Below are 112,610 nucleotides of genomic sequence, written 5' to 3'. Positions count from 1 at the left end.
AAATATTGACTTCATCCAATATAGAATATTGCAATATCTCTCCTAAATATGCACAACTTTAGGTCTAAAAATAAATCCTAACAGAGGTAATAGTTAACTTTAGAGCGAAGTTTTTTAATTTGTTGAAATAGTTTTCCTCTTTCGTCGGTCTTTGCATGTGGGCACTAATAATCAATAATCATTTCAAGAGGTCGTGAGTAGGATGACTAAAGTTAAACGCAGTAGGTTGGGTATGCCAGCGATACTTTATCGAGGTAGCTTATTACTAGGGTCGATGGCTGTTTTTGCAACGGCGACACTTTATTTTGCAGGCGCATTTAATCGTGATGCAGTAACAGCACAAAAATTTGTTGATTTGCAGCAAGGTGACACACCACATGCCGGTTTTCGTCGTGCGCATGCTAAGGGTATATGTATAACGGGTAATTTTGAATCAACAGGGGCACTATCTTCTTACTCGATCGCAGAGGTGTTTAAAAAGGGCAGTACGCCATTTTATGGGCGTTTCTCAATTGCAGGTAATAATCCAACCGCGCCAGATTTAAAAGCACCGGTGCGCAGTCTAGCATTTGCAGTAAACAGTGGCACAGTCGATGAATGGCGTGTTGCTATGAATACGCCTCCTGTAATGGCAGTTGCTACACCTGAGGCATTTTTTCAGCAATTGCAGGCATTATCACCGGATCCTATAACAAAACAACGAGACCCAGAAAAAATAACAGCGTTCTTTAAAGCACATCCAGAAAGTAAAGCATTTAATGATTGGAAAGCTGACTATGTGCCTGCCAATAGTTTTGCCGCTGAACGTTATCACAGTATCAATGCGTTTTATTTACATAATGAGCTAGGTGATAAACAAGCTGTGCGTTGGGTTGCGCGTCCGCACAAAGCGACAAATAATGCTGCGATGCTCGATACGTCATCGGCCAACGCACTTCAACAAGAGTTGGCATCACGTTTAGATCAAAACGCTGTTAAATTTGATTTAATTTTTACCTTAGCGGCGTCTAATGATGATGAGAATAATCCAACTATACCGTGGCCCTCAGATAGACAGACGATAAATGCTGGCACATTATCAATCGTTTCTTGGCACAACCAAGAAAACGCAGCCTGTGGCGACGCAAACTTTGATCCGTTGGTGTTACCGCAGGGTATGAGTGCGACAGCCGATCCGATTTTACGTGCGCGTGGTGCCGCGTATGCGCAGTCCTATCGTCGTCGTGCAAAAGAAACATTGTTAGGTGCTAAAGTTAGCGCAACAAACGGAGGTGAATAATGTCAGCAAATAAGGGCTACTCAGCAGGCAGTCGGTTATTACATTGGGTGATGGCGCTGATGTTAATATCGATGCTATTTTTAGGGTTATCAATGGTACAAAGCTTGGCCGTTTGGCAGGTTGAGGCTGTCACCTTACATAAATCTACCGGTATTTTAGCGCTCATTTTAGTTGTGCTGAGATTAATAAATAAAGTGTACAGCTGCACACCTACTTTACCCACTGAGTTACCTAGGTTGCAGCGGTTTGCAGCTCATATCACTCACTTTGGGCTTTATTGCGCGATGATACTGATGCCGCTATCTGGCTGGTTAATGCAAAATGCGGACGGGCGCGTAGTGCAGTTTTTTGGGTTATTTCAGTTACCTAATTTGCTTGACGCTGATATTAAATACTTTGCATTTTTCCGAGAAATGCATGGCATTGTAGCTTGGTTGTTTTTAGCAATGATTTTTATGCACATCAGTGCCGCGCTTTATCATGGTTTAATCAAACGTGATGGCGTTATGAGCGCAATGCTGACAGGCAAAAAGTAGCTGTAATAAAGCTCACTTAGGTATTCATTCCAAGAAAAAGGCCAGTTTTACTGGCCTTTATGCATTTTAGTTTATTCATAGCTGCGGGCTTTTTTGGTTTTAATTACGGCAATATAGCCGTGCCAGCTGGCATAGCTAAGTAGTGGCATAATAACTATAAAACCAGTAGCACCAGTGACAAAACCAAGGGCTACGAGTATAAAAATACATGCAGACCAAACAATCATCGCTGAAAAGTTGGTTTTAACGGCATTCATTGATGACATAACCGCGGTCATTATATCGACCCGTCTTTCCATCATAATTTGTGGAGTAAATGCTGAAATAGCAAATACAGTAACAAGCAAAATTCCGCCGATAATGGTACCTAAAGTTAAAAAAGCGGAGAGTTCTTCAAATGTAGGATTAGCATGACTGGGGTAAAGTGCATGAACTATCGCTGCCAGACGCATCCATATAATCATTATTACCATCAGTAAAATTGCAAATCCCCATTCACCGACCGGATTTCTGAACATTGATTTTAGAGAATGGCTAAGTGTTGGTGTGTGGCCTTTTTCTAGCTCCCAAGCAACATCATAGAGACCTACCGCAAATACCGGGCCGATCAGAGCAAATGCGACACTGGCTGGTAAAACAACTAAGTAGCTGTCAGTGAACACCGCGAAATAGACAATTGCCAGCGGGATCAGAGTGAAAACAATCCCATAAATCAAGCTTAAAATAGGGGCTCTGGCCATATCTTTAAAGGCCAGTGCCAGCCAATGAAATGCTGCAAAAGTGCTGACCTTATTGCACTCTAAACAGCGCGCAAATTCGGAGTGTTTATCTATTGTGTTTGTTGACGGCATAAGGGGCTTCCTCTAAAGGCTACTCTTAAGGTTTAGAACATGTAGCCATTATTTACAAATTTTAAAGAACTTTTTAGCCTGGATTACGAGTACTAATTACTAAATTATTAAAAACTAATTAATTAGTTGATAGATTGAGTTGGGCACGCTATAGTATTTAAAACTAATTAATTAGTAGAACTTTAAAAAGGTTAAATACGATGGCTAGAAATAAATCAAATCAGCTTACCGATGGTGAGCAAAGTATTATGGAAGTGCTTTGGGAAAGTGGTGAGGCGTCTGTGCGCGATATAACAGATGAACTATCAAAGGAAAAAAAAACCGCTTATACCACAGTACAAACGTTATGTAAGATCCTTGCTGAAAAAGGCTACGCCGACTTTAGAAAAGAAGGAAAAGCGTTTATTTACACACCAAAGATTACTCAAAAAGAAGCGCGGCAAAGTGCATTAACTTCGATGCTGAATAAGTTTTTTGGTGGCTCACCTAAGGTATTGGCACAGCATTTAATGCAAGAGACTGACATTGATCTTGATGATTTAGAAGCATTACAGCGTAAAGTTGACCAAAGTAAAGATTAACAAACCTAGAAAAGGACGTCAGGACAATGATGATTGAATATACCTTATTAACAACGTTAGCATTTCATCACCTTGTTATTGGTTTTATACTTTTATTGGGACTTACGTTGATTAATAAATGTGTTCCATCGGGGGCTGAGTTGAAAAGCTGGTTGTGGATGACGACGTTAATTACCGCAACAGTCATCCCTTTTACCTTGATCACAACCGGGAATGAAAACGAAAATACAGAGATCAATACAACAGCGCAAACCATTGCTTCTCAACAAGATCCTAATGTGTTGAACACAGCTAGTACGGGTATTATTAATGAGCCGAATAACAGCTGGCACTTGCCTAGTGAAATCGTATTTAATTTTTCATTTTTGCTAAGTATAGCCGTATTAATCTGGCTTGCAGGCAGCGTTTGGCGAGTATTTACAGTATTGTCATCATATATTCAAACACGCTATTTGATAAGCTCAACAATTGAAAAAGCGCCACATTTATCTGCCCATATTGATACACAGGTTTATACTTCAACTAAAGTATCCTCTCCTTTAGTTGTAGGGTTTAAACAACCTAAAATTATTCTTCCAAAAAGCCTTACCGAGCAACTCAAGCATGAGCAATTACTGGCGATAGTGCTTCATGAAAACGCGCATATTAAACGCAAAGATAACTGGTTTGGTTTATTTCAAGAAGTCATCGCGATTCTATTTTGGTGGAGCCCGGTGATACGCATGCTTAACAAGCAAATTCATGTAGAACGCGAAATAGCCTGTGACTTACGTGCAGTAAATGAAATTAAAAATACTCAACAATATGCGCAATCACTGATTGATTGTGCAAAATTAATGGTAATGCAGCAAAGGAGTGTGCTGGCAATGGGGCTTTTTAGTAAGAAAAAAGAGCTAAATTATCGCATTGGTGCAGTGTTAGAAAATAAGCAATTTAAAAAGCCAAGTATCGCTGTAATTGCTTTGGTGTGTGCAGTGCTCGCTGCTACAACGATTCAAGCAACGCAGGCATTTTCACCCAAAATTAGTATTAAACATACCGTAGCAGATGCCCGACATTATTCACTGTTACCACAATTCGAGAGCACTTTATTAATTAATGCGGTCACGCGTAATGATATTGATGCGATACGTGTGCTGCGAAATGATGGGGTTGATATTAATGTACCAGTGATTGGTGATGGCACTGCGTTAATGATTGCCGTGAAAAAAAATAACAAAATAATGACTCAGGCATTAATTGACTTAGGCGCGGATGTAAATCAGTCATCAAGTGGTGATGGTAACCCGCTGATAGTTGCTGCGATGAATAATAACATTGAATTGGCTACGCTTTTACTTGATAACGGCGCTGATATAAATGCAATTGTACCGCGTGATGAAACGGCCCTTATAAATGCTGCATATTTTGGTTTTTACGATATGAGCCAATTATTAATATCACGGGGCGCTGATGTAAACTTAGCGGTTACTACAGGAGCATCTGATGGTTACCAGCGACGTACCCCCCTTAATCGTGCTCGCACAGAGTCAATTAAAGCGTTACTAATAGCTAATGGAGCACGCCAATGAATCACATATTACTTCACTCGCCCCCCTGAATGCGTTGATCTAACTTGGCTGATGAGCGAATGCAAGTCAGCCTGCGTCAAATTTATTTAAATTACTTCAATTAATTATTGATTGGTTTTCCCCCTACTTTTAGTGGGTCAACCAAACTCGCTCTGAATAAAGGAAAACAGTATGTTTACTCGTTACCAAAGAACAATTATTGAACAAAATGTAAGGGGGCAACATGATATTTAATACCCCCATATTCTTTTGGTTTTTTGCCATTTTTATTTTGTTTTACGGTTTTGTTTTTTTAAAACAAAAACCCAAAGTGTATTTGATTTTAGTCGGCAGCTTAGTTTTTTATGGCGCGTGGAATTATAGTTTTATTCCCTTGCTGGTGGGCAGTGGGGTAGCCGATTACTTTATTGCTCAAGCTATATATAAAGCATCAACGCAGCAACGTAAAAAGCAATGGGTTACGTTATCTGTGGTGCTTAATTTAGGGTTATTAGCGGTGTTTAAATATGCTGACTTTGTACTCAATTCTGTGTCTGAGCTGTTATCTACGCTTGGTTACAATGCCTCCATTGAGACATTAGGGTGGGTACTGCCTGTTGGTATTTCTTTTTATACTTTTCAAAGTTTAAGTTACACCATTGATGTTTACCGTGGCGATATGAAACCACGTAAAGGCTTAGTTGAATTTGTTGCTGCTTTATCGTTTTTCCCACAACTGGTTGCAGGCCCAATTCTTCGTGCAAGTCATATTTTGCCACAAATGCACGCCATCGCCTTGCCTAAGTACACTGCTGTAAAACATGGTTTTTTGCTGATCACTGTGGGGCTGATTAAAAAAACTGGTGCAGATATATTGGCTATCCCTGCACAACATGCTTTTGAGGCAAAAGGCCCCATAAGCACACTGGAGCTTTGGACTGGCGTATTGGCATTTGCAGGGCAGATATACGGTGACTTTTCGGGTTATACCGATATGGCAATTGGTATTGCGCTGATACTCGGTTTTAGTATTCCACTTAATTTTAGAGTGCCTTACTTCGCACTTTCTCCGGTTGATTTTTGGCGTCGTTGGCATATTTCACTCTCGACTTGGTTACGAGATTATTTATATATTTCATTAGGCGGGAACAGAAATAATAACCGCACCCGTAATGTGTTTTTAACTATGTTACTGGGTGGTTTATGGCATGGCGCAGCGTGGACTTTTGTTGCTTGGGGCGCATTTCATGGCGCTATTATCACTGCTACGCACTATTTAGCAGGGCTGAAAATATTTGCACGTTTTAATCAATCCAATGCACTGTTTGTAACTTTTATTAAGTGGGCCATCACGTTTTATTTAGTCCTTATAGGTTGGGTGTTTTTTGCAGCCAACGACTTAACTTCTGCCATAGATATTATTACTAATTTACATGTATTTAATTCAACAATAGCAGCTGGAAGCAACGCAATGACTATTTTTGTAATGACCAGTGTGTGGGTATTACTTGTACATATTATGGATTTTTACGTAATAAAGGGCGCTGACAAGCTGGAAAATAAACCCTGGTTATTTTGGCTGTTAATGATGTTAGGGCAAGGGGTATGTTTATTTATCGGGGAGCCAAGCAATGAGTTTATCTATTTCCAATTCTAATCATCAAGGTAGAGTAGCAATGACATCACAAAAATTATATGGAAAGTCGATTCTTGTTATTGGCTTATGCATGGCTTTCGCACTTGTCGGTATTCATCTTATTTTGCATGGGATGGGAGCAAATACTCAAGGCGCAATAGCAAGGGTTACTGAGTCACGTGCAGCTTTGCCACAAATAGTGAAAGAACCAAACGATGTTGTGATGTTTTTTGGCTCATCAATGACGCGTGCCGGATTTTCGCCACGAAAATTTGATGCTGATTTAGCGCAGCGGGGTAAGCAAGTTAAATCATTTAACTTTGGCTTTGGTGGGCTAAACCCGTACTTTCAAGATTTTTTATCACGACGTATTGCGGATGAATTTGTCAAAGAAGATCGCAAAATAAAGCTAACCATGATTGAGTTTAATCCTTTTCAAACCACGCAAACGCGCTGGAGCAGAGCGACCCCAGTTTTAGACTCATTTTTAACTTTACTCGCTAATGATCAGGAGTTAATGGTAATTGCAAAAAATGATCTTACTCGTGGCGTACGATTATTCAATATAAAATATTTGCGCGGCAATATTTCAGCTGAAATGATCACCAGTTTTTTGGGTCGAGAGATGTTTCCACCTAAATCGCATCAAACGTTTAAAGATGATGATGAAACTATTGCGCAGCGTCGCCGCTTAGGACGTTTACTCGGTGAAAAATTTGTAGAAGAATATCCTAATTATAAGGACGCAGAATGGAGCTATGAATGGCAAGGGGGCGGTACAATCCCACAAGAGCGATCAGCAGAAACGTTAGCTATATTTAACGACTATTACCACGTTACGCAAACTGATAACGAAATGAAAAACGATCGCCTTAGTCGTATTCGCAGTGCAGATATAGAGCAGCTTCATTTTCAACCATTATTGGTTACGCATTTTATTAATATTGTAAAAAACTTTCAACGTGTATCTGAGAACGTTGAAGTGATCATGCTGCCAAAAAACAGTAAGTGGATAAAAACAACACCAGAGGCTGAAAAACGTTTAGCAGAAGTAATAGCGCAAATAGAGCAAGCCACTGGTATTAAAATGAAAAACCATCAAAATATACCGCAAATAACCCCGCAAATGTACCGTGATACCACGCATTTATCGCGTTATCGTGGCGATATTGCTTACACAGATTATCTAATAGAGCAGTATCAAAGTTTGTTTTAGTTTTTACTGTGGTTAGACTGAATAAGTTAAATGCATCAGCGGGTGAGAAAAATGACTACACGTTAACTTATCACGTTGATGTTTTTCGCCATTATTTGGTAAGAGTTGTTATTCAATATTGTTTTTTTAAAAAGTTTAAAGCTTAAGTTATTGATTATTAATTGTTATTTACATGGCTTAATATTTGCTGAATGAGTGTAACTTAATTAGGAATAGACACTCATGCTATTAGATATTCAATCATTACGTCATCAATATAATAAAAGCAAAGATGCAAAATGCGCAATTAATACATTATCTTTGCAAGTTGAACCTGGGATTTTAGCCTTGTTAGGCCCTAATGGAGCTGGAAAATCTAGTTTGATGAGAATTCTGGCTACCATTACTAAGCCAACACAAGGTGTTATTTTATGGCAAGGCCAAGATATTGTTAAATCACCACAATTGTTACGCAAAGAGCTGGGCTATTTACCTCAATATTTTGGCGTGTATGAACAACTGTCGGGGTTTGAATTTTTGCAATATATGGCAGGGCTTAAAGGGCTTGAAAATGCACATGCCAATAGTGTTATTGATGATTTGCTGAATAAGCTTAATTTAACCCACGCCGCACATCAGCCGCTAAAAGGTTACTCTGGAGGCATGAAACAACGCATTGGAATTGCGCAGGCGTTATTAAATGATCCTAAATTATTGATCATTGACGAGCCGACGGTTGGTCTTGATCCGCATGAACGAGCCAACTTTAGGCAGTTATTGACTGAGCTTGCGGCGGATCGTTGCATTATATTCTCCACGCATATAGTGTCAGATGTTGAATCGATTGCGGACCGCATTGCCATTATGCGCGGTGGCGCACTTATTCAATCAGTAACAGCGAATGTATTACAGCAAAAAGTGGCTGAAAAATGTTGGACATTAACGATTGAACCATCGGATCTGAAACAGATCCAGCATGAGTATATTGTTAGCCACAGCATTCGAAAAGAAGGAAAGCTTGAATTAAACCTTGTTGCGGATCATTGCCCTGATTCTAAAGCCACGGTACGGGCGGCATCACTCGAAGATGCTTACTTGTATTTTACTAGCGAGCAACCAGCACCTCGCAGCGCAGCGAGGATCGGTTAATGAAACAGATTTGGCAATGTATGGTCGCTGACTTTAAACAACGCACACGACAACAAAGTTATATGGTGACCTTGTTGGCTATGTCTGTATTAACGTTATTGTATTTTCCGTCCCCTGATGCGCAGTACCAAACACTAGTGATTAATGGCTACCGCGGCATTTATAACAGCGCGTGGATTGGTGTATGTTTAGCTATGCTAAATGTTATGTTCTTACCAATTATTTGCTTTTACTTGGTTAAAAATGCACTTGAGTTAGACAGGCAATCAAAAACGTGTGAGCTTATTGCAGCAACGTCGATTAGCAAACAGGCTTTTCTATTCGCTAAGTGGGGGGTAAATATACTGATTTTACTTTCAATTGTATTGGCGATGTTGCTCAGTAGTGTATTGATACAGCTTTATTATGGCGAAAGCTATCAGGTTGATGTGTGGGCACTCGTTTGGCCGCAATTAGTGTTTGTTTTACCTTTGTTATTAGCAATTGCATCAATCGCTATTTTATTTGAGTCGATAACGTGGCTCAAAGGGGGGTTAGGTAATGTGGTATATTTTTTCTTGTGGGTTGGCTCGATAACGCAAAGTATTGAAGGAGTATCAGGCATTGGTGCAGTGCTTGAAAGTTTAGATATAGAGGTTGCTGCGCGTTTTCCAACAGAGCAGGGTGGTACCAATGTTGGCATAACAGCTAGTGAATCTGTAAAAACATTTGTTTGGCATGGGTTTGAGCCAAGTGCTGTGCACTTCCAAGGAATGTTGCCTTTATTGATAGTCAGCTCAATAGCTCTAAGCTTAGCATTTTTATTTTTTGATCGTTTTAGTAATGGCTCAATGAACGAGATTAAAAAGCAATGGCGAATAGTTAGCGTAATTGAAAAAGTCACAGGAATACTCGATAGAATATTTGTTGGCGCAACTAAGTCATTCGCTGTTACACGCTTATTACGATTAGAGTTTAAGTTAATGCTTAAAGGGCAAACAAATCTGTGGCTCATCGGATTGGTCATTTTGAATGTGTGCCAAGTTTTTGTTGATCAGAACCTGTTGCTGAGTCTTTTTTTACCTATGTCATTGTTGTGGTGTGTATTGGTTATATCGCCGTTAGGGCAGCTAGAGAGGCAAACAAATACTATTGAAATTATGGCTTATAGCAAGCAATCACCGCTATTACAAAGTATGGCTAGTTTCAGTGCTGGTTGGGGATTGTTAGCCTTTGCCTGTATAGGCAGTATTGCGCGGTTTGTAGTCATAGCTGAGTGGTTGTTGCTGGTGCAATTGTTTGTGGCTATTTCGTTTATGGTTTCGTTGGCCTATTTTTGCGGTACATTTACGCAGTCAAAACGAATGTTTGAAGTTGTGTTTCTAGTCATTTGGTACATAGGACCTCTGCAAGGTGGACTATATTTAGACTTTTTAGGGGTGAACAGTCAAGCGAGTTGGGATGCAGGAATGCCTTATTACTTTTTGGGTATTGCAGTTGGGTTATTAATGCTAACGGTAAGTATTAGACAGACGCGTTGACTTCTATAGCGAGGTACTGGGAGGGTTGCAATCAATACCTTGCTTTTATTTAGCAAAAGCTGGCTTTGGGTCATTTGCGCTAAAAGCTTAAGTTATTAAGTTAGTTAAATTTTTTTATAAGCAAAAGTAACTCAGCGGTTGCGCTGGCATCAGCGAGTGCTCGGTGATGGCTTGTCAGGTTTAAGTCAAAATGCGCACTGAGGTTACCTAAAGAGTATGATTTTAAACCAGCAAACGCTTTGCGAGATTCAACCACAGTACATAATTTGGGCATTTTAAAGTGGATACCTGCCATTTCACATTCTTTACGAATAAAGCCGTAATCAAAGTTTACATTGTGAGCCACAAAAATAGTGCCTTTTAGTTTATTAAGTAAAGTCTCAGCTATTTCAGTAAAGCGTGGTGCAGTTGCTACCATTGCGTCATTAATACCGGTTAAAGACACTATAAACTTAGGAATGCGCATTTGCGGGTTGATAAGTGTTGACCAAGTATCAATTACTTTGCCGTGTTGCATTTTAACTATGCCAATTTCGGTGATCCGATTGCCGCCTTTTAAACTACCAGTGGTTTCAATGTCGACCACGCTGTAAATACGATTGGGATCATTAACCCATTTTACGGCCGCAATGTGTACATTGAATCCATTATTTTTGAGGCAATCAATCGTTGTTAGCTGATTACGTCTTAATTTATCACCTGGGGCTTTTACTTCTTCAAAATGGAGTTTATTACCATTTAGCACCATCAAATCAGGGTAACCATCTTTAAGCTGCATAAAGCGCATGGTCATATTCTTTAAGTGACTTTTTAGCGCTGCTAATGAGCTATTTAAAATCAGCACTTCTAATGGTCGTAATAGCTCGCTATGCCAGCGAAACAGCCCATTAGCTTGCTCAAAATAACGGGCGGCACTTTTACAAACGTGTTTTAGTAAATCATCCGGTGTTTGCCAGTTTGCTAGTAGTGCTTCAATTTGTTGGTGTTGGGTATGATAAAAGCAGTCGGTTCTCAATGATTGTGGAAACATATCAAACTCATTGCAAGGTGGGGTGGGAGTATCTATATAAAGCTCGCGCCAAAAAACTAAACCAAAAAGGCTCTGCCAAAGCGTATTTTCGGTATAAAAAACAGTTAACCCTTGTTGAGTGTAGTGTTCTGTAACACCTTGCTCTACATCGTTTCGATAAACTTCGTCAATTTCAATAACACATTGCGTATCGGCGAGCATTGCACTTAAGCGAGAGCGAGTTTGCTTGTTAAATTTACGCATTAAAAAGTCATCAGCAAAATACAGTAAATCATCAGTGAGCGGATCTTCGATGATGGTTTCAAGCTGGATTTTTACCCACTCTTTATTACCTTGGCGGTATTGCTCGCGTATTTGTAATTCAGTTGCTTCAGCGCTATTTTCACAGGCATTTAAAAGTGTAAAACACAGCTCAATATTATATTTTTTTAGTTGTTGGTGAAGTCGTAAAAGGAGCTTGTTTTTAAGGTTGACTGCTAATGTACCTTCGGCCGGTTGATTAATAAGCTCAATAGCTAAAGCTTGATATTCGTCATCACTTTGCGCGCTTTTAAATGCCATGCGATAACGATTTAGCGCGTAGTTAGATTGCGCCTCTTCACGTGTATCAAAGCGAGCTAAACTTACTGTATGGTTTTCTCGTGTGGTTCTTAGGCCCAAATCACGCAGTACAAAGCTATTTTGATGGTTAATATCACCAGTGCTTAAGCGGCCTATGTATAGAAATTCAAAGTATTCATACACAGCAAAGCGGTTATTAATAACAAACTGGTTATAAAGGCAGGTTAAATGTTCCGGCTTAGTAGCAAAAAAATCGCAAGTCTGTGCTACCAGTTGTGCTTTAGTGACGCTTTTTTTAATACTAGGTTGGATATCGAAAGGCGCGAGTAGTGCTAGCAATGCGGGTTTAGTTAGATGTGCGAGTACGTGTTGATAGTCGGTGTAATTTGGATGACTAATGAGCTGTGCTGTTTTTAGCTCTTCGAGTGCCAGTGCAGGGCTGTCTATTTCATTATAATTAAGTGTGGTGATTGCTACGAGTAAAGGTTTACGAGAATAAATGCGTGCCAGCATGCACTGGCCTTGCTCAGTAAGTCGGTTTGCTTTATTAATGAAATCGACGTGTTTTTGCTCTAATAAGTGTCTGCATTGAGTGTCGATAAATGTTATTAGCTCTTTAAAGTGGGCTAAATAATATTTTTCGGGTAATTCTTTTTTCATAACACACACCGTAACTGTATAAAAAAACAGTATCTAGCATTTGCTTTAAGTAATCAAGAGTCGGTTAGTTGTTTTAGAATATCAGCCATAACTTGATTGTTATATTGATGGACGATGCGTTGACTCTTAAAAAGCTGTGGTAATTCAATTAACAAAACGACGATGATTAAAAATACGCCAAAGCTATAAATAGTGAGTATGCCAATTAGCATCAGCGTTAAATTCACCGCACCACGTTGAAATCTACCTAAGTAAAAGTGGTGTAAACCTGCGGCAAAAAACCAATTCAGTACCGCATAAGTATCAGGGTCTTTAACGAGACGCTTTTCTTGCTGGTAAAATAGTTTACGCTGTTCAGGGGACAATGCATTTACTTCTGAACGAAGCTGCTCTTCTTGAGCATTTAGTTGTTCTGATGTCATGGCATTAATAAGCCTCAAGGAAGTGGATCGGATTTTACGGTTACACAGTCGGGGTTATTGCAACGCCGTATTCTTTTTACGCCAATAAACAGACCTTTCACTAGCCCATATTTAGTAATTGCTTGATGAGTAAACTCTGAGCAGGAAGGACTGAAATTACAACTAATATTAAAATGTGCCTTAGCGCCGCCATTTTTTTGATAGCGGCGAATTGCACTAAGCGTCATTGCTTTAAGCACGGTTTCTGCCTAACGTTAAGATCACAGCTTCGCGTGACCAAAATAGCAAAAAACGTTTGCTTTCGATAACCTGAAATACCAGTTGCCAGCCATTTTGTGCTTCATCATTAAGTGTTGCTTCTAGCCTTTTAAGTGGTAACCCGCTCGAACCTAGCAGCAATGTGCCACAGCCACCCTCAACAACATGCAATACTTTATATTCATTAAAATTAGACATCGAGTTTCCTGTAGTTTGTTTTTTTGATAGATAATTCTGTGATTTTAAAAGTGATACCTGAGACTAACCAGATATGATTTTCAACCTAATATAGCTGATTTTTTTCGCATTTACTTAAAAAGCAGCTGTTTTTCGATTTTTTTCGCAACTTTTTTCTAAGCCGATTTATCAACGCTAGGACAGTTACTTAGGGTCACTTAGCTCTCTTCATTTTAGCCTATTCACAGTTTGTCAACCTTGAATTATCAGTTCCATTACTTTAACCTTTATTTTTATTGAACGTTCAATTAATAAAAATATGCCTAAAGTTGGAATGGAACCTGTCCGTCGTCAGCAGTTAATTGACGCTACTATTAGTTCGGTTGCTGAATTTGGCTTACAAGCAACAACCATTAATAGTATCAGTAAAAAAGCAGGATTATCGTCGGGCATTATTAGTCATTATTTTGGTGGTAAGCAGGGCTTGATAGAAGCCACTGTGCGTTATTTATTAACCAATCTAAAACACGAGCTGATCAAACAAGTAACGCCAACAACGACCCCTGAGCAAAGGTTAATGCTGATAATAGAAGCTAACTTTGCCAGATTACAACAGCGCAGCGATACCACTAAAACTTGGTTAAGCTTTTGGGCGCAATCGATGCACGATGTTCAGTTGCATCGCTTACAGAACGTAAATAGCCGACGACTTCTTAGTAATTTAGTCAGCTCATTTAAACAATTGATGGGTGATGATGAAGCCAAACTTGCAGCGCAATTATGTGCGGCAATGATCGATGGCTTATGGTTAAGAGCGGTACTAAGTAAGTCTGATCAAGATCAATTTGCACATTGTGAACAGCTAGCAAAAAACTTTGTATGTTCACTTATCAAACAGTATGGAGCTTAATGTGACAACACCTGTTTATCAAAACTTTATCAATGGTCACTTTTTAAAAAATCAAAGTGGCGAAACATTTGCAGTTAAAAACCCAGCAACAGATGACGTAATTTATTATGTAGAAGTGGCAGATGCGTTTATTCAAAATGCGGCTATTCAAAGTGCTAAACAAGGATTTGCTGCATGGTCAACTATGAGTCCGATTGAACGTAGTCGTATCTTACTAAAAGCGGTTGCATTATTGCGCGAGCGTAATGATTTACTTGCAAAAATAGAAGTGCTAGATACCGGTAAACCATGGCAAGAAGCCGAGTGTGTTGATGTGCAAACTGGCGCTGATGTAATCGAGTATTTTGCAGGGCTAGCACCTGCCCAAGTTGGCCAGCAGCAAATGGTTGGCGAAGATTTTTATTATACCCGTAAAGAGCCATTAGGGATTTGTGCCGGAATCGGTGCGTGGAACTACCCGCTGCAAATCGCTTGTTGGAAATCCGGCCCAGCTTTGGCTGCCGGAAATGCATTTATTTTTAAACCTTCTGAAGAAACGCCACTTGGCGCAATTAAGCTTGCCGAAATATTCATCGAAGCGGGTGTACCAGCGGGTGTGTTTAACGTGGTGCAAGGTGCAGCAGAAGTCGGCCAGTGGTTAACACAATCAGCTGATATTGAGAAAGTATCGTTTACCGGCGAAGTAGGCACAGGTAAAAAAGTAGTTGCTAGTGCTGCGGGTTCATTAAAAGATGTCACCATGGAACTTGGTGGTAAATCACCACTGCTAGTATTTGATGATGCCGATATTTCACAGGCAGTAAGTGCTGCAATGTTAGGTAATTTTTATACGCAAGGTGAAATTTGCACTAACTGCACCCGTATTTATGTACACAAAAATGTTTATCAGCAATTTATTGATGAGCTTAAAACACGCACTGAAGAAAATATTATAGCGGGCGATCCACTCGATCCTAACGTTAACTTTGGCGCATTAATTTCCAAAAAGCATCAACAATTAGTGATGAGCTATATCGATAAAGGCATCAGCGAAGGTGCAGCGTTATTAACGGGTGGTAAAACACTTAGCCCAGCCTCTGCACCCAACGGTTACTTTGTTGCACCGACGGTATTTATTGATTGCACTGATGATATGACGATCGTCAAAGAAGAAATCTTTGGTCCCGTAATGAGCGTATTAACGTTTGATGACGAAGATGATGTAATTCACCGTGCTAACGATACTCACTTAGGCCTTGCTGCAGGCGTGTTTACCAAAGATATTAAGCGCGCACACCGTGTTATTCATCAGCTGCAAGCAGGTATTTGTTGGATCAACAGCTACGGCAATTCGCCAGCAGAAATGCCTGTGGGCGGTTATAAGCAGTCAGGTATCGGTCGTGAAAATGGCATTGAAACACTTGATCATTACACCCAAACTAAATCGATTTATGTCGGTATGACTAATATAGAGAGCCCATTTTAATGACTGCACTAACGTATGATTACATCATAGTGGGTGCAGGGTCGGCGGGCTGTGTACTGGCTAATCGTTTATCCGAAGATAGCCGCAACCGCGTTTTACTATTAGAGACTGGCGGCAGCGATAAAAGCATTTTTATTAAAATGCCTACCGCGCTATCAATTCCGATGAATTCAGATAAATACGCGTGGCAGTTTCATAGTGAAGCTGAACCGTATCTAGATGATCGTCAAATGCACTGCCCGCGTGGCAAAGTGTTAGGTGGCTCATCATCTATCAATGGCATGGTGTATGTACGTGGCCATGCTAAAGACTTTGATGAATGGCAACAACATGGTGCACAAGGGTGGGATTATCAATCCTGTTTACCGTATTTTCAAAAAGCAGAATCATTCTATTTAGGTAAAAACGACTATCGTGGTGATAGCGGCCCTTTGGGTGTGAACAACGGTAACGAAATGGCGAACCCGCTTTATAAAGCCTTTATCAAAGCGGGCCAGCAAGCCGGATATGCAGCCACTGACGATTATAACGCAGCGCAGCAAGAGGGTTTTGGTCCAATGCACATGACCGTTAAAGACGGTGTGCGCAGCTCTGCAAGTCGTGAATATTTAGACCCAGTGAAGTCACGTAAAAACTTAGTTATTGTTACTGGTGCGTTGGCTGAAAAGGTGTTGCTTGAAGGTAAAAAAGCCGTTGGTGTGCAGTACAAAGTTAATGGCGATATTGTTAAAGCAAAGGCCAGTAAAGACGTTATTTTAAGTGCCGGTCCGATTGGTTCACCGCATTTATTGCAACTTTCTGGTATTGGCGACAGCGAAATACTTAAAGCAGCGGGTATCGAGGTTAAGCACCATTTACCCGGGGTTGGGCAAAACCTGCAAGATCACTTGGAGTTTTATTTCCAGTATAAGTGTAAGCAGCCAATTACCTTAAACGGCAAGCTTGGCCTTATTTCAAAGGGCCTTATTGGCGCGCGTTGGTTATTAAACCGCAGCGGTCTTGGGGCGACTAATCATTTTGAATCTTGTGCATTTATTCGCTCAAAACCGGGGGTTGAGTGGCCTGATATTCAATATCACTTTTTACCTGCGGCAATTCGTTATGACGGTAAAAGTGCTTTTGATGGCCATGGTTTTCAGGTCCATGTAGGGCATAACAAGCCTAAAAGCCGCGGTGCAGTAACAATTAAATCGGCTGATCCAACGGTTGCACCTAAGATCCAATTTAACTATTTACAGCATCAAGATGATATTGAAGGGTTTAGAGCCTGTGTGCGTTTAACGCGTGAAATCATTGAGCAAAGTGCGTTTGATGATTACCGCGATGGCGAAATCCAACCAGGTAAAGAGATTCAAACCGATGAACAAATAGATGCTTTTGTACGTCAGGCAGTTGAGAGTGCTTACCATCCTTCATGTTCATGCAAAATGGGTGAAGATGAACTGGCAGTAGTAAACTCAAACACTCAAGTACATGGCATTGAGGGACTGCATGTGGTGGATTCATCAATCTTCCCAACGGTTCCTAACGGAAATTTAAATGCGCCAACCATTATGGTGGCAGAAAAAGCGGCTGATCTAATTTTAGGTAAGCCACCACTTAGTAAATCGCAAGCAAAGGTTGCTGTTGAATCTCAATGGCAAACTGTGCAGCGTAGTTCGGAGATCTAACCAGGCCACCTGGGGTACATTTTGTACCTTGGGGCTTGCAGTGGCGCGCATCATAAGTTGTTTGTGGTGCGTTAATGCGAGACTAAAAACACGGAGACGTAATGATGTATTTTCATTTATTTTGGGGAGGGAATTATGACCTTATGGCTTAGCGCAGGCATTATTTTCACCCTACTAGCAATTGTTGCAATTTTAGTAAAATGGGGCAATGTAAAGTGTGTTGGCGTCACACCGGTAAGAACATTTACCTTTATCGCCATCTTATTTACATCAGGCTTAGATGTTGGCTTGATCATGTTTCCACTCACTGAGTTTGCAGGTTATGCAGACATAAAAGCAAGCCCAGAGTACGCGTTTGCCAATCCACTAGCTATCGAGTTTGGTTATTGGGGCTTTCTGATCTGGGGATTCTATTTCCTTACGTGCTTTTATTTCTGTGTAATAGAACCTAAAGTGAAATTTTTCGAAATTCCTTGGGTTAAATTAATCAATAATGTAGTTATTATTGGTACTTGTGCCTTCACCGCTTTCTTATTGCTCTCTAACCTACCTTGGTATTTACCTAGTCTTGGTGATGGTGAGTCGATTATTCCGTCATTTTATTTAATTGTATTCGCAGCTATTTGCTTTGCGGTGTATTCAAGCACCGATATTAAATATGTACGTTTTCTAAGTATTTCAACTACCTGGTTATTTATAGCACTAATTGGTTTTATGTGGTTTGGCGCATTTATGGGCGAAAATGGCCAAGTGTCAGATTTTACAAATAATTTAACGTTAATTGGTAGTTACTTTGGCAATATTAATCAGTTTGTACTGCCACTCAATGATTACCATGAGTTTTATTTATTTTGGTGGTTTGCGTGGAGTATTATGATTGGTCAATTCACTTCACGTTTTGTCGGTGGATTAAAAACCTATCAAGTATTGGGGGCAATGTTAATTTTCCCTTCAATCCCAATCGCAATTTGGTTTGGCGTGCTTTATCAGTATCACGAAGCAGGCATTGATACACAAGGGATCAAAAATATAGCAATGGTATTTGTTGGCGTAGTGTTTGTGATCAACTCGCTTGATTCACTGATCCGTTTATACACCGACAATATGGGTATGACGGTTAAACGTTTAGGTAAATTTAAATATATTGCGCTAAATGTTGTCGCTCTTTCATTATTAACCCTATTATTTAAGCAGAACTTTCTACAAATCCAGTGGGTCGGAGTGTTAGTGATTGGTTTGTTCTTTGCGTGTGCAGCCTATATTGCCTATAGCAAAGTTAAAACTGTGAGTAACATTGATAGTTCGCCGAAAGACAACAAAATTGACTACACAAAAATTGAATCAGCTAGCTAAATATTAGCTTATACAGTAGCGAAGGAATTAACATGACAACACAAAAAACATTATTAGCAGTCGCATTACCGTTTGCACTTTTTTCAACCTCAGTATTGGCTGATTGGTCAGCAACCGTAACCGGCGCATCAGATTATACCTTTAATGGTGTGAGCCAAACGCAAAACGACCCAGCGTTACAAGGTAGCCTTGATTATTCATTTGGCGAATCAGGCATGTATGCTGGCACGTGGGCGTCAAACGTTGACTTTGGTGACGACACAAATATTGAATGGGATGCTTACTTCGGTCGCTATGCGCAGTTAAATGAAGCGCTCAGTATTGATTACGGCCTTGCGTATTACAGTTACCATGGGCAAAGCAACTCAAGCGATGGTAACTACTTTGAAGCTTACACTAAATTTGGTTACGCAAGTGAGTTAGGGCAAACAGAGCTTAACTTCTGGTATAGCTGGGATTATTTTGGTACCGGCGCAGGTCATGTGATTTCTATGGTTGCACACACCATTGAACTTGCACCTAATCACGCACTGCGTGCCAGCTTTGATATTTCAAATTCACTCGATGGCGATAAGTTCGCATGGGATACCGATGGTAAATCGTATAACCACTATCGTCTTGCTTATCAAACAAGTTTAGCGGGTTTTGATATTGAGGTAGCGGGCGAGAACACCAGCCTAGATATTGATACTGCAGATGAGCGTATTGTATTGTCGATAGGCCGTACATTCTCACTATAAGTGTTTTAAATTATTTTATTTAAACAGCAAAACGGCCATTAAAAAAATGGCCGTTTTTTATTTGTTATCCTCTTCAATATACCTAAGTATATCGCCTGGTTGACACTCTAGATGCTCACATATGGCATCAAGGGTACTAAAGCGCACAGCCTTCGCTCTGCCAGCTTTTAATACTGATAAATTCTGTGGTGTAATACCAATGGCTTCAGCCAGCTCGCTTGATTTCATTTTACGTGTTGCTAGCATGACATCTAAATCTATTATTATCGGCATCAAATCACAAGCTCTTGTTCTTGTTGTAATTGGTGTGCTTGTTTCATTACCCAAGCTATTACGTAAATTATAAGCCCAGCGAGTAACCCTATAATGTCGGTATCGCTGATGAATATAATACGGGTAAGCTCGTCGCTCGTTATAGTATTGATTAAGGTCACAAGCAAAGCAGGATAAATGGCAGTAATCACAAATTGTAGAAGTAACACACCACCGAGCCATGTGAAGCAACTAATATTTTTAGCGCTAAAAAACAGTCCCTTGCGATAAAGCGAAAACAAACGAAGTAAAATAATATTTATTATGATAAATGGCAGGACTTGGATTAAACCGAGCCAAACTAAAGCATTATAGTGATTTTCTGTTAATTGTTTAGCTGCGTTGCTCCATGAGCCATTGACTTCAAGACCTATCCACATATGAGCGCTACCTTCGACGCCTAAATTTAGCTCTGAGCTAGTGAATAACACCATACTTAGGGTGATCAATATAGTGAATAAGCTGAGTAATAGTAAGGTTAAAATGATATTGCTCATCCAAATTATTTTCTTCATTGTTATAAGCTGTTTGACGTTAATTGAGTTAATAATACCTCATAATGAGGCTTTAATTCAGTTCCATTTAGCGTATCGCCATGGTGTTTTCCAGATGCGATATATAATTGCTTTTGACTGGATGCAGCATGTTTGAATAAAGACTTTGCCAATGAGATTGGTGTTTGTGTATCATTTTCACCCGTTATAATTAGCAGCGGTGATTTATATTGTTTTACAATTTTAAGGTTATCAAACTCAAGTAAGCCATCAGAGTAGTTAATAGTGATAAAAGGTTTTGCGTACCAAGGAACTCTAGTGTCGGTCATTTCTTGAACATTAGTAATACTGCCTTCGAGTACTAAGCCATCAATGTTTCTTTTCGTTGTGACATAGCCTGCTATTACGCTTCCTAAAGAGTGTCCATGCAAAATAATTGGTTTGTTGTTAATGCGAGGATTCTGTTTTACGTAATCAAATATACTAAGTGCATCTTGCTTTAGGTTACTAACGGTAGGTGAGCCATCACTTTTTCCATAGCCACGATGATCAAACATCACTATATTTGTTTGTAGTGGCAATAGTGCCTCTAAGGGCTGTTTTGCAGCAATATCAACTCTGAACTGATTTCCCCCAAAGTAGACTATAGTGGCTTTAGCGTTTGCGACGGTTATAAGAGTTCCGCGAAGTTTAATGCCATCAAACGCTGTAATCTCAATAGGGTTTAAATTTGCTGTATTATTAATATTCTGGAGTGTGGTTAGATCAATCCCCTGATCTGGTTTAATAAAGTGTGACTCCTTAACTTCTATTGTTGTACATGCCGTTAGGATCAACAGGGTCATCGATAGCAAGAGGTTTAAACAGAGAGCTTTCATTTTAGTTCCTTTAAGTTAAAAAACTAAGATGCCATTAAAATGAACTTTAAACAATAAGAAATTATTGTTTTTCGATAATTTAAAATGCTGTTTATGAGTTTATTCTTCAGCAGCTAGAACTACCATGGGCAAATACTTTTAAATGGGCTGGGCGCCAATCACATGCCCTAAACTTTATTAACGACGAAGTTCAATTCAATGATTGGCCTTAATTACTATAAGTACCTAGCGGTTAAGTGATTTGCTCCCGCCATAGCTGTCGCATAGAGACTCATTAATACAAGCAGAGTTAAGCTGTCACCGTGGTCAAACATATAGTTTGCTAGGCCCATATTTAATCCAAACGTTAAGCATAAAATTACACTTAGTAAGTTTATGTTTTTGCAAATATTACCGATCGCAAAGCTAAGTAGTAAACCAGCAGCACAGGCTAACGAGTAACTTAAAGCATTAACTAGTAACAACTCTTGGTTAGCAAGAGTAAGCGCAGCTGCTGTGCTAAAACACAGTAAAGCTACGAGTGCTGCTAATTTTAAAACACTGTAACTAAGTGCGACTTTTGCGCTGTAGCTAGTGTTGTAAATTGGTAGGGTAAATAACAGCTCCCATGAGTTTTGCTTTTGTACTTTGCTCCATAAACTTAATGTAACAATCGCGAATAAATTCAGCGTTAAAACAAAAATGGCCTGCTCAGTGATATTATAAAATAGATTCGCCACTACACCGAAAAAACATAAAAGTGTAATTAAAATAAGGTATTGAGAGAGTCCAGAGCCAACAAAGTAGCTAAGAGGGAATAACCCTTTATTAATTGAGCTGCCGTAATTTGATAAAAAACCACTGGGAACTGGCGACCAACCAGATTGCAGACCATTACGATAATTTAGTAATGAATCGGGGCGCCATTTGTACGCAGATGTAAAGCTTTTATGAAATAACACGATAGCAATAAAAGCAACGACGTTAACGGGTATTAGCCAAACTGGCAGTTGCTCAATAAGCACACACACTAACGTAGCTATAAAGAAGCTGAAATAGCAAACAGAGGTAAATAAATGGCTGAATGAGCGATTTAAAAACCAGATAATAATGCCAACAAGATTGGCCATCGTGAGCGTTGCTAATAGATTGATATTGCCCGCAATTATGATACTCAAGATAGAAATTAAGTTACTCAATATAATGAATACTTTACCTTGAAACATCACATGTTTACGGTAACCAACAACTAAACTCTGCCATTCAGTGGCTTGCAAGCGAATACTTTGCCAAGCTATCGCGCTGTACATACAAATAATTGAAAACATGATCATTAGTCCGATCAGATCTTCAATACCTGTAGCTATAAGGCATAGTAATGTCGTTATAATTGCAGCGATGAAATAACTGGCACAGCCGACGTCTTTTAACCAAAAACTGACAGCACCTTGATACCATGGACATTTACTGGCTTGCATCATCCATGTAACTCCACAAACAGCTGTTCAAGAGACAGTGTATTGATTGCTAGAGCACCAACAACAGTTTCACCTGTATAGCCATAAATAATGGCACAATTTTGCTGCCTGTTAAGTACCTTGTATGCACTGAGATCAATCGTCGACTCTTTAAAGCTGACTTTTCTAACGGTGTCGCGAATGACATCTAATTCGTCGAGTAACAGTAACTCGCCTTGTTTTATAAGTGCAATGTGGCTGGCGACGCGCTCTATGTCAGAGGTGATATGTGATGAAAATAAAATTCCGGAGCCCGAATCTATTGCTAAATCGAAAAGATCACTCATAAATTCGCGTCTAGCAATTGGGTCTAAGCTCGCCACCGGCTCGTCTAAAATAAGTAGCTGGGGTCTGTAGGCCATGGCCATAATAAGGGCTAAAGTTTGACGCTGGCCGATTGAGAGATCATTAATCGCATCCTTGCTATTCAATTCAAAGCGCGCGAGCCATTTTGCTTCTAATTGCATATCCCAATTTGGGTAAAAACTGCGATGTAATGCCAAAGCGTCAGCAATTTTAAAACCTTCATAACCAAACGTTTGCTGGGCGACATAACCAATTTTTTGTTTACTGCTGGCACTTAATTGATGACTTAATTCACCTAATGCTTGTACTTCACCCTCATCAGGCTTTACTAAACCCAGCGCGCTACGTAATAAGGTTGTTTTACCTGCACCATTTTTACCTAATAAACCAATCACCATGCCAGGCTCAACATTAAGGGTGATGTTGTTTAATATCAGACGTTGGTTGTAATGTTTAGAGACATTTTTATAGCTAAGAAGTGGTTGTGTCATTGTTATAATTCCCACCGTTTTTTTATTAGTTCGGTTAAAGTCGGTTGTGGCACATCGAGTTGTTTGGCTTGCTGAATAAGTTGATCGATAGCTTTAAAAAGTAAGCTCTCTTGTTGATCGGTTTGTTGTGCTGTTTTTTGTGCGACACGGGTTGCTTGGCCACGGCGTCGTTCTAACCAACCTTGATCCACTAATTGACCAATCGCTCTGGAAACTGTCATAGGATTAACAGCAAAGTGATCCGCTATTTTTCTCACGGACGGAAGCTCTTCACCTGCAGCTATTTGCTCACCTACAATTAAACGCACAATTTGTTCATGTAATTGCTTATAAATGGGATCGCCACTATTGGGGTTGACATTAATAAATTCTAGCATTACTCTTTCTCTACTGTATTAATACATTAATACACCGATACACTAAGTAATAAGTTATCACATTAAGTGTAAAATGCAAACAAGGGAAAAGTGATGAAAAGCATATCAAATTGTTTTAATAGACTGATAATTAAAGTGATGATGCCAATTTTAATGGTTGCATCAACTGCGTCATACGCAGAAAATAATCAAAATAACCAACCAAAACTGACGCCATGCTATATGGAAGGGCTGTCTGATCGATTGATGTGTGGCAGTATTGCTCAACCATTGTCAGATGATCCAAGCGAAGGGGAGATTGATATCCACTTTGCAGTTATACCTGCAATCAAGCCCAGTCATCCTGATGAAGCGGTACTTGGTTTTGCCGGTGGCCCGGGACAAGGGGCTATAGATTTAGCGAGAATATTTGACCATAACTTACGTTTTGCTCGCGAAACTCGTGACATAGTCTTGGTTGACCAGCGTGGCACGGGTTATTCACATCAATTGCAATGTGAAAGTGATGACCTAAAAACCCAGTTTGCTTTTAATGATGTGATTGCCGATCTTCAAGCCATGGGAGCAGAAGATACGCAAAAATGTAAAGCAAAGCTCAATATTGATTTGAGCAATTTTACTACGCCTGTTGCGGCAAAGGATTTTGAAGCTGTGCGTGTTGCTCTTGGTTATAAAGGCTTTCATTTATATGGGGTGTCATACGGCACACGTATAGCGCAAGAATACATGCGCCAATTTCCTAATGCTGTTTTAACGAGTACCTTAGATGGCGTTGTGCCAATGCAGCAAAGTCTGGCTGCCATAGGCGGAGCGGTTGATGGTTCACTGGCTGCATTATTCAAGCGCTGCGAAACTGATGCTTTATGCGCAGCCCAATACCCTAACTTAGCAAATAACTTTAATTCATTGCTTACGAGGCTTGAACAACAGCCTGTACAAACACAGGTTAGACACCCACGCACCAATGACCTTATTGATTTTACAATCACTAAAATGAAGCTTTACAGTGCGATACGATTTGCGCTTTACGGCCATACACAACGTGCGATTGTACCAATGGTTATTGAAAAAGCACTAAGGGGTGACTATTCACCATTGGCTGGCATGATGGCGAATGTTGATTTAACACAATCTTTAGCAATGGGTATGCATAACGCCATCGTTTGTGGTGAAGATTGGCCACGCTTAACAACGCAAACCCGCGCTCAGTACAGTAAAACTTATATGGGCAAAGCAATGATTGCGGGGTTGGATATAGCGTGCCCAATTCTGAATGTAAAAGCCGTTGACGAAACATTTTATCAGCCGCTAAAAACCAGTACGCCAACGTTACTTCTTTCTGGTGGACGCGATCCTGCTACACCTGCAAGTTGGGCCGAGCTTGCGATGGTTGAGATGACAAATGCCACCCACTTAGTTGCACCGACTGCCACCCATGGCATTGGCTCACAAACCTGTGCGCCGAAAATCATTGCCAAGTTTATCGACCAGCAAAGTATGCAAGACATTGACAAAACCTGTATTAATGATGCAAATGACAAACCGTTTTTTATGAATATTAACGGCGTAGCCGTTGCCAATAGCCACCCAGCTGATGCAGCTAACAAGGAGTAAGTGATGATTAAAGTAACCAACCTAAATAAGAAGATTGGCGATGTTAATGCGCTAAATGGTTTAAGTTTTACTGCACAGGACGGCAAGATAACTGGCCTCCTAGGGCCAAATGGCGCAGGTAAAACCACTTGTTTACGCACCGTATTTGGATTGTTAAAGGCTGATAGCGGAAATGCTGAAATTGACGGCATTGATGTTGCCAAAGAGCCGATGGTAGCAAAGCAAAAACTAGGATTGTTTCCTGATCCGTGTGGCTTGTATGAGCGATTAACACCAAGGGAATACATTACTTTTTTTGCTCAGCTTAGCGGCCTTAGTGCTGCGCAAGCAAAGGAAGCCACTACGCAAGTAATTGATAAATTGAGTATGAATGATATTGCCGATCGCCGTTGCCAAGGTTTTTCGCAAGGGCAGCGAATGAAAACGGCATTAGCACAAGCGGTTGTTCATAACCCAACAAACATTATTTTAGATGAGCCAACCCGTGGCCTCGATGTAATGAGTACACGTATTTTAAGAGAGCTGTTATTGCTACTTAAAGCACAAGGGCATTGTGTTTTGTTCTCATCGCATGTGATGCAAGAAGTCGCTGCTTTATGCGACCACGTTGTCATTATGGCAAAAGGGCAGTTGATTGCTCAGGGGTCTATTGAACAGCTGTGTGAGCAAGCAGGTAAAGACACATTAGAAGAAGCATTTATTGCGTTAATAGGTAGCGATGAGGGGATAGCAGCATGATCAATATATTAAAAGTACTCTTTAAAAAAGAAGTCATTGATGCAAGTCGTGACAAACGCTCTGTTATGGCTGGACTTTATTATGCTATTGGTGCGCCTATTGGTATATGTCTGCTGATGAGTATTGTACTAAAGCAATTTGTTTCTCCTGATGCGCTTAAAATTACCATTGAAAACCCTAGTAATGCACCGGGTTTAGTCGCTCATTTAGCAAGTAGTGATATTAAATTGGCTGATGATAAAAATGATCCTCTGCTTAAACCGATTACGCTGGCGATCAGTGATGATTATAAGCAAAACTTGAGTGAGGGTCGTCCAGCGACGGTGACGCTTATTGCCGATAAGTCAGATGATAAACTGGGTAAACATATTAATCGTATAGAAAAAGCGATGGCCGTTTATAGCTCAGAGATTGCCAGTTTACGATTAGTATCTCGCGGTATAGATCCAAACCTCATGCGTGCACTCGCGATTGAAGTCAATGATCAAGCAACCCCTGACTCTAAAGGCGGGATGATTTTAGGGTTGGTGACATTGACTATTATTCTAACGTTATTTTATGCGGCAATGAGCTTAGCCATTGATACCAGTGCGGGCGAACGAGAGCGTAATTCTTTAAGTTTATTACTAAGCCATCCTTTAAGCAGTTTGCAAATTGTACTTGCCAAGGTGGGCGCAATTACGGCATTTTCAATGTTAGGCTTGGCTATTATTTTGGTTGTGTCTAAAGTTGTTTACCCTATGGTGGCATGGGAACAATTAGGGTTTAGCATAACAATTACACCAGAGTTTATGGTGTTTTGTATTGCGATATGTTTCCCAATTGCGTTGATGTCGGCAAGCTTACAAGTGTTTGTGTCTTTTATGGCTAAGTCATTTAAAGAAGCGCAATCTTACGTCACTATGGTGTTATTTATCCCAATGGCGTTAAGCATGATAACTACTTATGATATTGCGACAGATAAGGTGCAGTGGTTGCCGATAGCAGCACAGCAGTTTGCATTAATGGAATTTATTAAAGGTAATCCCATTCCTATCCCGCAGTTACTGCTATCAACAGTGATCACACTGGTATTATGTGCAGCCTTTAGTTTTTTAAGCGCGCGTATGCTGAAAAGTGAAAAAGTGGTATTTGGCTTGTAAGCTATTGAGTTGGAAATGAATCAGCGACCTAAAAGGCCGCTGATTTATTTTTGAGGGATAACTGAGCTGTTTAGAAGCAGAGTAAGTTATTAATAGCAGTTTAAACAAGCAGCTTGGATAAAGTTTATAGCGTACCGTTGGATATAAACTTAGTAATTAGTTGTTGTTTCTTAAATGGGATTGCCACTGTTGCAAAGCAACACCTTGATATTAAGCCCTTATGAAACCGTAAGCTCTGCATTTTGAGGCGGTTTGGGTATCAGTGTTACGCAGCGAGATTTATAATGTCTCGCTGTACTCAGTCATGATCTGTTCAACCCAGTTAGCGATACGCTCATCACTGTGTTCGTATTGGCTGTCTTCATCAAGGGCTAAACCAACGAAGTGTTTGCCATCTTCGGTGAGTGCCTTAGAGGCTTCAAACTCATACGTGCTGTCGTTCGGCCACAATCCTAATAAAGTATATTGTTGGCTACTTATTTCATCATGTAACATACCAAGTGCATCTTGAAACCATTGACCATAACCTTGTTGATCGCCCATACCAAATAAAGCGATGGTTTTGCCATTGAGATCAACATCTTTAATGTCGTCCCAAATCGACTCCCAATCTTCTTGTAACTCGCCAAAATCCCATGTGGAGATACCAAAGATGATAAAGTCGTAATTTTCTGCATTTTTTAATGGTTCATCTTTGATGTTATGCAGGCTGACAATGTCTTGACCGATAATATCGCGAATTTTTTCTGCTGCTATTTCTGTATAGCATGTGGTAGAACCATAAAATAAACCAATTTGCATCGTATTTATCACTGTGTATTTGCCTGATATGATAGGCTGAAGTTTACCGTAAGGTATTATTAATTGATACCTTGATAACTATGAGAATAACTGTGACCACGTTACCTGATCATGAGTCATTAGACTCAGCCATTACAGATCACGACGAACTACTCGGTAATAGTGATTATCTTGAATCTTTTTTAGATAACCTCTATTTAGAACAACACGTAAGCGATAACACTTTATCTGCGTATCGCAGCGACTTGGATAAATTTTGCCACTTTTTAAAAGGTCAAGATTTGCTCACCGTGAGTGGCCAAGATATTGAAAGCTATTTAGCGCATCGTGTTGATTTAGGTTTAAAGCCTCGCAGTACGGCGCGCAGTATTAGCGCGTTAAAGCGCTTTTACCAATACTTTGTGCGTGAAAAACACATTACTGATTCGCCAATGGTAAATATTGCTCAGCCTAAAGCGGGCCTATCATTGCCGAAAACGTTGTCAGAAAATGAAGTAGAAGCACTTTTGGCGGCGCCTAATGTTGAAGAGCCGATGGGCTTGCGCGACAAAGCTATGTTAGAGCTATTATATGCAACGGGTTTACGGGTTAGCGAGTTAGTTGGGTTGCGTATTGAACAAATTAATTTGCGCCAAGCGGTGGTGTTTGTTAAAGGTAAAGGTAATAAAGAGCGTTTGGTGCCGCTTGGCGAAGAGGCTATGTATTGGCTCGAGCAATTTTTAAAAGTGGGGCGCGCGCAAATGATCAAACATGCCACCGATTTTGTGTTTCCGTCAAAGCGTGGAGTCGGTATGACTCGACAAACTTTTTGGCATCGTATTAAACACTATGCTATTTTGGCAGCAGTTGAATCGCCTTTATCGCCCCATACGTTGCGCCATGCGTTCGCAACACACTTACTAAATCATGGTGCTGACCTAAGGGTTGTACAGATGATGTTAGGGCATAGTGATTTATCAACCACACAAATTTATACCCATGTAGCTAATGAACGGTTAAAATTGGTACATCAGCAACATCATCCGCGCGCTTAGTGAGAATTTTTTCGTACTTCGGCGGTCTGAGTAGTTAAGAATTATCAGGATATAAGAGAACATTATGAAAAAGTTAGTATTAGCCGGTGCGATATTAGGCACCAGTATAAGTGCGTTTGCCAATGGCGTTGCAGCCATTCCTGATGCCAACGATCCAATCGTGACTAAGTTTGCAGAGCTAGGTGTTACTGTTAAGCAAATTAGCCCAAGCCCAGTGGCCGGTTTAAAAGAGTTGATCACTGATAAAGGCGTGCTGTATGCAAGCGCAGATGGTCAATACTTAATGCAAGGCACCTTGATTGATTTAAATAACCGTAACAATCTAACCGAGCAAGCGCTTAATGGCGTTCGTAAAGAAGGCCTAGCGCAATACGAAGACTCAATGATTGTTTACAAAGCTAAAAATGAGAAACATAGCATAACTGTGTTTACTGATATTAGCTGTGGTTATTGCCGTAAGTTACACCGCGAGCTTGATGATTTACTTGAAGCGGGTATTACCGTTAAGTATTTAGCGTTTCCACGTGGTGGTTTACAAGGCTCAGGCTATGCAGATCTAATGAATGTTTGGTGTGCTAAAGATCAACAAGAAGCAATGACAGCAGCAAAATCGGGCGCTGATACAAAAGTAATGGCCGGTTGTCATGCCCCAGTTGCAGAACATTATCAGCTTGGCCAAAGTTTTGGCATTAGCGGTACACCAGCAATTATTTTAGAAGATGGTACGATGATCCCAGGTTATCAGCCTGCGGCCGCATTAGCTGCTGCGTTAGACGCTAATAAATCGTCATAGTATTATGCTTTTTATAAAAAGGCCGTTAAGGCCTTTTTTTGTCTTTATTCCTTAATCTAAAAGTACCGCGCCTGCATGAAAAAATTAATTGTTGCTCGTGATCATCATGATGATTCACACCTGCCAAGCCATTTGCACCCTGTTATTAAACAAATTTATGCCAGCCGCCAAGTTAATCATGCCGATGAGCTAAATAATAGCGCAGCCACTTTACATGACTTCAAATTATTTAAAGACATAGATAAAGCCACCGCTTTACTTCAACATGCTCTGCGAGCGCAAAGTAAAGTGCTGATCGTGGGTGATTTTGATGCCGATGGCGCAACCAGCACCGCTACCTTAATGCAAGGCTTAGCGATGTTTGGTTTTGCTCATTTAGACTATTTAGTGCCAGACAGATTCAGCTTAGGCTATGGTTTAAGTCCCGCGTTGGCCGAGCAAATAGTCACTATGGCACCAGATCTAGTGATCACTGTTGATAATGGTATTTCCTGTATTGCTGGCATCGCAATTGTAAAAGCCGCGGGCATTAAAGTGCTGGTTACCGATCATCACTTGCAAGGCGAACAACTACCCAATGCTGACGCTATTGTTAACCCTAATCGCCATGATTGTGAGTTTCCATCAAAATCAATCGCAGGAGTCGGGGTTGCATTTTATTTATTGATTGCGCTTAGAAGTGCATTGCGTGATGTTGGTCATTTTGCGCAGCAACCACCGCCTAACTTAGCCGATCTGCTTGATATTGTAGCGCTAGGTACGGTTGCTGATGTGGTGGCACTGGATGCCAATAATCGCACCTTAGTTCACCAAGGTCTAGCGCGAATTCGTAGCGGCAAAACACGCCCAGGTATTACAGCGCTGATTGAGGTCGCTAATCGTAACGCAGCGCGTTTAAGCGCCAGTGATTTTGGTTTTTCGCTTGCACCACGCTTAAATGCCGCTGGGCGTTTAGATGATATGAGTTTAGGCATAGCTTGCTTACTTGCTACTGATATCAATCAAGCGCGACGCATAGCCGCTGAGCTGGATAGTTTAAACCATGAGCGTCGAGAGATAGAGCAGGGCATGCAACTTGAAGCACAAGCCGTGCTAGATAAGCTTGCTTTTAGCGATGAACAAACACCTGATGCTATCTGTTTATATCAAGAAGACTGGCATCAAGGTGTGATCGGTATTTTAGCGGGACGTTTAAAAGAGAAATACCACCGCCCAACAGTAATTTTTGCTGGTGGCGACAACGGTGAAATAAAGGGCTCTTGCCGCTCGATTGAAGGCTTGCACATGCGTGACTTGCTTGAGCGCTTAAATACCTTGCATCCACATTTGATCAGTAAATTTGGTGGTCATGCTATGGCGGCCGGTCTGAGCATTAATGAGCAGCACTTTAGTGAGTTTAAACGTGAGTTTGAGCAGGCGGTAAGTGGGCAGTTAAGTGAAGAGCATAAACGCTGTATTATCTTAACCGATGGCGAGCTTGCTGATGACTGCTTTAGCATGGAGTTTGCAAATGTACTCAAACAAGCAGGGCCATGGGGGCAGCAATTTCCAGAACCCGTGTTTGAACACACTTTTGAACTCGTACAGCAGCGCATTGTTGGTGAAAAGCACTTAAAGCTGGTATTAAAACACCGTTCAGGGCGTTTGGTTGATGCTATTGCCTTCGGTATTGATGTGCGCGAGTGGCCTGATACTGAAGCGCGCTTGGTGAAATTGGCCTATCAGCTCGATATCAATGAGTTTAGAGGTAAATTTTCATTACAGTTAATTGTCCGTGAGCTGCAAAAAGTAGCTTAAAAAATATCTATTATCGATGCATAAAGTACTAATAAAACGCACGGTTTTTTGTTAAAATCGGGCGTTTTATTATTTAAAGCGAAATTTAAATAATTATTAGCATAATTTTACCTGGCGATTAGCCGCGTAAACCAGCCATTTTGGAGTAATGTACATGTTTGAAGTGAATCCTGTGATTAATCAAATCAAGGAAATTCGCGAACGTACTGAACTGCTTCGGGGGTACCTTTGACTACGCTCTTAAACAAGAACGTTTAGAAGAAGTTAACGCCGAACTTGAAGATTCAGCCGTATGGAATGAGCCCGAGCGAGCACAAGCACTAGGTCGTGAAAAGTCAGCATTAGAAGCGGTTGTTGAAACTATCGATAATCTAGTAACTGGTACTGACGATGTTGAAGGGTTGCTTGAACTTGCAGTTGAAGCAGAAGATGAAGAGACCTTCAATGAAGCACAAAGCGAACTGACAGACCTAAACGAACAGCTTGAAGGTTTAGAATTTCGTCGCATGTTCTCTGGCGCACATGACGCAAATGATGCTTACCTTGATTTACAATCAGGCTCAGGCGGTACAGAAGCTCAAGACTGGTGTAACATGTTATTACGCATGTATTTACGCTGGGGTGAAGCCAAAGGCTTTAAAGTTGAACTGGTAGAGGCCACTGACGGTGATGTTGCCGGTATTAAAGGCGCAACCGTGCGCTTTGTTGGTGAATACGCGTATGGCTGGTTACGTACAGAAACTGGGGTTCATCGTTTAGTACGTAAAAGCCCATTTGATTCAAGTGGCCGTCGTCATACCTCGTTTGCTTCTGCATTTGTTTATCCAGAAGTTGACGATAATATTGAGATTGATATTAATCCGGCTGATTTACGTATCGACGTATACCGTGCATCAGGCGCGGGTGGTCAGCACGTAAATACCACAGAATCTGCGGTACGTATTACCCACGTACCGACAAATACGGTAGTGCAGTGTCAGAACGAACGCTCTCAACATAAAAATAAAGCACAAGCGATGAAGCAGTTAAAAGCGAAGTTATTTGAGCTTGAGCTACAGCAGCAAAATGCTGAAAAGCAAACCCAAGAAGATGCCAAATCTGACATCGGCTGGGGCAGTCAAATACGTTCATACGTACTTGATGATGCGCGCATTAAAGATTTACGTACCGGCGTTGAAAACCGTAATACCCAATCGGTACTTGACGGCAATTTAGATAAATTTATTGAAGCCAGCTTAAAATCTGGCCTATAACCACCAAGCTAAAAAAGAGCTAAAAAATGACTGATCAAATCCAAGACGAAAATAAGTTAATCGCTGAGCGTCGTGGCAAATTAGACGCTATTCGCGCCAATTGCCCTGCTAACGGTCATCCAAATCAATTCCGTCGTGAGCATTACACGGCAGACTTACAGGCCGAGTTTGGTGATAAGAGTAAAGAAGAATTAGTAGAGCTTAACCATGTTGTGTCTATCGCGGGTCGTATCCTAGCTAAACGCGGACCATTCTTTGTAATTCAAGACATGAAAGGTCGTGTGCAAGCGTATGCATCAAAAGATGTCCAAAAAGATCTGAAAGAAAAATACGGTCAATTAGACACTGGCGATATCATTGGTGTTAAAGGCGCGCTTAATAAATCAGGTAAAGGCGATTTATACGTAGAAATGACAGAGTATCAATTACTGACTAAGTCACTACGTCCACTTCCTGAAAAATTCCATGGCTTATCTGATCAAGAAACTAAATATCGCCAACGTTATGTTGATTTGATCACTAATGAAGCAACCCGTGAAACGTTCCGTATTCGTTCACAAGTAGTTGAAGGTATTCGTCGCTTCTTAGCAGATCGTGACTTTATGGAAGTTGAAACGCCAATGCTACAGGTTATCCCTGGTGGTGCATCTGCGCGTCCATTCGTGACTCATCACAATGCCCTTGATATCGATATGTACTTACGTATTGCACCAGAGCTTTACTTAAAACGTTTAGTGGTAGGTGGTTTTGACCGCGTATTTGAAATTAACCGTAACTTCCGTAACGAAGGGTTATCAACGCGTCACAACCCAGAATTCACTATGATCGAATTCTACCAAGCCTACGCTGATTACATCGACCTGATGAACATCACCGAAGACATGTTGCGTACTGTTGCAACTAACGTATTGGGCAGCCCAATCGTTGTTAATACGACTAAAAACGAGAACGGCGAAGTGGTTGACTCAGTAGAGTATGACTTTGGCCAACCGTTTACCCGTTTAAGTATGGCGGATGCGATTTTAAAATATAATCCTGAGTTTGATGCTGCAGTATTCAATGATCCAGAAAATCACTTTGACGAATTAAAAGCGTACGCAAAGCAAGTGCACGTTAAAATTCCTGAAAATTGTGTGTGGGGCCCAGGTAAGTTCTTATGTGAAATCTTTGAAGAAACAGCAGAGCACATGCTTATTCAACCGACTTTCATCACCGGTTACCCGTGGGAAGTATCACCACTTGCTCGTCGTAACGATGAAAACCCATTTGTTACTGACCGTTTTGAATTCTTTGTTGGTGGCCGTGAGCTTGCAAATGGTTTCTCTGAGCTTAATGATGCACAAGATCAAGCCGAGCGCTTTACTCGCCAAGTGGAAGAAAAAGACGCCGGCGATGATGAAGCAATGCACTACGACGAAGATTACATTCGCGCGCTAGAGTATGGCCTTCCGCCTACGGCAGGTGAGGGGATTGGTATCGACCGTTTAGTGATGCTATTTACTGACTCATCAACAATTAAAGATGTTATCTTGTTCCCGCATATGCGCCCACAAGCTGACTAATGCTATGTTAGATTAAGTTGATATTATAAACGCCGCTTTAATAGCGGCGTTTTTGTGTCTGTAGCGGGTCCCGCCAATGGAAATTATACTGGCAATAATAAAATTTTAATTTTAACGTATTGAATTATGTGAAAATAAAAATTAATTATATAAAATCATCAAAATGAACGAGCATTATTTCTAAGTTTAGCTAAACTATTGACTGAAAAAACAGCATAAAGCATGGTTTTTTAAACTCACGTCAATCTAAAGGACTTATATAAACGGATTTTATATGAAAGATAATAAACCTGATTCACCCTCTGAAGTACTCAGTATTGAATTACAAAGAGAAACCTATTATCGAGCATGTATTGCTGAATTTCAGCAATTAGGCTACCAAGATCAATATCTCGAACAATTAACTGACGAATTAGTGCCTGTTCTCGGTGTATCCGCTGATATTAAAACCTCTTAATTTGATTAACGATTAAACAAAGTTGACTCTTTTTTGGCTGTTATGGGTGTTCTCTAGCCATACAGTTACTTTAAACAAGAAAAGTGTTTGACATATTTTCTGAAATCTTTATTATACGCCCCACAAGACGGAGAGGTGGCCGAGTGGCCGAAGGCGCTCCCCTGCTAAGGGAGTATAGGGTTTGTAGCTCTATCGAGGGTTCGAATCCCTCCTTCTCCGCCATTTATTTTATAAATGGTTATCTTGTAAAGTAAAGAATGGGCGCATAGCTCAGCTGGATAGAGTACTCGGCTACGAACCGAGCGGTCGGAGGTTCGAATCCTCCTGCGCCCACCATCCTTTACTTATTAGTAAGAAACTCGAATTAGAGTATAAAAAAGTGGGCGCATAGCTCAGCTGGATAGAGTACTCGGCTACGAACCGAGCGGTCGGAGGTTCGAATCCTCCTGCGCCCACCACTTTTTATTTACTACTGAGAGCTATATTAGTTATTGCATACTAATATGTCAGAGAAGACATTAAAATCAAAATAGAATGTGGGCGCATAGCTCAGCTGGATAGAGTACTCGGCTACGAACCGAGCGGTCGGAGGTTCGAATCCTCCTGCGCCCACCACTTTCTATTAGTGTTAATTTATAAAGAGCCCGACACATGGTCGGTTTTTTTATTTTTAAAATTCGTAATAAGCTTTGTTATTAATTAGCTTAATGCGTCAGTCAAAGTAAGACTTTAAAATCAAAATAGAATGTGGGCGCATAGCTCAGCTGGATAGAGTACTCGGCTACGAACCGAGCGGTCGGAGGTTCGAATCCTCCTGCGCCCACCACTTTCTATTTAAAGGTAACCGACGAGAGTCGGTTTTTTTATGCCTGAAATTTGCCTCATACTTAAAAGTATAAACCACCAACCGATCGGTCAGAGGTTCACTCTTTGAAGATACGTCCTGCGCTCACCACTTTCTATTACTATTAAAGTTAATAGAAGATAACCGACGAGAGTCGGTTTTTTTATGCCTGAAATTTAATAGATCAAGTGTCAATGAGGTTTGCTTTGAGATATGACAATTGTATGAACTTTTTATGGAGGCCGTTTTTATAGGATAATTTCATTTATTATATGCCTGTTATTTTATCTCATTATGAGTTTTACGATGATCTCTAGAAGACAATTTATTATTAGTGCCGGTACACTCGCTTTTATGGGGCTTTCTCGTAGTACTTTTGGCAAAGTACCATTTCTTGACGTGAGTGAGCATTTAAGTGCCTATGGTCCGTTAGTGACTGATCCTAACAAGTTACTCGATTTACCAGCAGGGTTTAGCTATCAAGTTCTATCAAAACTGGGTGATAAAATGGATGATGGCTTTACAGTGCCAGATAAAGCCGATGGTATGGGCTGTATTGCCCTTGATGATGAGCGGGTTGCATTAGTCAGAAACCATGAATTAAAACCAACTGATTTAGCAAAAGCAGATGTTAGCTTACAAACGCATAAAACGTCATTTGCTTATGACACTACTGCGCAAGGTGTTGCTTTGCCAGGAGGCACAAGTCATATTATTTATAATTTAAAAACCGGTAAAAAAGAGCAAGAATATTTGTCACTCACTGGCACGATCCGCAATTGTGCAGGTGGTATTACCCCATGGGGTAGTTGGCTTACTTGCGAAGAGACTGTTCTGACTAAAGCGGATGGCTTTAATAAAGATCACGGCTATATTTTTGAGATACCAGCCAACGCTAAAGGACTAGTAAACCCTGAGCCTCTCAAGGCAATGGGGCGGTTTAACCACGAAGCAGCTGCTGTTGATCCAACAACCGGTATTGTTTATCTGACAGAAGATAAAGGCGATAGTTTATTTTATCGTTTTATTCCTAATGAATACGGTAAGTTGAGTAAAGGCGGTAAACTTCAAGCTATGATGATTAAAGCACAGCCACAGTTTGATACTCGTAATTGGGTTACAGGGGTCATGCCTTTACAACACAATATGGCCGTTGAATGGGTTGATTTGGCGCAACCTGAAAGTCCAAAAGACGATTTAAGAATACGCGGTCACAAACAAGGCGCTGCACTTTTCGCTCGTGGTGAAGGGATACATTGGGGTGAAAAAGAACTTTATTTTTGTTGCACTAATGGTGGTCAAAAGCAGCTTGGTCAAGTGATGAAGTATCAACCATCAGCATTTGAAGGAACAGATAAAGAGCATCTAGCTCCAGGACACGTTCAACTATTTGTAGAAAGCACAGATAAGTCGTTATTTAACTTTGGTGATAATCTCACTGTTGCACCTAACGGGCACTTGATCGTTTGTGAAGATCAGTATACCGACGTGGTTGATAACCATTTACGTGGCGTAACACCTAGTGGTGATGTATATAATTTTGCCCGCTTAACAGCGCAAACCGAGTTGGCGGGAGCTTGTTTTTCTGCTGATGGCAACACCTTATTTGTTAATGTGTATTCACCAACAAAAACATTAGCGATCACAGGACCATGGCAGAGTTTTAAAGGCTAACTGGTGATTATTTAATGCTTATATACAAGTGCACTATGGCTATTTAGTAGTGCTAAGTGAGTTAATTTAAAATGCAGCCTTGCTGATCCGCTTCATACCTTAAAGTATAAACCGGATCAGCAAAGTGTTTAGCTCAATTATTAGTAACAATAACCAAACTAAAATAACAGGCTGAAGTTTAGGCGCAGGGTACGCGGCTCAATCGGGTGGAAGTGATGATCTTCAACGCCTTCAATAGGTTCGCCAGCTAAGCGTGACGTGTAAAAGTAGTCAATATCGTGATCCGTACTATCAAATATATTTAATAGCTCAAGGCCCACTTTCCAATGCGTTTGTTGATAACTTACTAAACCATTTACGACTGTAAGCGGCTCTGAGCGTTTATCGCCATCACTACTGAGTATACGTTTGCCAATGTGGCGTACGCGCAGTGAAGACTGCCACTGCTGGGTAATATGCCAATTAATGCCAGTACTGGCAACCACAGGCACTGCGCCTTCAATTCGATCGTCATTTGAATCGATATCTAAGCGTGAATGTGTAAATGAGGCCTCGGCGTCTAAACTCAAGGCATCATTAAGCCAATAATACGCACTGAGCTCTAAACCGTAACGTTTTGATGCATCACTGGCTTCAGTGTTACCCGCATCACCCACAAATAATAATTCAGAATCTAAGCTTAGCCACCATAATGCCGCTGATAAATTAAACCGTTGTTGATCAAAGTAGCGTAAACCCAGCTCTGCGCCATTGCTTTGCACCAGTAAATCAACCTTATCAGCAGACTCAAGTGTCACAGGATCTTGTTTAATGGTCGCTCCACGCGCATCATTTGAATGATACGACTGCCCCCAGTTGGCATAACCGGCTAGGTTGTCATTAAACAGGTAATTTAAGCTGGCTTTAAAGCTAACCAAATCATCATCTGCACTGCCTGAATTAATACTGTTATTGCTATCAACATCTGCGTCAAAGTAATCATAACGCACGCCAAATGTTGCTTCGAGTGCTTGGCTTAAATTTACTTGTGATTGCCAATAGGCTGAGTAGCTGGCTTCGTCTACAGCATCTTCACGCACAGTACTTAAGCGTTGGCGCTGCTTGGTATTGTATAAACCAACTTGATCAATATCATCGCGGCGATATTCCACACCAGCTGTATGCTGGATTAGCATATCTGCAAGAGTATCAGCAAATTGATAACTCAGTGCGCCACCACTAATTGTCCGGCTATCGACTTGTTGGAACTGATCGCCATGAATAGGATCATTTAAAAAGTAAGAGAAGTTAGAAAACAAGTCCATGTCGTAGTTGATCACATAGGCATTGGCTTTAATGTGCTGGCCTTGCCAGTTTGCCGATAAACTATAGCGACTAGAGCTGCCGCCTACGGTCGTATCGAGTGAACCTAGCGCACTGATAATACCTTGGTCTACAGCCCGTTGTGGAATTTGATCTGCGGAATTCCAGCTGTTGTCATAAGCCATTGCCGTGACAGATAAATCGCCATCCCATGCTTTACCTACATAGCGTACTAGGGCATTTTTTTTATCTACATCTTCATTGATATCTTGCCAAGGGCCATCATAACCTTGCCACTCACTGGCAATAATTATTTTCCCGTTAGCAATTCCAATCGAGCCTAATGCCATCACGCGTTGGTAATTGTCTTTGCCAATTGTAAAGTCAAGTTGTTGATGTTTTGGATTATCAGCTAGATTAAATTCAGCACTGCCAGCGGTCGAAAAGTCACCTTGAGCGGCGCCATACGCACCTTTTTGATAATCTATAGTCGAAATTGTTTCAGGAATAATAAAGTTAAGGTCGGTGTAGCCTTGACCATGCCCATGGCTGCGCATATTAATTGGCATACCATCAATGCTGGTGGCAAAGTCAGTACCATGATCGAGATTAAAACCGCGAATAAAATATTGATTAGCTTTACCTGAGCCGCTGTGCTGTGTGACGGCCATACCTGGGATCAGTTCTAGCATTTCTGCGCTACGTAACATTGGACGGTTTTCTATTTCACCTTGGCCAATTACGCCACTTGATGCACTAATAGCCTCACCAATAAGTCCCGTGCGGTGTCCGTATATGGTAATTTCTTCAATGTTTGCAAGTACATTGGTAGAGCAAAACAAGCTACCAGATAGAATTAAAAAAGTGCGCATTATCATTTCCTTATAAATAGGTCGAAATGTTTATATTTAATACAATTACGTTTTACGATGTTAATCGGATGCAAATATTTGCTTGCTGTGGAAAATATGTTATTTTCAATAAAATATTCCAAAAATAAAAATCATAAGGAATTTAATTTTGATTGTAATGAAACTGAAAAAAGCGGGGCTGAATGTTTTCAGTGTGAGCTTAGTAACTGGGCTTTTTGGCTGTCAGAGTCAGCCACAGCAAGAGACTGTTGCATCGTTACAAGAGCAACATGAGACGTTCTATCAACAGGTGATGTTGGCTGCGCCTGTCTTACCGGCTGATTTAACAAATATTCCTATGCAGGCGCATTTAGTTGGTAATCGTGTTGCGCAATCGCACTATAAAACGGCGGCGCAGGTTAATTACAGTCAGTTAGGATGGCAGCAACGCGTGGCAGCAGATTGGCACTATTTTGATATTCCGACATCGCAGGGTAAGTTGTTAGTAATTGATTACCAACAGCAAGGTAACCACCTGGCGTATCGTTATTTAGCAAATGGTACCCAGAATGATTTATATGAGCCATGGAGTTCATCTAAAATTCAAGCTTTTAGCGGTGCAATTGCAAAAGTACGGCAAATAAACCCAGAGCTTGGTGCAGATGCGCTAATAGGTGATAGCAATGTTGCTGATTTGATCACTAGTATTAATAGCTACGAGCATTTTGGCAGCGCTGATGGAAACTCTAATGCAATAGCGAGCTACTTTATTAATGTTGCTGGGCGTGATTATTTAAGTAATTTATTTGCAGATAATTGGCTAAAGCTTAATGATTCTCGCATTATGTTTAAAGGTGCTTATGCTACAGAGATTTTTACTCCTAGCACGATTCGTTGGCAAAGTACTGATAGTGATGTTATTGCTAGCAATATCGCTTATTTTACTGTTAATACCGATGATCCTGCTTATTTAGACTACCGGTGTGATGGCTGTGGTTTAACTGGTAATAAAGCCATGACAACTTTGGCTCAAGCTGAGTGGTTAAAACGTTTAGCAAGCCACACTCGAGAGCCCTTAACTCAGCAGCCTTTACTACAAGCACAAGACATTGATGTGCTATTTAATGGCACCGGCAATACGGATAAAACCGCTAAAGTGGGGGGTATGATGCAAGGGCTCAGTCAAATGATCACTGACTCTTTAGCGCAAGCGCTTGCACCAGACGATACTCGCCCAGCAAAACAAATTTTAGACGAGTTAACGCAGGGGCAATGGCGAGTTTGGCAAAAAATAGGTTGGGGTCCAAGCGAAACACGCTCAACCACAGAAACTGTCATGTTGGCTCATGTTTACTTACCGTTTATTCAAGGTGGACGCGAATTTACCTTAGCGGCACAAAATAGTGTGCCAGGTGCAAGTGAAAAAAATTTAGCCGTGGTTGGCTTAAAAATGCAGGCTAATTTTACGCATGCATTTAAACAGCTACTGATACCGCAAAAGCAATAATAAGTAGCACACAGCACGACTTACCAAGCAAATTGATAATAGGGAACCCACGAATGCGACATACATTTATCGCCCTGAGTATTTCATTAGCAAGTATTATTACCATGGCACCCGTCATTGCGGCGGATAACACGTGGCAATCAGATGTCATCGGGGTCACTCAATCTCAATTAACCCCGCAGCACTGGTTAAGCCAGGTGACAGATAAAACTCTGATGAGTGCAGCGCAAATCGCGGCATTTAATAAACAATTGATTGCTGACAATGAACATATTGTCGATCCACTCGATTTTGCCTCTCAGCTAACTCGTGAGCAGTTAAAGGCATATATACTCAGTATTAGTGCGGTACCAAAAAGCCCGCGTTTTTACCCTAATGGCGTGGCATTAAGTAATAAGCATTTTGCAAAATATCTAGCCAATTTGAATTTAGACGCTGTGACAGATAATAATCAAGTTAGTTATGCCATGGTGGTAAAGCGCTCAGTCCTGCGTACTTTTCCAACGTCGGACCGAGTATTAAATAGTGGCTTAGATAATGACTTAGATCGTTTTCAAGAAAGCGGATTGTTCCCCGGTGATACAGTGGCTATTTTGCATGAAAGTGCCGATAAGAAATGGTTACTTGTGCGCGCTTATAACTATCTAGCATGGGCGCCCAAAGCTGATATTGCGATATCGAATAAAAGCACACTTCGTGAATTTAAAAATAACAATGACTTTTTATTGATAACTGGCGCAAAAGTAAATACCGCTTACGTGCCTAATGATACCACTACATCGCAAGTGCAATTGGATATGGGCGTTCGTCTGCCTTTAATGCCGGCAGATAAAACCCCTCATTTATTAAATGGCCAAAACACCTACGCTAATTATGTTGTGCAACTGCCAACCCGCGGGGAACAAGGTCAGTTAGTTATTAAGCCTGCCTTGATCAGTCGCAGCAGTGATGTGCATTTAGGGTATTTACCTTACACCCAACAGCATTTAATAAAACAAGGGTTTAAATTTTTAGGCGAACGCTACGGTTGGGGACACGACTATAATGGCCGTGACTGCACTGGTTTTGTTGGCGAAATATATAAATCATTTGGTCTATTAATGCCGCGTAATTCAGGTCAGCAGGGGAAGGGAGAGTATGGAACAAATCACCGTTTTGATAAAACCAGCAATGAAAGCGATAAATTAGCGGTAGTTAATAACATGCAAGTGGGCGATTTAATTTATATACCAGGCCATGTAATGATGTACTTAGGTGAACAAGACGGTCAACCGTATGTGATCCATGATGTTAAAGGGTTGGGTTATAACAAGGCTGATGGTAGTTTTTATTCAAGTTCACTTAATGGGGTATCGGTAACGCCTTTATTGCCACTGCGTTTATCGCAAACTCAGAGCTATTTAGACCGTACTTATAATATTAAGCGTATTCGCTAGGAGTTAAAAATGAAGATTACGGCGATACGTTTTGCCAAACTTAAAGTGCCATTAGTTACGCCGTTCAAAACAGCGCTGCGTGAAGTGAGCTATATTGAAGACTTAGTGGTGTTAATTGAAACCGATAAAGGCGAAATTGGCTATGGTGCTGCGGCATCTACGCCAGTAATAACCGGCGATACTCACCAAAGTATCCTTAGCGTTATTAAACAATTTATAGCGCCAAAACTAATTGGTATGGAAATCGAAAACCTCAATCAAATTTGCCAAGTGATCCAATCAAGTGTGGTGGCAAATTACAGCGCTAAAGCCGCACTCGAGCTGGCTGTTTATGACTTGTGGGGTAAATTATATCAAGCGCCGCTGTATAAATTGCTCGGCGGTGGTAGTCAAACATTACGAACTGATATCACTATTAGCGTTGATAATATTGATAAAATGCTCAGTGATTGTGCTGTGGCTGTAGCGCAAGGTTTTGATATTTTAAAAGTAAAAATTGGCAATGATTTACAGCAAGATATCGAACGAGTGAAGGCGATTTATCAAGGTTTTGGCCAGCAAACGCAAATTCGTTTGGATGTAAATCAGGGCTGGAATGCTAAACAAACGGTGTTTGCTTTACAGCAATTAGAAAGCCACAATGTTGAATTAGAACTTGTTGAACAGCCAGTGAAAAGTGATGATTTTAAAGGTTTAAAGTATATTACTGAGCGGGTAAATACGCCGATCATGGCTGACGAAAGTGCCTTTTCGCCCAAGCAAGTAATTCAATTATTAGAGCAAAATGCTGTTGATATTATCAATATCAAAGTCATGAAAACGGGTGGCTTAAGCCGTGCTATTGAAATTGCCAATATTACTGCACAGTATCAAGCTGATTGTATGATCGGTTGCATGTTAGAAGGCAGTATTGCCGTTGCAGGTGCGGCGCATTTAGCGTCTGCAAAAGCCCAGCAGATCAGTAAAATAGACTTAGACGGTCCAGCGCTTGGCCAATATGATCCGGTGCAAGGCGGTGTGGAATTTAATGGCCCAGCGATCACGTTAAGTGATGGTCCTGGCTTGGGGATTAAAAGTATCGACACATTACAACCGATAAACGATGGAATTTCGCCGTTATGAAAAAAATAATAATAACATTAATCACCACAGCAGCCCTCAGCGGCTGTGCAAATAGTGCAAGTACATCAGCAGCTGCAAGTGCTGCAGTTATCCCACAGCAAAGCCAACAGTTAGTGGTGGTGGTTGCAGATGATTGGCAAGCCATTGCCGCACAATTGTATCGATTTGAGCGTGTTGCAGGACAATGGCAACAACAAGGCCAAGGTCACAGTGTGGTACTTGGGCGCACCGGTCTTGCGTGGGGTATTGGTTTACACCCAGCTCAAGCGGGCGAACAAAAACAAGAAGGCGATGGTAAAGCTCCCGCTGGTATTTTTGAACTCGGCACCGCGTTTGGTTATTTAGATTCATTAAAAACCAATATGACCTACCAAGGCATGACTGCTGACGACTATTGTGTTGATGTCAAAGGTTCGCCATTTTATAACCAGCTAGTTAATAAGTCAGTGGTAGGAGAGGCTGCTGTCAAAGACTCGTCAGAGTGGATGCGCCGTGATATTTACAGCCAAGATAACCTTTACAAAAAAGGCTTAGTGGTTAAGCACAATAGTCAAAATGTTGATGGTGCAGGCAGTTGTATCTTTATGCATTTATGGCGCGCAGAAAATAAACCAACTGCCGGTTGTACTGCAATGACTGAGCAGAATATGGATACCTTGTTAGCTTGGTTAGATGAACAGAAAAAACCATTGTTAGTGAGCTTACCTAGCGAACAATATCAACAAAAAAAATTGCTTTGGAAGTTACCAGCGATTAAATAATACGTGTACAGCCACGCGATCGCGTGGCTTTACAAAGTAAATAATAAAATTGTTTTCTTTTTATTAATTTAATGGAATAATATATTCCATTGATTGGTTTGAAATTGGGATAATAAATGAGTGCACAATACACCTTGCTAGATTGGCTCGTATTCGCAAGCTACGGAGCAATTTTATTACTCAGTGGTTGGTGGTTTAACCGTAAGCGCGCCAACTCAAGTAAAGACTTCTTTTTAGGCGGTAATAGTATGCCGACCTGGATGGTGGCTATTTCGGTATTAGCTACTTCACAGTCTGCTGCCACTTTTATTGGTGGGCCTGATCAGGGTTATCAAGGTGATTTATCGTATTTAGCGACGAACATTGGCGCATTCATAGCTGCATTTATTGTTTCTATTTTTCTGATCCCTAAGTTTTATCAACAAAAAGTGTACACCGTTTATGAACTGCTTGAAAAGCGCATAGGGCCAAAAGCTAAACGCCGCAGCGGCTTAATGTATTTATTTGGCCGAGTGTTTGCCAGTGGCGCACGTCTATATATGGCCGCGATTGCAGTAGCGATGATTTTATACGGTAATATAGCCGCAGAAAGTGTGATTATAGCGACTTTGCTATTAGCACTTGTGGGTTTGTTGTATACCGTATTTGGTGGTATTCGCAGTGTAATTTATTCTGATGTGCTGCAAAGTGTCGTATATGTCAGTGCTGCGATTGCCGTTATCTGGTGTTTGTTGGTACTGATCCCCGCTGATTTTTCAACTATTTTAGCAACCTTAAATGAGCCAACCCCCGATGCTGATTCAAAGCTGGCAATTTTCAAATTTGATTTAGATTTTGGCCCAAGTGGAGTGTTCAATATGGCGTCGGTATTAACCGGCTTTGTGTTACTTAACATTGCCGCCTTTGGTCTTGATCAAGATATGACACAGCGTCTACTGACGTGTAAGAGTGACAAAGAAGGCAGTAAAGCATTACTACTTTCTATCGTGATGGTTATTCCCGTGATGTTGGTATTTATCTTTATTGGTTTATTACTTTATATCGTTTATCAGCAGCCAGCATTAATGAACAGTGACGGTGCGCAAGTCGTACAAGAATTTAATGGTGAAAAAATCACTATTTTTATGTACTACGTACTTAATGAGGCCCCTGCTGGTGTTAAAGGTTTAGTTAGCGTCGGTATCATTGCCGCGGCAATTTCAACATTAAACTCCGGTTTAAGTTCGATGTCGTCGGTCATTGTACAAGATTTATATCGACCTTATTTAGCAGCTAAAAATAAGCAAGTTGCCGATAACCATTTTGTTAAAGCTGGGCGTATTGGCATGGCGGTTGTGAGCCTATCATTAGCATTAATGGCCATAGTTTGTTATTTCTGGCAGCAATACAGTGATATGCCGCTTCTTAAGTTTGCGCTGAGTGTCATGGTGTTTTCGTACAGTGGTTTACTGGGCGTGTATTTTACAACACTATTTACTAAACGTGGCAGTGAAGGCTCAGTATTGGCGGCGTTAATTGTCGGCTTTATGATCACTTTATTCATGCAACCATACATCATTGATTGGTTATTGCCGGCAGCAGATCGCTTCTATTTAGGCTTTACTTGGCAGTTATGTATTGGTACTGCGTTGTCGACTTTAGTGTGTTGTTTAGGTAAACCTCAACTTGCCCAGCGCGGCCAGTCAGCTGTAGGAGCCCAATAGGCATGAACATTGACTATATACTGGCTATTGATGGCGGGGGCACCAAAACGCTGGCGAAATTAGTGAATTTACATAGCGCTGAAGAATTTACTGCGCAGGCTGGTGCAGCCTCAGTTTATAACGATTTTAATACGGCGCTTACTAGTTTACAGCAAGTGATCACTAGCGTATGTGCACAAAGTGGCGCTAAGCATAGCCAAATTTTGGCGGTAATGGGACTTGCGGGCGGCTCGTCTAAAGTGTTGGCTGAGCGAGTAACTGCAAGCTTACAGCTAGACTGTGATATTAAATTTGCGCAATTGAGTATTGTAAGTGATGCAATCACCTCATTATATGGTGCAAATCTAGGTCAACCAGTTGCAATGTTAGCGTTAGGAACGGGCGCTGTAGCAGCAAGATTATCCGCTGATGGAGAAACAAAATTAATTGGCGGCTGGGGTTTTTCGGTTGATGATTTTGGCGGTGGTGCGCGCTTAGGGTTAAGTGCTGTGCAATGCTTGTTAGATGAAATAGACCGCTTTGAGCAACCTAAAAGCCTGCTAACGCAACAGCTGAGTGAACAAGTTGGCCGTGAGCGAGAACAAATATCAAGTTGGCTAATGAAGGCCAAAGCGTTAGATTATGCGCGTTTTAGTCCTTTAATCTTTAGTTTAAAAACACAGTGTATAATAGCCGATACGGTGCTTAGTGAGCATGTTCGACAAGTCGAGAGATTGATTGAAAAATGTCGTGGTCAGAGCCAGTTACCAGTCATAATTATTGGCGGTTTAGCGGACGTAACCATTGCATTATTAAATGAAAATACACAACTGAATTTATCTCCCCGTCAAGGGGATTCGTTAGCCGGTGCGGTGATTTTAGCCAGCGACCGCATTAAACAAATTGAATACACAAGGATTACACAATGAGCCCTGAGTCTAATTTTAATCAGCAGCGTGCACTTTTAGAAGAGCTGAACGGGATTGTGTCAGAAGGACAAAACTTAGATACGTTGGATATAGATTTACTCGATAGTCGCGAAATTTTAACCAAAATAAATTTGGAAGATCAAAAAGTTGCCGCTGCTGTAAAGTTAGTGATCCCAGAGATAGCCAAAGCGGTCGATCATATTGTAACGGCATTTAAGCAAGGCGGTCGTTTAATTTATATTGGTGCCGGCACCAGTGGTCGCTTAGGTATTTTAGATGCTGTGGAATGCGCGCCAACTTACAGTGTCAGCGATCAACAAGTAATGGGAATAATTGCGGGTGGCGAAACGGCTTTTAAAAAAGCAGTTGAAGGTGCCGAAGATAGCTTAAAATTAGGCGTAGAAGATCTTAAAGCCGTTAATCTACAGGCTAAAGATGTCGTGGTAGGGATTGCCGCTAGTGGCCGTACACCTTATGTGCGAGCAGCCATTGAGTATGCAAAATCAATAGGATGTATCACCGTTGGAGTAACCTGTAATCCTAACTCCGCGGTAATGAAACTACCTGATATTGGCATTTGCCCGGTAGTTGGCGCTGAAGCGGTAACTGGTTCAACACGTATGAAATCGGGTACTGCACAAAAGTTAGTATTAAATATGCTCAGCACAGCCAGTATGATCCGCACCGGTAAAGTCTATAAAAACTTGATGGTTGATGTGAATGCCAGCAATGAAAAGCTGCATGCTCGTGCGATCCGCATCGTAATGCAAGCAACCGATTGCACTCATCAGCAAGGAGTCGATGCGCTTGCCCAAGCAAAACAAAGTGCTAAATTGGCTATTTTAATCATCTTAACAGGCAAAGATGCCGCCCAAGCTGAGCAAATGTTAACCCAAGCGGATGGTTTTTTACGAAAAGCGGTGGAACTATAAATGTTAATTAGATTATTGGTTATATTACAATGCCTAATTTTGAGCGCATGCGCCCACAACAGCACTGACGATGCAATCTTAACTGATACACCGCAAGTAAATTTAAGTGTTGGCGCTTTACAATATCAGCAGTACCTACCACAACTTGAGGGCAAACGAGTTGGCTTAGTCGTTAATCAAACTTCACAAGTTAATGACACCCATATAGTCGACTTACTGCGTGATAAAGGCGTGAATGTTACTAAAATATTTGCCCCTGAACATGGTTTTCGTGGCGACCACGATGCCGGCGCGCATGTAAAAAGTACGGTGGATACAAAGACCGGTATTGATGTGGTGTCTATTTACGGCAGTAATAAAAAGCCAGATACCACTGTATTAAGCGAATTAGACGTGATTATTTTTGATATTCAAGATGTTGGTGTGCGTTTTTACACTTATATCAGCTCAATGCATTACATGATGGAAGCTGCTGCTGAGAATAACATTGATTTTATTGTACTTGATAGGCCAAACCCGAATATTGCTTATGTTGATGGGCCAGTTTTAGATTTAAAATTTCAGTCTTTCGTTGGCATGCATGAAATTCCTGTATTACATGGTATGACAGTGGGTGAGCTGGCAAAAATGATCAAAGGTGAAGGGTGGATAAATAAAGCTTCGTCACTAAACTTGACGGTTGTTCCTGTGGCGCATTATCGCCGCGATATGACGTATAGTTTACCTGTTCAGCCAAGCCCTAATTTACCAAATGATCAGTCAATTGCGTTGTATCCATCATTATGCTTTTTTGAAGCAACACCAATTACAATTGGCCGTGGTACAGACTTTCCATTTCAAGTGATAGGTTATTCACCGATTGCGTTAGGGGAGTTTAGTTTTACTCCGCGCGCTATTGAGGGAGCATCAATGAACCCTAAATTTAAAGGGATAGAGGTGCAAGGTCTTGATTTACGCGACAGTACAATCAAAGGACTAGATTTAAGTTTATTTATTACAGCCTACAAAACTTTTACGCAAAACGAGCAAACGTTCTTTGAACGTGCTGGCTTTATGGATAAACTTGCAGGCACTGATAAGCTGCGCTTAGCTATCGAAGCCGGCCAAACAGAGCAGCAAATCAAACAAAGCTGGCAACAAGATCTAGCTCGCTTTAAACAGCAACGCGCAGCATATTTGTTATATCAATAAGACTATTTTCATTTATAAACCTTTAAAACGCAGCTTAGGCTGCGTTTTTTTATTGCGCTTAGAAAAGTTCAACTGTATGTTCTATAAATAAAATTTAAAGGAATAATAATGAAAAAAGACATTTGGTATAAAAAGCCGGAAATGATAGTTGCTTTTTCAGCGTTATTGATAAGCGTTGTTACAACAATAATAGGTATTTACTCAACGATGATTGATCGCTCTTATGCAAGGGCTTCGGTTTGGCCGAGAGTTGAGTTGTATAGGAGTTTTTCACCTAAGGATGAGCTATTTAGTTACGGTATAATGAATAACGGCACAGGTCCGGCAATTATTAAATATGTCAAAGTAATCTATAATGAGAAGCCCATTAAGAAATGGTCTGATTTTATAGCTGCAACGAACTTAGTTCAATCACATATCGGTACACGTATTCTACCAAGTCAAGCGAATTTTAGTGCGGTTTCCATAAAAGATAAGGCTTATTTAACAGAAATTCTTAAAATGGATGAACAGATTGCAATCGAGCTGTGCTATTGCTCTATTTATGACGAATGTTGGCTGGTTGATAGAAGTAATCAACCAATAGAAATAGCACAATGTGAAATTAGCGACGAACAGCGATTTATGCAGTAATACACGTATTTTGGCAATAAAAAAGGCCACAATTGTGGCCTTACCATGGATGGGGAAATAAGCGCCCATTGAGCGCTTACTTTAATCCATAAGATTAAAACTTAAAGTTAAACGATAGCTGTAATCTTCGAGAGTCATAGTAATTACGAGCTTCACCAAATGTTTCAGAAGTTACATATGGGTTATTATTGTAACCTGTTTGGCGGTTAAATACGTTGAATAAATCCGCGCGGAACTGCATGTCAAAGTCACCAGCAACTTTAAAGTCTTGCGTATAGTTTAAGTCTAGTTGCCAATGACTAGCACTTCGGCGGCTACCTGCAGGCTCGCTATAACGGCTAGTACCACTTGAATAACCATAGATAGACCCATCCCAAGCTTCCCATGGTTTACCTGATTGAAATACGAAATAGGCACCAACATTTGCTTGCCAAGGAACCGTATAGTAACCGTATACTTTTAACAGGTGAGGTTTATCACCTGAGAGTGTGCCATAACGATAATCCCACGGATAACGACCGCGACCATCACCATAGTTTGATGACCCGACAAAGGTATTCGCATCATTGGTTGCTGTAGTGTTATCTTGGTCAAAGTTACCATAGTAGTGACTCCACACATATGAAGCGTTTACATAGCTATTCTCACCCAAGTATTCGGCTTCAATACTCGCTTCCCAGTATTTTGTTTCGCCGCCATCAACCTCTGCAATTACATAAGATGAACCACCAATTTCGTCACGAATATCAGCTAAGTTAGCTACATATAAGCCTTTATCTGCAATGTGTTGTGGTACACCTTCAGCATCAACGCCAGAGTAATCAGTCAGGCGTGCATCATTGGGCATATCTTCCCAAAAATGATTACCTTTACGGTGGCGAACATGAGCACGTAGCACTAAATCACTGCCAACATACTTAGTAGTACCTAAAGTAAATTCTGTGATTCGACGAGGCGTTAAATTATCATCAAATACTTTACCCGATGAGCCTTGACGTGGTTCTGCGTAAAATGCGTTACCAGCTTCGTCAAATTCCACTTCAATTTCTGCACGGGTATTACGATCCCACGATGCCGCACGTGCCAGTGAGCTAGCTTCAGGGTTATAGATTGAAAAGTTTGCAAATACAGAATCTTCTTCAGCATAGTTCCACGTAGCCCCTAAACGAGGTTGGATCATATCTGACCAATCCGTTTGGTGCATTTCGTATTTATTTCCCGGCGCTAATTCATATCCAGAGATAGTGCCTGATTTTTCACGTAAACCTTGACCATATAGGGTATCTTGGCTTATTAATACACCTACGTTATAGGTCCAATTGCCATATTCAATGCTATCGTTGATTTCGAAGTTAATGGTTTTAGTTTCAGATATAATGGTTGATACAGCCTCTGAACTATCGCCAACTAAACTCATTTGCTGCACGTAGGCGCGATAGTAAACTGGTGCAGTACTGCCTTCAGCCAAGCTTTCATCTAGACCGCCAACATATGAAATGCTTCCCCAACCATTCGAAAAGCGTGAAAGTTCTTCTTTCCCTTTTTTCCACTCAGCACCAATATGTAATGTGTGATAACTATCACCCCAATCAAACTCGTGATCTAAGTTGATCTCCAATGAATCACGGAAGAAATCTTGGTTATCATATTGATTAAATGCACCAATACCACCACCACCTTTGATTTGGCCATCTTCAGTATAACCATATTGGTTTATAAGCGAATTTGCGCCAGCGTTGTACGCAGCAATTTGCGCTGGCGTGTAGTTTGCATCGTCCTCTAACATGCTAGGTACTGAGAAGTAACCCATTTGATCTAAATTACTAAGATCTAACTGGCCGGACAATGAAGGTATAACGCTTAGCTCTGTATCAGGTTTTGAACCACTTTCATTTTCAAATTTACTATATTGGAATGACAGTGTGGTTGCTGAGCCTAAAATCCATGAACCATCTAATGTGAAAATATCATAATTTGTTTGTGCGCCAACAGATACGCTATCTGTTTCATAAGCGCCGATTGAGCCACCTTCGAGAGTTTCTTCTGATGAGCGCTGTGAAATATTTAGTAGAATATCATCGGTCGGAGCCCAGGTTAATTTACCAAAAAATTCGTCACGGATACTTTCATAATCTTTTGCAGGACCATAGGCAGTATCTTTATTTTCTCGCGTTACTTCGGGGCGATAATATGAAGTATAAAAATACAATGTATCTTCAATCAGTGGGCCACTTAAACTTGCAGTTAACCAACTCTTATCAAGTTCATAGTTTTCAGATCCGGTTGGTGTAGCGACAAAGGTTTTTGGTTGTACTTTGTACTCAACATTACCGTGGAAATCTTCAGTACCAGATTTTGATACGGTATTAATTGAAAATCCACCAGAACGATTAAAGCCAACCGCTTTTGCACCACCTCTGTCCATGGTAACAAATTCAACGTCATGAGTTGATGGTGCTGAAGCTAAGTTACCAAACATAGGTAAAGAAACATCTACACCATCAAAACCATATGAGTTATCAACACCTGATCCACCGGCTGATGGACCTAGTGTTGAGTTTTGTGAAAGCTCAATACCAGGAACGAGTTTAAGTAAGTCGCGGTAATCTTGGCCAACAGGTACACCTTCAATTGCTTTTTTACCTAATGAGTTACTCAGTGATGAGTTACCTTGGCGAAATAGTTTACTGCCTGTCACAGTAATTACTTCAACATTATCTTTTTTACCGCCAAGTACAACATTTGCATTTGAAGTTTGTTCTAGCAGTACATCTACAAGCATCGTTTGTGTAACGCCGTTACTGTCTTCAAAAGTCAGCTCGTAAGTGCCAGGCTTTAGCTGCGGTAAATCATATGAGCCGTCTTCTTTAGTTGTTACGGTACGTGCTTTTGGCATGACGTTACTACGAGCTGTGACAGTGATACCCGCTAGCGATTGGTTTGTTTGATCTGTAATCACTTTACCTTTGATACTACCGTTTAAATTCGCGAATGCAGGAGCGCTTGCTAGCGAGGCAGCTATTATAGCGGTGGTTATTGCAGTTTTTGGCACTCGCAGAGCGCGATGTGTGGCCTGCGCTAACGAGCTTATAGTGAAGGTTGGTACCTGTTTTTTCATTGTTTTTCCCGTCCTTATTATAATTAACTTATAGCTCTGAACTTTGTTGATTCCCCAAACAGAGTTATAAACTTTGATCTATTGTTGCTATTCCATTAAACATGCGTTGCCATTAATGGTCAAGAATAAAATCTTCCTTATTTGTGTTGCATCTATAAATAAAATATATAAAAACTGGTTTCGTTATATTTTTTGTCAATATAAGCGTAAGGCTGGGGGAGTGTTTTCGCGATTTTTAGCGCAGTTAATCATATTTAATATATTGAAATGACATGTTTTTGTGTTTTTCATTCTAAAGAAGGAGGATTTTTTATTGAGTTGGAACAATACTGTTGGAGTTACAATAATAATTATTGTTTATGAACTAAAAAATTTTGGTTGGCATGGAATAAAGAAATAATTTATAAATTAGCAAACGAGAGATAGGTTATTATTGCACGGCTGTTGTTAAAGTGGTTTTTATAATAAGAAAGGCCACAATAGTGGCCTTAATTCTTTAGGATGTCGTTGGTTAGTGATTTCTAAATTCACCAACAACGTCATTTGAATGCTCTAGTAATTTACGACCTTGACGACTCGATTGCGTTAAAGCGATAAATAGAATATCAATAACAAAGTCTTGCGCAGTACGGGCAAGTATCGATGATAAACGGACTGACTCTTCTTCTGCCACAGAGTAAAGCCTAACATTGGCTTGATCAGCAACAGGGTTACTACCAAATTTAGTGACAGAGATCACGTAACTGTCGTTTTTCTTAGCCTGCTTTACCACTTCAGCGATTTCTCTGGTAACACCCGATTCACTGATCGCAATAACTAAGTCGCCTTTTGCAAAGGTTGATACATAGGCGAGTTGCGCATGACCATCAGGTTCAGCTATTGCAGGCATGCCTAACTTTTGCAACTTATAGGAAAAGTCTTTAGCCACCAGAGCTGAGCCCCCTAAGCCACAAATTAAAATTCGTTTAGCTGATTTTAACAAGCTAACAGCTTGTTCAATGGCTAGCGCTTCATTGAGGTTTTTTGTTTCAGTAAGCACAGCAAGTTTACTACTGAGTAGCTTTTCTGCTATTTGCTCTAGTGAATCACTTAAGGTGATTTTACCATGCAGTTTTGGTTCTGATGTTTCATCATTGAGTGCATCAATGACAGCCAGCTTAAATGCTGGAAAGCCTTTGTAGCCCAGTTTTTGCGAAAATTTTACAACGCTTGACTGGCTCACGCCGACAACTTTAGCCAGCTCTACAGACGAAAGATTACGAATAGCATTAGCTGAGTTCAATGTGAAGTCGGCTAGCTTAGCTTCGCTGCTCGATAGGGACTGACGTAAGGCTTTAATTTTTACAAATGTAGACATACTACCCGCTTATTTTTATATTTGGCGTATTTATAGCATTAATCGAAATAAATTTGTACTTATTCTAGGTTCAAATGTAACCATCTTTGTTTTTACTCTTGTTCCTAGGCGTACAAAAAATAAATTATTCCCAATAGCCGCAATTAAGTTTTGGAATATTGTTTAAGAATAATTGGAATAATATAGTTTTAATTATCTAATTTTACAACACCAATAGCACGAACTAACAGATTTATTTGCTAGTCGCTTGGGCACTGTTTTTATGGTGGGATAAAATATCTTTATTTAATTTACTTGTTGAAATAAATTATTTACAAATCATTTTACTGTGATAGGGTTTGGTTTATACAACTCAAATCGAGTTGTCCAAACTATAATAACAATATGAGAACTGGGTTTATTTAATGTATTGTTTACTAAAAGCACATACCGCTAATCGTGGTTTTGGGATTGCGCTTATTTACTTTGATCAGCAATGAGAAGGCTATGACGTTTTTATCTTGGTTTAAAAAACTTTGTTTAGTTACAACTGCCGCACTTTTGACTAGTTGCGCTTCAACACCTTACGAGTTTACACAATCTGCCAATTACAGTCATCGTGTTAAGTTTTTAGTCATGCATTACACCGCTATTGATTTTGAAAAATCGATGCGTGCTTTAGTCGATGAAGGTGGTTTAAGTGCTCATTATTTATTACCAGAGTTAAATGATCCTAGCTACCCTGAGGATGAATTAAAAGTAATTCAACTAGTTGATGAACATGATAGGGCGTGGCATGCCGGGACAAGCTTTTGGCAAGGCCGTGAAGATTTAAATGATCAATCAATTGGTATCGAAATTGTTAACGTACCAAGCTGTCACTATCCCGAAGTTAAACCTGATGAGCAAATGGAAAATGACGCCTCAAAACTGTGTATTTTCCCCGATTTTGACCCTAAACAAATAGCGTTATTGATTGAGCTCAGTAAAGGTATTTTAGCCCGTAACCCTGATATTGGCCCAACTCAAGTTGTAGGCCACTCTGATATAGCGCCTACACGAAAAAACGATCCAGGTCCGCGCTTTCCATGGTATCAATTGTACCAAGCTGGTATTGGTGCATGGTATGACAGTGACACGGTTGATAAATATTGGCAGCAATTTAGTTTAGTTAAACCATCCATTAGTTTAATGCAAAAAGCGTTACGTGGTTATGGTTATGATGTACACGTGACTAATCAACTTGATCCACAAACCCTTGATACATTAAGTGCCTTTCAAATGCACTTTTTACCTTGGCATGTAAGCGGTAATGCAGATGCGCGCAGCGCTGCGGTATTGTTTGCTTTGATGGAGAAGTACTTTCCGAAAAAAGCAGCTAAGTTAATGTTGCAATATCAACAACAGCAACTTGCCCCAGAACCGATTATTAAGCCTTTAGCAAATGCGCAGGTTGTGCTGCAGGTACCAAATCCTAATCCAAGTTCTCGGGCACTGGTTAATGACCGTGGTACATTTAAAGCTTATAAAGGCCGAGGCGAAATTATCATTGAAAATAACACCGCAACGAGCGCGGATATTTTTATCAATGGTGAAAAAATAAATATTGCTCAGCCACTTATGGCAAATAATAGCTACAAATACAGCTTATCTAAACGGACTCACAACGGCACAAATACGTTCAAGGTTGAAAATGTGCAGCCTGAAGGGGCTAATTTAACATTACGTTTTTCTTACCCAACTTTAGTAACTAAGCCCGTAAAGTCAGTGCAGTTTAATAACGTGGATAAATTGATCAACGAAGAAGTCGCGGCAGGATTTCCCGGTGCCGTACTGGCAGTGATCAAAGATGGTAAGTTAATTAAATTAAGCCACTATGGAGATGCTAAAAAATACCTTGCTGATGGCTCATTATTAGAGCAGCCACAGCAGATGAAAAGCGATACATTATTTGATATTGCCTCTAATTCAAAAATGTTTGCCACAAATTTAGCGTTAATGAAATTAGCCAGTGAAGGTAAAGTTGATGTAGAAAAACCGCTATTTTATTACTTACCTGAGTTTCGTGGGGCGGGCCGTGAGCAGCGGTTAGTCAAAGATTTACTGACCCACAGTGCAGGTTATCCAGCGGTAGTTGATTTTCATCGTAAAGATAATAAGTTTGGTGAGCGATTCTTTTCACAAAATAGCTTACGTACTAAAAACTTATTACTGACAGGCGTGCCATTTGTTGCGGGTCGTAGCGTTAAACATTTATATTCAGATATTGATTACATGTTACTCGGTGTATTAGTGGAGCGACTTTCCGGGCAGTCGCTGGATAATTATGTTGAAGGGCAAATTTATCAACCGCTTGGTTTAACCCACACCGTTTATAATCCATTGCAAAAGGGCTTTATAAAAAACCAAATAGCTGCCACTGAGTTAATGGGAAACACTCGTGACGGACGGATCAGCTTTGATAATGTTCGTACCGACGTTTTACAAGGACAAGTTCATGACGAAAAAGCATTTTATGCCTTAGGTGGGGTCGCAGGTCACGCAGGACTTTTTAGTACAGGTCAAGACTTAGCTGTGCTTGCGCAGTTATTGCTGAATCGCGGTGGCTATGGTGATAAGCAAATATTTACCCCGCAAGTATTAGAGCAATTCATTGCCCCGCAAGCCAGCGATGAAAGTTATGGTTTAGGTTGGCGTCGTGCCGGTAACGGTGCTTTACAATGGCATTTTGGCCCGTACGCGAGCCCACAAGCGTATGGTCACACTGGCTGGACGGGCACGGTTACTGTGATTGATCCCGCTTATGACTTGGCGATAATTTTGCTTACCAATGCTCGCCATACCCCGATTGAAGGGAATGAAACAGATTATGAATTTATGGGGAGAAAGTTTGAAACCGGTAAATATGGCTCAATTGTTTCGCTAATTTATGAAGCAATATTAAATAAGCATTGATCTAAATGGCAGTGTTCAGCTTATCGCTAATCGATTTAAGTTGTGTTTATTGACGAACAGATTAAGCTAATGAGTTTGTTCCAGCCTTTATAACAAAGGCCTGATAATAATTAGAGTGAGTCATAGACTCACCACAAAAAAGGTTACAGTATGTCTTGGTATTCAATTTTACCGCCACTAATTGCGATTTTGATCGTATTTTGGCGCAAAGAAGTCATTATGGCGCTACTTGTCGCTGTTGCTTCTTCAGAGTTTTTGCTGGCCTTGCAAGGTAACGGTAATACACTTTTTAATACATTTATAAATACCATAGAGCGCGTGGTGAGCGTAGCAAGTTCGCCAGGTAATAGTCGTATCCTAATTTTTAGTATCTTAATCGGTGCATTACTTGCTTACATACGCGAATCGGGCGGTGTGGCTGCAACAGTAAATGTGTTGATGAACAAAGGTGTGGCAAAGAGCAAACGCCAAGTAGGTTATTTAACCATGTTTTCAGGCATTGCGGTGTTTATAGAATCTAACTTAAGTGTACTGACTGCGGGTATTTTATCGCGGGGTTTATTCGATAAATTTAAAATGAGCCGTGCTCGCTTAGCGTACATTATTGATAGTACCAGTGCTCCTGTGTGTATTTTGATTTTACTTAATGGTTGGGGGGCATACATACTTGGCTTGCTTGGTAATTATGAACTGTCAGAGTCGGCAGTCTCGGTGTTATGGGGCAGCATAGGCTATAACTTTTACGCCATCATCACCTTACTCATTGTGTTTTACACTATCTCGTTTGATAAAGTACACGGCCCGCTTAAAAAGGCTGAAGAGCAATTAGATCACCAAAAAACAGAGCTGCAAGAAGAAGTAACAGGCACTAAAGCACGTTATATGCTGGTTCCTTTACTTACTTTAATAGGTAGCATGGTCGGCTTTATGTATTGGTCAGGTAATGGTGATATTGCCAGCGGCAGTGGCTCTAAGTCGGTATTGTATGCAACTATTTTAGCTTGCGTTGTCGCCTACTTATTAATGGTAAGCTCTCGTCAATTTACTCACCATAAACTGGTTGATATTGGCTTTAAAGGCATGGGTGAGTTATTACCCTTAGTCGCGATTGTATTACTATCATTGACTCTCGGCGCCAGTTTAAAAGATTTAGGTACTGGCACTTTTGTTGCGGGCTTAGTGGGTGATTACTTACCTATTTACTTAGTCGTACCAGTGTTGTTTGTAACCGGTGCGGTGATCTCTTTCACAACAGGCACCTCATGGGGTACATTTGCAATACTTATCCCGATTGGTGTGCCATTAATTCAAGCGCTTGGTTTACCGCCGTCATTAGTGATTGCGGCAATTTTAGGGGGCGGCGTATTTGGCGATCATTGCTCGCCAATATCAGATACCAGTGCGGTGTCGGCAATTGCCTCAGGCTGTGACTTACTTACTCATGTTAAAACGCAAATGCCGTATGCATTATTCGCGGGTGGCTTAACGTTTGTTGCTTACCTAGTTACGAGCATTATTGTGTTGTAAAGAGTTAGCGAGCTTGCGAGAGTAAAGTTAGCTAGTCAGCGAAAAGCCTGCAAATTTGCAGGCTTTTTAGTTATAGTGCAGCAATAAAACAGCAGCTATTGATGGATTAACTTTTTATATTTGGCAGGGGGTATTTGTAAAATAGCGTTGAACTCATTGTTTAGGTGAGATTGATCGGAAAACCCGCACTCAAGGGCGAGTTGTGCCAAGCTTAGCTGTGGGTTTGCTTTTATAAGTTGTCTGACTTGCCTGACTCTGTAAATACGTGCTAGGTGTTTGGCAGTGATGCCACAGGTGTTTTTAACGTAGCGCTCTAATTGCCGCTTACCTTTAGGGGTGTGCTCGTAAGCAGTACTTAGTGGGGTAAGATTGATTATTTTATGGATCAGTTTTTGTGTGTGCTCAATAGCCTGATGGTGTATTTTTGGTGCATTGAGGTGCGCCGACAACAAATCAATAAACGAATCTAAGTTAGCATATTGGTCAAGCGCCTGTGCTAAACCTGCTAAGGTTGCAGGCGCCACAAGCGAATGATTTACCTTTTGTAAATGGGCAAGTCCAGCGGGTTTAAACCGGATCCCACAAAAGACGGAGCCAGCAGTAAACGTTACTTTTTCTGACTGTGTTGATATGGTTTGCATGAAATAGGGGGAATTTAATGGTTTTCCAGCTAAATTAAGACGCCCAGATAGTAAAAATATAACGCCTTTTGCGCCATCGTAGGGGAGCCAACTCTCCCCTGAATATTGGGCGCTTGCAAACCAAACTGCTTGTACATAATCAGCGATATCGCCCGTTGGGCTGTAAATAGTTTATCGTTCATTAAACTCGACTGTCGGTTTAAACATTTTGACTATACGATTCCAACTATTTATAGCATTAATTGCTACGGTGAGGGTAACTAAACTTGGTTGATCAAATAATGCTGAAAGTGTTTGGTAAAAGTCATCATCAATGTTCTGTGACAAGGTTAACTTCTCGCAAAGCGCTAATGCAGCACGTTCTTTATCGTTATAAAGTGGCGTGTCTTGCCACGCATTGAGGGCAATAATGCGGTTAATGCTCTCACCATACTCCAGTGCTTGTTTGCTATGCATGGCTAAACAATACGCGCATTGGTTTAACTGTGACGCTCTTAGTTTTAGCAGCTCCCAAATTGTCACTCCAAAGGTAGCCTCGACTTTCTGTTTGATCAGTGTTTCTTGATCAATCAAGTAGGTCATTAACTCGGGTTCGATATTAAAGTAATTCGCTCTTTTCATAATAGTTCCAAATCGATAAATAATTGCTAGCTAGTTTATTGACGGATAAATAAAAAGAATTGTAAAAAAGCGACTTTGTGATTTGTTTTTAGTGTAGTCGTATTGCGCTAAATTTTTGTCATACTATTACACAATAAGAAAGCTGTATAAGTGGCTGATATATTAATTCCACCCTAAAATTAGCTAATTTCAATACTAATTTAGTTCTTAAGCTATAAAAAAGCTCACATCGAAATAATGCTGGTTTACTTTAATTTAACAATTGGCTTCATTTGTAGTATAAATGACCCTAATGTAAGTGCGCAAACAATAATTATTAACCGTTTGTACCTAAGTGCAGGATTTGCATTTTACACAACACCATTCAAGGAATGGCATAAATTGGAGCAAAAGAATGAGCGTTATGACAACACTGATACAACGGCACAAGAGTCTATTGTTACTTCTTTTATCTACTTGTAGCTTTGCTACATTGGCATAAAATTGTACAACCATGTCCACCTCTGGTGGGGTTTACTCTTTAATTAACCGTGGTTCTGGCTTGGCATTAGGTGTAAATACGACTGATACTAGTGGCGCAACGGATGTAATTAGCTATCAATATTAGGGTAGTGCAAACCAGAAGTTTGCTTTCACTAAGGGCAGTGATGGTTACAGGGCTATTCGTTTGCAGCATAATAACCAAGTACTTGATGTACTCAATTCGTCACAGTCTAATGGCGCTAATATTGTGGTGTATGACGATTGGCAAGGGGATAATCAACGCTGGCAGCTGAAGGTGTCTTCATCGGGTGGTTTTAATATTGTAAATAAACTTACGCAAAAGTCATTAACTGTGGCGGGTTCGCAAAACGGTGCCAATGTGTATCAAAAAGATGATGCGGGTGGCAGTTCACAGCGCTGGTATATCAACCCTGTTTCAGGTAGTTGTGGTAGCAGTAGTGGTGGCGGTCAAACAACAGCTGGTTTAATTGGTTTTGCAGCACAACCGGGTAATGATGGCCTTGCAACTACCACCGGCGGCGGTAATGTATCTCCTACTATTGTTACTAGCTGTAGTGCGTTAACAGCCGCATTAAACTCAACATCAACTGCGGTTATTCAAGTTCCTAACAATACAACGATTAACTGCCATACGGCAAACCGAACTGTTGCAGCGTGTCCTCTTGATTGTGGCACATGGGGCGATTACGGTAAAACCTGGTATCGCTACCGGTTGGTAACCAAAGTTGTAGTGAATTAGGTAGCAGCTCCAACAACACGGTTAACGTTACACGTAATGACTCTCGTCTTCGTGTTCGCTCAAATAAAACCCTTGAAGGATTGGGGAAAAACTCAAAAATTATCGGCGCAAGCTTAGTGATCAGTAATGATCGTAATATCATCATACGTAATATTTTACTTGAAGATATTAACCCTGCATTAGTTGAAGCGGGGGATGCTATTTCTGTTGATGACAGTAGCTACATCTGGATTGATCATATGGCGTTTAATAAAATTAGTGACGGTTATATTGATATTGGCAATAGCCAAAATGTCACTTTAAGCTGGAACCGTTTTTATGGTTATAATACGTAAGTGTGTGCTAACAAATATTGGTACACTCATTTATTCAAAAACTCTCAAATAACGGCACATCATAACTTTTGGGATACAGCGGCAGGGCGCAACCCTAAAGTAGACGGCTACAATTCACGCGTTCATATGTTTAATAACTATTGGAAAAACATTACTTATTTTGCAATTAGTGCAGGTAATGGCGCTGAAGTATTAGTAGAAAATAATTACTTTGAAAACAGTGCAAAACCACATTGGAACCAAGGCTCAGGCTACTTTAGCGCGTCAGGAAATGTGTATACTGGCGTATCAGCAACTGATCAGTATCGCGACAATAGCGCTAACATCTTTAACGATATCCAGTTATACCCATACAGTTTAGACAATGCCAATAGCTTAGGCAGTCAAGTTGATGGCGGTACAGGGCCGCAGAAATACACCCAAACCACCTGAAAATGCAAAAAGCCCTTAATTTAGAGGGCTTTATCACATTGCTTGTATTACGCGTTAGATTTTACCATTAGGCACGATGCGGTAAATTCCCATACCATCAATACCCAGATATAAATCGCCATTAGGGTGGGTTGCAATGCTGCGCACGCGGCCAACACCTTCAAATAGCTTGCTGTGACCTGTTACTTTATCGCCATCAAGCTCTACTAATACTAAGTGAGCAAACTTCATTGCACCAACAAGTACATGACCTTGCCACTGCGGGTATTTGCTACTTGTAACAAACTCCATCCCGGAAGGCGCGATAGACGGCACCCATACCCAATCGGGTTGTTGCATACTTTCGCGGCTTGTTTGATCAGTAATTTTACTGCCATTATAATTAATGCCGTGAGTTACTTCTGGCCAACCGTAGTTAGCGCCTGCTTTAATAATATTGATTTCATCACCACCACGAGGGCCGTGTTCATGACTCCAAATTGCCCCCGTTTCTGGATGCATAGCCATGCCTTGTGGGTTTCTGTGGCCATAAGAGTAAATACTCTTACGTGCGTTTGGCTGATTAACAAACGGGTTTGACTTAGGGATTGTGCCATCAGCATTAATGCGGTGAATTTTTCCTGCATCATACTCTAAGCTTTGTGGGTGAACATCACGCGCGCCGCGGTCACCAATCGAAAAGTACAAGTAACCGTCTTTATCAAATTCAATACGCGAGCCGTAATGTTTGCTGGTTGTGGTGTTTGGCGTGCCGTCGAACAGCAGCTGCGAGTCGACTAGTGCCATATCTTTTAAGCGCGCACGCATAATGGATGTATTGTAGCCTTCTTCATCACCTTCATAACCTGAGTAAGAAAAGTAGATCCAGCCATTGTCTTTAAAGTTAGGATCAAGCTCGATATCTAATAAGCCGCCTTGACCTTCCGCATGCATGTTAGGCAGCCCTGCAATTTTTTGTTCTAGCAGTTTGCCATTACGAATTAGCCTAAGCTCACCAGAGCGGTCTGTTACTAATAAATCTTGCTCGTTAAGCCACGCCATTCCCCAAGGAATATTTACCCCTTGAGCAACTAATTCAAGCTGATACTTATCAGCGCTTTTAGCGACAGGGATTTCTTGTTCCGCTTGCTGCGCACACGCCTGCAAGGTAGATAAACTGACCATAGCAATAGCTAAACTGGTGTAAAAAGACGTCTTCATGATGACTCCAATTTTTTAAACACGATGTAAATAGAGTAGCGTGTTAATAGTTTAATTGTTATTAACATTTACTAAAGTGCGATTAGTAACAGAAAAAATGAGATAGGAGGGAGTATAGAGGGGTTCAGTAAGTTGCTACTTATGCTTTGCGTTGTACTGGGGATGTATTGAAGTTAGAAATAGAATATATTAACAATTTTTACAATCGTATAGGGATTTACCGTGTCAGCTCAGAGCAACTTTCAAAACAATGTAATCGAAAAAATAACAAAACAAAATGCATTGGCAGCCGCATTAGGCACAGTCTTTTGGTGTATACCCATTTTAGTGCTGTGGGTATTTATTTATGAATTAAAGCCAGCAGCAGGGGCTGTTATGCTATGGCTCAGCGGCGCGTTAATAGGTTTAGCTGTTAGGTTTCATGGTCGTGGCTATGAACGATTATTCTCTGTAATAGGTTTTGTGTCTCATGCGTGTATTGTTTTACTCGCATGGGATTTTCAAATAGTGGTCGGCGGCAATGTGCTGTCCGTTATTTTGATTGGCGTTTATGTACTCGGCGCCTGGAGCGCTGCCTATCTATCACGTATCAACATCTCAATGCATGACTATAAAGCATTTGATGCTTATTTTGCGTGCCCTGATTATCTACAACAAAAAAAGTTAAAAAACAGGTGGTTTGTTGTTTTACCTTTGTTGCTAGTGCTGACTTTTGTGGTTGGTTATATTGTTGCCATTGCGGTGCTCATTTTTCAAGAGGTACAGTACATGGAAAATGAAAAAAATCAGCAAGCAGCGCGCGCAGCCGAGTTTCGCGATAAGCATATTGATACCAGTGATGAAGCGCTTGCTGCAATAAGCCAGCATAAAGCACTTACTTATGCTTTTGCTTACTATTCAGGTAGGCAGTTTGATGTTCAAGGGCGCTACTTAGGTAATTACCCGCAAGATAGCTATCAAGCGCAATTAATACTGCGTTATTTAGCAGAGCAAAAAAGCAACCCGCGCGCTCAATTTATACTAGGAAAAATACTCGATAGTAAAACAGGTGACGCACTTATCACGCAAGCAGAAGAGGGCGGCGATACCTTTGCAAGGCTTTACAGTATTTATGAATTTGGTTGTTATATGGACGCTAAAAAAGGCAGGCAGTTACTCACCAGCTTTGCTAAAAATATTGAAGAACAATCAGTAAAAATTGATATCTATGGCATGCTCAGCGATGATTTTAACGACCACTGCCAAGTGTTAGACGACACTGAATTTGATTATCGTTATATAAAAGATTACCAGTTTAAACAGTAGGTCGCCCTTTAGGGCGAAAAAGTGAATTTTACCACCGAAAGCACAAATGCGCTTCGCGCTGCACAGAGGTTAAATAGTGGATGTAGGAGATGGTTTTAGCCACGAAGGGTTTAACAGCAGTGATAAGTTAACCTGCGTAGGCGCCAAGCTTGCTGGCGCGCGAGGTTTGGTTGGCTAAAGTGCAACGATAAAACCAATGGGGGCGTTTAAATTTTAGATCGCCCTTTAGGGCGAGAAAGTGAATATCACCACCGAGAGCACAGAGGGGCTTCGCTACACAGAGGTTAAATATTGGAAGTAGGAGATGGCTTTAGCCACGAAGGGGTTAACACCAGTGATAAGTTCACCACCGTAGGCGCTAAGCTTGCTGGCGCGTGTAACTTTTGGTCATTGCTTGCTAACTTGTCGCTTTCAAACTCGCTAACTGTTTAAACAAACCTTATTCAAGGTTTTGTCGCGCTGGCACGACAGCAAAATCGGGGGGCGCTGCTGCCTTTGGGCTTAACCAGCGACGGGAATCACGCTATTTCCTTCAAAGCATAATTGATGTGAATGTAAGCGCCGTTTTTTCGCCAACTTTCACATCCATGTACGCTCTCCAGTTTGACTATCCATGGTCTCTCGTTCATAGCTGCGCTTTTGGCCTATGGCGAAGTCACGCTTTATCGCGCATTGCCTAAATGGCTGTACTTAGGATTTGTCGGGAACAAAATCCTGCCTTGCGCGATATTACTCATCAACTACTTATTTTCAGGGCGTGATGACGGGGAGGGTGTTAAACGTGAGATTGGTATTTGGTCTTGGTAAGATGCAAGACCTGTGCATTTGACCCTTTGCATTCCTTCATGAAGCAAGGTCTCTTTGAGTTTTGTTATACCTCAAGATACCAATAACGTGCCTTTATACATTTGCATTTGGCAATGAAAAGCATATTCACCCACTTTAAGTGCTGGCAGCTCAACAGTGTTATTCTCACCCATAGCGAGCGTTTTACTTATATCGAGTGAAGGAAACACCACCGTTTCGGCGCATGGGGCACTGTCTTGTCGATTAAACGTCAGCGTTACTTTTTTATCAGCTGCCACTTTAATATGGGCAGGAGAATAAACGCCGTTATTAACCACTATCGTTATTTTGTTATTATTGCTTTGCACTTGTTTAGGTTTGTATAGCCAAAACCAGTAAATAATAACCGCAATTAACAACGCGCCGAGTATATTGATCATCAACATAATGCTACTCCTATTTATAAAATTACGATTTACTGGGTTTAAAAAAGCGCAGGCGATTGGCGTTTGTGACCACAGTCAGTGATGACAACGCCATGGCAGCACCTGCAACAACCGGGTTTAGTAATATGCCAAAAAATGGATATAACAGCCCGGCAGCAATTGGAATACCTGCCACATTGTAAATAAATGCACCAAATAAATTTTGCTTAATATTGACTATAGTGGCGCTACTAACAGCAATGGCATCGCCAAGACTCTGTAATGAACCACGCATTAAGGTGATATCAGCGCTCTCTATCGCCACATCGGTGCCAGTGCCAATAGCAAACCCAACATCGGCTTGTGCCAGTGCCGGCGCATCGTTTATACCATCACCCGTCATACCGACTATTTCACCTTTAGCTTGGCGTTTAGTTACTTCACTGGCTTTGTCATCAGGCATTACTTGGGCAATAAAGTCCTTAATACCGACTTTGTTAGCGACGGCTTTAGCGGTAGCTTGGTTATCGCCGGTCAGCATAACAACATGGATACCTTTATTTTGTAAGCGTTTAATGGCCTCTGCTGAATCGTCTTTTATCGGATCGGCTACCGCTATAATGGCTTGTAGTTGGGTATCAATGGCAAAATACATTGGCGTTTTAGCGGCGCTGGCTAATTGCTCTGCTTGCTCTTTTGCCTCTGCAATACTGATATTGTGTTGGCTCATAAGCGCTTCATTGCCAAACAATAAAGTTTGTCCATCAAATGTGCCTGTCACACCTTGCCCCGTGACAGCGTTAAAATCACTGACTTTTTCAACTGTGATATCTTCATTTTCAGCATAACTTACAATAGCTTGCGCTAAAGGATGCTCAGAGCCGCTTTCAAGACTGGCAGCAAGCTTAAGGACGTGTACTTTATCGCTGTCATTAAAATTAATGATATCGGTAACGGTGGGTTTACCTTCGGTGATCGTGCCGGTCTTATCTAAAATCATGGTGGTTATTTTAGAGGTGGTTTGCAGCGCTTCTCCATTACGGATAAGTATTCCCGATTCAGCGGCTTTACCTATCCCAACCATAATTGACATAGGGGTTGCTAAACCCAGCGCACACGGACAGGCAATGATAAGCACCGTAGTCACAGCCACTACCGCATAAGCAATGCTCGGCTCGGGACCAAAATTAAGCCAAGCAAGGCCCGCGAGCACCGCAATGATCATTACGGTAGGAACAAATACGCCGGATATTACATCGGCTAAACGCCCTATGGAGGGTTTAGAATTTTGTGCACGTTTAACCATATTAATAATATTGGCAAGTGTGGTTTCACTACCAATATGGGTGGCTTTAAATAGCAACGTGCCACTTTTATTAATGCTGCCTGCAACAATGGTATCGCCCTCACTTTTGTTGACTGGCATTGGCTCACCCGTGAGCATTGACTCATCCACTGAGCTGCTACCTTCAATGACTTCACCATCCACGGGGATTTTTTCACCGGGGCGTACACGCACAGTCTCGTTTTTTAGTACCTCACTAATAGCTATGTCTTGCTCTTTGTTATCACGCACTACCCGAGCTGTTTTTGGTTGTAAACCAATTAAGCGTTTTATCGCTTCAGATGTACGGCCACGGGCTTTTACTTCAAAGGCAAGGCCTAGGCTAATTAAACCGATGATCATCGCCGAGGCTTCAAAATAAACATGTCTGGCCACCTCGGGTAATACGCTTGGCGCAATTACTACCACCATAGAATACAACCACGCGGTACCTGTGCCCAACGCAATCAGTGTATCCATATTGGCGGTGTGGTTTTTAAATGACTGCCATGCGCCGTTGTAAAATTGTTTACCCGCAATAGCCATAACCACCAAAGTGACTATACCAACAATAAACCAGCCAATGCGCTGTGTATTGGTGGTGACACTCATATCAAAAATAAGCCCATACAGCATAAGCGGAGCGCCAACGCCTAGTGCCAATACCATATTACGCATTAGCTTTTTATAGTGCGCGTTATCGGCTTTGGCTTTTTCATCTAGCGCGTCTTGCTCCGACTCGCTATTCATTGGCTTAGCCTTGTAGCCAATATTTTCGACTGCTTCAATCAGCTCTGCTGATGGTGCATTGCCTTCAACCTGCACACTGCGATCAGCAAAGTTCATTTCAACACGCTGCGCACCAGATACACTTTTTAGCGCTTTTTCTATTTTTGCAACGCAGCTCCCACAGCTAGCGCCTTCAATCATAAAATTTTGCACTGTGCCTTTGCTATTACTCATTGTGCTTCCTCAGAATTAACTTGCTCGTTAAGGGGATCTACAAAGGTTTCAATTAAACTACATATATCGGCACTTACAGCACCATCGTTTGAGTTTTGCCACTGTCTTACCGCTGCTTGCATACGCGTTCTTAGTTTGAGAGTTTCTTGAAAATGTTGCTCTGTTTCTGCGAGCCGTTTAGTTATTAATTTTCGTGTCAGTGGGCAAGGGCAATTGCCTTGCTCCGACTGAGCAACTATTTGCTGAATATCTTTAATAGAAAAACCAAGTTGTCGCGCACTGATAATAAATTTTAAGCGTTGTTGATCGTCAGCGGTATACACCTGATAGCCATTGCTTTCGCTGCGAATGGGGTTAAGTAACTTTATACGAGTGTAATGGCGCACTGTATCTTGGGTCACCCCCATAGTTTTAGCTAACTGTTTAACATACATAACTTAACTCCATCGTTATTCAATAATGGCATGATAAACGTATGTGCAACACACAGGTCAACCGCTATTTTAAACTAGGCTGTTTGTTGTTTTGATTTACATATAAAAGTTTTAACGCTTATCAATAGAAGTACTTGAAGGATGCAACAGTAACTATATGGTTAATGTTGATATATGCATGAGCCAGATATTTCGTAGCTGCTTAAGTTCACTATAGTTTAGTTTGCCTCACTACGCGACTTTTAAGTGCGACACTGTATTACGCTGCGCGTTGTACTGATGGCTGTTAAAGCACTTTCTAGGGTTGCTGTAATGGCGACGCGCAAGCGCTAATAAGGTGGCTAAACTTTGTGTAGGAGCTGGCTTTAGCCACGAAGGGTTTAACACCAGTGATAGAGTTAACTATCGTAGCAGCTAAGCTTGCTGGCGCGCGTGGTTTGGTTGGCTAAAGTGCAACGATAAAACCAATGGGGGCGTTTAAATTTTAGGTCGTCCTTTAGGGCGAAAAAGTGAATATCACCACCGAGAGCACAGAGGCGCTTCGCTACACAGAGGTTAAATATTGGAAGTAGGAGCTGGCTTTAGCCACGAAGGGTTTAACACCAGTGATAAGTTCACCACCGTAGGCGCTGAGCTTGCTTGCGCGTGTGGTTTGGTTGGCTAAAGTGCAACGATAAAACCAATGGGGACGTTTAAATTGTAGGTCGTCCTTTAGGGCGAAAAAGTGAATATCACCACCGAGAGCACAGAGGCGCTTCGCTACACAGAGGTTAAATATTGGAAGTAGGAGCTGGCTTTAGCCACCAAGGGTTTAACACCAGTGATAAGTTCATCACCGTAGGCGCTAAGCTTGCTGGCGCGCGTGGTTTGGTTGGCTAAAGTGCAACGATAAAATCAATGGGGCGTTTAAATTGTAGGTCGTCCTTTAGGGCGAAAAAGTGAATATCACCACCGAGAGCACAGAGGGGCTTCGCTACACAGAGGTTAAATATTGGAAGTAGGAGCTGGCTTTAGCCACGAAGGGTTTAATACCAGTGATAAGTTCACCACCGTAGGCGCTAAGCTTGCTGGCGCGCGAGGTTTGGTTGGCTAAAGTGCAACGATAAAATCAATGGGGCGTTTAAATTGTAGGTCGTCCTTTAGGGCGAAAAAGTGAATATCACCACCGAGAGCACAGAGGCGCTTCGCTGCACAGAGGTTAAATATTGGAAGTAGGAGCTGGCTTTAGCCACGAAGGGTTTAACACCAGTGATAGAGTTAACTATCGTAGCAGCTAAGCTTGCTGGCGCGCGTGGTTTGGTTGGCTAAAGTGCAGCGATAAAACCAATGGGGACGTTTAAATTGTAGGTCGCCCTTTAGGGCGAAAAAGTGAATATCACCACCGAGAGCACAGAGGCGCTTTGCTACACAGAGGTTAAATATTGGAAGTAGGAGCGGGCTTTAGCCACGAAGGGTTTAACACCAGTGATAAGTTCATCACCGTAGGCGCTAAGCTTGCTGGCGCGCGTGGTTTGGTTGGCTAAAGTGCGGCGATAAAACCAATGGGGGCGTTCAAATTGTAGGTCGCCCTTTAGGGCGAAAAAGTGAATATCACCACCGAGAGCACAGAGGCGCTTCGCTACACAGAGGTTAAATATTGGAAGTAGGAGATGGCTTTAGCCACGAAGGGTTTAACACCAATGTAAGGGCTAACCAGCGTAGGCGCTGAGCTTGCTGGCGCGTGTAACTTTTAGTCATTGCTTGCTAACTTGTCGTTTTCAAACTCGTTAACTGTTTAAAGAAACCTTATTAAAGGTTCTTTGCCAGATTGCTGGCAGCAACCAAGGGGCGGCTGCCGCCGGTCGCCCCTTGGAACCCCACGGCGCCCCGAGCATCACGCTTAATCCTTCAACGCATAATTGATGTGAACGTAAACGGCGAAGATAGGCCAACTTTCACATCCATGTACGCTCCCCAGTTCGGCCATTCATGGCCTCTCGTTCAAAGCTACGCTTTTCACCCATGGCCTAGTTTCGCGTTATCGCGCATTGCCTACATGGATGTAGGTACTTAGGATTTGTCGGGAACAAAATCCTGCCATGCGCGATATTACTCATCAATTACTTCTTTTCAGGGCGTGATGACGGGGGGAGGGTGTTAAACGTAAGGTTGGTATTTTTCTTGGCATTATCCAGTGCATTAATCAGTGCGTTTCTATGAGATCTATTTAAGAATTATATTTACTTAACTTTGTATGGCACTATATGAAAAAATGATATTTAAGAGGGAATTTGATGGCCGATATAAATGACTTTGATTGGAGTACACCATCAAATCGTAAAATAGATGAGTACGTTCCAGCTGATAAGTTAGATAGAGCTCGATACGCAACATTTCTCACAAGATTATTAATTCAAGAAGGTTTTGACGAGAATAGACCGCAAGAAGAGCAAAAGAGAAACTACGTATTAAACTTAAATGCCGAGTGGGGCGCAGGTAAAACATACTTTCTCAAGCGTTGGTCGCAGGAACTCAAAAACTTTCCAGTTGTTTATATCGATGCTTGGCAGCAAGATTACTCAGACGATCCTTTTCTAACAGTTATTGCTGGCATTATTAAGCAGCTTAGTGCGCAGGCAAATTTCGCTATTACTATTCCAAACAGAGCAGCGTCAATATTTAAAGCTGTTGCACCCGCTATTGCGCAAGGTTTAACGAAAAAGATAACTGGTATCAATTTAGATGAGTTAAATACATTATTATTTTCAGATGATGAAGGTGGAGAAACTGAGAATGTAGAATCTAGCAAACAAAATAGCTCAGCTTTTTCACCCGCAGTTAAAGCTCTTGCGCAGAACCTTATTAAAGAGCATGAAGCGAAAAGTAAAAGCATCGAGGTCATAAAGTCTAAATTAGCATACTGGGTCAGTAAATTTGAGCAGCAGGAAGGTAAAAAGTTACCTATTTTTGTTTTTATCGATGAGTTAGATCGTTGTCGCCCAAGTTATGCTGTTGAAATGCTCGAAACTATAAAGCATATATTTGATGTTAAAGGCATCGTATTTGTTGTGGCAACAGATACTGAGCAACTCCAACATACAATCAAATCAATTTATGGTGAAGGCTTTGATGCTAAAGTCTATTTAGGCCGATTTTTTAATAGTCGCTATAGCTTAAAACGACCTGTTTTAAAGGATTTTTTATCAGTACATAGCGATACAACTAAATTTGAATCTGCGTATCTAGAAAGTAAAAATATTGAGCTACTCCCCTGTACAGAGACACCTGAAATCGCTTTAGCTAATATTTCTATTGTATTAGATGCCTTTCAAGTATCAGCAAGGACTGCAATTCAAATTACTGAGCGAATTACAGCCATTATTGCTAATTTACCGAGTGGTAAAAAAGTTGATGTACTCGTGCTAGCGGTTTTGTTTTGTATCTATGAAAAAGATCTTCCGCTTTATGAAGAGATCATAAGTGGGCGATTTAAAAGAACAGAGCAAAATAATAAAGGCGAAATTAGAGATATAAGTTTGCCTGACTTTCTGCAAAGAAATATCTTGAAAGAGCACTTATCAACTGAGCTTGCATACTTAATTGATCCACAAATATATCAGTCTGATTATCGGATAAACAGGTTTAGTAAAAAGGTGTATTTCATTTCTTTTTCCAACTTCATCAAAAATGTATTTTCTGGAGTTTTTCTAAGTGAAGTATCAAGCCTATATAACTTTATGGGAAGAAGTGAAAAGAGGCCTCCGACAAAGCTTCAACAAGCAGAGGAAGCTTTAGGAGGGCTTAATCGTAATAATTCTAAGCCTGATGAAGTTACAATTCTTTGGGTTAAGTATATTTACATTCATGATGGATATACTAAAATAGAAAAAGAGCATTATCGTGATTTTGTAGAACTATCTTTGCCATTAGACTATATGGGGGATAGCTAAGTTTGATAAGTTATCTTGCTAAAATCTAGTTTAGTGTATTAAGTTCACAAGCTAAGATTTCATCTTTCAGGCTCTTCTCTGTGAAGCGCGCAGCGCCTCTGTGCCCTCGGTGGTAAAAATTATCCCCTGCACATCTTTACCCCATCCCCTGCATGTTTAAGCGCTATGATCTGGCCTTGGCTGTTGTGGGCCATGGCGAGCATGTCGCCTTTCATGATATTGCCCTCTACGGCGTGTTTGGTTTTTAAGTTATTCAATAGCGAGTCTTTTATTTGAATGAGCACTTCGCTGTGACAGCTGGCGATGTACCAGTCGTTATCTACTTTTACTAATTGCCCGTATTCAATATAGCGCTGTTGGTGTAGGCGCAGGTCGGCGGCGAGTTTATCGTCGAGTTGTTGTTTTTGGCTGGTGATCTCACTTGAATAACTGCCCGCATTATCTACTTGGTGTACTTCTATAAAGTGGTAACTGCTTTGCTCTACGGCAAAGGTGTTGTTAAGTGTGTGTTGTTGTTCTGTGTTGTTATCTGTGGTGTTAAAAATGGTAAAGCCCAACACCACTAAAGCGCAGGCGAGGCCAGTCATTTGCAGGGGTAATAAAAATCGAGTCGGCTTTTTATTAGCTTTTTGATTCGGCATTTGCGTAAACAATGCCTGTTGTTCTGGCGTCAGTGTGTGGCGTTTTTTACGCTCACTAAAATGCTGGTTAAGTTGCTGCTCAAACTGTTCGTTATGCTTGTTCATGGTAGCCTCCTAATAATGTTTTTAAGTTTTGTTTTGCATAACGTAGCCGCGTTTTTACGGTTTCATGATTGCTTTGGGTGATCTGTTGTATGTCTTCAAGCGAAAAGCCTTCTTGCTGTAAGCTGAGCGCTTCGCGTTGTACAAAGCTTAGTTGCATTAAAGCGTGGTTAAAGGCTTCGTAATCAAAGCTTTGCTGAGTATTAGGTGCTGCAATTGCAGTATCGTCTTCTAATTCTACAAAACGCTGTTGTTTGCGAAACTCATCGATTAACGCATTACGGGCAAGGCGGAACAACCAGGCTTTCGGGTTGTCTTGCGGTTGATAATAATGGCGTTTTTCCATCACTTTTAACCATGTTTGTTGGCTTATATCAAAGGCGAGTTGCTCATTACTTTGCGTGACTAAGTAATGATACAAATCGTTGCCAAACAAGGTAACGAGTTTAGTTAAGTGGCGATTGTCGCCACTTTTTGCGTAGTCAGCCAAGTAGTCGTTACTGGGCTGACTGATAAACCATGACTTTAAGCTTGTAAGCATAGGCAACCTTATCCATTAATGAGCTTTTATTGCGTTTGGTCTAACTTAAAATCAAGTTGTACGCTTTGCCCCGTTTGCATTTGTGCTACGCCATCAATCACTTTTGGGCGGTATTTCCAGCGTTTTATTGCCCGTAGTGCTTCACGGTCGAAAATGCGTTTTGGTTCTGCGTTTGTTACTTGTGCATCTATTACTTCACCGGTTTGAGATACATTAAAGCTTAATTGTACCCAGCCTTCAATGCCTTCTCGTGCGGCAATGGGCGGGTATTTAGGATTTATACGTACTATGGGGGTCGCATCACCGGTTGGTCGCTGTAAGTTAGCTTTTATATCGCCACCTATTTTATCAATACTTATATCTGGCGTTATTGCGGTTGTTACTATATTAGTATCAGTACTTGGCGGTGTACGCGGCGGCACTTTAGGCGGCGTTTGCATTTTAGGTGGCGGCGGCAAGGTTTGCTTGTGCTGCACTTTAGAATCTTCTGGTGCTTGGAATATTTCTACAATGATGCTGTCATCAATAAAGCTTGGCGCGCGTTGCTCGCCACTAATTAAGTACTGCATAAATGCAAATGCCGCAAAGGTCATGGCTGCACCACCAACAATGGCCGTTGATGTTTTTAAAGCATGATTAGTGTGTGGTAAAGCTACTGTTTGCATAAGCAAATCCTCGATAAGTTAAGTGGTATTCATCACTAAAACGTGCGCTAGATTAAAAAGGGGTGAAATATTTTTAAAAAGTTTCGTGTTTGCTTATGGGCATTGGTTACAATGGCGGCTGTGAATTTTGGTTTTTATTTTATTAGGCAGTTATGCAACTTATTCAAATTGATAAAGCTCGTTATCGTAAGCATTTAAACCGCGTTATTATCGGCTGCGGCTTGGCGTTGGCTATTGGCAGTTTAGCAATCTCACAACTACTAATCGCGTTATTCCCTGATGAAAGTGGCAGTCATTTTCATTGGAATTTAATTGGTGTAGTTATTACTAGCCTAACAATTGGCTGGGCGCTGAATAAATACCGCACGCATGATTATATGACCGAAGTGGTGTATGTGTGGGATCTCAAACAAGCATTGAATAAAATCACCCGTAAAATGGCAAAATTAAAAGCGGCGGGGCGAGAGGGGAATCCTCAAGCATTGTTAGCAATTCATTATAGTTATGCGGGCTCGCGGTTATTATGGCAACTAGACGATAACACTATCACCATGGATGAATTAGCTATTAAGCAAGCTGAGCTTGATAATGTGGCGGCTAAGTTTAATGTGACGTTAAACGTTGATGATTATGATGATGTTATTTTAAAGCAATTTTAGTTGCTTTTTTGTTTCTAGAATGTGTAAAGTAGCATTCGCTTTATAATAAAAAACTTAAAAGGAACTTCAATGACATTAAACAAGCTTTGCCTAGGTGCTTTGCTAACGATTTGTACTTTTTCATCTAATGCAAACGATGTTAATTTTTCAATCGGTGGCGGCTACCCTTACTTTGTTATACCAGAGGTATCATTATCAGCAGCACAAGGTACACAGCGCTGGTATGCTAACTATAAAATAGGCTTAGATGATGGTTTTTCTGTCGGGTTTGAACATGCGCTAACGAGCGATAAAAAGCATGCTTTAGGCTTAGTTGTTGGCGCCATTGGTGCACAAGATGATGGTCGTGAGTGTCCGGATGCTGATGATAAAGACATTGGTGAGACATTTGGTAATATTTTTGGCTGTGCGCTATCAGGTATGTTTGATACAGAAACGACCAACGGTGTAGGCGTGAGTTATAGTTACCTTTTTAGTGGTTTAAATGAAGGCGGTTGGCGCGTTCGTTTTGAATTAGGCTACGGTGAAGGCAGCAACAGTAATGAAAAACGCGCTGATGGTGGCGTGAGTATTAGTTACGAATTTTAATAATTGCATTAGCTTATATAGGCTTTAGTGATAAATTAAAGCCTACCTCTACCTTGTAATACATATTGAGTCATCTGATGTAACTGGTTATTTAATTCCTCTTACTAGCACCGCAAATTCCAACCCTACTTGGTAAATACTACCTGAAAATAGACAACCCACTTGATGGTCGAGCCAGACTTATACCTCTATGCAGCTGTGATTAGTTAGCTGTAAAATCACATTTCATTCAGTTAAATGTAAACGCAGTGGGTGGTGTTTACGTATCACGATGATTAATACGTAATGATGTTAGATAGGAATCATATGAATAAAATTAACCACAGAAAACTATTAAACAGTAAATGGACGGCAGTTTCCCCCGTCAATAAAGAAAAGCATTTTATGATTACGGAAATGGAGTTTGACGAAGAGGGCGTTGTTATCAGCTGTGTTATTGAAGCGGTGATGTCAAAGCGTTCGATGGAAATAAATTGGCATGATTTAAAAGATCAACAGCGCTGGTTACAAGGTTGGAAGTAACCTAGGTATGCAGGTTTTAATTTTATTGGTATCTTATGAATGCATGTTGATGCTAGTGGATGAAATTTAATCATGAAAAAAATACTGATCGTTTGTTTAGGTAATATTTGCCGCTCACCGACTGCGGAGGCGGTGTTAAAGGCTAAAGCATTACAACGTGGATCACAGTTTGAAATTGACTCAGCGGGTACCGCAGGCTACCACATTGGTAATCCTCCCGATAAACGCTCGCAAGCGGCGGCACTTAAACGTGGCTATAGCTTTGAGGGGATACGTTCACGACAAGTCAACGCTCATGACTTTGAGTACTTTGATTTGATCCTCGCTGCAGATAAAGCCAATTTAGCTGATCTAACTGCACTTTGTCCGGCGCATTTGCAGTATAAGCTGTCGTTATTTTTAGCTTATGGAACCTGTGTTGATGAGATCCCCGACCCTTATTATGGTGGCGAAAATGGTTTTGAACAGGTACTTGATTTAATCGAGGATGCCAGTGACAAAATACTCGATACCTTACAAAAATAGCCCAGTCATGCTGGGCTTAAAACGTGTTTATAAACAGTATTACAAACACTGATGTTATTAGTAATTACGTGTATTTACCTGCCAATTTTAAAGTCTAGCTGCACTTGAGCTTTTGCAACCACTGCTTTTCCATCTTCAAACTTAGGGGCATAACGCCACTTTTCCATTGCTTTAATGGCTTCTTGTTCAAATGCTTCACCACCTTCAGATTTAATGATGGTGATATTTTTTACAAAGCCAGCGGTGTTAACGTCAAATTCCATTTGCACTGAACCATCTTGCCTAAACCTTGCTTTACTATCTGGGTAGTTAGGTTCTTGACGATAGAGTGGGGTTTGTTGCTGGTTTTCTTGCCACGGCACCATTTTAGCTATAGCTAAACAATGTTTGGTCGCTTCGTCACTTTTACCTGTTTTTTCATAAAGGTGAACTAATTTAGAGTGAGCACTAAGCTCTGTTTCATGATCGAAGCTAAGCGCATTATCAAATACACTTACAACTCGATTTAAACGCTCAATCGCTTTAGAATATTGTCTTTTACCTTCTGCAAAAGCGGCAACTAAAAAGTCAGCTTTGATCCGCTCTACTGAGTTCTCAGGTAAGTTTTGGCTGTAAAACTCGTCTGCCTCAAGTAGGTAACGTTTGGCTTGGTTGTATTTCTTCCCTTGAAAGCCATACGCTAATCCTTGTGCAGCAGCCAGTTTCATATCTGCTACTAATTTTGGGACTTTTTGGACTGCAGCGATTTCAATAACTTGTTTGTATAGGGCGTCGGCTCTATTTACCGAATCAGTATTGGTTGCCATACCAAGCAATGCATCGATGAGTTCAATGCTACTTGCTGGATGATTAGCCGCTAAAATAGTGTAAGCCTGCTCAAACAAGGTAAAACGTTTTTGTTTGTTTTCTGCAGGGTATTGATGAAGCTCATTAGCATAGTTTATGGCTAAATTTGCAGTGTTATCTGATTTATCTCCATAGATTTGCTTACCTAGCAAATAGGCTTGTTCAGCTTTATCTTCTGCGCCTTTGCCTTGTTGCTGTGCATTAAGGTATTGCTGGTAAACTATTTTAAATTGACTATGTATAGATTCATCGGCGTGGCTATAACCAGAATAGGCGATGGTAAGACAAAGTAGTAGAGAGGAGGCTTTCATAATGTTCCTTATTATTATGTTTAATTAAATTATACCAAATAGGTACAACCATGTCATTGATTTAGAGTATCGGGTAAGAATTTTGTTTTTGGTGGGGTGGAATTGTCGATTTAGCGCAGGGCAATGCTTGAATTGCGAGTAACTGCCTCAATATAGTTATTACTCATTGCGGTGTTGTATTATTTTCAATGCAGTTTGTTTTTGTGATATTATCACGTTTGCATTATCGCATTACTTTTTAATTTTGGATTTGTCGTGGCGCAAGTAAGAGCTAGAGTCCAGCTAAATGTTGGCAAAAACAGTGATATACCCGCAGAAATCGTGTCATTTAGCGATTTAAAAGATGGCCAAGAGCATGTTGCTTTGGTGTTTAATCGTGCTGATAGCGAGCAGTCTGTGCCGCTTATTCGTATGCATTCTGAATGTTTAACCGGTGATGTATTTCATTCATCACGGTGTGATTGTGGTGAACAACTCAACGAATGTATTGAAATGATGCATCAACAAGGTGGTATTTTACTTTATTTACGCCAAGAAGGGCGTGGTATTGGTTTATACAATAAAATTGACGCCTATGTATTGCAATCACAAGGTATGAATACCTATGAAGCAAATAATCATTTGGGCTTTGCTGATGACTTACGTGACTTTTCTGACGCGGTATTAATGCTAGAAGCGATGGGGTTGGCTCATGTAAAGCTGATGACCAATAATCCTAAAAAGCTTAATGCCTTGAAAGATGCAGGTATTGAAGTTGAATCAGTGGTTGGCACGCATGCACACATTAAAGCTGGTTTAGCGGGCAATAAAGCATACCTAGAGACGAAAATTAAGCATGGTGCGCATATGTTAGATATAAAGAAGATTAAAAAACCGTAATTTTAAGCTGTCGTCTATGTAATCCCATCCAACGCCGAGTTATACTCGGCGTGTTTTGTTGTTAATTTAAGAGCAAGTATGTCAATTGAATTACGAGTATTTAAGGCCGATGCAGGGCTGAAATGGTTTAAAGCAGGCTGGCTTATTTTTAAAACTCAGCCTTTTACCTTTATTTTTATGCACTTATTTATAGGTATTATTGGTTTACTATCGCTATTTTTACCTTTCTTACAAATTATAGCAGCCATCGCCACACCGTTTTTAACTGCGGGGTTTTATCAAGCGGTGATCACCAAACAGCAAGGCGGCAAAATTATGTTGGCCGATATCCTAAAACCGTTTACCGCCAAGGGTAATCGCATGGGGCTGCTACGTTTAGCGCTCTATCAAATGGCGGCCGGTGTATTGATGGCTTTGCTAGCTGGGGGTTTATTTTCCGAAGCGATTGCGATTATGAGTAATCCGAATGTCGATCCTAACATTGCCTTGCAGCAAGTAATTGATAGCATCTCGATGGCAAATGTTGCGCTGTTTTTAATTGCGTTATCGGTGTATTTAACGGCTTTTTCTTATGCGGTGCCGTTGGTTTATTTTAATCAACAAAAACGTATTTTTGAGGTGCTAAAAAGTTCATTTATGGTGTTTTACCACAACATGGCACCATTGAGTGTATATGGGGCAATTATTGCAGGCTTGATGATGCTTTCAATGTTTTTATCATTCTTGCCGCTGTTGGTTTTAATGCCAATTTGCTACATTAGCTTTTTTGTTTCTTATCAAGCTATTTTTATGCCGATCGTACCGCCTGCAGAGGCAGAGCCTGTTGCGCCGCAGCATAATGATCAAAGCGGTCGTTTTGACGCATAATGGCTGAAGAAATGGATGAAGCATTACAAAAGAAGTTAAAAAATTATGTACTTTGGTTACTCGGGCGCCAAGAATATTCGCGTCGAGAGTTAACCCAAAAATTACAGCAAAAAGAGGCGACGCCTGAATTTATCGAAGCTTTATTAGATTGGTGTGAAGAGCACAATTTTATAAATGAGCAGCGTTATGTTGAAGGTTTTGTACGTCGCCACATTGCTAAAAAACATGGCTTAAAACGTATTCAAAGCGAAGCCATGGGCAAAAGGATTGACCGAGCACTGTTAGAAAGTGTGATTGAATCATTCGAAATTGATTGGTTTGGGTTAGCGCAGGATGCGTATTTAAAGAAGTATTCAAATTCACAGGACGACTTCGATCACAAAGAAAAAGCTAAGCGCGTGCGCTACTTAATGTATCGAGGGTTCAGTTACGAACAAATAGATTTTGCAATGCAAGCACAGTAAAAATGGGTGAGACGTTCACATGCAGCACATGACTACCGCACAGATCAGGCAACAGTTTTTAGATTTTTTTGCCTCTAAACAACACCAAATTGTTCCATCAAGCTCGCTTATTCCGGGTAACGATGCGACGTTATTATTTAATAACGCCGGCATGGTGCAATTTAAAGATGTATTTTTAGGCGCCGAAAGCCGCCCTTATAACCGCGCAACTAGCTCACAACGTTGTGTGCGTGCCGGTGGTAAGCATAACGATTTAGAAAATGTAGGCTACACAGCACGCCACCATACATTTTTCGAAATGTTAGGTAACTTCAGCTTTGGTGATTACTTTAAGCAAGACGCGATTAAGTTTGCGTGGGAGTTTTTGACTGACATTGTAAAACTGCCGAAAGAAAAACTGCTCGTTACTATCTACCATGATGATGAAGAAGCATTTGGTTATTGGGCTAACGAAATTGGTTTGCCTGAAGATCGCATTATTCGTATTGCTACTTCAGATAATTTCTGGTCAATGGGTGATACTGGCCCGTGTGGTCCATGTTCTGAAATCTTTTATGATCATGGCGAAGAAATTTGGGGCGGACCTCCTGGCTCACCTGAAGAAGATGGCGACCGTTTCATTGAAATTTGGAATCTGGTATTTATGCAGTATAACCGTCAAAGTGACGGTACGATGGAGCCGCTTCCTAAGCAGTCTGTTGATACAGGTATGGGTCTTGAGCGCATTGCTGCAATTTTACAAGGCGTGCATTCAAACTACGAAATCGATTTATTCCAAGGCTTAATTAAAGCTGCTGCAGAAGTTACCAATGCACAAGATATGGATGATAAATCACTGCGCGTAGTGGCGGATCATATTCGTTCATGTGCGTTTTTAATTTCTGATGGGGTTATGCCATCAAACGAAGGCCGTGGTTATGTACTGCGTCGTATCATTCGTCGTGCAGTTCGCCATGGTAACAAGCTTGGCGCACAAGGTTCGTTCTTCTATAAGTTAGTTGCTGCGCTAATCGAACAAATGGGTCAAGCGTATCCAGAGCTTGCAAAACAGCAAGAAATCATCGAAAAAGTACTGCGCATTGAAGAAGAGCAGTTTGGCAAAACTCTTGAGCGTGGTTTAGCTATTTTAGAAGAAAGCCTGACTGATTTAACTGGCGATGTGATCCCAGGTGAATTAGTATTCAAATTATATGACACCTATGGTTTCCCTGCCGATTTAACCGCAGATGTAGCGCGTGAGCGCTTTATGACGATTGATGAGCAAGGCTTCCAAGAGTGCATGGCTGTACAGCGTAAAACTGCACAACAAGCTGGTAAATTTGGTGCTGACTATAACCAGCAATTAAAGTCTGACAAACACACTGACTTTAAAGGCTATGATGCAACGCACTATAGTGGCACTGTGATTGAAATGTTCGCGCAAGGTGAAGCTGTATCAGTACTTGAAGATGGCCAACAAGGCATTGTGGTACTAGATCGCACACCGTTTTACGCTGAATCTGGTGGCCAAGTTGGCGACACCGGCACATTAACGGTAGCTGGCGGTGAGTTTACAGTAACTAATACTACTAAACTTGGTAATGCATTCGCGCATCACGGAACAGTGATGGGCCGTATTGGTGTGAATGATAAAGTTGACGCTAACATTGATGATAAGCGCCGTGATCGTGTTAAAAAGAATCATACAGCGACGCATATTTTACACGAAGCACTACGTCAGTTATTGGGCGATCATGTGTCGCAAAAAGGTTCACTCGTAGACCCTGAACGTTTACGTTTTGACTTCTCGCATTTTGAAGCAGTCACGAAAGCTGAACTACGTGAAATTGAGCGAGTTGTGAATGACGAGATCCGTCGTAACTTTGCACTAAATACTGAGCTGATGGCAATCGATGCCGCCAAAGAAAAAGGCGCAATGGCGTTATTTGGTGAGAAGTACGATGATGAAGTTCGCGTAGTGACTATTGGTGATTACTCTATAGAACTGTGTGGCGGTACTCACGTAAATCGTGCTGGTGATATCGGTTTATTCAAAATAGTTTCTGAGAGCGGTATTGCTGCCGGTGTGCGTCGTATTGAAGCGGTAACGGGTGCTGATGCAATTGCTTATGTAAGTGAGCAAGAGCAACACCTAAACGACGTAGCGGCTCTTGTTAAAGGCGACAGCGCATCAGTACTTGAAAAAGTAACAGCCTTGCTTGAAAAGTCAAAAGGGCTTGAAAAACAAATAGCACAGCTAAGCGACAAGCTAGCCAGTGCTGCGGGTGCATCATTAATTGATTCAATTGTTGAAATTAACGGTGTTAAATTACTTGTGGCAAACGTTGAAGGCACTGAATCAAAAGCCTTACGCGGCATGGTTGATGACCTTAAAAACAAGATTGGCTCAGGTGTTATTGCACTTGGTGTTGCTGATGGCGACAAAGTAAGCTTAATTGCTGGTGTGACTAAAGACTTAACTGGCAAAGTGAAAGCCGGTGAGCTGGTAAATCACATGGCATCACAAGTTGGTGGTAAAGGCGGCGGTCGTCCTGATATGGCGCAAGCTGGTGGCTCTGAGCCGCAAAACTTAACTGCAGCACTTGATAGCGTAACCGCTTGGTTAACTGAGCGTACTTAATAGCTCAGTACGTAAAGTTGATTTAACACTTTAGGAGGCTCAATTGAGTCTCCTAAAGTGTTTATTCTAAATCTGCTTTAACAACTAAGTCACGTCCTAAATTTATGGCTAAAACGGCATACCCTACTAAATACACACTACCGCATTTTTTATTGCCACTGGATTTACCTTAATTACGAAAAAACTCTGAACCATCTCCATAAATTCTTTACAGCGATGATAAAACTAATTTTTATTGAAACTTTTTCTCGATAACTGCATCCAAATAGTTAAGATTAATCATAACTTTGAAAAAATAGGCTATGCTTATATCGACTACCGTTATAGTGCACAGAAAAGATTTTAGTAACTACTTGAAGTATTAGATGACAGCCACCATTATATTAACAGTAAAGAGATTTCTGTTGGTTGCTCAGTTGCTAAAGTCGCCATTGAGGCAGTGAGTATGAAATCATATCCTAGTGTAGTAAGTTTGTTTTTATACATTAACGTAAACACGTATCAAGATCTGATATTAAAATATTAGTTTGAATAGATGAAACATACTTAGAATTGGCAATAGGCGCATTATAAAGAGTTTTTTTAACAGAAAATGAATCGATTTAGAGTTTTTACTTACTATTAAGGCTTATTTTCTTTAATATACAGACGCGGAATCTTTTAATTTATTGGAATACGGGAGCAAGAGAATGCTAATACTAACTCGTCGAGTAGGTGAAACCCTAATGATTGGTGACGAAGTAACTGTCACTGTACTAGGTGTTAAAGGAAATCAAGTACGTATTGGTGTTAATGCACCTAAAGACGTTTCGGTACACCGTGAAGAAATTTACATGCGTATTCAAGCTGAAAAGTCTAACCCGAATCCGGGCAATGCTTAATCAATTTAATTGATATGAAAGAGCCACTATTTAGTGGCTCTTTTTTTTATGTATTCAATAATCTCATCACTCAGTACGCTGTTTGAAACGTACTGCATGCCGCGACGACTTTTTAAAATAATACCGCGAACAGTAAAAATTACTTCATCGATATCTTGCCATGCTAGCTGATAGCTTTTATGTGGGTTTTCGCTTTTAAAACCGCTTTCATCAATAGTTAACGTTGCCTCAGAGCCTGATGCTCGACTAAGCATTTGCCGCGTTACCCACCAAGGCCTGCGATAATAAAAAGCAACACATTCAAGTACTGCGGCCATGATCAAGAAATTTCCTAAATAGTGTTTTTCTAACCAATAAATAGCTGTAAGTCCTAAACTAACCAATAAGACTAAAAAAACATATTTCGGCTTTGCTTGTGCGCTGTAAGGCAGAGACTCATCAAAACATTCGTAAAAGTAGGGTTTATCTAATGTATAAGTGGTACTAAATGACATGATTTACAAATTCAGAATTACTGTGCGGTTATTTTAGCAAGCTTAGTCGAAAAAAGCCGTTCTTTTAAATGTTCATTTGTTTGTTACTATGAGAGCTTAAGATCTATTTGCGTGACAGGGGATGGTGATGTTTAGTTTAATTGGTTTGACTTGGGCGCTGTCCAGTAATGCGTTTTTGGTGATGGGGGATATGCCATATACTCCAATTGATGAAATGAATTTAGCGCCAACAGGGGCTTTGGGTAAAAAAATAAAAACGACTGAGCATGCTTTTTTGATCCATGTTGGCGATATGAAATCAGGTTCTGAGCCTTGTAAAAATGAGTTGCTTGAGAAGAATAAACAGTTACTTACTTCTTTAACTACGCAGCCATTTATTTACACCCCCGGTGACAATGAATGGGCTGATTGCGACCGAAAAAATCTAATTCCTCGTTATGATGAATTAGAGCGCCTGGTATATTTAAAAACCTTGATGTTTGATGATAAATATCTTGAAAAAGCCAATACCTTAGTTGATTTTCAGCAACAGCCTAGCATGCACGAAAATGCGCGTTGGCGCCTTGCTGATGTAGAGTTTATCACGCTGCATATTGCAGGCACCCACAATGGCCGTCGAGAGGTGTTAAAAAGTGATAAACAACTTGCTTATCAACAAGCTGACACAAGAGACGCCAACAACCTTAATTGGTTAGCGCAAGCAAATCCAACAGCCAAAGGTTATGTGATTGCTTTTCAGGCAGATATTTACACCCATCAAACAGTACAACCGGCATGCAGTAAAACTCAGCCAGAACAGTGTGATGGTTTTAAAGTGTATCGCGATGCTTTGGCGGAATTTGCAAACACAGTAAAAAAGCCGGTATTAGTGATCCACGGTGATACAGGCCCTTATTGTCAGCAACCATTATCCGAAAATTTAACGCGGCTCAATGTACCCGGTGATTTTATGTTTAGTGACATTGCCAAAGTGAGTTTGGTGCAACAAGATACAGATGTAACTTGGCAGATCAACAGTTTAAAAAGTGGTAAACCACTCAAGCGGATCTGCCGTTAATTTTCGGCTAAGCCGGCATCTGTCATCAAGTTTTCAAGTTCGTCTTGCAGCTCAAAAAGCTCTGGCTCAATATAACTTAAATCACAATCGCCTTTTAACGCGGTTTCCAGTGCTTCAGCAAGTGTTTTTAGCTTGGGTACGCCAGTGTAGCAGCAAGCACCGTGAAATTTATGAATAATACTTAGCACATGTTCGCAATCTTGGCTGGCGGTCGCTTCTTCAAGTAATCGCAGAGTTTCTGGCACACTGAGTAACAACATATTAAGCATTTCAAGCGCCAGTTCGTTTTTACCGCCGGCACGTTGCAGTGCTAATGGCCAATCTAGTGATGAGCTAACAAAAGGAGGCTCACTAGCAATCAGGTCATTACGGCTTTTGTCACGTCGCAGCGGTGATTGCGGGCTATGATCACTAATAATCTGTTTCAACATATCTTCATCAATAGGTTTAGTTAAATAGCCTTTAAAACCATCGGTAATAAGTTGCTCTTTTTCGCCCGCTAAGGCATGCGCTGTGACAGCAATAATAGGAGTATCTTCGTTTAAGGATGATTCTAGGATCAGTTTACAGGCGGTAATACCGTCCATAATTGGCATTTGAATATCCATAAAAATAATGTCGTATTTATGGCTTTTGCTCAAACTATAGGCTTGTGAGCCATTATGAGCGGTATCAATAGTTTCAATTTGCTCTTCTAGTAAAGTACAAATTAACTTTAAATTGGCATCATTATCATCAACGACTAATACTTTTAGTGGTAATAATTTCTCGTCATTTTCTTCAATATTATGCACGGGATGATCGAGTCGATAAGGTGCTGCAAGCACTTCACAGAGCTTGCGATGGTTGAGCGGTTTACTTAAACACGCATCTGCACCACAGCCAATATAAGCTTCGCGCATATTGTGCGATACCGAATTAAGCATTAAATACAGATAGTCAGTCGATTCACGGACTGCTTTGATATAGCTTTTTAAGCGTTGCATTTCGTCAACTGCGGCAACATGGCCGATAATACAAATATCGTAATTAAACTCTTTATTTAACTCTTGTAAAAAAGTTTCTTGATCAAAGCACGCTGTGACCTTTGTTTGCCACTCGGTGAGTAAAGAGAGCACTGCATGATGGGTATGTTCATGGGGTTCTAGGTATAAAATACGTTTATTTGCGAGAGATTTACTTGGCAAGTCGCTGTTATAAATATGGCTTGGTAGTCTAAATACGCCATTAAAAGTAAAGCAGGTACCATTACCCGGCGCTGAGTTTAAAGTAATACGGCCACCCATGGTTTCAACTATGTGCTTGGTAATAATTAAGCCAAGGCCTGTGCCACCAAATTTACGGGTAATGCTTGAATCAGCTTGGCCAAAAGGAGTGAACAAAGCATCTTGTTTATCCATTGGAATGCCAACGCCAGTATCGGTTACTGACACTAACACTGAGGTACGTTCTTCATCAAGTAAACGATGGCCAACATCAATTTTAATTGAGCCTTTTTCAGTAAACTTAATTGCATTACTAATCAAGTTGATCAGGACTTGCTTAAACCTGGTTGGATCACCTGTTATGTTGTCAGGCACTAGTGAGTTGATATAAATCGATAGCTCTAATTGTTTTTCATGCGCACTAGGTGCCAGTAGTGTAAGTACTTCGTTTATTGTGTCTCGTAGTTGAAATTGAATGGACTCAAGTTCCATAGCGCCTGCTTCAAGCTTTGAAAAATCTAAAATATCGCTGATGATAGTCATTAAACTATTGGCTGATAGTTCGATGGTATCGAGGTAATCTTTTTGGTGTTTATTAAGCGGTGTTTTATGTAATTGACGAGTAAAGCCAATGACACCATTGAGTGGTGTGCGTAATTCGTGACTCATTTTCGCTAAAAAGTCCGATTTTACGCGGTTGGCGTCTTGGGCATCGGTTTTAGCAATACTGAGCTGAATATTCTGTGTTTCGTATAATTCTAACGACTCGCGCAAGTCACTGGTTGCCTGATCGATGTGCTTCTGCATTTCATCTTTTTGCATCACCATAGTATCAGAAATGGTGTTTAGCCCTTGGCGTAATAACTCAAACTCGCCCATCATCGGAGCGGTTAGGCCGGTTTCTCTTTTCCCTTCGATTAATTTGTCAGTAGCCAGTACTAACTTATTTAATGGGGTCATAAACATATGGCTAAGCCTGATGGCTAAAATAGCCGCTAACACTAAGGCTAAAATAATCACGATACCGCTGACTAATAATGCTTGTTGCTGACCAATAATCGCTTGGTCTTTGTTGAGCTGAATCACCACAGTGCCAAGAGATGTTTGAAACGCTGCATTATTCCATTGAGCGTCTGGCGTTGAGTGATTGATGATCGGCGTAAAAAATGTAATTAGGTGATCGCTGGGCAGTACCTTGGTGTTTTTTCCTGCTTGCAAGTATTCATTGTGCAGTAGATCATCAAAGTCACGGTGATAGTTACTGGTTAATACCAGTTCATTATGCTCGTCAAAAATTGCGATGGTTTTAATTGCTGGAGAGTGTTTATTATGCGCATGGCTGATCAAACGGTTTAGTAGCTGTTTATTTTTTGCTAATAATGGCTGCTCAATGGCAATCGACAGTGGCTCTGAGATAGTCGCACCTTGCTGATATAAAATTTCATCAAGCTCAATGTAACGATTTATTGTAAAATAGCCGCCAAGTAGTAATCCGATAATCACTGTGGGAATAAGTGTTAGCGTTAAAACTGAGTCGCGCAAACCAAGTTTAGTCATAAGTGAACGTTGTTATCATTATTAGTTAGTTAAAGAGTATATACTTATAAGCTAGTAATCAATCACCCTCGTAGAATCAATATTTAAGGTGTTGCCCGATGGCGCAGTTTTTCCAAGCAAAAAAGAAAACCCTTTCTGGGCAGTCGTTAACTTTAGCCATTTCAGGAATGGATCATCAAGGTCGGGGGATTGCCAAGCATAATAATAAAGTGTGCTTTGTTAGCGGTGCACTGACAGGTGAAACGGTTAAGGCCAAACTAACCGAAGATAAAGCTCGTTATAGCGCGGCTAAAACGATAAAAGTTGAGCAGGCCAGTGAAGCACGGGTTAAACCGTTTTGCGAACATTATCAACAATGTGGTGGTTGCCAATTACAGCATTTGCGACTTGATCAACAATTAGTTGAAAAGCAAGTGGCGGTGAGCCAGCTGTTTTCAAAGTTTGCCAAGCTTGATGCAATGAACTGGCAAGCCCCGTTATTGAGCGAGCCGACGCACTACCGTCGCAGTGCGCGGTTAGCGGTGATGTTTGATAAAACCGCAAAAAAAATGCGGGTTGGTTATCGCGCGCAAGGTTCTAAACAAATTGTCAGTGTGCAGCAGTGTGCAGTACTGAGTGACGATTTTGCCGCAATTTTTACTGTTTTTGATCAGTTATTAAACCAATATGGCGAACTTCGCAGTGTTAGCCATATACAATTATGCCAAGCAGATGAGCAAAATTTTGTGGTGATCCGCCACACTAAAAGCATCAGTGATAAGCTAAAAGCAACTGTTGAGCAGCAGGGGCTTGACCATCAGTGGCAAATAATATGGCAAGGAGATACTCAGCAAATTAATCACAGCCATTTACCTATGCCGTTTTATAGCTTACCTGAACTTGGACTAAAATTTACGTTTGGGCTGGAAAACTTTATTCAAGTCAATGCGCAGGTAAATCAAGCTATGCTTTCTCAAGCGGTTGACTGGCTGAATTTAAAAGGGGACGAACAGGTACTAGACCTATTTTGTGGGATTGGTAACTTCGCTTTAGCGCTGGCAAACAACGCAAAAAGTGTAATTGGTGTTGAAGGAGTGGCTTCTGCGGTTGCAATGGCGGCGCAAAATGCGCAAACTAACCATATAGCCAATGCTCATTTTCATTGTTTTGATTTAACACAAACAATGCAGCAAGCTCCGTGGTTTAGTAAAGAGTTGAATGTATTAGTACTGGACCCTTCACGTACCGGTGCCTTAGCTATTTTAGAGCAACTGCCTCTGAAGCAATTTAAAACGATTTTATATGTATCTTGCGACCCTGTTACTTTAGCCCGTGACAGCGCAATTATTACGCAAGCTGCATTTTCACTTGAAAAAATAGGGCTAATGAATATGTTTCCACACACGGGGCATATCGAAACGATGGCGTTATTTCAACGGAGGTAGAGCGCATTATGGTAGCTACTCGGCAATCACACCAACACGACAAACCGGGTGATTTTAGCACACGACTTGGTTTACTTAACTTAACGCAAGAAAAGCGCGAACTATTAAGTAAAGCGAATACCCTTTGCGCTGAACTGCATAATCATCAGCAACAAAATATTGCCATGGAAATGGTCGAAATTTTGGTGGAAATGAATCTCGATGCAGACACCCTCGCTACCGCATATATTACGCCGAGTTTTTTGGCTAATCTAATCGACATCGATACAGTAAGCGATGTGATGGGGAGCCATGTGGCAACTCTGCTAACGGGTGTTGCACAAATGGCTACTATTAGCACTTTGGCTCATCAAGGTACTGGCACCGTTCAAGTTGATAATATACGCCGTATGTTATTGGCGATGGTTGAAGATGTGCGCGCTGTGGTTATTAAACTTGCTGAGCAGGTATGTCATTTACGAGAGGTTAAAAACGCCAACGAAGAAGAGCGGGTGATTGCTGCAAAAGAAACCGCTGATATCTTTGCGCCACTTGCTAACCGGTTAGGGATTGGGCAATTAAAGTGGGAGCTGGAAGATCTATCGTTTCGCTATTTGCACCCTGATGTGTATAAAAATATTGCCAAGCAATTGGATGATAAGCGCCTAGGTCGCGAAGCTTATATGGTAGATATGGTTGAGCAAGTTAAAACTAAACTGGCTCAAGCAGGTATTAAAGGCGAGGTATATGGTCGGCCAAAACATATCTACAGTATTTACAAAAAAATGGCGCAAAAGAATTACGAGTTTGACCAGTTATTTGATATTCGCGCCATGCGTATTGTGGTGGATGAATTGCAAGATTGTTACGGTGCGCTGGGGATCGTACACACCAATTGGCGCCATCTAAATAAAGAATTTGATGATTATATTGCCACCCCTAAACAAAATGGTTATCAATCTATTCATACCGTAGTATTTGGCCCAGAAGGCAAAACGGTTGAAATCCAAATTCGTACCCACGCGATGCACCAAGATGCTGAGCTCGGAGTCGCTGCGCACTGGATGTATAAAGAAGGGGCGTTACCTGGGCGTGGTTCTGGGTATGAGCAAAAAATTAGCTGGTTGCGTAAATTATTGCAATGGCAAGAAGAAGTGGTTGATGGCAGCGATTTAGCCGAAGAGCTAAAAAATCAAGTGGTCGAAGATCGGGTGTATATTTTTACCCCCCGTGGCGATATTTTTGATTTACCGCTGGGCGCAACACCATTGGATTTTGCTTATTATATTCACTCAAATGTCGGCCATCGTTGTATTGGTGCAAAAGTATTTGGCAAAATTGTGCCTTTTACCCATCAATTACACACTGGCGATCAGGTTGAAATTTTAACCCAAAAACAACCGAATCCTAGCCGCGATTGGTTAAATCCATCACTGGGATATATTAAATCATCCCGCGCGAGAGCGAAAATACACCACTGGTTTAAACAACTCGATCGCGATAAAAATCTCAGTGCTGGTAAAGAAATTCTAGATAACGAATTGCAAAAGCTCGATTTGACCTACAAAAACTTAGAGCCGGCTATTATTCGCTATAACTTTAAAGAGTTAGATGACTTAATGGTTGCGATTGGCGCCGGCGATGTGCGTTTAAATCAGTTGCTGAATTTTATCACGGATCGCTCTGATGACGAGCCCGTCATCCGCTTTAAGAACCCGACTAAAATCAGCGGTGATAAAAATGGTATCGTGGTTGATGGGGTTGGTAGTTTAATGAGCCATGTGGCTAAATGTTGCCGCCCAGTTCCTGGTGAGTCAATAATCGGTTATATCACGCAAGGGCGTGGCATAGGTGTGCATAGGACTGATTGTGATTCTTTTAATAATCTAAGAACACAACATCCTGAGCGTGTTATTGCGGTTAGTTGGTCAGACGAAATTAACGGCTCTTATGCTCTGTGTATTAAAATTGAAGCAAGTGACAGAGCTGGGCTTATACGTGATATTAGTTCGGTACTGGCCAATGAAAAAGTTAATGTGCTGAATATGAATATGGAAACCGTAGACGACCGCCAATTAGCGTTGTTTACCATGCAAGTGGAAGTACATGATTTATCAAGTACCAATCGATTACTATCAAAATTAGATCAAATCGAAGGCGTGCATGAAGCAAAACGTAGTCATTAGGAATGTAAATGAACCAGACAACTAATACCTCGACGAATACCTTAACTGAGTTATTAGCCATTATGGCTAAATTACGTGATCCAGCAACAGGCTGCCCGTGGGATTTAAAGCAAGACTTTACATCCATCGTACCGCATACCTTAGAAGAAGCATACGAGGTAGCCGATTGCATTGAAAAAGGTGATTTCGATGAGCTTAAAAATGAACTGGGTGATTTACTCTTTCAAGTGATTTTTTATGCGCAATTGGCACAAGAGCAAGGGTTATTTGATTTTAATGATGTAATGGCTGGGCTAAATAATAAGTTAGTGCGTCGCCATCCACATGTATTTGCCGATCAGCAAGGGCTGACTGAACAACAACTCAGTGAGCAGTGGCAAACTATAAAAGCACAGGAGCGGGCAGCAAAAGCTGAACCGCAGAGCAACACATTATGGCAAGATATACCTGCAAATCTGCCTAGTTTGAGTAAAGCCAAAAAAATTCAGCAGCGGGTTGCAGGATTAGGCTTTGATTGGCCTAGTTATCATGGTGCATTAGATAAAGTGGCTGAAGAAGTTGATGAAGTAAAAGAAGCGTTAGCCGTTGATCCATTTTCAGCACACAGCGCAGAAGAAATCGGCGATTTATTGTTTGCTACAGTTAATGTAGCACGGCATATTAAACGTGACCCAGAGCAATTATTACGTAGTGCCAACGATAAGTTTTCAGCGCGATTTGAAAAAGTACAAGCCTATTTATGTGAGCGTGGGCAATCGCTTGATACAGCAACCCTTGCTGAAATGGATGCCGCATGGGATGCGATAAAAAAGCAGCAGTAAATAATGCGAAACGCTGAGTGCGTTTTTTGTGCAGAGAATTACTAACTTTCGCTGGATTGATGGCAGTGCCTTTGCTATAATTTCGCCCCGTCTTGATTCTATATTTTTCCTTTTAATTCCTGATATTCTAGGGTTCGCATGAGTACAAAATTTATCTTCGTTACCGGCGGGGTTGTTTCCTCGTTGGGTAAAGGTATTGCAGCAGCATCGTTGGCAGCTATTTTAGAGGCCCGTGGTTTAAATGTTACCATTTTAAAGCTGGATCCTTATATCAACGTTGACCCAGGCACAATGAGCCCAATTCAACATGGTGAAGTATTTGTCACCGAAGACGGCGCTGAAACCGATCTTGATTTAGGTCACTATGAACGTTTCATCCGTACCAAAATGACAAGCCGTAACAACTTCACACAAGGTCGTGTATATGAAGATGTGCTGCGTCGTGAGCGTCGTGGTGAGTACCTTGGTGCAACAATTCAGGTTATTCCACATATTACCAACGATATTAAGCAACGTGTTTATGACGGTGCTGAAGGCCATGATGTGGCACTCGTTGAAATTGGTGGAACGGTTGGTGATATTGAGTCACAACCATTCTTAGAAGCAATTCGTCAGCTTGGCACAGAGATTGGCCGTGAGCGCGCATTGTTTATTCACTTAACGTTAGTGCCATTCTTAGGCCCTGCGGGTGAAGTGAAAACCAAACCAACACAGCATTCTGTTAAAGAGTTACGCTCGATTGGTATTCAACCAGATATTCTTATCTGTCGTTCAGATCGTAAATTACCAAATAACGAACGTGCAAAGATTGCTCTTTTCACTAACGTTGAAGAAAAAGCGGTTATTTCATTACCAGATGTAGACAGCATTTATAAAATTCCTGCGCTATTAAAATCGCAAGAGCTTGATAACTTTGTATGTCGTCGCTTCCATCTTGATTGCCCTGAAGCTGATTTAGTTGAGTGGGAACAAGTGTTATACCAAGAGTCAAACCCAACGGGTGAAGTGACTATCGGTATGGTTGGTAAATACATTGAACTACCTGATGCCTATAAATCTGTAAACGAAGCACTTAAACATGCAGGTCTTAAAAATCGTTTAACAGTAAACATTCAATATGTTGATTCACAAGATGTTGAAAGTAAAGGTACTGAGTTACTAGCTAACCTTGATGCTATTTTAGTTCCTGGTGGTTTTGGTGGTCGCGGTGTTGAAGGTAAAATTTTAGCGGCAAAATATGCCCGTGAAAATAAAGTACCTTACCTTGGTATCTGTTTAGGTATGCAAGTTGCGCTAATTGAGTATGCACGTAATGTTGCAGGCTTATTAGATGCAAACTCAACCGAGTTTAATGCTAAATCGTCAAGCCCTGTGGTTGGTTTGATCACCGAATGGTTAGATGCGGAAGGCAACATTGAAACACGTAGCGAAAAATCTGATTTAGGTGGCACTATGCGTTTAGGCGCACAAAAATGTCATTTAACACCAGGCTCAAAAGTACGTGAAGTATATGGTAGTGATGAGATTGTTGAACGTCATCGTCATCGTTACGAAGTAAACAATAATTTTGTTGAACAGCTTGAAAAAGCTGGCTTGAGTTTCACTGGTTTATCGGAAGATAAAAAGCTAGTTGAAATCATCGAGAATAAAGATCACCCGTGGTTTATTGCGGCTCAATTCCACCCGGAATTCACCTCAACACCGCGTGATGGTCATCCGCTATTTGAAGGGTTTGTTGCCGCTGCGCATATTCATCAAAAAGCGTCATCGTAATGTGAATAAGCCGTGCACTATGCACGGCTTATTTGTTTTTAAAGCCGACGGCATTAAGGAAAATTAATAAAGTCGGAGTAGACTCACCATTTTGGGAAAAGAGGAATCAAGATGTCAAATATCGTAAAAGTGATCGGTCGCGAAATTATGGATTCGCGTGGTAACCCAACTGTAGAAGCTGATGTTCATTTAGCTGACGGTTCATGGGGCCGCGCTGCTGCACCATCAGGTGCATCAACAGGTACTCGCGAAGCACTAGAATTACGTGATGGTGATAAAGCACGTTACTTAGGTAAAGGTGTATTAAAAGCGGTTGGTTTTATTAATAATGAAATCGCGACAGCCTTAGCTGGCCAAAATGCACTAGAGCAAAGCACTGTTGACCAAGTAATGCTAGATTTAGATGGTACCGAAAATAAAGAAAAACTAGGTGCAAATGCAATCTTAGCAGTGTCATTAGCAACTGCAAAAGCTGCTGCACAATCTAAAAAAGTAGAGCTTTATGAGCACATTGCTGACTTAAACGGTACACCAGGTGTTTATTCTATGCCGTTACCAATGATGAACATCATCAATGGTGGTGAGCATGCTGATAACTCAGTTGATATTCAAGAATTCATGATCCAGCCAGTTGGCGCTGCCAACTTCCGTGAAGCGCTTCGCATGGGTGCAGAAATATTCCACAGCCTTGCCAAAGTACTTAAAGCTGATGGTCATTCAACCGCAGTGGGTGATGAAGGTGGTTTTGCACCAAACCTTGCCTCTAACGAAGCGGCACTTGCAGCAATTAAAGTTGCTGTTGCTAATGCAGGCTACGAGTTAGGCAAAGACATTACTCTAGCACTTGATTGTGCTGCGTCTGAGTTTTACGACAAAGAAGCAAATATCTACGACCTTAAAGGCGAAGGTAAAAAATTCACGTCAGAAGAGTTTAACTACTTCTTAAAAGATCTAACTGAACAGTACCCAATCGTGTCTATCGAAGATGGCCTTGATGAGTCTGATTGGGACGGCTTTGCACACCAAACAAAATTACTTGGCGATAAGATCCAATTAGTTGGTGACGATTTATTCGTTACAAACACTAAGATCTTAAAGCGTGGTATCGACAACGGTATTGCTAACTCAATCTTAATCAAGTTTAACCAAATTGGTTCACTAACTGAAACGTTAGCTGCAATCAAAATGGCTAAAGACGCTGGTTTCACTGCTGTTATTTCTCATCGCTCAGGCGAAACTGAAGATTCAACGATTGCTGATTTAGCAGTGGGTACTGCAGCTGGTCAAATCAAAACAGGTTCATTGAGCCGTTCTGATCGTGTAGCTAAGTACAACCAATTGCTACGTATTGAAGAGCAATTAGGCGCTAAAGCACCTTTTAATGGTCTTAAAGAAGTTAAAGGTCAGTAATTCTTTTATAAGAAGCTGATTTAAACTTTTGAAAAATCCTCGCAAATGCGGGGATTTTTTTGTTTTGTTAGATGATATTTTATGCAATAAGGTTGTAGGTGTGTAAAGTTTAAATTTAATAGGGGTTTAAGGTTCTTTTTTTGTTGTTTAATTGTTATTTTATTGGTGTAAAAAATAACAGTTAGCAGATTATGAAAAATAACAAGATTACTCATCTACTTAATGCAAAGTATCATGGTGAGCTCCCACCACAACAAAGAATTTTAGATTTTGCTCTTACAGATTCCGAATTTGTCTATCATTGGTTATGTCATGTTGTTTCATGCTCAAGCTGTCCACAAGAACTCGCAATTGTTTTGTGTTTAGCTAAGCACCATGAAATTAAAGCGCTTCAGATATTGACTCATTTTTGGCCAAAGAGAATAGTTAACCATGATACAGTTGATAGTTTTGCAAAGCATTTATCGAGTATGCCTAATGTTATAAGGCAATATGCAGAACCTGATTTGATAAATTTGTGGTCTAGCTTAATTACCCCAGCAGTGCCTCAATCTAGTGGGCAATCAACACCCGTGACGATAATAGAAAGTATGCTAACGGAAGAATTGGCCAACGAGATAATTAAGTTTGCTGCGAAGAGTTTAAGTTTAGCTGCTGTCTATGCAGAGGCGTCTACTAGACAGAGAGTTGCAGATATTAGGGATAACGAGCAACTTATAACGCAATTACCTGTAGGTGATATTTCGGTTGCTATACTACAGCGCCTCATGTGCTCTGATGACTATACTGATTTAGCTTATGCTGAACCTATGGTGGTTTACCGTTATGTTAAAGGCCAACAATATAAGTGGCACTATGATTTTATAACTCCCTCAAACGAAGATGCTAAAAATGAGCTAAATTTTTTCGGGCAAAGGCAACGTACACGTATTATTAATTTAAATGAGGGGTTTGGCGGCGGAGAAACGGCCTTTAAAGATTGGAATATAAGCGTAAAAGCTAAACAAGGGCAAATTATTAAGTTCAATAATATGTTTGATAATAAAGTGGACAAAAAGTCAGTACATAGCGGTAAACCAGTGTTATCGGGGGAAAAATGGATATGTACGCTGTGGATGCGAGAGAAGCCATTTTGGCTACGCGCATCTATATGGCATAAAGATTAACATTTAACGGATGATCACAGCTGAAATTGCTGCTTCAAAATCTGCCCTGTAAAGCTGGTTTTTAAATAAAAACCACGGGGTAGGGTTTTAATAATTTGCCCGTTTGGACCGATTGCATCGGTGACTATTCTGCTGTTAGCTGCTTTTGGGCGAATTTGCATCGCATCCCCTAAATGCCCTGAGATCTCATCAATACGTCCCAGTGCAATCAACTCCATTTGCTCTTCCCAGTCTCGCTGTAACTGCGCATCTTGCTCAGCGGAGGGTTGCCATAAAAAGCCACTGCCAATGGTCCTATCAAATGGCACAATGTCTCGCTCGCCTAGAATGGGTAGCCACAAGACATGATTGAGTTTTTTACGCACATTACTTTGCTGCCATGTCATACCTGTGACATTTAATAACGGTGTCACAGACACAAAAGTGGTCTCTAATGGTTTGCCTTTATATGAGATTGGTAACGTTTTAAGTTCAATCCCGAGCTCTTCAAAATCAGGGGTTGGTTTGGAACCTGCCGTTGCACCTAATGCATATTCAATCAATTGTCCCGTCCAGCCTTTTTCCTTTAATAAATGCTCAGGTGTTTTAAACTGATAATGACTTGCTAATTGGCCTAATGTCAGCCCTGAAATGTTGCTAACACGTTGCATTAATTCATTGATTGAATGTGGTTTTATCGGTTTCATAGCGAGTTATTTGGTTGTATAAATTCACTACTCATGATAGCAAAAGAGTTTAACCGTGGATATCTTTGCGTTTGGGTGTTTTTTGTTCAGTGATAGTTTGCTGTGTTTTTAGGCAAGGTGAAACTTGCTGACTTTAAGCTTAATGTATTGAATTTAATGGTTTTTAACTGTTAAATTTGCAAAGCCTTTAAGCTGTGTTGAAAACTTGTTGGGATAAATACATAACTATGAACAATGTTATCCACAGAAACTGTGGAAAAGGCAAGTTATTGGATCTGTTATTGTGGATTTGTTTGCAAAATGAGCTGTATAAACTAAAGTTATGCACAAGCTGTGAGTAAGATGCGTAAAACTCTGAATATTGTTTGCCGTATTGCAGGTAATGTGGAACAATCATTAAAAATCGACTTACAAATGAGGCACTAAGGTGATTGATGCCGAAGGTTTTCGTGCCAATGTCGGAATTGTAATTTGCAATAATCAGGGACAGGTCTTTTGGGCCAGACGTTATGGTCAGCATTCTTGGCAGTTTCCTCAAGGTGGTGTTGATAGTGGCGAAACAGCAGAGCAGACCATGTTTCGTGAATTACACGAAGAAGTCGGCTTGCGTCCTGAAGATGTAGAAATTGTCGCAAGTTCAAAACATTGGTTACGTTATAAATTGCCCAAGCGTTTGATCCGCCGAGACTCCAGTCCGGTGTGTATTGGGCAAAAGCAAAAATGGTTTTTATTGAAACTGCGTTGTAAAGACGAAGACGTCAACTTACTAAAAACACATCATCCGGAATTTGATGATTGGCGGTGGGTAAGTTATTGGTATCCGGTAAGGCAAGTTGTATCGTTTAAACGCGATGTTTATCGCCGTGTTATGAAAGAATTCGCACCCTTTGCGATGCCTTTTAATAAACGTGAACAGTCCAAAGATACTTGGCGCCATAAAGGTAAATAATATAAAGGAGCAGTATTATGCTGGCTACACTCAGAGCTATTGCCGAGTCCGTTTCGCAACAAGCGAGTTTGGATAGTGCGCTAGCATGTTTTGTTGAAATGGTGAAAGATGCCATGAAAACTGAGTGCTGCTCCATTTATTTTGCTGATTACAGTCAAGATAATTTTGTATTAATGGCAACCAGAGGGCTTAATCCCGCAGCCGTGGGTAAGTTTAGAATCGGTTTTACCGAAGGTTTAGTTGGCTTAGTAGCACAACGAGAAGAACCTATTAATATTGCCTTTGCCAAGTCTCACCCCCGTTTTAAACTCTCTCCTGAAGTGGACGAAGAAGGCTTCAACGCATTTTTGTCTGTGCCTGTAGTTCATCAAAAAAAAGTACTGGGCGTTATTGTTGTACAACAGAAAATTGCCCGTGTATTTAGTCAAGATGAAGAGTCTTTTTTAATTACGTTATCTGCGCAACTAGCGTCGCAATTAGCCCATGCAGAAATCAAAGAAGTTCTTCGCCAAGATGAGTTTTCTCATCAGACCTCGGTGCTAAAAGGGGTTTCTAGCGCGCCAGGAATTGCGATAGGGCAGGCGTTTGTTATTCTGCCGAAACTTGACTTTAAATCGATAGAATTAAAAAAAGACGATAACTGTATTGAGCAACGCCGCTTATTTACTCAAGCTGTTGCTGCAACCCGCAAAGAATTTAACACCTTGTCGATGACTCTTAGCGATTCCATTCCTAAAGAAGCGTTGGCAGTATTTGAGGTGTATCAGCAACTACTGGATGCAAAAAGTTTAGGGCAGAATGTTGAAGCACAGCTGCAAGAGGGCTGGTGTGCAAAAAGTGCATTGAAAATAGTGATCGAACGATTGATCTCCCAATTCAATGCCATGCAGGATCCTTATATCAAAGAGCGTGCGGTTGATGTTAAAGATATCGGCCTGCGCGTACTGCATCACCTCGTAAATACTGAACACGCAGTAAAAAGTTATCCTAAAGATACAGTACTGATCGCTAATACTTTAACCCCAGCCATGCTTGCAGAAGTGCCTAAAGGCCATTTAGTTGGCGTGGTGAGTGTTAACGGTGCGGCAAATAGTCATGCGTCAATTTTAACCCGTGCCATGGGGATCCCTGCAATTTGGGGTATTGAAGATTTACCGTTATTGCAGTTTGATGGTAAACCAATGATTTTAGATGCATACGCAGGGCGATTATATATTTCGCCTTCGCAAATGCTACAAGATGAGTATTTACAATTACAGCACCAAGAAAGTCTATTAAACGACAAGTTTGTGGCTGAGCAAGAATGCGATGCAGTGACATTAGATGGCGAGCATATTAGCTTGTTGCTCAATGCTGGTTTGGAACTCAATACTGAAAAAGCTAACACCAAAGTCTGTGATGGCGTTGGCTTATACCGAACTGAAGCCTGGTTTATGCAAAAAGGCCAGTTTCCATCACAAATAGAACAAGAGAATTGGTATCGCGAAGTATTAGCCAGTTATCATCCAGAACCTGTAGTGATGCGTACGCTTGATATTGGTGGTGATAAAGCACTTGATTACTTTGATATTACTGAAGAAAACCCATTTTTAGGCTGGCGGGGTATTCGTGTCACATTGGACCACCCAGAGATCTTTTTAGATCAGCTCAAAGCCATGGTTAGAGCAAATATTGGTTTAGGTAATTTAAAAATTATGCTGCCAATGATAAGCGGTACCGAAGAGGTTGATGAATCTTTAGCGTTGTTAGAGCAAGCCTATTTTGAACTGGAAGAAAAATACCCAGAGCAAGCCATTGAACGCCCAGAGATTGGCGTAATGTTAGAAGTCCCTTCAAGTGTATTTATGCTCCCTGAATGGTCTAAAAAAGTAGATTTTTGTTCTGTGGGTAGTAACGATTTGACGCAATACTTACTTGCCGTCGATCGTTCTAATGCGCGTGTTGCTGATTTATTTAATCCCTATCATCCTGCGGTATTAAGAGTACTGCAAAAAGTTGCAAAAGAGTGTCAGCAATATGAAATGTCCTTTAGTTTATGTGGTGAATTAGGTGGCGATCCTGAAGGTGCAATACTGCTGATTGCGATGGGTTATCGACGCTTGAGTATGAACTACTCATCATTAAGTAAAGTTAAATGGGTATTAAGACGTTTAAAAGCCAGCGATATGGAAGCATTACTGGCGGAGTGTTTAGCACAATCTACTGCAAAACAAGTGCTTAGGTTAACGCGTAATTTTATGATTGAGCATCAACTTGGTGAATTATTTTATACCCCAAATCAGGCTTCTTAGTAGCCTAAACGAGTGCTGTAAAGATTCGATATAATCGATTAGTATATGCATATAATAAATTCAATTTTATAAGAGTGTACGATGCATGATTTAGTTATCCTGATTATCAGCTGCGCGCTATTAGGTTGTGTGGTTGGTTTTTTAGCTGGGTTATTAGGCATTGGCGGCGGATTAATTATTGTGCCAGTACTGAGTTCATTATTAGTGCATTTTAATGTTGTTGCGGTTGATCATGTACTGGTTATTGCTATTGCTACCTCGCTTGCCTCTATTTTATTCACTTCAACGTCATCTGCATTAGCGCACCATAAGAATCAAAATGTGCCATGGGAAATTGCGCCTTGGGTTATGTCTGGCGTTGGACTTGGTGCTCTGATCAGTGGTTTTGCCGCGAGTTTAATTCCAGAACAGTTATTACGCATCGTTTTTGCTGTTAGTGTGGTGTTTATTGCTGCTCGTATGGTGTTGTCTGCTCGTAATAAACCTGTCGCGGTCAAACCTATGCCAAGAGGCCCAATTATTGGCGCTATTAGTGCAGTGATGGGCGGATTATCAGGTTTGATTGGTATTGGTGGCGGCGCATTGATTGTGCCGCTACTACATTATTTTTCAGTTGATATTAAAAAAGCCATAGGCTGCGCGGCAGCATGTGGCATTGTGATTGCGTTATTTGGCTCTGTGGGGTATATCAGCGCTGGTTGGCAAGTAACCGATTTACAACATGGCTTTGCAGGTTTTGTGTATTTACCAGCATTATTAGGTATAGTGATAACTTCGTGGTTTATGGCACCAATTGGAGCCAAAGCAACGCATTATTTACCTGTTTCAACGATAAAAAAAGTGTTCGCGGTGTTACTGGTTATTATCGCGCTTCAAATGGTTTTTAGTTAAGGTTTAATTTTTATGGCTCTTGAATTTCCAGACATCAATCCGATTATTTTCTCTGTCGGTCCTCTCAGCGTACGTTGGTACGGTTTAATGTATTTAATTGGTTTTGCTTTTGCGATGTGGTGGGCAAATAGGCAAGCGGCTAAACCTAACTCGGGGTGGACAAAAGAAGAGGTCAGTGATTTACTGTTCTACGGTATGTTGGGAGTCATTCTGGGTGGTCGGATTGGCTATGTACTGTTTTATCAATTTAGTTATTTTTTAGAAAATCCACTGTATTTATTTAGAATCGATCAAGGTGGTATGTCTTTCCACGGTGGCACTTTAGGGGTGATAACCGCTATTTGTGTGTTTGCCTGGACACGTAAAAAACAGTTACTTGCAGTGGGGGATTTTGTTGCTCCGCTAGTGCCGGTTGGCCTTTTAGCAGGGCGTATTGGTAACTTTATTAACGGCGAATTATGGGGCAGAACTACCGATGTACCATGGGCTATGGTATTCCCAACTGGTGGTCCACTGGCGCGTCACCCATCACAGTTGTATGAGGCATTTTTAGAAGGCCTAGTGCTGTTTATTATTCTGTATGTGTTTACAAAAAAGCCACGTCCAGCGGGCAGCGTAGGCGGATTATTTTTACTAGGCTACGGGGTATTTAGATTTTGCGTTGAGTACGTACGTGAACCCGATGCGCATTTAGGTTTATTTGGCGGCTTTATTTCAATGGGGCAAATATTGTCATTGCCGATGGTCATCGCAGGCCTAGGTTTGATAATATGGGCGTATAAAAAGCCACAGCCAGCTGTTGCCAGCAAAGCTTAATAAAAGAAGTTAACAATGAAACAATATTTAGAATTATGTCAGCGCATCGTTGATGAAGGCGTGTGGGTTGAAAATAAACGTACAGGAACTCGTTGCTTAACGGTTATCAATGCCGAGCTTGAGTATGATGTGGCAAATAATAAGTTCCCAATGATCACTACCCGTAAAAGTTACTACAAGGCGGCGATAGCTGAATTGTTAGGTTATTTACGTGGTTATAGTAGCGCTGCGCAATTTCGTGACATAGGTTGCATGACTTGGGATGCTAATGCCAATGAAAACCAAGCATGGTTAAATAATCCGAACCGCCAAGGTGAGGATGACATGGGCCGAGTATATGGCGTACAAGCTCGTGATTGGCAACGCCCTGATGGCACTGCGTTAGATCAGTTGAAAAAAGTCATTGATAATTTAAAAAATGGTGTGGATGACAGAGGCGAGATCATCACTTTTTATAATCCGGGTGAATTTGAGTTAGGGTGTTTGCGCCCATGTATGCACACGCATACTTTTTCGCTTCTTGGCGATACGCTTTATTTAACCTCGTATCAGCGTAGTTGTGATGTGCCACTTGGTTTGAACTTCAATCAAATCCAATGTTTTGTATTGCTTGCACTGGTCGCGCAGATCACTGGCCACAAAGCAGGTAAGGCCTACCATAAAATCGTTAATGCCCATATTTATGAGAACCAACTGGAATTAATGCGCGATGTGCAGTTACAGCGTGAGCCATTTGCATCACCTACGTTGACGATTAATCCAAATATTAAATCACTCGAAGATATCGAAACGTGGGTCACCCGTGATGACTTTGAGGTAAATGGCTATCAATGCCACGATGCAATTAAATACCCGTTTTCAGTGTAACAATTAATAAGCATCATAGTTTTAAGGAGAGAATAATGAAAGCAGTGATCCCAGTTGCAGGACTTGGCACCCGTATGTTGCCAGCTACTAAAGCTATTCCAAAAGAGATGTTACCGATTGTAGATAAACCCTTGATTCAATATGTAGTTAATGAAGCGGTTGCTGCGGGTATTAAAGAAATTGTATTAGTGACTCACTCTAGTAAAAACTCTATTGAAAACCATTTTGATACCAGCTTTGAGTTAGAAGCAACGCTAGAGAAGCGGGTTAAGCGTCAGTTACTTGCTGAAGTACAAGCTATTTGTCCAAAAGATGTGACAATTATTCACGTTCGCCAAGGTGAAGCAAAAGGGTTAGGGCACGCAATAAACTGCGCTGCGCCGATTATTGGTAACGAACCGTTTGTGGTTATTTTACCAGACGTAATTATTGATGACGTTGAAAGCGATCTTCAAAAAGATAATTTAGCTGAAATGATTACTCGCTTTAATGCAAACGGCGAAAGCCAAATAATGGTTGAGCCTGTGCCTATGCAGGATGTTGATAAGTTTGGTGTGGTCGATTTAGGCGACGTAAAGCTTGAACAAGGGCAAAGCGCAGCGATCCTTAATATGGTTGAAAAACCTCCTGTGCATAGCGCACCATCAAATTTGGCTGTGGTAGGTCGTTATGTGCTAAGTAAAAATATTTGGCCATTACTTGCAAAAACTCCCGCAGGCGCCGGCGACGAAATTCAGTTAACAGACGCAATTGCTATGTTGATGGAAAAAGAATCTGTTGCTGCTTATGCGATAAAAGGGCGTAGTCATGATTGTGGTAGTAAGTTGGGCTATTTAAAAGCTACTATTGAATTTGCACTGCGTCGTGATGAATTTAAAGATGAACTAAGTGATTTTATTAAAACCTTAGTTTAAGCTCATTTATTGAGCCTAACTTATAAAAGTGCCTTAGTGGCACTTTTTTATTGCTTAAAAATCCTGAAACTGGCACTGACTTTGCTTATAATATGGCATTATTTATTTTGTGATGCTAACAGATGATGTGTTTTAAAAAGCAAGCTTGGTATACCACAGTGTTGGTTACAGCAACTGTCTGGCTTAGTGGGTGCAGTAGTATTAATGCTAACCCGGTGGAACAGCAGCCTGCATTAATTTCTGATCAACAAGTCAAAGAGTATGTTCAGCAATGGCACTCGCAACAAGAGAGTATTACTCGTTTAGCTGCGATGGAGGAAGACTTGCAACTATTAATAATGGCACTTTCCTCTCAAACTGATATTGCAGAAAACCCAGCGGTGCTTCGCGAAGATAATGTTACGGAGGCTCATTATGCTGAAAAAATACAGACCCCTGATACTGCTAACTCCTCAAAAACTATCGAAAACCGCCCCCAGCCACTGTATAACAATTCACTGCCAGGCGCGCAACTTGGGCTGTATTTAAAACCGCAAAGAGTGAGAACGCAAATAACAAAGTTACAGCAGCAATATCCACAGGCATTTAGCCAATTAGATTTTGTAATGACTGAGCGTCAAAATAAAGGTGTTACCATGTATGGGTTACGAGTTGGGCCATTTCAAAATTATACTGAGGCCAATCTATTTTGTTCTTTAGCGCAAAGTTTAGGCCAAAAATGCCTGAGTGCTCCGTTTGTTGGTGAGCCACTTTAACTAAGCCAGTTATTTATCTGATTTTTATGTAATTAATCTTAAAGTAATTGTTCTAATTGCCGATAAATCTTATGATAGGGGCTCTTTATGGTAATGCCCCATTTTTATAAGGATTTAATATGAAACGATCTCTTCCAATACTTGCTGTGAGTATTCTAGCTATATCTTTTAGTGCGGTGTCTACTACTTCTACATTCCGTGCCGAAGTAACTGTGCAGAATGCAGTTAAATTAGACAAGGATGATGATTTAAGCTTTGGTACTATCCGTGCAGTTGCAGATTTATCTGGCACTCATGTTGCGAGTATAGTTGTTAATCCATTACCAGCTGCAAGTCCTGTCTCTACTAGTAGCTCTACAGGTACAGATGCTTCAATTTCGATCATTGATGATGGAGTTCCCGCTTCTTTTACTGTATCTGAAGCGGTTAAGAATGCACAATTAAAAATAATTAGCCCTACACAAACTACTTTAGAATATGAAGGAACTAAAGATGATGGGCGGCCAAACTTTACTATTGGGAACTGGACTTATGTAATTACTTCAGGCCCTAATGAAAACGAAACTTATACAGATGGAACACCTAATTTAATGGTTGATTCTACAGATGGAACAGTATCGTTCAATATAGGAGCGACACTTAGTACACCCGATTCAGCAGCGTTTTCTAAAGATTATGCTGATGGAGTCTATTCTGGTGATTTCCAAATCGAAGTCGCTTATTAAATCGCTTCTAGTGCGACTTTTACCTTATGCAGTGGCTGTAAGTATTTTAATTTACAGCCCTAACCATTTCGCAAATACCATAGAGCAACAGTCGCTTGATTTTGGCACGTTAGTCATACCAAGTAACAGTAATGTTAGTTCCGTGATAATCAAAGCGAACGGTGACATAAATACTATGGGTAAAATTTATGTACTAGAGAAAGGACGACCTGCTGAGCTATTACTAACCGATTTCCCTGCACATACAGAATTAACTATGCAATTAGTTAATTCTGTAACCTTACAGCACAACGCACAGGGTAGCAGCAGCGCCGATTTTGAAGTACGTCTTAATGGCTTTCCAAAATCTACCATCACTGATGATTTAGGTGAGGCGAAAGTGTTTATAGGCGGCACATTAATAACAAAACCTAGTAGTAAAAGCTATTCCGATGGCGACTACTCCTCAACTACTAACCTAGAAATTTCGATTGACTACTAAGGACTGAGATGTTCAATAAATTAACAGTGATGTGTGTGCTACTAACAGCATTTTTTAGCCAAATGGCCTTGGCAAACTTATTGATTTCACCTACCCGTGTTACTTTTGATGAACGCCAGCGTAGTGCTAAAGTCACGGTGATCAATAATTCTGATGAACAACGTACGTACCGAGTAGTCTGGAGTGAAAAACAAGCTTTACCAGGTGGGGGTTATAATAATTTAGCGCAAGTGACCGAAAACAGTTTATCGCCAATGACACGTTTATCCCCTAAGCAAGTGACCTTAGCAGCAGGTGAAAAACAAACTGTTAAAATTGCAATTCGAAAGCCAAAAGATTTGCAGCAAGGCGAATACCGCTCGCACTTATTATTTCAGGCTCTACCTAACGAAAATAAAGAGCAAAAATCAGGAATACAGATCAATATGATTATGAGCTTTAGTATTCCAGTTATTTATCGTGAACAGCCAGAGCAACCTGAGGTTACGATAACTCAGGCAAATATTATAAAAAATAGCAATCAAAGCAAGCCACAAATTCAAGTTCAACTGCAACGACATAACAACTTTAGTAGTTATGGAAAACTCAGCGCTTATATAAAAACAGCATCAGGCGAGAATGAGAAAGTAGCTGAAATTAGCAATTTAAGCCTGTATCCAGAAGTTGATACTACCATTGCAACACTGAGCCTATTTAAAGATAAACAGCTGCCAACACAGGGCAGTATTTTCCTCGATTATCAAGGTGCTGAAGAATATAAAGGGGTTGATTTTGCTTCATACACACTCGCTATTGGGAAATAATCTTAAGCGTTATTAAGCGAATAAAGTGATCCGTATATTTACTCTTGGGCTTTTATTTTTAAGCTCAATGAGTTTTGCTAGTGCTGTGCAAACTGCTGATGTGTTGCGCACACTTAAGGCTATTCAAACTAAATTAAATCAACCTCACCCGCACCCGAAAGTGAGTGCACAGCAGCCCGTTATAGCCGAACACAGGCAACCTGCAGCACAGCGCATTGCCGCCGGTGAATTTTTACTCTTTTCGCTGCACTTAAACGGTGAATATCTTGGTGAAGCATTTGCGATTAAAAGCGAACAAGGTGTGTTATTGGGGTTATCGGGTTTAGTCGAAATATTACAACTGGCTATTAATGTTGATATTGCAAATGGCACCGCTTCAGGTTGGTTTATCAATGAAGCAAACTTATTTACACTAAATGCTACTGAACCTAAACAATTAATTATTAATAATCAGTTTGTTACGCTATCTTCGCAGCAACTACTAATTGATGATGATATTTATATTGATGCAGCCGTTTTACAGCGCGCCTTCTCAGTTGCTATTATTCCTGATTATGCGAATTTGACGCTAGAGCTTACAACGGCGCAATTGTTTCCTGTTGCTGCGCAACAACAAAGGCAAAAGCGTTTGTTTAACAACCAGCGTAAAGGGGATAACCAACCTACACAACCTTGGAAGGCTAGTCCCTATCAGGCGGTTTCAATGCCAGTGGCAGATTTACAGCTAAACTATCGTCGTGATAATGACAGCAGCCGTACAAGTTATTCATTATTAGGCGCTCAAGATTTTGCGTACCTTTCAGCAGAATATTTTTTAGCAGGACGTGAACAAGATTTATTGACTGACTCTCGGCTGACATTCTCTAAACAAGATGTTAATAACAGCTTACTCGGTGTTTTTGCAGCCAGCGAGTTGGAGTTTGGTGATATCACTGCAACGCAAGTAGGTAGTCGTTATAACGGTCAATATGGCCGTGGTTTTAAGTTTTCAAATTATCAGTTAGATCGCAAAATAGATAACAATCGGATTAATCTCACAGGCGCTATCCAGCCTGGTTGGGATGTTGAGCTTTATCGTAATGGCATTTTAATTGAACAACAGTTAAGCCTTGCAGATGGCCGTTATATATTCGATAGTATTGATTTACTGTATGGTGAAAATAACTTTGAGTTGATCTTTTATGGTCCTCAAGGGCAAGTTGAACGCAAAACAGAATATTACTTTATTGACGGTAATCAATTGGCGCAAGGAGAAGCTGCATACGAAATATCAGTATCAGAGCAAGGTAAACGATTACTAGGAAGTGAAAGTAATTCACAACAAAGTGGCTGGTTAGCGGCAGGGCGATACGAACGTGGTTTGACTGATAATATCGCGATTTACACCGGGGCTATGGCGCAAAAGCGTGAGGACGATGAATTTTATCAATTTGCTTTTGGCACTAATATCAACTTGTTTGAAAGAATGTTGATTAATTTAGACTACGAGCAAAATAACCAACAACAAAATGAATTAGAACTCACAGCAAGAACCCAACTGGCCGATCAATCACTGCTGTTTACCGTTACAGATCGCTCGGATCAACAGCAAGACTTGCAAAGTTATCAATTCGATATGTCGGGTGAGTTGATGCAAAATCGTTATGGTCGTCTTAATTATCAAAACAACTTTTTATTGCAGCATTCAAGCTCAGGTCGCGACCTACAACAAGCTTATAATCGTTTTAATTATAGTTACTCAGGCTTCTCTGTGAACAACCTATTGCAATGGCAAAATGTAAATGAGCAAAGCAAAGTATATGGGGCAACCCGTGTGCAAGGACGAATAGGGCGTTTATATAGCCGTTTTGGTTTTGATTATTTATTATCGCCAGACAGTGATATTTTAAGTTACCAAGCTGAATTTAATCGCAGTATTACTGCAAAGTTACAAGCCGAGCTCACACTTAAAAATACCCTAAATGAGAATATCCAATCAGCGGACTTGGGCCTTAATTGGCAAAATGATGATTTTAATTTAAGCAGCACCATTAACTACGACAGTAATGATAATTGGCTTTTTAGTTTATATAGCCGTTTTAGTTTTGGTTATGACGCTGAAAATAACCGCGCCTTTATGTCAAACCGCAGTCTAACCAGTACCGGTAGTCTACTGGTTAAAGTATTTTTAGATCAAAATAACAACGGCATTATGGATCCTGACGAGCATGGTGTTGCTGGTATAAAAGTAAAAGGGCTGCAAAATTATCGCCAAGCAATAACCGATGAAAATGGCATTGCATTGTTAACCTCAATGCCAGCTAATCGCACCACAGATATTGTGCTTGATAGAGACAGCTTCCCCGATCCGTTTTTTGTGCCTGCCAATGAGGGCTTTTCAATCACGCCAAGAGCAGGATTTATTGAATACATGGATTACCCGCTAAATAACGCCAGCGAAATTGAAGGGGTGGTGTATCAGCAGCAAGGGGATCACACTTATGTGCAGCCTTATGCAAAAATAACCCTATTAGATCAAAACGATAAAGAAGTTGCCAACACCCAAGCGGCTTATGATGGCTATTATTTGTTTACCGACCTACGGCCAGGGCAGTATCGGGCTGTGGTTGACGATAGCTTTAAAGAACGTAAAGCATTAAAAAACACCCAGCAAGTAACAGTTGATTTATCAGCAAAAGGGGATGTGTTGGTTGGGGTTGATTTTACTTTAAAATCACTCGAAGAAGTGTCGGGGACTATTGTTAATGCGGGGAATTTTTCATCGTTAATGATGTTAAAGGCATACTTACGTTTGATAAGCCCGCGCTTAAAATTACAACAGCAAGACGTGTTTTATATTCATGACCAACAGCAAAGTAAGTACATACTCGCCTTAGCATACGCTAAGCAAGTACAGCCTGAATTTACGGATCTTTGTCAGTCATTAATAAAACAAAGATTGAAGTGTGATATTGAACAACGAACAATACTTCATTAAAGGAATAGCAATGAATATCAAACAATCGTTTAGTGTAATTCAATCAGCCGTATTAATAATGAGTTTAATTATATTATCTGGCTGTACCAGCACGACGGATAGCGCGCAAAAAAGTACCAGCAGCACAGCTGAAACTAATCATGAAACCTATGTGCAGATCACGCAACAAGAGCTACAACAGTTACAAACTAGCTCTGCACAGTGGCAAGCGATTAAACCCGATCTTGAACGGTTATTACTGATTGAAAGTGATTTGAATTTATTGATAGCACAGTTAACCGCGATAGCAAATGATGACGAGAACACAGGTAATAAGAGCCATTCATCTGCTGCCTTGGCATCACAGCAAGTACCGTTAGATAGGCCTGCGCAATCTATAGCAACACAGTCAAACATAACTAACAACGCGCTTTTTGCGCTGCAAATTATTGCGGTCACTCAACAATCGCAATTAGCTCCAAGCTGGCAAACAATTCAACAAAAAGTACCGAGTTTATTGTCAGATAAATTTACCACCAATGTCGAAACTGCTCAGGTAAAAGGCATGACTTATTACCGCTTAAAAATCGGGGCATACCAATATCAAAAAAACGCCCAAGCTGATTGTGATAAATTAAAGCTACAACAGCTCAACTGCATGGTGACTCACTACACCGATAACCCAATAAAATTATAAATAGGCATAATACTTGCTTTGTTATTGCCATGTTTAGTGAGGATGGCAATTATGCGCCTTTTGTTATGTTTATTATTGCTGAGTCTAACTGCGTGTAGTTTAACGCAAGAAAAACCGCCAGCACCAAGTACCAATGCCCCAAAAGCAACAATGGCACCTTATACTGTGCATCAGTATGTGAGCGACTTGAGTAGTCAATTGAGCCATGTGCAAGGGCCATTTAAAAGCTCTGCACGGATTGCCGTTACTAGCTTTTACTTAGCCAACGCGCTAGATAGTGAGCTGGCACAAGGGCAGGGCGCTGGGCTGAGTCAGCAAATTCAAGAAAGCTTACTTACTCAGTTTACCCAACTTGGCTATAACACTATTGAATATCGCCTTGAAAAACACCTTAATTTAGCCAGCAACGCAGATGGTATATTAAGTCGCGACATTAGCAAATTACGCCAACGTCAGAATATTGACTTTGTTATCACGGGTACCTTAACACGGCAACAACATGCCTATATAGTTAACGCCCGTATGGTAAATACGCAAGATAGCCGCGTTGTATCTGCCGCCAGTACAGAGATCCCCATAAATGTGATGTGGGGCGATGAAAAAATACAACAGCGCGACGGTTATATTTACCGCAGCGAATACTAATTAGGAGCTCTCATGAAACGCTTAATATTAACTTTATGTTTGCCACTGGGTTTTGGTTGCGCGCAAATGATGGAACCGGGCAAAACAGCACAAACTGATAACTCTGCGCAGTTAGAGGGTGATCAAAGAATGGTTGCTGCTCCTGGGCAAAATAATACATTTTATCAAAACAATATTCCAGTGATGAACGATAGTAGCCAAGTCACAGTCCCAACACGTAAAAATATTAATCATTATGTACGTGGCATAATGCAAGATATGGCTGAAAATTTACAATACGTAAATACCAAAACGCCGCTGGCCGTATCAAGCTTTATTTTTTTAGATGATGATTACAACGACGGCACATTGTTAGGTAATCAAATCGCCGAAAGTTTTATGCACGAGCTACACAGTTTTGGTGTACCGGTGATCGACTTTAAAACCACCGACTACATGCGTGTTACTCCCTCTGGCGACTTTGTATTTAGTCGCGATTATTTAGAGCTAAGTAAAGATCAAAACTTCAACTACGTACTGGCGGGCACTATGGTAAATCACCAAGGTGGTGTATTAGTCAATGCCCGAATTATTGGTTTAACAAGTAAGGCAGTGGTTGGCTCTGCACAAGGGTTTATTCCGCAATCCGTTGTTGATGCACTGGACAGCAGCTATCGCACTGATGGCGTAATGCTAAAACAAGCGAGTAAGTGAGGCCAATGATGAGTAAGCTAATCCACAGCGCTAAATTATTAACCGTAGGGGGTGTGATCAGCATTCTCAGCGCATGCAGTATGACTAATAATACGGCTGAGCCTGTACAAAGTACGACTAGCCGATATGACCTTACTCAAATGCTAAAACAAGTACAAATGAATAGTGCCGAGCCACTTGATAACTCAGGGCAGTTTAGTCCTAACAAACACCATAAAACACTGGTTAATTATGTAGAGCAAATGGCGTTAGACTTAGTCGACACAATGCAAACAGAGCTTGATACCTCGATTGCCGTTACTTCATTTGTAGATTTAGATGCCAGCCTTAATAACAGCAGCCAATTAGGCAACCAGTTATCAGAGAGTTTTATTCATCAACTGCAAAAATTTGGTTATGGTATTATTGACTTTAAAACCACCGACCAAATAACTATGAACCCACGCGGTGACTTTGTATTTTCACGCGATATAGAGCAGTTAGCGGATCAACGCATCGCCAGTCATGTGTTATCAGGCACCTTGATCTACCGCAGCAACGGTGTTGAAGTAAACGCCCGTATTATTGATATCACCAGCAAACGCGTAGTTGCCAGTAGCAACAAAATACTGCCTTATTACGTACTCAACAACGCCGATATTCACCTACAACGCGCGAGTATTAACTAGCATCGTTATAAAATCCATTTAACTGCTTGATTGTAAATAGGATAAACCGTTATAATTTTGCTAT

The 112,610-nt window shown here is 40.9% G+C and carries 98 protein-coding genes, 5 tRNA genes and 1 pseudogene; 76 read left to right on the top strand and 28 right to left on the bottom strand.

What is annotated here, in order from left to right:
* Window positions 1–232: 232 nt before the first annotated feature.
* On the top strand, window positions 233–1,279 hold the full coding sequence (locus tag H5163_RS12775) for a catalase family peroxidase (RefSeq protein ID WP_182735281.1): 1,047 nt from the start codon (window positions 233–235) through the stop codon (window positions 1,277–1,279).
* Window positions 1,279–1,815, top strand: coding sequence for a cytochrome b (locus H5163_RS12770; protein WP_145240782.1), 537 nt, complete (start codon window positions 1,279–1,281; stop codon window positions 1,813–1,815). The genes H5163_RS12775 and H5163_RS12770 overlap by 1 nt, the downstream gene beginning before the upstream one ends.
* 71 nt (window positions 1,816–1,886) lie before the next feature.
* Here the strand turns inward: H5163_RS12770 and H5163_RS12765 are convergent, their stop codons facing one another.
* Window positions 1,887–2,666 carry a DUF2189 domain-containing protein gene (locus tag H5163_RS12765; RefSeq protein ID WP_145240784.1) on the bottom strand — a complete coding sequence of 260 codons (780 nt, stop codon included), beginning with the start codon at window positions 2,664–2,666 and terminating at the stop codon, window positions 1,887–1,889.
* Window positions 2,667–2,866: 200 nt separating this feature from the next.
* Here H5163_RS12765 and H5163_RS12760 point away from each other — a divergent pair, with 200 nt between their 5' ends.
* The 6 genes from H5163_RS12760 (at window position 2,867) to H5163_RS12735 (ending at window position 10,297) form a co-directional block, all read left to right on the top strand.
* The gene (locus H5163_RS12760) at window positions 2,867–3,247 is read left to right on the top strand and encodes a BlaI/MecI/CopY family transcriptional regulator (RefSeq protein WP_145240786.1); all 381 of its coding nucleotides are present in this window, start codon (window positions 2,867–2,869) and stop codon (window positions 3,245–3,247) included.
* Between the two features lie 26 nt (window positions 3,248–3,273).
* Window positions 3,274–4,818: a M56 family metallopeptidase gene (locus tag H5163_RS12755; RefSeq protein WP_182731137.1), complete on the top strand. Its 1,545-nt coding sequence runs from the start codon at window positions 3,274–3,276 to the stop codon at window positions 4,816–4,818.
* Window positions 4,819–5,041: 223 nt separating this feature from the next.
* Window positions 5,042–6,454, top strand: a complete 1,413-nt coding sequence (locus H5163_RS12750; protein ID WP_145240790.1) for an MBOAT family protein — start codon at window positions 5,042–5,044, stop codon at window positions 6,452–6,454.
* Window positions 6,455–6,473: 19 nt separating this feature from the next.
* Complete coding sequence (locus tag H5163_RS12745; protein ID WP_259399814.1) at window positions 6,474–7,649, top strand: hypothetical protein; 1,176 nt, start codon at window positions 6,474–6,476, stop codon at window positions 7,647–7,649.
* Window positions 7,650–7,871: 222 nt separating this feature from the next.
* Complete coding sequence (locus H5163_RS12740) at window positions 7,872–8,777, top strand: ABC transporter ATP-binding protein (protein ID WP_182735279.1); 906 nt, start codon at window positions 7,872–7,874, stop codon at window positions 8,775–8,777.
* Window positions 8,777–10,297 (top strand): hypothetical protein, encoded by a 1,521-nt coding sequence (locus H5163_RS12735; RefSeq protein WP_182735278.1) that lies wholly within the window; start codon window positions 8,777–8,779, stop codon window positions 10,295–10,297. Before H5163_RS12740 ends, H5163_RS12735 begins: the two co-directional genes overlap by 1 nt.
* 100 nt (window positions 10,298–10,397) lie before the next feature.
* Here H5163_RS12735 and H5163_RS12730 read toward each other — a convergent pair whose 3' ends face one another.
* Genes H5163_RS12730 through H5163_RS12715 form a run of 4 tightly spaced genes read right to left on the bottom strand, consistent with a single transcriptional unit; the run spans window position 10,398 to window position 13,426 of the window.
* Window positions 10,398–12,548 carry an exonuclease domain-containing protein gene (locus H5163_RS12730; protein ID WP_182735277.1) on the bottom strand — a complete coding sequence of 717 codons (2,151 nt, stop codon included), beginning with the start codon at window positions 12,546–12,548 and terminating at the stop codon, window positions 10,398–10,400.
* Between the two features lie 53 nt (window positions 12,549–12,601).
* Window positions 12,602–12,970: a TM2 domain-containing protein gene (locus tag H5163_RS12725; protein WP_182718001.1), complete on the bottom strand. Its 369-nt coding sequence runs from the start codon at window positions 12,968–12,970 to the stop codon at window positions 12,602–12,604.
* Window positions 12,971–12,984: 14 nt separating this feature from the next.
* Window positions 12,985–13,197: a membrane protein insertion efficiency factor YidD gene (gene yidD / locus H5163_RS12720; RefSeq protein WP_220491300.1), complete on the bottom strand. Its 213-nt coding sequence runs from the start codon at window positions 13,195–13,197 to the stop codon at window positions 12,985–12,987.
* A gap of 4 nt (window positions 13,198–13,201) precedes the next feature.
* Window positions 13,202–13,426 (bottom strand): DUF4177 domain-containing protein, encoded by a 225-nt coding sequence (locus tag H5163_RS12715; RefSeq protein WP_145240804.1) that lies wholly within the window; start codon window positions 13,424–13,426, stop codon window positions 13,202–13,204.
* Between the two features lie 298 nt (window positions 13,427–13,724).
* Between H5163_RS12715 and betI the strand changes: the two genes are divergently transcribed.
* The 5 genes from betI to H5163_RS12690 all read left to right on the top strand — a co-directional run bounded on the left by betI (window position 13,725) and on the right by H5163_RS12690 (window position 19,543).
* The gene (gene betI, locus H5163_RS12710) at window positions 13,725–14,315 is read left to right on the top strand and encodes a transcriptional regulator BetI (RefSeq protein WP_145240806.1); all 591 of its coding nucleotides are present in this window, start codon (window positions 13,725–13,727) and stop codon (window positions 14,313–14,315) included.
* Between the two features lies 1 nt (window position 14,316).
* On the top strand, window positions 14,317–15,780 hold the full coding sequence (gene betB, locus H5163_RS12705; protein WP_182735276.1) for a betaine-aldehyde dehydrogenase: 1,464 nt from the start codon (window positions 14,317–14,319) through the stop codon (window positions 15,778–15,780).
* Complete coding sequence (betA, locus tag H5163_RS12700) at window positions 15,780–17,450, top strand: choline dehydrogenase (RefSeq protein WP_182735275.1); 1,671 nt, start codon at window positions 15,780–15,782, stop codon at window positions 17,448–17,450. The genes betB and betA overlap by 1 nt, the downstream gene beginning before the upstream one ends.
* 135 nt (window positions 17,451–17,585) lie before the next feature.
* The gene (locus H5163_RS12695) at window positions 17,586–18,803 is read left to right on the top strand and encodes a BCCT family transporter (RefSeq protein ID WP_145240812.1); all 1,218 of its coding nucleotides are present in this window, start codon (window positions 17,586–17,588) and stop codon (window positions 18,801–18,803) included.
* 32 nt (window positions 18,804–18,835) lie between these two features.
* On the top strand, window positions 18,836–19,543 hold the full coding sequence (locus tag H5163_RS12690) for a TorF family putative porin (RefSeq protein WP_145240814.1): 708 nt from the start codon (window positions 18,836–18,838) through the stop codon (window positions 19,541–19,543).
* A gap of 57 nt (window positions 19,544–19,600) precedes the next feature.
* On the opposite strand, the gene H5163_RS12685 is transcribed toward H5163_RS12690, so the two are convergent.
* The 6 genes from H5163_RS12685 to H5163_RS12660 form a co-directional block, all read right to left on the bottom strand.
* Window positions 19,601–19,816, bottom strand: coding sequence for a helix-turn-helix transcriptional regulator (locus H5163_RS12685; protein WP_182731144.1), 216 nt, complete (start codon window positions 19,814–19,816; stop codon window positions 19,601–19,603).
* Window positions 19,816–20,370 (bottom strand): DUF2975 domain-containing protein, encoded by a 555-nt coding sequence (locus tag H5163_RS12680; protein WP_182731145.1) that lies wholly within the window; start codon window positions 20,368–20,370, stop codon window positions 19,816–19,818. Before H5163_RS12680 ends, H5163_RS12685 begins: the two co-directional genes overlap by 1 nt.
* 2 nt (window positions 20,371–20,372) lie before the next feature.
* On the bottom strand, window positions 20,373–21,227 hold the full coding sequence (locus H5163_RS12675) for an alpha/beta hydrolase (protein WP_182735274.1): 855 nt from the start codon (window positions 21,225–21,227) through the stop codon (window positions 20,373–20,375).
* A 215-nt stretch (window positions 21,228–21,442) separates the two neighbouring features.
* Window positions 21,443–22,687 carry a hypothetical protein gene (locus H5163_RS12670; RefSeq protein WP_182731147.1) on the bottom strand — a complete coding sequence of 415 codons (1,245 nt, stop codon included), beginning with the start codon at window positions 22,685–22,687 and terminating at the stop codon, window positions 21,443–21,445.
* A complete protein-coding gene (locus H5163_RS12665) occupies window positions 22,684–23,520 on the bottom strand; it encodes an ABC transporter ATP-binding protein (RefSeq protein ID WP_145240824.1) in 837 nt (278 codons plus the stop codon). Before H5163_RS12665 ends, H5163_RS12670 begins: the two co-directional genes overlap by 4 nt.
* 2 nt (window positions 23,521–23,522) lie before the next feature.
* Window positions 23,523–23,897: a GntR family transcriptional regulator gene (locus H5163_RS12660; RefSeq protein ID WP_145240826.1), complete on the bottom strand. Its 375-nt coding sequence runs from the start codon at window positions 23,895–23,897 to the stop codon at window positions 23,523–23,525.
* Window positions 23,898–23,990: 93 nt separating this feature from the next.
* Between H5163_RS12660 and H5163_RS12655 the strand changes: the two genes are divergently transcribed.
* From H5163_RS12655 to H5163_RS12645, 3 genes are read left to right on the top strand one after another with little or no spacing between them, the layout of a single operon-like run.
* Window positions 23,991–25,511: an alpha/beta hydrolase gene (locus H5163_RS12655; RefSeq protein ID WP_182735273.1), complete on the top strand. Its 1,521-nt coding sequence runs from the start codon at window positions 23,991–23,993 to the stop codon at window positions 25,509–25,511.
* A 3-nt stretch (window positions 25,512–25,514) separates the two neighbouring features.
* Entirely contained in the window at window positions 25,515–26,249 is a 735-nt protein-coding gene (locus tag H5163_RS12650; protein ID WP_182735272.1) for an ATP-binding cassette domain-containing protein, read from the top strand.
* Window positions 26,246–27,391 carry an ABC transporter permease gene (locus tag H5163_RS12645; protein ID WP_182735271.1) on the top strand — a complete coding sequence of 382 codons (1,146 nt, stop codon included), beginning with the start codon at window positions 26,246–26,248 and terminating at the stop codon, window positions 27,389–27,391. Before H5163_RS12650 ends, H5163_RS12645 begins: the two co-directional genes overlap by 4 nt.
* 279 nt (window positions 27,392–27,670) lie before the next feature.
* On the opposite strand, the gene fldB is transcribed toward H5163_RS12645, so the two are convergent.
* Complete coding sequence (gene fldB / locus H5163_RS12640; RefSeq protein WP_149981789.1) at window positions 27,671–28,192, bottom strand: flavodoxin FldB; 522 nt, start codon at window positions 28,190–28,192, stop codon at window positions 27,671–27,673.
* Window positions 28,193–28,272: 80 nt separating this feature from the next.
* Here fldB and xerD point away from each other — a divergent pair, with 80 nt between their 5' ends.
* The 12 genes from xerD to H5163_RS12580 all read left to right on the top strand — a co-directional run bounded on the left by xerD (window position 28,273) and on the right by H5163_RS12580 (window position 37,606).
* Entirely contained in the window at window positions 28,273–29,226 is a 954-nt protein-coding gene (gene xerD, locus H5163_RS12635; RefSeq protein WP_220491296.1) for a site-specific tyrosine recombinase XerD, read from the top strand.
* A gap of 64 nt (window positions 29,227–29,290) precedes the next feature.
* Window positions 29,291–30,019 (top strand): bifunctional protein-disulfide isomerase/oxidoreductase DsbC, encoded by a 729-nt coding sequence (gene dsbC / locus H5163_RS12630; RefSeq protein ID WP_145240834.1) that lies wholly within the window; start codon window positions 29,291–29,293, stop codon window positions 30,017–30,019.
* Window positions 30,020–30,094: 75 nt separating this feature from the next.
* Entirely contained in the window at window positions 30,095–31,816 is a 1,722-nt protein-coding gene (gene recJ, locus H5163_RS12625; protein WP_145240836.1) for a single-stranded-DNA-specific exonuclease RecJ, read from the top strand.
* 154 nt (window positions 31,817–31,970) lie between these two features.
* Window positions 31,971–33,069, top strand: a protein-coding gene (prfB, locus tag H5163_RS12620; RefSeq protein WP_145240838.1) for a peptide chain release factor 2 whose coding sequence is annotated in 2 segments (ribosomal slippage) — window positions 31,971–32,045 and window positions 32,047–33,069 — 1,098 coding nt in all. Because the reading frame shifts where the segments join, the coding sequence is not laid out codon by codon here.
* 26 nt (window positions 33,070–33,095) lie between these two features.
* A complete protein-coding gene (lysS, locus tag H5163_RS12615; RefSeq protein ID WP_182718004.1) occupies window positions 33,096–34,631 on the top strand; it encodes a lysine--tRNA ligase in 1,536 nt (511 codons plus the stop codon).
* Between the two features lie 274 nt (window positions 34,632–34,905).
* Window positions 34,906–35,088 carry a hypothetical protein gene (locus tag H5163_RS12610; protein ID WP_145240843.1) on the top strand — a complete coding sequence of 61 codons (183 nt, stop codon included), beginning with the start codon at window positions 34,906–34,908 and terminating at the stop codon, window positions 35,086–35,088.
* Window positions 35,089–35,217: 129 nt separating this feature from the next.
* Window positions 35,218–35,310: transfer RNA gene (locus H5163_RS12605), tRNA-Ser, on the top strand.
* 37 nt (window positions 35,311–35,347) lie between these two features.
* Window positions 35,348–35,424, top strand: a tRNA-Arg gene (locus H5163_RS12600).
* A gap of 45 nt (window positions 35,425–35,469) precedes the next feature.
* Window positions 35,470–35,546 (top strand) — tRNA-Arg (locus tag H5163_RS12595).
* An 80-nt stretch (window positions 35,547–35,626) separates the two neighbouring features.
* Window positions 35,627–35,703: transfer RNA gene (locus H5163_RS12590), tRNA-Arg, on the top strand.
* A 134-nt stretch (window positions 35,704–35,837) separates the two neighbouring features.
* Window positions 35,838–35,914: transfer RNA gene (locus H5163_RS12585), tRNA-Arg, on the top strand.
* A gap of 324 nt (window positions 35,915–36,238) precedes the next feature.
* A complete protein-coding gene (locus H5163_RS12580) occupies window positions 36,239–37,606 on the top strand; it encodes an alkaline phosphatase PhoX (RefSeq protein WP_182735270.1) in 1,368 nt (455 codons plus the stop codon).
* Between the two features lie 158 nt (window positions 37,607–37,764).
* On the opposite strand, the gene H5163_RS12575 is transcribed toward H5163_RS12580, so the two are convergent.
* The gene (locus tag H5163_RS12575; RefSeq protein WP_182735269.1) at window positions 37,765–39,780 is read right to left on the bottom strand and encodes a TonB-dependent receptor; all 2,016 of its coding nucleotides are present in this window, start codon (window positions 39,778–39,780) and stop codon (window positions 37,765–37,767) included.
* A gap of 148 nt (window positions 39,781–39,928) precedes the next feature.
* On the opposite strand from H5163_RS12575, the gene H5163_RS12570 reads away from it, so the two are divergent.
* From H5163_RS12570 to H5163_RS12530, 9 genes are all read left to right on the top strand, one after another.
* Window positions 39,929–41,266: a hypothetical protein gene (locus H5163_RS12570; protein WP_182735268.1), complete on the top strand. Its 1,338-nt coding sequence runs from the start codon at window positions 39,929–39,931 to the stop codon at window positions 41,264–41,266.
* A gap of 53 nt (window positions 41,267–41,319) precedes the next feature.
* The gene (locus H5163_RS12565; protein WP_182735267.1) at window positions 41,320–42,702 is read left to right on the top strand and encodes an NlpC/P60 family protein; all 1,383 of its coding nucleotides are present in this window, start codon (window positions 41,320–41,322) and stop codon (window positions 42,700–42,702) included.
* Between the two features lie 9 nt (window positions 42,703–42,711).
* Window positions 42,712–43,824 carry a mandelate racemase/muconate lactonizing enzyme family protein gene (locus tag H5163_RS12560; RefSeq protein ID WP_182735266.1) on the top strand — a complete coding sequence of 371 codons (1,113 nt, stop codon included), beginning with the start codon at window positions 42,712–42,714 and terminating at the stop codon, window positions 43,822–43,824.
* Complete coding sequence (locus tag H5163_RS12555; protein WP_182735265.1) at window positions 43,821–44,585, top strand: L,D-transpeptidase; 765 nt, start codon at window positions 43,821–43,823, stop codon at window positions 44,583–44,585. The genes H5163_RS12560 and H5163_RS12555 overlap by 4 nt, the downstream gene beginning before the upstream one ends.
* A 116-nt stretch (window positions 44,586–44,701) precedes the next feature.
* Complete coding sequence (locus H5163_RS12550; protein WP_182735264.1) at window positions 44,702–46,288, top strand: sodium:solute symporter; 1,587 nt, start codon at window positions 44,702–44,704, stop codon at window positions 46,286–46,288.
* 2 nt (window positions 46,289–46,290) lie between these two features.
* Window positions 46,291–47,196, top strand: coding sequence for a BadF/BadG/BcrA/BcrD ATPase family protein (locus H5163_RS12545; protein ID WP_145240859.1), 906 nt, complete (start codon window positions 46,291–46,293; stop codon window positions 47,194–47,196).
* A complete protein-coding gene (gene murQ / locus H5163_RS12540) occupies window positions 47,193–48,128 on the top strand; it encodes an N-acetylmuramic acid 6-phosphate etherase (RefSeq protein WP_145240861.1) in 936 nt (311 codons plus the stop codon). Before H5163_RS12545 ends, murQ begins: the two co-directional genes overlap by 4 nt.
* Entirely contained in the window at window positions 48,129–49,319 is a 1,191-nt protein-coding gene (locus H5163_RS12535; protein ID WP_182735263.1) for an exo-beta-N-acetylmuramidase NamZ domain-containing protein, read from the top strand.
* Between the two features lie 108 nt (window positions 49,320–49,427).
* Window positions 49,428–49,952 carry a hypothetical protein gene (locus H5163_RS12530; protein ID WP_182735262.1) on the top strand — a complete coding sequence of 175 codons (525 nt, stop codon included), beginning with the start codon at window positions 49,428–49,430 and terminating at the stop codon, window positions 49,950–49,952.
* Between the two features lie 94 nt (window positions 49,953–50,046).
* On the opposite strand, the gene H5163_RS12525 is transcribed toward H5163_RS12530, so the two are convergent.
* Together H5163_RS12525 and H5163_RS12520 are read right to left on the bottom strand one after the other, a co-directional pair.
* Entirely contained in the window at window positions 50,047–53,070 is a 3,024-nt protein-coding gene (locus H5163_RS12525) for a carboxypeptidase regulatory-like domain-containing protein (protein WP_182735261.1), read from the bottom strand.
* A 511-nt stretch (window positions 53,071–53,581) separates the two neighbouring features.
* Window positions 53,582–54,427, bottom strand: a complete 846-nt coding sequence (locus H5163_RS12520) for a MurR/RpiR family transcriptional regulator (protein WP_145240869.1) — start codon at window positions 54,425–54,427, stop codon at window positions 53,582–53,584.
* 486 nt (window positions 54,428–54,913) lie between these two features.
* On the opposite strand from H5163_RS12520, the gene pbp4b reads away from it, so the two are divergent.
* Both pbp4b and H5163_RS12510 read left to right on the top strand, forming a co-directional pair.
* A complete protein-coding gene (pbp4b, locus tag H5163_RS12515) occupies window positions 54,914–57,361 on the top strand; it encodes a penicillin binding protein PBP4B (RefSeq protein WP_182735260.1) in 2,448 nt (815 codons plus the stop codon).
* 150 nt (window positions 57,362–57,511) lie between these two features.
* Complete coding sequence (locus tag H5163_RS12510) at window positions 57,512–58,888, top strand: Na+/H+ antiporter NhaC family protein (RefSeq protein WP_182735259.1); 1,377 nt, start codon at window positions 57,512–57,514, stop codon at window positions 58,886–58,888.
* A gap of 95 nt (window positions 58,889–58,983) precedes the next feature.
* Here H5163_RS12510 and H5163_RS12505 read toward each other — a convergent pair whose 3' ends face one another.
* Window positions 58,984–59,529 (bottom strand): helix-turn-helix domain-containing protein, encoded by a 546-nt coding sequence (locus H5163_RS12505; RefSeq protein WP_182735258.1) that lies wholly within the window; start codon window positions 59,527–59,529, stop codon window positions 58,984–58,986.
* A gap of 171 nt (window positions 59,530–59,700) precedes the next feature.
* A complete protein-coding gene (locus H5163_RS12500; protein ID WP_182735257.1) occupies window positions 59,701–60,150 on the bottom strand; it encodes a carboxymuconolactone decarboxylase family protein in 450 nt (149 codons plus the stop codon).
* A gap of 622 nt (window positions 60,151–60,772) precedes the next feature.
* Here H5163_RS12500 and H5163_RS21180 point away from each other — a divergent pair.
* The 3 genes and pseudogenes from H5163_RS21180 to H5163_RS12485 form a co-directional block, all read left to right on the top strand.
* Window positions 60,773–61,393, top strand: a pseudogene (locus tag H5163_RS21180) (RICIN domain-containing protein); the annotation flags it as partial.
* Window positions 61,351–61,728, top strand: coding sequence for a hypothetical protein (locus H5163_RS12490; RefSeq protein WP_182735283.1), 378 nt, complete (start codon window positions 61,351–61,353; stop codon window positions 61,726–61,728). The pseudogene H5163_RS21180 and the gene H5163_RS12490, both read left to right, overlap by 43 nt.
* On the top strand, window positions 61,729–62,160 hold the full coding sequence (locus tag H5163_RS12485; RefSeq protein WP_182735256.1) for a hypothetical protein: 432 nt from the start codon (window positions 61,729–61,731) through the stop codon (window positions 62,158–62,160).
* A gap of 54 nt (window positions 62,161–62,214) precedes the next feature.
* Here H5163_RS12485 and H5163_RS12480 read toward each other — a convergent pair whose 3' ends face one another.
* Complete coding sequence (locus tag H5163_RS12480; RefSeq protein ID WP_182735255.1) at window positions 62,215–63,360, bottom strand: PQQ-dependent sugar dehydrogenase; 1,146 nt, start codon at window positions 63,358–63,360, stop codon at window positions 62,215–62,217.
* A gap of 222 nt (window positions 63,361–63,582) precedes the next feature.
* On the opposite strand from H5163_RS12480, the gene H5163_RS12475 reads away from it, so the two are divergent.
* A complete protein-coding gene (locus tag H5163_RS12475) occupies window positions 63,583–64,665 on the top strand; it encodes a hypothetical protein (protein ID WP_182731164.1) in 1,083 nt (360 codons plus the stop codon).
* Window positions 64,666–64,956: 291 nt separating this feature from the next.
* Complete coding sequence (locus tag H5163_RS12470) at window positions 64,957–65,097, top strand: hypothetical protein (protein ID WP_182735254.1); 141 nt, start codon at window positions 64,957–64,959, stop codon at window positions 65,095–65,097.
* Between the two features lie 446 nt (window positions 65,098–65,543).
* On the opposite strand, the gene H5163_RS12465 is transcribed toward H5163_RS12470, so the two are convergent.
* The 3 genes from H5163_RS12465 to H5163_RS12455 are packed head-to-tail and all read right to left on the bottom strand — an operon-like array spanning window position 65,544 to window position 68,597.
* Complete coding sequence (locus tag H5163_RS12465) at window positions 65,544–65,897, bottom strand: cupredoxin domain-containing protein (protein ID WP_182735253.1); 354 nt, start codon at window positions 65,895–65,897, stop codon at window positions 65,544–65,546.
* Window positions 65,898–65,919: 22 nt separating this feature from the next.
* Window positions 65,920–68,163, bottom strand: coding sequence for a heavy metal translocating P-type ATPase (locus H5163_RS12460; protein ID WP_182735252.1), 2,244 nt, complete (start codon window positions 68,161–68,163; stop codon window positions 65,920–65,922).
* Window positions 68,160–68,597 carry a MerR family transcriptional regulator gene (locus H5163_RS12455; protein ID WP_182735251.1) on the bottom strand — a complete coding sequence of 146 codons (438 nt, stop codon included), beginning with the start codon at window positions 68,595–68,597 and terminating at the stop codon, window positions 68,160–68,162. Before H5163_RS12455 ends, H5163_RS12460 begins: the two co-directional genes overlap by 4 nt.
* 2,273 nt (window positions 68,598–70,870) lie before the next feature.
* Here H5163_RS12455 and H5163_RS12450 point away from each other — a divergent pair.
* Window positions 70,871–72,526: a P-loop NTPase fold protein gene (locus H5163_RS12450; RefSeq protein ID WP_182735250.1), complete on the top strand. Its 1,656-nt coding sequence runs from the start codon at window positions 70,871–70,873 to the stop codon at window positions 72,524–72,526.
* A gap of 119 nt (window positions 72,527–72,645) precedes the next feature.
* Here the strand turns inward: H5163_RS12450 and H5163_RS12445 are convergent, their stop codons facing one another.
* From H5163_RS12445 to H5163_RS12435, 3 genes are read right to left on the bottom strand one after another with little or no spacing between them, the layout of a single operon-like run.
* Window positions 72,646–73,272 (bottom strand): hypothetical protein, encoded by a 627-nt coding sequence (locus tag H5163_RS12445; protein WP_182735249.1) that lies wholly within the window; start codon window positions 73,270–73,272, stop codon window positions 72,646–72,648.
* The gene (locus H5163_RS12440) at window positions 73,259–73,810 is read right to left on the bottom strand and encodes an RNA polymerase sigma factor (RefSeq protein WP_149981704.1); all 552 of its coding nucleotides are present in this window, start codon (window positions 73,808–73,810) and stop codon (window positions 73,259–73,261) included. The genes H5163_RS12445 and H5163_RS12440 overlap by 14 nt, the downstream gene beginning before the upstream one ends.
* 26 nt (window positions 73,811–73,836) lie before the next feature.
* The gene (locus H5163_RS12435) at window positions 73,837–74,475 is read right to left on the bottom strand and encodes an energy transducer TonB (RefSeq protein ID WP_182731172.1); all 639 of its coding nucleotides are present in this window, start codon (window positions 74,473–74,475) and stop codon (window positions 73,837–73,839) included.
* Between the two features lie 152 nt (window positions 74,476–74,627).
* On the opposite strand from H5163_RS12435, the gene H5163_RS12430 reads away from it, so the two are divergent.
* From H5163_RS12430 to H5163_RS12415, 4 genes are all read left to right on the top strand, one after another.
* Window positions 74,628–75,134, top strand: a complete 507-nt coding sequence (locus H5163_RS12430; RefSeq protein ID WP_182718023.1) for a DUF3087 domain-containing protein — start codon at window positions 74,628–74,630, stop codon at window positions 75,132–75,134.
* Window positions 75,135–75,203: 69 nt separating this feature from the next.
* Complete coding sequence (locus H5163_RS12425; RefSeq protein WP_182731174.1) at window positions 75,204–75,722, top strand: hypothetical protein; 519 nt, start codon at window positions 75,204–75,206, stop codon at window positions 75,720–75,722.
* 306 nt (window positions 75,723–76,028) lie between these two features.
* Entirely contained in the window at window positions 76,029–76,244 is a 216-nt protein-coding gene (locus tag H5163_RS12420; protein ID WP_145240894.1) for a TIGR02450 family Trp-rich protein, read from the top strand.
* A 72-nt stretch (window positions 76,245–76,316) separates the two neighbouring features.
* Window positions 76,317–76,769, top strand: coding sequence for a low molecular weight protein-tyrosine-phosphatase (locus H5163_RS12415; protein WP_145240896.1), 453 nt, complete (start codon window positions 76,317–76,319; stop codon window positions 76,767–76,769).
* A gap of 74 nt (window positions 76,770–76,843) precedes the next feature.
* Here H5163_RS12415 and H5163_RS12410 read toward each other — a convergent pair whose 3' ends face one another.
* Entirely contained in the window at window positions 76,844–77,926 is a 1,083-nt protein-coding gene (locus H5163_RS12410; RefSeq protein WP_182735248.1) for an energy transducer TonB, read from the bottom strand.
* A 255-nt stretch (window positions 77,927–78,181) separates the two neighbouring features.
* On the opposite strand from H5163_RS12410, the gene ribA reads away from it, so the two are divergent.
* The 5 genes from ribA (at window position 78,182) to csrA (ending at window position 83,637) form a co-directional block, all read left to right on the top strand.
* Complete coding sequence (gene ribA / locus H5163_RS12405) at window positions 78,182–78,805, top strand: GTP cyclohydrolase II (protein WP_145240900.1); 624 nt, start codon at window positions 78,182–78,184, stop codon at window positions 78,803–78,805.
* A gap of 78 nt (window positions 78,806–78,883) precedes the next feature.
* Window positions 78,884–79,672, top strand: coding sequence for a BPSS1780 family membrane protein (locus tag H5163_RS12400; RefSeq protein WP_145240902.1), 789 nt, complete (start codon window positions 78,884–78,886; stop codon window positions 79,670–79,672).
* An 11-nt stretch (window positions 79,673–79,683) separates the two neighbouring features.
* On the top strand, window positions 79,684–80,136 hold the full coding sequence (locus H5163_RS12395; protein ID WP_182718042.1) for a regulatory protein RecX: 453 nt from the start codon (window positions 79,684–79,686) through the stop codon (window positions 80,134–80,136).
* A gap of 19 nt (window positions 80,137–80,155) precedes the next feature.
* Window positions 80,156–82,756 carry an alanine--tRNA ligase gene (gene alaS, locus H5163_RS12390; RefSeq protein WP_182735247.1) on the top strand — a complete coding sequence of 867 codons (2,601 nt, stop codon included), beginning with the start codon at window positions 80,156–80,158 and terminating at the stop codon, window positions 82,754–82,756.
* 689 nt (window positions 82,757–83,445) lie between these two features.
* A complete protein-coding gene (gene csrA / locus H5163_RS12385; protein WP_004587515.1) occupies window positions 83,446–83,637 on the top strand; it encodes a carbon storage regulator CsrA in 192 nt (63 codons plus the stop codon).
* 26 nt (window positions 83,638–83,663) lie between these two features.
* On the opposite strand, the gene H5163_RS12380 is transcribed toward csrA, so the two are convergent.
* The gene (locus tag H5163_RS12380; protein ID WP_145240906.1) at window positions 83,664–84,131 is read right to left on the bottom strand and encodes a YcxB family protein; all 468 of its coding nucleotides are present in this window, start codon (window positions 84,129–84,131) and stop codon (window positions 83,664–83,666) included.
* A 127-nt stretch (window positions 84,132–84,258) separates the two neighbouring features.
* Between H5163_RS12380 and H5163_RS12375 the strand changes: the two genes are divergently transcribed.
* Window positions 84,259–85,188, top strand: coding sequence for a hypothetical protein (locus tag H5163_RS12375; RefSeq protein WP_182731177.1), 930 nt, complete (start codon window positions 84,259–84,261; stop codon window positions 85,186–85,188).
* On the opposite strand, the gene barA is transcribed toward H5163_RS12375, so the two are convergent.
* On the bottom strand, window positions 85,185–87,950 hold the full coding sequence (gene barA / locus H5163_RS12370) for a two-component sensor histidine kinase BarA (protein ID WP_145240910.1): 2,766 nt from the start codon (window positions 87,948–87,950) through the stop codon (window positions 85,185–85,187). The two genes, H5163_RS12375 and barA, sit on opposite strands and share 4 nt — an antisense overlap.
* Window positions 87,951–88,048: 98 nt before the next feature.
* On the opposite strand from barA, the gene rlmD reads away from it, so the two are divergent.
* The 6 genes from rlmD to H5163_RS12340 all read left to right on the top strand — a co-directional run bounded on the left by rlmD (window position 88,049) and on the right by H5163_RS12340 (window position 96,709).
* A complete protein-coding gene (gene rlmD, locus H5163_RS12365; RefSeq protein ID WP_145240912.1) occupies window positions 88,049–89,374 on the top strand; it encodes a 23S rRNA (uracil(1939)-C(5))-methyltransferase RlmD in 1,326 nt (441 codons plus the stop codon).
* Between the two features lie 8 nt (window positions 89,375–89,382).
* Window positions 89,383–91,539, top strand: a complete 2,157-nt coding sequence (gene relA / locus H5163_RS12360) for a GTP diphosphokinase (RefSeq protein ID WP_182731179.1) — start codon at window positions 89,383–89,385, stop codon at window positions 91,537–91,539.
* An 8-nt stretch (window positions 91,540–91,547) separates the two neighbouring features.
* Window positions 91,548–92,360: a nucleoside triphosphate pyrophosphohydrolase gene (gene mazG / locus H5163_RS12355; protein WP_182735246.1), complete on the top strand. Its 813-nt coding sequence runs from the start codon at window positions 91,548–91,550 to the stop codon at window positions 92,358–92,360.
* A 138-nt stretch (window positions 92,361–92,498) separates the two neighbouring features.
* A complete protein-coding gene (locus H5163_RS12350; protein WP_182735245.1) occupies window positions 92,499–94,133 on the top strand; it encodes a CTP synthase in 1,635 nt (544 codons plus the stop codon).
* 111 nt (window positions 94,134–94,244) lie between these two features.
* The gene (eno, locus tag H5163_RS12345; protein WP_145240917.1) at window positions 94,245–95,543 is read left to right on the top strand and encodes a phosphopyruvate hydratase; all 1,299 of its coding nucleotides are present in this window, start codon (window positions 94,245–94,247) and stop codon (window positions 95,541–95,543) included.
* 191 nt (window positions 95,544–95,734) lie between these two features.
* Entirely contained in the window at window positions 95,735–96,709 is a 975-nt protein-coding gene (locus H5163_RS12340) for a 2OG-Fe(II) oxygenase (RefSeq protein WP_145240918.1), read from the top strand.
* Window positions 96,710–96,723: 14 nt separating this feature from the next.
* Here the strand turns inward: H5163_RS12340 and mutH are convergent, their stop codons facing one another.
* Window positions 96,724–97,395 (bottom strand): DNA mismatch repair endonuclease MutH, encoded by a 672-nt coding sequence (gene mutH / locus H5163_RS12335; RefSeq protein ID WP_145240919.1) that lies wholly within the window; start codon window positions 97,393–97,395, stop codon window positions 96,724–96,726.
* 427 nt (window positions 97,396–97,822) lie between these two features.
* Here mutH and rppH point away from each other — a divergent pair, with 427 nt between their 5' ends.
* From rppH to H5163_RS12260, 15 genes are all read left to right on the top strand, one after another.
* Window positions 97,823–98,344 (top strand): RNA pyrophosphohydrolase, encoded by a 522-nt coding sequence (gene rppH / locus H5163_RS12330; RefSeq protein WP_145240920.1) that lies wholly within the window; start codon window positions 97,823–97,825, stop codon window positions 98,342–98,344.
* A gap of 17 nt (window positions 98,345–98,361) precedes the next feature.
* The gene (ptsP, locus tag H5163_RS12325) at window positions 98,362–100,635 is read left to right on the top strand and encodes a phosphoenolpyruvate--protein phosphotransferase (protein ID WP_145240921.1); all 2,274 of its coding nucleotides are present in this window, start codon (window positions 98,362–98,364) and stop codon (window positions 100,633–100,635) included.
* Between the two features lie 81 nt (window positions 100,636–100,716).
* Window positions 100,717–101,526: a sulfite exporter TauE/SafE family protein gene (locus H5163_RS12320; RefSeq protein ID WP_145240922.1), complete on the top strand. Its 810-nt coding sequence runs from the start codon at window positions 100,717–100,719 to the stop codon at window positions 101,524–101,526.
* Between the two features lie 12 nt (window positions 101,527–101,538).
* Entirely contained in the window at window positions 101,539–102,342 is an 804-nt protein-coding gene (gene lgt, locus H5163_RS12315) for a prolipoprotein diacylglyceryl transferase (protein ID WP_145240923.1), read from the top strand.
* 15 nt (window positions 102,343–102,357) lie between these two features.
* A complete protein-coding gene (locus H5163_RS12310) occupies window positions 102,358–103,209 on the top strand; it encodes a thymidylate synthase (RefSeq protein WP_145240924.1) in 852 nt (283 codons plus the stop codon).
* Window positions 103,210–103,244: 35 nt separating this feature from the next.
* Window positions 103,245–104,123 carry a UTP--glucose-1-phosphate uridylyltransferase GalU gene (galU, locus tag H5163_RS12305; RefSeq protein ID WP_145240925.1) on the top strand — a complete coding sequence of 293 codons (879 nt, stop codon included), beginning with the start codon at window positions 103,245–103,247 and terminating at the stop codon, window positions 104,121–104,123.
* 122 nt (window positions 104,124–104,245) lie between these two features.
* Window positions 104,246–104,878, top strand: a complete 633-nt coding sequence (locus tag H5163_RS12300) for an SPOR domain-containing protein (protein WP_259399813.1) — start codon at window positions 104,246–104,248, stop codon at window positions 104,876–104,878.
* 119 nt (window positions 104,879–104,997) lie between these two features.
* A complete protein-coding gene (locus tag H5163_RS12295; protein ID WP_182735244.1) occupies window positions 104,998–105,603 on the top strand; it encodes a DUF4402 domain-containing protein in 606 nt (201 codons plus the stop codon).
* A gap of 10 nt (window positions 105,604–105,613) precedes the next feature.
* The gene (locus H5163_RS12290; protein WP_182731181.1) at window positions 105,614–106,084 is read left to right on the top strand and encodes a DUF4402 domain-containing protein; all 471 of its coding nucleotides are present in this window, start codon (window positions 105,614–105,616) and stop codon (window positions 106,082–106,084) included.
* An 8-nt stretch (window positions 106,085–106,092) separates the two neighbouring features.
* A complete protein-coding gene (locus tag H5163_RS12285; RefSeq protein ID WP_182735243.1) occupies window positions 106,093–106,887 on the top strand; it encodes a molecular chaperone in 795 nt (264 codons plus the stop codon).
* A 25-nt stretch (window positions 106,888–106,912) separates the two neighbouring features.
* Window positions 106,913–109,864 (top strand): hypothetical protein, encoded by a 2,952-nt coding sequence (locus H5163_RS12280; protein ID WP_182735242.1) that lies wholly within the window; start codon window positions 106,913–106,915, stop codon window positions 109,862–109,864.
* A gap of 10 nt (window positions 109,865–109,874) precedes the next feature.
* The gene (locus H5163_RS12275) at window positions 109,875–110,540 is read left to right on the top strand and encodes an SPOR domain-containing protein (RefSeq protein ID WP_182735241.1); all 666 of its coding nucleotides are present in this window, start codon (window positions 109,875–109,877) and stop codon (window positions 110,538–110,540) included.
* Between the two features lie 51 nt (window positions 110,541–110,591).
* Window positions 110,592–111,185, top strand: coding sequence for a FlgO family outer membrane protein (locus H5163_RS12270; protein ID WP_145240937.1), 594 nt, complete (start codon window positions 110,592–110,594; stop codon window positions 111,183–111,185).
* 12 nt (window positions 111,186–111,197) lie between these two features.
* On the top strand, window positions 111,198–111,878 hold the full coding sequence (locus tag H5163_RS12265) for a FlgO family outer membrane protein (RefSeq protein WP_182735240.1): 681 nt from the start codon (window positions 111,198–111,200) through the stop codon (window positions 111,876–111,878).
* Window positions 111,879–111,886: 8 nt separating this feature from the next.
* Window positions 111,887–112,546, top strand: coding sequence for a FlgO family outer membrane protein (locus tag H5163_RS12260; protein ID WP_404936313.1), 660 nt, complete (start codon window positions 111,887–111,889; stop codon window positions 112,544–112,546).
* Window positions 112,547–112,610 lie beyond the last annotated feature (64 nt).

Origin of the sequence: Pseudoalteromonas sp. SG44-8, from assembly GCF_014164125.1 — a bacterium.
Lineage (GTDB): Bacteria > Pseudomonadota > Gammaproteobacteria > Enterobacterales > Alteromonadaceae > Pseudoalteromonas > Pseudoalteromonas rhizosphaerae.
Note: the sequence above shows the minus strand (reverse complement) of the source record. Positions and strands in the feature narration are given on the sequence as shown.

Bases quoted from the DNA above. Each gene is read 5' to 3' on its own strand.
- murQ (WP_145240861.1), top strand. From the start codon at position 47,193: ATGAGCCCTGAGTCTAATTTTAATCAGCAGCGTGCACTTTTAGAAGAG.
- H5163_RS12575 (WP_182735269.1), bottom strand. From the start codon at position 39,780: ATGCGCACTTTTTTAATTCTATCTGGTAGCTTGTTTTGCTCTACCAAT.
- H5163_RS12670 (WP_182731147.1), bottom strand. From the start codon at position 22,687: ATGATGCAAGCCAGTAAATGTCCATGGTATCAAGGTGCTGTCAGTTTT.
- H5163_RS12650 (WP_182735272.1), top strand. From the start codon at position 25,515: ATGATTAAAGTAACCAACCTAAATAAGAAGATTGGCGATGTTAATGCG.
- H5163_RS12295 (WP_182735244.1), top strand. From the start codon at position 104,998: ATGAAACGATCTCTTCCAATACTTGCTGTGAGTATTCTAGCTATATCT.
- H5163_RS12450 (WP_182735250.1), top strand. From the start codon at position 70,871: ATGGCCGATATAAATGACTTTGATTGGAGTACACCATCAAATCGTAAA.
- H5163_RS12310 (WP_145240924.1), top strand. From the start codon at position 102,358: ATGAAACAATATTTAGAATTATGTCAGCGCATCGTTGATGAAGGCGTG.
- H5163_RS12750 (WP_145240790.1), top strand. From the start codon at position 5,042: ATGATATTTAATACCCCCATATTCTTTTGGTTTTTTGCCATTTTTATT.
- H5163_RS12440 (WP_149981704.1), bottom strand. From the start codon at position 73,810: ATGCTTACAAGCTTAAAGTCATGGTTTATCAGTCAGCCCAGTAACGAC.
- H5163_RS12550 (WP_182735264.1), top strand. From the start codon at position 44,702: ATGAGTGCACAATACACCTTGCTAGATTGGCTCGTATTCGCAAGCTAC.
- H5163_RS12430 (WP_182718023.1), top strand. From the start codon at position 74,628: ATGCAACTTATTCAAATTGATAAAGCTCGTTATCGTAAGCATTTAAAC.
- H5163_RS12510 (WP_182735259.1), top strand. From the start codon at position 57,512: ATGTCTTGGTATTCAATTTTACCGCCACTAATTGCGATTTTGATCGTA.
- H5163_RS12685 (WP_182731144.1), bottom strand. From the start codon at position 19,816: ATGCCGATAATAATAGATTTAGATGTCATGCTAGCAACACGTAAAATG.
- eno (WP_145240917.1), top strand. From the start codon at position 94,245: ATGTCAAATATCGTAAAAGTGATCGGTCGCGAAATTATGGATTCGCGT.
- H5163_RS12415 (WP_145240896.1), top strand. From the start codon at position 76,317: ATGAAAAAAATACTGATCGTTTGTTTAGGTAATATTTGCCGCTCACCG.
- betA (WP_182735275.1), top strand. From the start codon at position 15,780: ATGACTGCACTAACGTATGATTACATCATAGTGGGTGCAGGGTCGGCG.
- H5163_RS12660 (WP_145240826.1), bottom strand. From the start codon at position 23,897: ATGCTAGAATTTATTAATGTCAACCCCAATAGTGGCGATCCCATTTAT.
- H5163_RS12730 (WP_182735277.1), bottom strand. From the start codon at position 12,548: ATGAAAAAAGAATTACCCGAAAAATATTATTTAGCCCACTTTAAAGAG.
- H5163_RS12525 (WP_182735261.1), bottom strand. From the start codon at position 53,070: ATGAAAAAACAGGTACCAACCTTCACTATAAGCTCGTTAGCGCAGGCC.
- H5163_RS12560 (WP_182735266.1), top strand. From the start codon at position 42,712: ATGAAGATTACGGCGATACGTTTTGCCAAACTTAAAGTGCCATTAGTT.
- H5163_RS12340 (WP_145240918.1), top strand. From the start codon at position 95,735: ATGAAAAATAACAAGATTACTCATCTACTTAATGCAAAGTATCATGGT.
- mutH (WP_145240919.1), bottom strand. From the start codon at position 97,395: ATGAAACCGATAAAACCACATTCAATCAATGAATTAATGCAACGTGTT.
- fldB (WP_149981789.1), bottom strand. From the start codon at position 28,192: ATGCAAATTGGTTTATTTTATGGTTCTACCACATGCTATACAGAAATA.
- lysS (WP_182718004.1), top strand. From the start codon at position 33,096: ATGACTGATCAAATCCAAGACGAAAATAAGTTAATCGCTGAGCGTCGT.
- ptsP (WP_145240921.1), top strand. From the start codon at position 98,362: ATGCTGGCTACACTCAGAGCTATTGCCGAGTCCGTTTCGCAACAAGCG.
- yidD (WP_220491300.1), bottom strand. From the start codon at position 13,197: ATGACGCTTAGTGCAATTCGCCGCTATCAAAAAAATGGCGGCGCTAAG.
- H5163_RS12565 (WP_182735267.1), top strand. From the start codon at position 41,320: ATGCGACATACATTTATCGCCCTGAGTATTTCATTAGCAAGTATTATT.
- H5163_RS12505 (WP_182735258.1), bottom strand. From the start codon at position 59,529: ATGCAAACCATATCAACACAGTCAGAAAAAGTAACGTTTACTGCTGGC.
- H5163_RS12690 (WP_145240814.1), top strand. From the start codon at position 18,836: ATGACAACACAAAAAACATTATTAGCAGTCGCATTACCGTTTGCACTT.
- galU (WP_145240925.1), top strand. From the start codon at position 103,245: ATGAAAGCAGTGATCCCAGTTGCAGGACTTGGCACCCGTATGTTGCCA.
- H5163_RS12680 (WP_182731145.1), bottom strand. From the start codon at position 20,370: ATGAAGAAAATAATTTGGATGAGCAATATCATTTTAACCTTACTATTA.
- H5163_RS12265 (WP_182735240.1), top strand. From the start codon at position 111,198: ATGAAACGCTTAATATTAACTTTATGTTTGCCACTGGGTTTTGGTTGC.
- H5163_RS12775 (WP_182735281.1), top strand. From the start codon at position 233: ATGCCAGCGATACTTTATCGAGGTAGCTTATTACTAGGGTCGATGGCT.
- H5163_RS12285 (WP_182735243.1), top strand. From the start codon at position 106,093: ATGTTCAATAAATTAACAGTGATGTGTGTGCTACTAACAGCATTTTTT.
- recJ (WP_145240836.1), top strand. From the start codon at position 30,095: ATGAAAAAATTAATTGTTGCTCGTGATCATCATGATGATTCACACCTG.
- H5163_RS12655 (WP_182735273.1), top strand. From the start codon at position 23,991: ATGAAAAGCATATCAAATTGTTTTAATAGACTGATAATTAAAGTGATG.
- H5163_RS12735 (WP_182735278.1), top strand. From the start codon at position 8,777: ATGAAACAGATTTGGCAATGTATGGTCGCTGACTTTAAACAACGCACA.
- H5163_RS12320 (WP_145240922.1), top strand. From the start codon at position 100,717: ATGCATGATTTAGTTATCCTGATTATCAGCTGCGCGCTATTAGGTTGT.
- H5163_RS12375 (WP_182731177.1), top strand. From the start codon at position 84,259: ATGTTTAGTTTAATTGGTTTGACTTGGGCGCTGTCCAGTAATGCGTTT.
- xerD (WP_220491296.1), top strand. From the start codon at position 28,273: ATGAGAATAACTGTGACCACGTTACCTGATCATGAGTCATTAGACTCA.
- H5163_RS12715 (WP_145240804.1), bottom strand. From the start codon at position 13,426: ATGTCTAATTTTAATGAATATAAAGTATTGCATGTTGTTGAGGGTGGC.
- H5163_RS12460 (WP_182735252.1), bottom strand. From the start codon at position 68,163: ATGAGTAATAGCAAAGGCACAGTGCAAAATTTTATGATTGAAGGCGCT.
- betI (WP_145240806.1), top strand. From the start codon at position 13,725: ATGCCTAAAGTTGGAATGGAACCTGTCCGTCGTCAGCAGTTAATTGAC.
- H5163_RS12435 (WP_182731172.1), bottom strand. From the start codon at position 74,475: ATGCAAACAGTAGCTTTACCACACACTAATCATGCTTTAAAAACATCA.
- H5163_RS12665 (WP_145240824.1), bottom strand. From the start codon at position 23,520: ATGACACAACCACTTCTTAGCTATAAAAATGTCTCTAAACATTACAAC.
- H5163_RS12770 (WP_145240782.1), top strand. From the start codon at position 1,279: ATGTCAGCAAATAAGGGCTACTCAGCAGGCAGTCGGTTATTACATTGG.
- barA (WP_145240910.1), bottom strand. From the start codon at position 87,950: ATGACTAAACTTGGTTTGCGCGACTCAGTTTTAACGCTAACACTTATT.
- H5163_RS12740 (WP_182735279.1), top strand. From the start codon at position 7,872: ATGCTATTAGATATTCAATCATTACGTCATCAATATAATAAAAGCAAA.
- H5163_RS12400 (WP_145240902.1), top strand. From the start codon at position 78,884: ATGTCAATTGAATTACGAGTATTTAAGGCCGATGCAGGGCTGAAATGG.
- H5163_RS12520 (WP_145240869.1), bottom strand. From the start codon at position 54,427: ATGTCTACATTTGTAAAAATTAAAGCCTTACGTCAGTCCCTATCGAGC.
- mazG (WP_182735246.1), top strand. From the start codon at position 91,548: ATGAACCAGACAACTAATACCTCGACGAATACCTTAACTGAGTTATTA.
- H5163_RS12675 (WP_182735274.1), bottom strand. From the start codon at position 21,227: ATGAAAGCTCTCTGTTTAAACCTCTTGCTATCGATGACCCTGTTGATC.
- H5163_RS12580 (WP_182735270.1), top strand. From the start codon at position 36,239: ATGATCTCTAGAAGACAATTTATTATTAGTGCCGGTACACTCGCTTTT.
- H5163_RS12260 (WP_404936313.1), top strand. From the start codon at position 111,887: ATGAGTAAGCTAATCCACAGCGCTAAATTATTAACCGTAGGGGGTGTG.
- H5163_RS12420 (WP_145240894.1), top strand. From the start codon at position 76,029: ATGAATAAAATTAACCACAGAAAACTATTAAACAGTAAATGGACGGCA.
- H5163_RS12445 (WP_182735249.1), bottom strand. From the start codon at position 73,272: ATGAACAAGCATAACGAACAGTTTGAGCAGCAACTTAACCAGCATTTT.
- H5163_RS12545 (WP_145240859.1), top strand. From the start codon at position 46,291: ATGAACATTGACTATATACTGGCTATTGATGGCGGGGGCACCAAAACG.
- H5163_RS12425 (WP_182731174.1), top strand. From the start codon at position 75,204: ATGACATTAAACAAGCTTTGCCTAGGTGCTTTGCTAACGATTTGTACT.
- H5163_RS12610 (WP_145240843.1), top strand. From the start codon at position 34,906: ATGAAAGATAATAAACCTGATTCACCCTCTGAAGTACTCAGTATTGAA.
- H5163_RS12410 (WP_182735248.1), bottom strand. From the start codon at position 77,926: ATGAAAGCCTCCTCTCTACTACTTTGTCTTACCATCGCCTATTCTGGT.
- H5163_RS12695 (WP_145240812.1), top strand. From the start codon at position 17,586: ATGACCTTATGGCTTAGCGCAGGCATTATTTTCACCCTACTAGCAATT.
- lgt (WP_145240923.1), top strand. From the start codon at position 101,539: ATGGCTCTTGAATTTCCAGACATCAATCCGATTATTTTCTCTGTCGGT.
- H5163_RS12530 (WP_182735262.1), top strand. From the start codon at position 49,428: ATGAAAAAAGACATTTGGTATAAAAAGCCGGAAATGATAGTTGCTTTT.
- H5163_RS12395 (WP_182718042.1), top strand. From the start codon at position 79,684: ATGGATGAAGCATTACAAAAGAAGTTAAAAAATTATGTACTTTGGTTA.
- H5163_RS12765 (WP_145240784.1), bottom strand. From the start codon at position 2,666: ATGCCGTCAACAAACACAATAGATAAACACTCCGAATTTGCGCGCTGT.
- dsbC (WP_145240834.1), top strand. From the start codon at position 29,291: ATGAAAAAGTTAGTATTAGCCGGTGCGATATTAGGCACCAGTATAAGT.
- alaS (WP_182735247.1), top strand. From the start codon at position 80,156: ATGCAGCACATGACTACCGCACAGATCAGGCAACAGTTTTTAGATTTT.
- H5163_RS12455 (WP_182735251.1), bottom strand. From the start codon at position 68,597: ATGTATGTTAAACAGTTAGCTAAAACTATGGGGGTGACCCAAGATACA.
- csrA (WP_004587515.1), top strand. From the start codon at position 83,446: ATGCTAATACTAACTCGTCGAGTAGGTGAAACCCTAATGATTGGTGAC.
- H5163_RS12725 (WP_182718001.1), bottom strand. From the start codon at position 12,970: ATGACATCAGAACAACTAAATGCTCAAGAAGAGCAGCTTCGTTCAGAA.
- H5163_RS12745 (WP_259399814.1), top strand. From the start codon at position 6,474: ATGACATCACAAAAATTATATGGAAAGTCGATTCTTGTTATTGGCTTA.
- H5163_RS12465 (WP_182735253.1), bottom strand. From the start codon at position 65,897: ATGTTGATGATCAATATACTCGGCGCGTTGTTAATTGCGGTTATTATT.
- H5163_RS12300 (WP_259399813.1), top strand. From the start codon at position 104,246: ATGATGTGTTTTAAAAAGCAAGCTTGGTATACCACAGTGTTGGTTACA.
- pbp4b (WP_182735260.1), top strand. From the start codon at position 54,914: ATGACGTTTTTATCTTGGTTTAAAAAACTTTGTTTAGTTACAACTGCC.
- H5163_RS12535 (WP_182735263.1), top strand. From the start codon at position 48,129: ATGTTAATTAGATTATTGGTTATATTACAATGCCTAATTTTGAGCGCA.
- rlmD (WP_145240912.1), top strand. From the start codon at position 88,049: ATGGCGCAGTTTTTCCAAGCAAAAAAGAAAACCCTTTCTGGGCAGTCG.
- H5163_RS12555 (WP_182735265.1), top strand. From the start codon at position 43,821: ATGAAAAAAATAATAATAACATTAATCACCACAGCAGCCCTCAGCGGC.
- H5163_RS12760 (WP_145240786.1), top strand. From the start codon at position 2,867: ATGGCTAGAAATAAATCAAATCAGCTTACCGATGGTGAGCAAAGTATT.
- H5163_RS12275 (WP_182735241.1), top strand. From the start codon at position 109,875: ATGAATATCAAACAATCGTTTAGTGTAATTCAATCAGCCGTATTAATA.
- H5163_RS12645 (WP_182735271.1), top strand. From the start codon at position 26,246: ATGATCAATATATTAAAAGTACTCTTTAAAAAAGAAGTCATTGATGCA.
- relA (WP_182731179.1), top strand. From the start codon at position 89,383: ATGGTAGCTACTCGGCAATCACACCAACACGACAAACCGGGTGATTTT.
- H5163_RS12270 (WP_145240937.1), top strand. From the start codon at position 110,592: ATGCGCCTTTTGTTATGTTTATTATTGCTGAGTCTAACTGCGTGTAGT.
- H5163_RS12480 (WP_182735255.1), bottom strand. From the start codon at position 63,360: ATGAAGACGTCTTTTTACACCAGTTTAGCTATTGCTATGGTCAGTTTA.
- H5163_RS12755 (WP_182731137.1), top strand. From the start codon at position 3,274: ATGATGATTGAATATACCTTATTAACAACGTTAGCATTTCATCACCTT.
- H5163_RS12380 (WP_145240906.1), bottom strand. From the start codon at position 84,131: ATGTCATTTAGTACCACTTATACATTAGATAAACCCTACTTTTACGAA.
- H5163_RS12350 (WP_182735245.1), top strand. From the start codon at position 92,499: ATGAGTACAAAATTTATCTTCGTTACCGGCGGGGTTGTTTCCTCGTTG.
- H5163_RS12500 (WP_182735257.1), bottom strand. From the start codon at position 60,150: ATGAAAAGAGCGAATTACTTTAATATCGAACCCGAGTTAATGACCTAC.